Source organism: Pseudomonas abyssi (assembly GCF_003444685.1).
Classification (GTDB): Bacteria; Pseudomonadota; Gammaproteobacteria; order Pseudomonadales; family Pseudomonadaceae; genus Halopseudomonas; species Halopseudomonas abyssi.
Map to the genome: position 1 here is coordinate 1,337,452 of NZ_LMAZ01000001.1, position 115,343 is coordinate 1,452,794.

The 115,343-nt window shown below is 61.6% G+C and carries 95 protein-coding genes, 3 tRNA genes and 1 pseudogene (1 of these 99 running past the window's edge); 43 read left to right on the forward strand and 56 right to left on the reverse strand.

Features of this window, described 5'->3' with window-relative positions:
• Positions 1 to 268: 268 nt before the first annotated feature.
• From ASB58_RS06150 to ASB58_RS06175, 6 genes are read right to left on the reverse strand one after another with little or no spacing between them, the layout of a single operon-like run.
• Complete coding sequence (locus tag ASB58_RS06150) at positions 269 to 1,930, reverse strand: BatD family protein (RefSeq protein WP_181977869.1); 1,662 nt, start codon at positions 1,928 to 1,930, stop codon at positions 269 to 271.
• Positions 1,930 to 3,738, reverse strand: a complete 1,809-nt coding sequence (locus tag ASB58_RS06155; RefSeq protein WP_181977870.1) for a vWA domain-containing protein — start codon at positions 3,736 to 3,738, stop codon at positions 1,930 to 1,932. The genes ASB58_RS06150 and ASB58_RS06155 overlap by 1 nt, the downstream gene beginning before the upstream one ends.
• Positions 3,731 to 4,726 (reverse strand): vWA domain-containing protein, encoded by a 996-nt coding sequence (locus tag ASB58_RS06160; RefSeq protein ID WP_118129681.1) that lies wholly within the window; start codon positions 4,724 to 4,726, stop codon positions 3,731 to 3,733. Before ASB58_RS06160 ends, ASB58_RS06155 begins: the two co-directional genes overlap by 8 nt.
• The gene (locus tag ASB58_RS06165) at positions 4,719 to 5,180 is read right to left on the reverse strand and encodes a DUF4381 domain-containing protein (protein WP_118129682.1); all 462 of its coding nucleotides are present in this window, start codon (positions 5,178 to 5,180) and stop codon (positions 4,719 to 4,721) included. Before ASB58_RS06165 ends, ASB58_RS06160 begins: the two co-directional genes overlap by 8 nt.
• Entirely contained in the window at positions 5,177 to 6,127 is a 951-nt protein-coding gene (locus ASB58_RS06170) for a DUF58 domain-containing protein (protein ID WP_118129683.1), read from the reverse strand. The genes ASB58_RS06165 and ASB58_RS06170 overlap by 4 nt, the downstream gene beginning before the upstream one ends.
• Before the next feature lie 5 nt (positions 6,128 to 6,132).
• On the reverse strand, positions 6,133 to 7,092 hold the full coding sequence (locus tag ASB58_RS06175; RefSeq protein WP_096005098.1) for an AAA family ATPase: 960 nt from the start codon (positions 7,090 to 7,092) through the stop codon (positions 6,133 to 6,135).
• Positions 7,093 to 7,247: 155 nt separating this feature from the next.
• On the opposite strand from ASB58_RS06175, the gene ASB58_RS06180 reads away from it, so the two are divergent.
• From ASB58_RS06180 to ASB58_RS06190, 3 genes are all read left to right on the forward strand, one after another.
• On the forward strand, positions 7,248 to 12,116 hold the full coding sequence (locus ASB58_RS06180; RefSeq protein WP_118129684.1) for an NAD-glutamate dehydrogenase: 4,869 nt from the start codon (positions 7,248 to 7,250) through the stop codon (positions 12,114 to 12,116).
• Between the two features lie 88 nt (positions 12,117 to 12,204).
• Positions 12,205 to 12,429, forward strand: a complete 225-nt coding sequence (locus tag ASB58_RS06185; protein ID WP_096005100.1) for a DUF2835 domain-containing protein — start codon at positions 12,205 to 12,207, stop codon at positions 12,427 to 12,429.
• 44 nt (positions 12,430 to 12,473) lie between these two features.
• Positions 12,474 to 13,499, forward strand: coding sequence for a quinone-dependent dihydroorotate dehydrogenase (locus ASB58_RS06190; RefSeq protein WP_096005101.1), 1,026 nt, complete (start codon positions 12,474 to 12,476; stop codon positions 13,497 to 13,499).
• A 98-nt stretch (positions 13,500 to 13,597) separates the two neighbouring features.
• Here ASB58_RS06190 and rmf read toward each other — a convergent pair whose 3' ends face one another.
• Positions 13,598 to 13,813 (reverse strand): ribosome modulation factor, encoded by a 216-nt coding sequence (rmf, locus tag ASB58_RS06195; protein ID WP_083724237.1) that lies wholly within the window; start codon positions 13,811 to 13,813, stop codon positions 13,598 to 13,600.
• Positions 13,814 to 14,078: 265 nt separating this feature from the next.
• Here rmf and rlmKL point away from each other — a divergent pair, with 265 nt between their 5' ends.
• The gene (gene rlmKL / locus ASB58_RS06200) at positions 14,079 to 16,250 is read left to right on the forward strand and encodes a bifunctional 23S rRNA (guanine(2069)-N(7))-methyltransferase RlmK/23S rRNA (guanine(2445)-N(2))-methyltransferase RlmL (protein WP_118129685.1); all 2,172 of its coding nucleotides are present in this window, start codon (positions 14,079 to 14,081) and stop codon (positions 16,248 to 16,250) included.
• Positions 16,251 to 16,308: 58 nt separating this feature from the next.
• Here rlmKL and dacB read toward each other — a convergent pair whose 3' ends face one another.
• The 4 genes from dacB to ASB58_RS06220 all read right to left on the reverse strand — a co-directional run bounded on the left by dacB (position 16,309) and on the right by ASB58_RS06220 (position 21,598).
• On the reverse strand, positions 16,309 to 17,781 hold the full coding sequence (gene dacB, locus ASB58_RS06205; protein ID WP_235827230.1) for a D-alanyl-D-alanine carboxypeptidase/D-alanyl-D-alanine endopeptidase: 1,473 nt from the start codon (positions 17,779 to 17,781) through the stop codon (positions 16,309 to 16,311).
• 120 nt (positions 17,782 to 17,901) lie between these two features.
• The gene (locus ASB58_RS06210; RefSeq protein WP_118129686.1) at positions 17,902 to 19,023 is read right to left on the reverse strand and encodes a cache domain-containing protein; all 1,122 of its coding nucleotides are present in this window, start codon (positions 19,021 to 19,023) and stop codon (positions 17,902 to 17,904) included.
• Positions 19,024 to 19,087: 64 nt separating this feature from the next.
• Positions 19,088 to 19,876 (reverse strand): TatD family hydrolase, encoded by a 789-nt coding sequence (locus tag ASB58_RS06215; RefSeq protein ID WP_118129687.1) that lies wholly within the window; start codon positions 19,874 to 19,876, stop codon positions 19,088 to 19,090.
• A gap of 18 nt (positions 19,877 to 19,894) precedes the next feature.
• Complete coding sequence (locus ASB58_RS06220; RefSeq protein ID WP_118129688.1) at positions 19,895 to 21,598, reverse strand: DEAD/DEAH box helicase; 1,704 nt, start codon at positions 21,596 to 21,598, stop codon at positions 19,895 to 19,897.
• A gap of 172 nt (positions 21,599 to 21,770) precedes the next feature.
• Between ASB58_RS06220 and ASB58_RS06225 the strand changes: the two genes are divergently transcribed.
• On the forward strand, positions 21,771 to 22,718 hold the full coding sequence (locus ASB58_RS06225; RefSeq protein ID WP_118129689.1) for a glutathione S-transferase family protein: 948 nt from the start codon (positions 21,771 to 21,773) through the stop codon (positions 22,716 to 22,718).
• Between the two features lie 36 nt (positions 22,719 to 22,754).
• Positions 22,755 to 24,614: a cation:proton antiporter gene (locus tag ASB58_RS06230; RefSeq protein ID WP_235827259.1), complete on the forward strand. Its 1,860-nt coding sequence runs from the start codon at positions 22,755 to 22,757 to the stop codon at positions 24,612 to 24,614.
• A 27-nt stretch (positions 24,615 to 24,641) separates the two neighbouring features.
• On the opposite strand, the gene ASB58_RS06235 is transcribed toward ASB58_RS06230, so the two are convergent.
• The 13 genes from ASB58_RS06235 to ASB58_RS06295 form a co-directional block, all read right to left on the reverse strand.
• Positions 24,642 to 25,760, reverse strand: a complete 1,119-nt coding sequence (locus ASB58_RS06235; protein WP_118129690.1) for an ABC transporter permease — start codon at positions 25,758 to 25,760, stop codon at positions 24,642 to 24,644.
• Position 25,761: 1 nt separating this feature from the next.
• Positions 25,762 to 28,491, reverse strand: a complete 2,730-nt coding sequence (gene rbbA / locus ASB58_RS06240; RefSeq protein WP_118129691.1) for a ribosome-associated ATPase/putative transporter RbbA — start codon at positions 28,489 to 28,491, stop codon at positions 25,762 to 25,764.
• A gap of 2 nt (positions 28,492 to 28,493) precedes the next feature.
• Entirely contained in the window at positions 28,494 to 29,570 is a 1,077-nt protein-coding gene (locus ASB58_RS06245; protein ID WP_456239127.1) for an HlyD family secretion protein, read from the reverse strand.
• Between the two features lie 209 nt (positions 29,571 to 29,779).
• Positions 29,780 to 30,805 (reverse strand): AAA family ATPase, encoded by a 1,026-nt coding sequence (locus tag ASB58_RS06250; RefSeq protein WP_118129693.1) that lies wholly within the window; start codon positions 30,803 to 30,805, stop codon positions 29,780 to 29,782.
• Positions 30,778 to 31,362, reverse strand: a complete 585-nt coding sequence (pnuC, locus tag ASB58_RS06255; protein WP_118129694.1) for a nicotinamide riboside transporter PnuC — start codon at positions 31,360 to 31,362, stop codon at positions 30,778 to 30,780. The genes ASB58_RS06250 and pnuC overlap by 28 nt, the downstream gene beginning before the upstream one ends.
• Positions 31,359 to 32,702, reverse strand: a complete 1,344-nt coding sequence (locus ASB58_RS06260; RefSeq protein WP_118129695.1) for a phenylacetate--CoA ligase family protein — start codon at positions 32,700 to 32,702, stop codon at positions 31,359 to 31,361. Before ASB58_RS06260 ends, pnuC begins: the two co-directional genes overlap by 4 nt.
• Positions 32,699 to 33,268, reverse strand: coding sequence for a hypothetical protein (locus tag ASB58_RS06265; RefSeq protein WP_118129696.1), 570 nt, complete (start codon positions 33,266 to 33,268; stop codon positions 32,699 to 32,701). The genes ASB58_RS06260 and ASB58_RS06265 overlap by 4 nt, the downstream gene beginning before the upstream one ends.
• A complete protein-coding gene (locus ASB58_RS06270; protein WP_118129697.1) occupies positions 33,265 to 35,037 on the reverse strand; it encodes a VWA domain-containing protein in 1,773 nt (590 codons plus the stop codon). The genes ASB58_RS06265 and ASB58_RS06270 overlap by 4 nt, the downstream gene beginning before the upstream one ends.
• Positions 35,034 to 35,966 (reverse strand): hypothetical protein, encoded by a 933-nt coding sequence (locus ASB58_RS06275; RefSeq protein WP_118129698.1) that lies wholly within the window; start codon positions 35,964 to 35,966, stop codon positions 35,034 to 35,036. The genes ASB58_RS06270 and ASB58_RS06275 overlap by 4 nt, the downstream gene beginning before the upstream one ends.
• Before the next feature lies 1 nt (position 35,967).
• Positions 35,968 to 37,557, reverse strand: coding sequence for an AAA family ATPase (locus ASB58_RS06280; RefSeq protein ID WP_118129699.1), 1,590 nt, complete (start codon positions 37,555 to 37,557; stop codon positions 35,968 to 35,970).
• Between the two features lie 97 nt (positions 37,558 to 37,654).
• On the reverse strand, positions 37,655 to 38,149 hold the full coding sequence (gene greB / locus ASB58_RS06285) for a transcription elongation factor GreB (RefSeq protein WP_118129700.1): 495 nt from the start codon (positions 38,147 to 38,149) through the stop codon (positions 37,655 to 37,657).
• A 4-nt stretch (positions 38,150 to 38,153) separates the two neighbouring features.
• Complete coding sequence (locus ASB58_RS06290; RefSeq protein WP_118129701.1) at positions 38,154 to 40,682, reverse strand: ABC transporter permease; 2,529 nt, start codon at positions 40,680 to 40,682, stop codon at positions 38,154 to 38,156.
• Positions 40,679 to 41,362 carry an ABC transporter ATP-binding protein gene (locus ASB58_RS06295; RefSeq protein WP_096005119.1) on the reverse strand — a complete coding sequence of 228 codons (684 nt, stop codon included), beginning with the start codon at positions 41,360 to 41,362 and terminating at the stop codon, positions 40,679 to 40,681. Before ASB58_RS06295 ends, ASB58_RS06290 begins: the two co-directional genes overlap by 4 nt.
• Before the next feature lie 13 nt (positions 41,363 to 41,375).
• Here ASB58_RS06295 and ASB58_RS06300 point away from each other — a divergent pair, with 13 nt between their 5' ends.
• From ASB58_RS06300 to ASB58_RS06310, 3 genes are read left to right on the forward strand one after another with little or no spacing between them, the layout of a single operon-like run.
• Positions 41,376 to 42,017, forward strand: coding sequence for an arylesterase (locus tag ASB58_RS06300; RefSeq protein ID WP_202974593.1), 642 nt, complete (start codon positions 41,376 to 41,378; stop codon positions 42,015 to 42,017).
• Positions 42,014 to 42,346 (forward strand): hypothetical protein, encoded by a 333-nt coding sequence (locus ASB58_RS20005; RefSeq protein WP_174704261.1) that lies wholly within the window; start codon positions 42,014 to 42,016, stop codon positions 42,344 to 42,346. Before ASB58_RS06300 ends, ASB58_RS20005 begins: the two co-directional genes overlap by 4 nt.
• A complete protein-coding gene (locus tag ASB58_RS06310) occupies positions 42,346 to 43,284 on the forward strand; it encodes a L,D-transpeptidase family protein (RefSeq protein ID WP_425220532.1) in 939 nt (312 codons plus the stop codon). Before ASB58_RS20005 ends, ASB58_RS06310 begins: the two co-directional genes overlap by 1 nt.
• A 25-nt stretch (positions 43,285 to 43,309) precedes the next feature.
• On the opposite strand, the gene ASB58_RS06315 is transcribed toward ASB58_RS06310, so the two are convergent.
• Positions 43,310 to 43,564: an Lpp/OprI family alanine-zipper lipoprotein gene (locus tag ASB58_RS06315; protein WP_118129703.1), complete on the reverse strand. Its 255-nt coding sequence runs from the start codon at positions 43,562 to 43,564 to the stop codon at positions 43,310 to 43,312.
• A 266-nt stretch (positions 43,565 to 43,830) separates the two neighbouring features.
• On the opposite strand from ASB58_RS06315, the gene ASB58_RS06320 reads away from it, so the two are divergent.
• Positions 43,831 to 45,225, forward strand: a complete 1,395-nt coding sequence (locus ASB58_RS06320; protein ID WP_118129704.1) for a GntP family permease — start codon at positions 43,831 to 43,833, stop codon at positions 45,223 to 45,225.
• Between the two features lie 140 nt (positions 45,226 to 45,365).
• Positions 45,366 to 45,641, forward strand: coding sequence for a GNAT family N-acetyltransferase (locus ASB58_RS06325; RefSeq protein ID WP_096005123.1), 276 nt, complete (start codon positions 45,366 to 45,368; stop codon positions 45,639 to 45,641).
• A 56-nt stretch (positions 45,642 to 45,697) separates the two neighbouring features.
• Here ASB58_RS06325 and ASB58_RS06330 read toward each other — a convergent pair whose 3' ends face one another.
• Positions 45,698 to 46,780, reverse strand: coding sequence for a 3-deoxy-7-phosphoheptulonate synthase (locus ASB58_RS06330; protein ID WP_118129705.1), 1,083 nt, complete (start codon positions 46,778 to 46,780; stop codon positions 45,698 to 45,700).
• A 238-nt stretch (positions 46,781 to 47,018) separates the two neighbouring features.
• On the opposite strand from ASB58_RS06330, the gene ASB58_RS06335 reads away from it, so the two are divergent.
• The 3 genes from ASB58_RS06335 (at position 47,019) to cysB (ending at position 50,035) form a co-directional block, all read left to right on the forward strand.
• Positions 47,019 to 47,975: a putative 2-dehydropantoate 2-reductase gene (locus ASB58_RS06335; protein ID WP_096005125.1), complete on the forward strand. Its 957-nt coding sequence runs from the start codon at positions 47,019 to 47,021 to the stop codon at positions 47,973 to 47,975.
• A gap of 9 nt (positions 47,976 to 47,984) precedes the next feature.
• Positions 47,985 to 48,902, forward strand: coding sequence for a 5'-nucleotidase (locus ASB58_RS06340; RefSeq protein WP_096005126.1), 918 nt, complete (start codon positions 47,985 to 47,987; stop codon positions 48,900 to 48,902).
• 158 nt (positions 48,903 to 49,060) lie between these two features.
• Positions 49,061 to 50,035 (forward strand): HTH-type transcriptional regulator CysB, encoded by a 975-nt coding sequence (cysB, locus tag ASB58_RS06345; RefSeq protein ID WP_118129706.1) that lies wholly within the window; start codon positions 49,061 to 49,063, stop codon positions 50,033 to 50,035.
• Positions 50,036 to 50,082: 47 nt separating this feature from the next.
• Here cysB and ASB58_RS06350 read toward each other — a convergent pair whose 3' ends face one another.
• The gene (locus tag ASB58_RS06350) at positions 50,083 to 50,808 is read right to left on the reverse strand and encodes a phosphoadenylyl-sulfate reductase (protein ID WP_118129707.1); all 726 of its coding nucleotides are present in this window, start codon (positions 50,806 to 50,808) and stop codon (positions 50,083 to 50,085) included.
• A 223-nt stretch (positions 50,809 to 51,031) separates the two neighbouring features.
• On the opposite strand from ASB58_RS06350, the gene thrH reads away from it, so the two are divergent.
• Positions 51,032 to 51,649 carry a bifunctional phosphoserine phosphatase/homoserine phosphotransferase ThrH gene (gene thrH, locus ASB58_RS06355; protein WP_096005129.1) on the forward strand — a complete coding sequence of 206 codons (618 nt, stop codon included), beginning with the start codon at positions 51,032 to 51,034 and terminating at the stop codon, positions 51,647 to 51,649.
• 81 nt (positions 51,650 to 51,730) lie between these two features.
• Here the strand turns inward: thrH and ASB58_RS06360 are convergent, their stop codons facing one another.
• The 12 genes from ASB58_RS06360 to ASB58_RS06415 all read right to left on the reverse strand — a co-directional run bounded on the left by ASB58_RS06360 (position 51,731) and on the right by ASB58_RS06415 (position 66,350).
• On the reverse strand, positions 51,731 to 52,681 hold the full coding sequence (locus tag ASB58_RS06360; RefSeq protein ID WP_235827232.1) for a serine/threonine-protein kinase: 951 nt from the start codon (positions 52,679 to 52,681) through the stop codon (positions 51,731 to 51,733).
• Positions 52,678 to 53,418, reverse strand: coding sequence for a PP2C family protein-serine/threonine phosphatase (locus ASB58_RS06365; protein ID WP_118129709.1), 741 nt, complete (start codon positions 53,416 to 53,418; stop codon positions 52,678 to 52,680). The genes ASB58_RS06360 and ASB58_RS06365 overlap by 4 nt, the downstream gene beginning before the upstream one ends.
• Positions 53,415 to 56,759, reverse strand: a complete 3,345-nt coding sequence (tssM, locus tag ASB58_RS06370) for a type VI secretion system membrane subunit TssM (RefSeq protein ID WP_118129710.1) — start codon at positions 56,757 to 56,759, stop codon at positions 53,415 to 53,417. Before tssM ends, ASB58_RS06365 begins: the two co-directional genes overlap by 4 nt.
• Positions 56,756 to 57,604 (reverse strand): type IVB secretion system protein IcmH/DotU, encoded by an 849-nt coding sequence (icmH, locus tag ASB58_RS06375; RefSeq protein ID WP_118129711.1) that lies wholly within the window; start codon positions 57,602 to 57,604, stop codon positions 56,756 to 56,758. The genes tssM and icmH overlap by 4 nt, the downstream gene beginning before the upstream one ends.
• A 3-nt stretch (positions 57,605 to 57,607) precedes the next feature.
• On the reverse strand, positions 57,608 to 58,939 hold the full coding sequence (gene tssK / locus ASB58_RS06380; protein ID WP_118129712.1) for a type VI secretion system baseplate subunit TssK: 1,332 nt from the start codon (positions 58,937 to 58,939) through the stop codon (positions 57,608 to 57,610).
• Position 58,940: 1 nt separating this feature from the next.
• A complete protein-coding gene (tssJ, locus tag ASB58_RS06385) occupies positions 58,941 to 59,408 on the reverse strand; it encodes a type VI secretion system lipoprotein TssJ (protein WP_118129713.1) in 468 nt (155 codons plus the stop codon).
• A gap of 4 nt (positions 59,409 to 59,412) precedes the next feature.
• Complete coding sequence (locus ASB58_RS06390; RefSeq protein ID WP_118129714.1) at positions 59,413 to 60,471, reverse strand: type VI secretion system-associated FHA domain protein; 1,059 nt, start codon at positions 60,469 to 60,471, stop codon at positions 59,413 to 59,415.
• Positions 60,472 to 60,852: 381 nt separating this feature from the next.
• Positions 60,853 to 61,782: a PA2778 family cysteine peptidase gene (locus ASB58_RS06395; RefSeq protein ID WP_235827233.1), complete on the reverse strand. Its 930-nt coding sequence runs from the start codon at positions 61,780 to 61,782 to the stop codon at positions 60,853 to 60,855.
• Between the two features lie 4 nt (positions 61,783 to 61,786).
• On the reverse strand, positions 61,787 to 62,179 hold the full coding sequence (locus ASB58_RS06400; protein WP_181977892.1) for a PA2779 family protein: 393 nt from the start codon (positions 62,177 to 62,179) through the stop codon (positions 61,787 to 61,789).
• Between the two features lie 176 nt (positions 62,180 to 62,355).
• Positions 62,356 to 63,639: an NAD(P)/FAD-dependent oxidoreductase gene (locus ASB58_RS06405; protein ID WP_118129716.1), complete on the reverse strand. Its 1,284-nt coding sequence runs from the start codon at positions 63,637 to 63,639 to the stop codon at positions 62,356 to 62,358.
• 115 nt (positions 63,640 to 63,754) lie between these two features.
• Entirely contained in the window at positions 63,755 to 65,326 is a 1,572-nt protein-coding gene (locus ASB58_RS06410; protein ID WP_235827234.1) for a DHA2 family efflux MFS transporter permease subunit, read from the reverse strand.
• Positions 65,319 to 66,350, reverse strand: a complete 1,032-nt coding sequence (locus tag ASB58_RS06415) for an HlyD family secretion protein (RefSeq protein WP_118129717.1) — start codon at positions 66,348 to 66,350, stop codon at positions 65,319 to 65,321. Before ASB58_RS06415 ends, ASB58_RS06410 begins: the two co-directional genes overlap by 8 nt.
• Before the next feature lie 102 nt (positions 66,351 to 66,452).
• On the opposite strand from ASB58_RS06415, the gene ASB58_RS06420 reads away from it, so the two are divergent.
• The 5 genes from ASB58_RS06420 (at position 66,453) to ASB58_RS06440 (ending at position 69,518) form a co-directional block, all read left to right on the forward strand.
• A complete protein-coding gene (locus ASB58_RS06420) occupies positions 66,453 to 67,355 on the forward strand; it encodes a LysR family transcriptional regulator (protein WP_118129718.1) in 903 nt (300 codons plus the stop codon).
• Positions 67,356 to 67,424: 69 nt separating this feature from the next.
• Positions 67,425 to 68,900 carry a glutamate--tRNA ligase gene (gene gltX, locus ASB58_RS06425; RefSeq protein WP_118129719.1) on the forward strand — a complete coding sequence of 492 codons (1,476 nt, stop codon included), beginning with the start codon at positions 67,425 to 67,427 and terminating at the stop codon, positions 68,898 to 68,900.
• 271 nt (positions 68,901 to 69,171) lie between these two features.
• Positions 69,172 to 69,247 (forward strand) — tRNA-Ala (locus ASB58_RS06430).
• Positions 69,248 to 69,325: 78 nt separating this feature from the next.
• Positions 69,326 to 69,401, forward strand: a tRNA-Glu gene (locus tag ASB58_RS06435).
• Positions 69,402 to 69,442: 41 nt separating this feature from the next.
• Positions 69,443 to 69,518, forward strand: a tRNA-Ala gene (locus ASB58_RS06440).
• Positions 69,519 to 69,583: 65 nt separating this feature from the next.
• On the opposite strand, the gene ASB58_RS06445 is transcribed toward ASB58_RS06440, so the two are convergent.
• Positions 69,584 to 71,827 (reverse strand): Orn/Lys/Arg family decarboxylase, encoded by a 2,244-nt coding sequence (locus ASB58_RS06445; RefSeq protein ID WP_118129720.1) that lies wholly within the window; start codon positions 71,825 to 71,827, stop codon positions 69,584 to 69,586.
• Between the two features lie 145 nt (positions 71,828 to 71,972).
• On the opposite strand from ASB58_RS06445, the gene ASB58_RS06450 reads away from it, so the two are divergent.
• The gene (locus tag ASB58_RS06450; protein ID WP_118130017.1) at positions 71,973 to 72,419 is read left to right on the forward strand and encodes an acyl-CoA thioesterase; all 447 of its coding nucleotides are present in this window, start codon (positions 71,973 to 71,975) and stop codon (positions 72,417 to 72,419) included.
• A gap of 34 nt (positions 72,420 to 72,453) precedes the next feature.
• Here the strand turns inward: ASB58_RS06450 and ppnP are convergent, their stop codons facing one another.
• Positions 72,454 to 72,735 carry a pyrimidine/purine nucleoside phosphorylase gene (ppnP, locus tag ASB58_RS06455; RefSeq protein WP_118129721.1) on the reverse strand — a complete coding sequence of 94 codons (282 nt, stop codon included), beginning with the start codon at positions 72,733 to 72,735 and terminating at the stop codon, positions 72,454 to 72,456.
• Between the two features lie 125 nt (positions 72,736 to 72,860).
• On the opposite strand from ppnP, the gene ASB58_RS06460 reads away from it, so the two are divergent.
• Both ASB58_RS06460 and ASB58_RS20180 read left to right on the forward strand, forming a co-directional pair.
• Positions 72,861 to 73,733 carry an NAD(P)-dependent oxidoreductase gene (locus tag ASB58_RS06460; RefSeq protein ID WP_118129722.1) on the forward strand — a complete coding sequence of 291 codons (873 nt, stop codon included), beginning with the start codon at positions 72,861 to 72,863 and terminating at the stop codon, positions 73,731 to 73,733.
• Positions 73,733 to 73,999, forward strand: a complete 267-nt coding sequence (locus ASB58_RS20180; RefSeq protein ID WP_118129723.1) for a YkgJ family cysteine cluster protein — start codon at positions 73,733 to 73,735, stop codon at positions 73,997 to 73,999. Before ASB58_RS06460 ends, ASB58_RS20180 begins: the two co-directional genes overlap by 1 nt.
• Here the strand turns inward: ASB58_RS20180 and ASB58_RS06470 are convergent.
• The 3 genes from ASB58_RS06470 to gltA all read right to left on the reverse strand — a co-directional run bounded on the left by ASB58_RS06470 (position 73,927) and on the right by gltA (position 77,571).
• The gene (locus tag ASB58_RS06470) at positions 73,927 to 74,865 is read right to left on the reverse strand and encodes an EamA family transporter (RefSeq protein ID WP_118129724.1); all 939 of its coding nucleotides are present in this window, start codon (positions 74,863 to 74,865) and stop codon (positions 73,927 to 73,929) included. The two genes, ASB58_RS20180 and ASB58_RS06470, sit on opposite strands and share 73 nt — an antisense overlap.
• A 144-nt stretch (positions 74,866 to 75,009) precedes the next feature.
• The gene (locus tag ASB58_RS06475) at positions 75,010 to 75,888 is read right to left on the reverse strand and encodes a LysR substrate-binding domain-containing protein (protein WP_118129725.1); all 879 of its coding nucleotides are present in this window, start codon (positions 75,886 to 75,888) and stop codon (positions 75,010 to 75,012) included.
• A gap of 408 nt (positions 75,889 to 76,296) precedes the next feature.
• Complete coding sequence (gene gltA, locus ASB58_RS06480) at positions 76,297 to 77,571, reverse strand: citrate synthase (RefSeq protein WP_083729174.1); 1,275 nt, start codon at positions 77,569 to 77,571, stop codon at positions 76,297 to 76,299.
• A gap of 341 nt (positions 77,572 to 77,912) precedes the next feature.
• Here gltA and sdhC point away from each other — a divergent pair, with 341 nt between their 5' ends.
• The 13 genes from sdhC to ASB58_RS06545 all read left to right on the forward strand — a co-directional run bounded on the left by sdhC (position 77,913) and on the right by ASB58_RS06545 (position 93,877).
• On the forward strand, positions 77,913 to 78,299 hold the full coding sequence (gene sdhC / locus ASB58_RS06485) for a succinate dehydrogenase, cytochrome b556 subunit (RefSeq protein WP_096005160.1): 387 nt from the start codon (positions 77,913 to 77,915) through the stop codon (positions 78,297 to 78,299).
• Positions 78,293 to 78,661, forward strand: coding sequence for a succinate dehydrogenase, hydrophobic membrane anchor protein (sdhD, locus tag ASB58_RS06490; RefSeq protein ID WP_083729176.1), 369 nt, complete (start codon positions 78,293 to 78,295; stop codon positions 78,659 to 78,661). Before sdhC ends, sdhD begins: the two co-directional genes overlap by 7 nt.
• Complete coding sequence (gene sdhA, locus ASB58_RS06495) at positions 78,662 to 80,434, forward strand: succinate dehydrogenase flavoprotein subunit (protein ID WP_096005147.1); 1,773 nt, start codon at positions 78,662 to 78,664, stop codon at positions 80,432 to 80,434.
• Between the two features lie 11 nt (positions 80,435 to 80,445).
• Complete coding sequence (locus tag ASB58_RS06500; protein WP_083729180.1) at positions 80,446 to 81,150, forward strand: succinate dehydrogenase iron-sulfur subunit; 705 nt, start codon at positions 80,446 to 80,448, stop codon at positions 81,148 to 81,150.
• A gap of 313 nt (positions 81,151 to 81,463) precedes the next feature.
• The gene (locus tag ASB58_RS06505) at positions 81,464 to 84,301 is read left to right on the forward strand and encodes a 2-oxoglutarate dehydrogenase E1 component (protein ID WP_096005148.1); all 2,838 of its coding nucleotides are present in this window, start codon (positions 81,464 to 81,466) and stop codon (positions 84,299 to 84,301) included.
• A 36-nt stretch (positions 84,302 to 84,337) separates the two neighbouring features.
• On the forward strand, positions 84,338 to 85,564 hold the full coding sequence (gene odhB / locus ASB58_RS06510; protein ID WP_118129726.1) for a 2-oxoglutarate dehydrogenase complex dihydrolipoyllysine-residue succinyltransferase: 1,227 nt from the start codon (positions 84,338 to 84,340) through the stop codon (positions 85,562 to 85,564).
• Between the two features lie 91 nt (positions 85,565 to 85,655).
• Positions 85,656 to 87,092, forward strand: coding sequence for a dihydrolipoyl dehydrogenase (gene lpdA / locus ASB58_RS06515; RefSeq protein ID WP_118129727.1), 1,437 nt, complete (start codon positions 85,656 to 85,658; stop codon positions 87,090 to 87,092).
• Between the two features lie 293 nt (positions 87,093 to 87,385).
• Complete coding sequence (gene sucC, locus ASB58_RS06520) at positions 87,386 to 88,552, forward strand: ADP-forming succinate--CoA ligase subunit beta (RefSeq protein WP_118129728.1); 1,167 nt, start codon at positions 87,386 to 87,388, stop codon at positions 88,550 to 88,552.
• Positions 88,552 to 89,433, forward strand: a complete 882-nt coding sequence (gene sucD, locus ASB58_RS06525; RefSeq protein WP_118129729.1) for a succinate--CoA ligase subunit alpha — start codon at positions 88,552 to 88,554, stop codon at positions 89,431 to 89,433. The genes sucC and sucD overlap by 1 nt, the downstream gene beginning before the upstream one ends.
• A gap of 70 nt (positions 89,434 to 89,503) precedes the next feature.
• Positions 89,504 to 91,315, forward strand: a complete 1,812-nt coding sequence (locus ASB58_RS06530) for a DUF4153 domain-containing protein (RefSeq protein WP_118129730.1) — start codon at positions 89,504 to 89,506, stop codon at positions 91,313 to 91,315.
• Between the two features lie 72 nt (positions 91,316 to 91,387).
• A complete protein-coding gene (gene brnQ, locus ASB58_RS06535) occupies positions 91,388 to 92,695 on the forward strand; it encodes a branched-chain amino acid transport system II carrier protein (RefSeq protein ID WP_407920671.1) in 1,308 nt (435 codons plus the stop codon).
• 52 nt (positions 92,696 to 92,747) lie between these two features.
• Positions 92,748 to 93,491 (forward strand): DUF599 domain-containing protein, encoded by a 744-nt coding sequence (locus ASB58_RS06540; protein ID WP_096005152.1) that lies wholly within the window; start codon positions 92,748 to 92,750, stop codon positions 93,489 to 93,491.
• Positions 93,488 to 93,877 carry an MAPEG family protein gene (locus ASB58_RS06545; protein ID WP_096005153.1) on the forward strand — a complete coding sequence of 130 codons (390 nt, stop codon included), beginning with the start codon at positions 93,488 to 93,490 and terminating at the stop codon, positions 93,875 to 93,877. The genes ASB58_RS06540 and ASB58_RS06545 overlap by 4 nt, the downstream gene beginning before the upstream one ends.
• Before the next feature lie 58 nt (positions 93,878 to 93,935).
• On the opposite strand, the gene ASB58_RS20010 is transcribed toward ASB58_RS06545, so the two are convergent.
• Together ASB58_RS20010 and ASB58_RS06555 are read right to left on the reverse strand one after the other, a co-directional pair.
• Entirely contained in the window at positions 93,936 to 94,355 is a 420-nt protein-coding gene (locus ASB58_RS20010; protein ID WP_181977871.1) for a hypothetical protein, read from the reverse strand.
• Positions 94,356 to 94,397: 42 nt separating this feature from the next.
• Positions 94,398 to 94,592, reverse strand: a complete 195-nt coding sequence (locus ASB58_RS06555) for a hypothetical protein (RefSeq protein ID WP_065336158.1) — start codon at positions 94,590 to 94,592, stop codon at positions 94,398 to 94,400.
• A 160-nt stretch (positions 94,593 to 94,752) separates the two neighbouring features.
• Between ASB58_RS06555 and ASB58_RS06560 the strand changes: the two genes are divergently transcribed.
• The 7 genes from ASB58_RS06560 (at position 94,753) to ASB58_RS06590 (ending at position 101,560) form a co-directional block, all read left to right on the forward strand.
• A complete protein-coding gene (locus tag ASB58_RS06560) occupies positions 94,753 to 95,220 on the forward strand; it encodes a PaaI family thioesterase (protein WP_118129731.1) in 468 nt (155 codons plus the stop codon).
• A 2-nt stretch (positions 95,221 to 95,222) separates the two neighbouring features.
• A complete protein-coding gene (locus ASB58_RS06565; RefSeq protein WP_181977893.1) occupies positions 95,223 to 95,663 on the forward strand; it encodes a PaaI family thioesterase in 441 nt (146 codons plus the stop codon).
• A gap of 29 nt (positions 95,664 to 95,692) precedes the next feature.
• Positions 95,693 to 96,664 carry a hypothetical protein gene (locus ASB58_RS06570; RefSeq protein ID WP_118129732.1) on the forward strand — a complete coding sequence of 324 codons (972 nt, stop codon included), beginning with the start codon at positions 95,693 to 95,695 and terminating at the stop codon, positions 96,662 to 96,664.
• Between the two features lie 98 nt (positions 96,665 to 96,762).
• A complete protein-coding gene (gene htpG, locus ASB58_RS06575; protein WP_096005165.1) occupies positions 96,763 to 98,667 on the forward strand; it encodes a molecular chaperone HtpG in 1,905 nt (634 codons plus the stop codon).
• Between the two features lie 100 nt (positions 98,668 to 98,767).
• Positions 98,768 to 99,553: a dienelactone hydrolase family protein gene (locus tag ASB58_RS06580; protein WP_235827235.1), complete on the forward strand. Its 786-nt coding sequence runs from the start codon at positions 98,768 to 98,770 to the stop codon at positions 99,551 to 99,553.
• A 122-nt stretch (positions 99,554 to 99,675) separates the two neighbouring features.
• A complete protein-coding gene (locus ASB58_RS06585) occupies positions 99,676 to 101,025 on the forward strand; it encodes a hypothetical protein (protein ID WP_118129734.1) in 1,350 nt (449 codons plus the stop codon).
• A 133-nt stretch (positions 101,026 to 101,158) separates the two neighbouring features.
• The gene (locus ASB58_RS06590) at positions 101,159 to 101,560 is read left to right on the forward strand and encodes a nuclear transport factor 2 family protein (protein ID WP_096005168.1); all 402 of its coding nucleotides are present in this window, start codon (positions 101,159 to 101,161) and stop codon (positions 101,558 to 101,560) included.
• Between the two features lie 22 nt (positions 101,561 to 101,582).
• On the opposite strand, the gene cobA is transcribed toward ASB58_RS06590, so the two are convergent.
• From cobA to pyrC, 10 genes and pseudogenes are all read right to left on the reverse strand, one after another.
• Positions 101,583 to 102,341, reverse strand: a complete 759-nt coding sequence (gene cobA / locus ASB58_RS06595) for a uroporphyrinogen-III C-methyltransferase (protein WP_118129735.1) — start codon at positions 102,339 to 102,341, stop codon at positions 101,583 to 101,585.
• Positions 102,342 to 102,355: 14 nt separating this feature from the next.
• Entirely contained in the window at positions 102,356 to 105,052 is a 2,697-nt protein-coding gene (locus ASB58_RS06600) for a nitrate reductase (RefSeq protein ID WP_118129736.1), read from the reverse strand.
• Positions 105,053 to 105,120: 68 nt separating this feature from the next.
• Positions 105,121 to 106,323, reverse strand: a pseudogene (locus tag ASB58_RS06605) (NAD(P)/FAD-dependent oxidoreductase); the annotation flags it as partial.
• Between the two features lie 255 nt (positions 106,324 to 106,578).
• Positions 106,579 to 108,246 (reverse strand): bifunctional protein-serine/threonine kinase/phosphatase, encoded by a 1,668-nt coding sequence (locus ASB58_RS06610; RefSeq protein WP_118129738.1) that lies wholly within the window; start codon positions 108,244 to 108,246, stop codon positions 106,579 to 106,581.
• Between the two features lie 3 nt (positions 108,247 to 108,249).
• The gene (locus ASB58_RS06615) at positions 108,250 to 109,461 is read right to left on the reverse strand and encodes a nitrate/nitrite transporter (RefSeq protein ID WP_118129739.1); all 1,212 of its coding nucleotides are present in this window, start codon (positions 109,459 to 109,461) and stop codon (positions 108,250 to 108,252) included.
• Positions 109,462 to 109,666: 205 nt separating this feature from the next.
• The gene (locus ASB58_RS06620) at positions 109,667 to 110,095 is read right to left on the reverse strand and encodes a universal stress protein (protein WP_096005174.1); all 429 of its coding nucleotides are present in this window, start codon (positions 110,093 to 110,095) and stop codon (positions 109,667 to 109,669) included.
• 2 nt (positions 110,096 to 110,097) lie between these two features.
• Entirely contained in the window at positions 110,098 to 112,689 is a 2,592-nt protein-coding gene (locus ASB58_RS06625) for a TRAP transporter permease (protein ID WP_118129740.1), read from the reverse strand.
• A gap of 154 nt (positions 112,690 to 112,843) precedes the next feature.
• Positions 112,844 to 113,812, reverse strand: coding sequence for a TAXI family TRAP transporter solute-binding subunit (locus tag ASB58_RS06630; protein WP_118129741.1), 969 nt, complete (start codon positions 113,810 to 113,812; stop codon positions 112,844 to 112,846).
• Between the two features lie 265 nt (positions 113,813 to 114,077).
• A complete protein-coding gene (rnt, locus tag ASB58_RS06635; RefSeq protein WP_096005177.1) occupies positions 114,078 to 114,752 on the reverse strand; it encodes a ribonuclease T in 675 nt (224 codons plus the stop codon).
• A 26-nt stretch (positions 114,753 to 114,778) separates the two neighbouring features.
• Positions 114,779 to 115,343, reverse strand: partial view of a dihydroorotase gene (gene pyrC, locus ASB58_RS06640; RefSeq protein ID WP_118129742.1) — the 3' portion only. 470 nt of this gene lie beyond the right edge of the window; 565 of the gene's 1,035 nt are visible here — the last part of the coding sequence; the start codon falls outside the window, past its right edge; the stop codon is at positions 114,779 to 114,781.

A 115,343-nucleotide genomic window follows, 5' to 3' on the forward strand; every position in this document is an offset into this window, starting at 1 on the left:
GGGATTGCCAAGGGGGGCTGGGCAAGCAGCCCCCCTTGGCTCGCCGTGAAGGCGAAAAGAGGACAAGACGGCAGCGCGTCCGCGACTTGAGTAACCAGAGACAATACGTGAAAACGGTTTGCCAGAAACTGACTGTTCCGGCTTGCCATCGTAGAGGTATGAAAGAGCCTTGCTAGAGCCTGTGTTCAATGCGTGGTTTGAAATGTTTTCGACGCTGGAGCAATGCCAGGCAGCCGTTCAGAGCCGCTGTTGTGCGGATAACCAACGCTCACACATCCGGATACAACGGCTCAATCCCGCCTTCGCCGAGGGCTTCGGCTTCGCGCTGGCGGGTCTGGGTGACTTTGCGGACTGCGCGCCAGAGCGTTTTGCCGCGCCAGGTGCTGTCGATCTGGCCGAACAGGCAGGCGTTGAGTTCGTCCAGCGCGTCGGCCAGCACCGGGTAGGCGTGGCTGAGGGCGATCAGGTCGCTGTCCTGACGCTTGGCCCAGTGTTCCAGTGCCTTGCGGGCGTCGGCAGGGCGGTTGTGGCGGCAGGCGGTCTGCAGGTCGGCCAGCGGATTGTCGGGCTGGTCGCTTTCCAGGCTGACGCTGTCTTCATCCAGTTGCTGCAACGCATTGAGTTCGCGGCGGGCAGTGCGCAGCAGGTGCAGCGCGGCGAGCAGAGCGCAGAACAGCACCGCGCTGAGCAGTTGCCACGGCCAGTGGGGGGAAGCATCTGCGCCCGGGGGCAGGTTCCAGTCCGGCGGTGGTGGCGGGGCGGTGCCGTTGCCGCGTACGTTCAGTTGGACGGCGGCCAGTTCGGAGGTTTCCAGTTGATCTGTCTGGGTGTTCCACCACTGGACTCGGATCGCAGGGATCTCGAAGCGGCCGGCATGACGGGTGACGACTGCAGAGCTTTCCTGACGCAGGCCAAGAATGCCAGCGTCGGACAGCTGATTCTCCAACTGCGGCTGGTCACTGTACTGACGTAGATCGTCGTCGCTGCCACTCAGGGCGCTGAGTTCCGGCAACTGGCTGGCGGTGAGGCCGTCGGCCTGGATCGACAGGGTGCGGGTCAGCGGCTCGCCGCGTTGCAGCTCTTGGCTGGGGTCGGGCTGCCAGTTCTGGCTCAGGCGCACCTGACGCGCCGGTAGCCATGGCGTGTCGGCGGGATAGCTGTCCGGTACAGGGCGCACCTCCAGCTGCAGGCTGGGTGAGCGCAGCTGCACAAAACGGGCATTGTGGCCGCTGCCACTGCTGCCTGCTTCGCGGGGCTGCAGGGCGGTCGCGCTGAAGAGTTGTGAGGGAATTTCCAACGGACCGCTGCGCTGCGGGTAGATGGCGTAGCGAATTTCGATGACGCCGTGTACCACGCCATCGAGCGTGCGTTCGTAGGTTTTCGGCGCGCTCAGCGCCTCGACCCGGGCATCGGGGATATCCAGCCCGCTGAGGGTAGAGTCATCGTACAGCGAGACCGAATGGAAGATACGCAGGGTCAGTAGTACCTGCGCCTGCACATACGGGTTACGGGTATCAACTTCGGCATTGATGAATACCGGTGCCTGATTGGCCGGGTCGGCGTTGGCCAGTTGTTCGGCAGTGAGCACGCGCAGGCTGACGGGCTCGCTATGGTCGCCGCGCAGGGTCAGGGGCGGGATGACCACAAACCCGCTCCGTAACGGCCGCAATTCGATAACCCAGCGGGTGACCGGCACGGTACGGCCGTTGATCTGGCTGACCAGACTCAGGCGACGGTCGCCGAGCACATCAAAGTGTTCGTACAGTGGTGTCAGATCGAGTTGGTCGTCGCGGCTGGCCAGGGTGCTTTCCAGCGTTAGCTCAAGGGTCTGTTCCGGCTCCAGCTGGGTGCGGTTGACGCTTGCCTGCAACGCGGCCTGCAGCGGCGCGCTGGCGCATAACAGCACGAGGATAAGAAACAGCTGGCGCATTATCGTGGGCGTCCGTCCGGTTGTTGCAGGTGTTGATAGAGAAACTTGCGACGCAGCAGTTCTGCCGGGTTGTCGTGAATATCGCGCAACCATTGTTGCACAGCTTGGTGCTGTTCTATCTCATGTCGACTGCTACCGCCACCGATGCTGCCGCTTCCACTGCTACTGGCGCTGCTGTCGTCAGGGCTGTTGACCAGCTCACCCGACAAGGCTGCGCCCTGTTCACCTGGCTGGCCGGTGTCGCTGCCGCCTTGCCCTGTTGCGCTGTTGCTGGCGGCGCTGCTGTTGTCAACGGCTTCCGGGTTGGGGTTCTGCGGGGCTGTGTTGGCGTTGGACTCGGGCTGGCCGTCCTCGGCGCTGCCGGTCTGGTCTGGCTCGCCGTCGCTGCCGGCGCCTGACTGCTCGCTGCCCGAGGCGCTGGAGGCGTCAGCCTGGTCCTCAAGACTGGCCAGATAGGCTTCAACCAATTGGCGGTTGTGACGGGCGGCGGTGTGGTCCGGCGCCTGGGTGAGGGCGGCCTCAAAGGCCTGGAGGGCGGCCCGGTAGTCTTCGGCGAGTGCCAGTGCCGTGCCCTGACTGAAGTGGTAGTTGGCGTTGCTCGGCTCTGCGCTGGCTAGCGCCCCCCAGGCGTCCGCGGCGGCCTGGTAATCACCGCTTTGCAACAATGCCCAAGCGCGCCACTGCGGATCTTCAAAGCGGCTGGCGGCTTCAGCGCTTTTGCCTTCTTGCAGCAGTCGGCTGGCCTGCTGGTCCGGCCGTTGCCAGAGGTCCTGCCAGCTCATGGCGCTGGCCGGTGGCGGCAGCCATAGCGCCACCAGCAATACCAGCAACCACCCGCGGCGCGCGCCCAGGGTTGCCAGCGGCAACAGCAATAGCAGCAGCCAGTGTCCCTGATCCTGCCGTTGCACGGCCGCGGGGCCGCTGGTGGACTGGCTGTCGGGCGCTGAGAGCAACTGTTGCAGATCGCTGTCGTCGGCGCTTAGCCGGCGATAGTCGCCGCCCTCGGTGCGGGCGAAGGCGAGCATTGCCGACTCATCCAGGCGCGGTAGCATGATGCGACCTTGTTCGTCGCGCATGAAGCCGCCCTCGGCCAGTGGAATGGGCGCACCGTCGGCCGTGCCGATGCCGATCACCCGCAGCGCATTGCCCAGTTCCCGGCGGGCGGAGGATGCCAAGGCGTTATCCGCATCTTCAATGCCGCTGGTTAGCAGCAGGACCTGTGTGCGGCTGTCACCGCGTGAGGCGCGCATGTCTGCGGCCAGCTGCAGGGCCTGATCGAGCTGCTGGCCACGGACCGGCATGATGTCAGGGTGCAGCGCGTCGAGCAGGTTGCGCAGGGTCTCGTGGTCGCGGGTCAGCGGCGCAACCAGGTGTGCGCTGCCGGCGTAGGCAATCAGCGCCACACGCCGGTCCGGGTAGGTGCGCAGCAGGTCGCGAATCTTACGCTTGGCCTGCTCCAGGCGAGTCGGTGGCAGGTCATTGGAGAGCATGCTGCGCGAGACCTGCAGCACGATGATCAGGCTGCCGCTGTCCTCGCGTCGCTGGGCGTTGTCTGCCTCCCACGCTGGCCCGGCGAGGATCAGCAAGGCCAGCGTCCAGACGCTGGCCAGCAACAGATAGCGGCCAAGGTAGTGGCGGCCGCTGTGCTGCTGCAGCAGTACGCGCCGCAGGTTGGCTGGCAGCAGCGCATCCCAGCCTGAGTGCTGACGCCGGTGGCGGTACAGATACCAGCACAGCAGCAACGCCGGGGCGATGCCGAGTAACCACAGTGGGCGCAGGAAGGTAAAGGGCAGCAGCAATTCAGGCATGCAGCCTCCGGCGCATCGGCCGGCTGCTCCACAAGGCACTGAGCAGCAAGGCGGCCGCGAGCGGCCAGGGATACAGCGGCTGAGCTTCGCGGCTGCTGCGGTCTGCCCGCTGGCTGGGTTCGAGCTGCTCGATACGCTCCAGCATCTGCTCCAGCGAGGTTTCATCACTGACCCGGAAGTAGGTGCCGCCGGTCAGCTGGGCGATTTCCTGCAGGCTGGCCTCGTCCAGGTCGCTGGCGGGGTCGGTATCACCCTCCAGAATGCTCAACAGGTCGGACTGACCGCTGGCCTGAGCGCCGACGCCAACAGTAAATATACGGATCTGCTCCTTGGCAGCGACCCTCGCAGCCTGGATCGGCGACATGCCTCCGGCCGTGTTGGCGCCGTCGGTCACCAGCAGCAGCACTCGGCTATTGGCCGGCTGGGCGCTGAGTCGCTTGATCGCCAGGCCGATGGCGTCACCGATGGCGGTGTCCCGGCCGGCCAGGCCGATAAAGGCTTCATTCAACCACAGGCTGACGCTATCGAGGTCGTAGGTCAGTGGTGACTGCACGTAAGCCTTGCTGCCAAACAGAATCAGTCCGAGGCGGTCGCCGCTGCGTTGGGCGATGAACTCGCTGAGCCAGTGTTTGACCACGCTGAGGCGGTCGCTGGCGGCGCCTTCGAGCTGCAGGTCACGGGTATCCATGCTGGCGGAAAGATCGATGGCCAGCATCATGTCGCGGCCGCTGCTCAGCGGTGGCAGTGGCGCGCCCAGTAACTGAGGGCGCGCCAAGGCACACAGCAGTAACAGCCAGATCAGGATTAGCGGCGCGGCATTGCGCGTTGTTCGCCCCAGTGGTTCCTGCTCCGCCTGAAGTCGCTTGAGACGTGGCATAAAGGCGATCTGCAGCGCGCGGGCCGGGCGCTCGGCCGGTGGCAACAACCAGCGCACTATCCATGGCAGAGGTGCAAGCAGGAGGGCGGCGGGCCAGGCGAACTCAAGCATGGTTGTACCTGATCCAGCGCAGTAGCTCGCGCTGCAGGCTGCGTCGTTGCCGGGGGCTCAGCTCCAGTTCCGCTTGGTAGAGGGCATGACCAAGCGGGGCCAGCAAGTCGCTGCGGGGGCGGGGATAATGACGGCAGAGATAGTCGATCCAGGCCTGTCCGTACAGGCGGGTGGCAGCCACCTCGCCGCGCGCTTTGAGATGCCGTTTCAGCTGGGTATTGAGGGCGGCCAGCCAATCCTGGTCCGGCAGGTTGTCGCTTACCTCCCAGATGATGCGCTGGGCCTTGAGGCGGTGGCGCTGCCGTTTGCGGTTGAGCAGCAGCAATAGTGGAACCAACACCACAAGAGTGACCAGCAGGGCGGCCAGCAACAGCCAGCCGGGGGCTGGTGGCCACCAGCTGATCGGCGGCGGTGCGCCCGGCATCAGCAGGCTGCCTTGCAATGCGCTGCTCATGCGCCGACCGCACGCGATGAGCCGCTCAGCGTGTCGCGCAGCTGCTCGTGGGCTGGTTGCCGCGTGTCCAGCGGCAGCAGGCTGCAGCGCAGGCGTCGCGCCAGCCGCAGCCAGGCCTGACGCTGCGCGATGAACTGGTTGGCGTATCCCTCGCGCACGTTGTCCTGTTGCGTGTCGAGGGTCAGGTGGCGCTCGCCCTGGACAAAATCCAGCGGACCAAAGCGGGGCAACTCGGCGTCCAGCGGATCAAACACCGGCAGCAGAATCAGATCATTGTGTCCGGCCAGCGGCACCAGCAGGCTCTGATTGAGCCCCTCGATAGCGGCGTGATCACAGACGATATAGAGAATGCTGCCCGGGCGAATAATCTCGCGGCTGTGGCGCAGCGCCATGTTCAACGGCTCGTTACTCGGCTCGGACGGATCCTGTGATTCGGGCGTCAGTGCCTGGTTGGCATCGACCAGCAACTGCAACAGCTTGAGCAGCGCCTGACGATCGCGCCGGGGGCGTACTTCATGGCACTCGCGGCTGCCAAACACCATGCCGCCCACCCGGTCGTGATGCGCCAGCGCGGTCCAGGCGATAAGTGCGCAGGTTTCGGCGGCCAGCACCGATTTGAAGCAGCGCTGGCTGCCAAAAAACAGTCGCGGGCTCTGCTCCCCGATCAGAAACACCGGACGCTCGCGCTCCTCGTTAAATACCTTGGTATGTACCTTTTGGCTGCGTGCGGTAACGCGCCAGTCGATGTTGCGGATATCGTCACCGGGCAGATAGGCACGTACCTGATCAAAGTCCACACCGCGGCCGCGCAGACGAGAGTTCTGCTGGCCGGTCTGCCGACTGTTGCGTACCGGCCGGCTGAACAGCGGCAGCTCGTGACAGTGTCTGCGGGTGGCAAGCAGACTCTCCAGCGTGCTGTGGATGGCCGGGTCGATTGCAGCACTCATGGCGTTCAGACCACCGGCACCGAGTCGATCAGCAGGTTGATCGCCTGATCGCTGTCGATGCCTGCCGCTTCGGCTTCAAAGCTCAGCAGCACGCGGTGACGCAGTACGTCGTGGGCGATGGCCTGCACGTCTTCGGGGCTGACAAAGTCGCGCCCGGCCAACCAGGCGTGGGCACGAGCACAGCGATCCAGGGCGATGGTGCCGCGCGGGCTGGCACCCATCTCCAGCCATTCGGCCAGCTGCGGGTTGTACTGGTCGGGGCGGCGGGTGGCCATCACCAGCTGGATCAGATACTCCTCCACCGCGTCTGCCATGAATAGTTCAAGCACCTCCTGGCGGGCTGCGAGAATGCACTCTTGGCTGATGCGCTCGGCGATACGCGGTTCCTCGCCGCGCGCCTCGCCTCGGGCCAGTTGCAGGATCTGGCGTTCCAGCGCTGCATCGGGAAAGCCGATACGGACATGCATCAGAAAGCGGTCGAGTTGCGCTTCGGGCAGCGGATAGGTGCCTTCCTGTTCGATCGGGTTCTGGGTGGCCATCACCATGAACAGCTCCGGCAGACCATAGGTTTCGCGGCCGATACTGACTTGCCGCTCGGCCATCGCCTCAAGCAGGGCCGATTGCACTTTCGCTGGTGCCCGGTTGATCTCGTCGGCCAGCACCAGATGGTGGAAGATGGGGCCCTGCTGGAAGCTGAACGTGGCGGTTTCCGGATGGTAGACCTCGGTGCCGGTGATGTCGGCGGGCAGCAGGTCGGGGGTGAACTGAATGCGGTGGAAGTCCGCCTCGATGCCCTCGGATAGCGCTTTGATCGCCTTGGTCTTGGCCAGGCCGGGAGCGCCTTCGACCAGTACGTGACCGCCGGCCAACAAGCTGATAAGCATGCGATCGATCAGATGTTCCTGACCAAAAATGTGTTGGCCCATAAAGGCTTTCAACTGCAGCAGGGAATCCCGGTGGGTCATGTGGTGTCCGTTGTTCTGAGGCACGGGCTGGAATCAGTGGATGTCACTGTAACGAAAAGCCCTTGGTCTAGACTATCCTCACAGACAAAAAACAGTGCGCCCGCAAGGGCCCAAGCCGCCGGTTCAATACACCCAATCCCTAGGAGGGAGGCAAGATGGCGCTGATTACGGCCAGTTCCAAGCAGGCGTTTATCGAGCAATTGCAGGTCCGTTTGCAGGATCTGGTTCCAGGTTGCGACCACAATGCCGTGGCGCAGTTCTGCAGCCAGTTCTTTGGTATCGCCACGCTGGCAGAGCTGGAGGTTCGACAGGATGCAGACCTGCTGGGCTGTACTCTGTCTGCCTGGCGCTTTGTGCAGCAGATGCCGGGGGGCGACGTGAAGTTGCGCGTGTTCAACCCCGACACCGAGCAGCATGGCTGGCAAAGTACGCACAGCATCGTCGAGGTGCTGCACCGCGACTTGCCGTTTCTGGTCGATTCGGTGCGTATGGAACTGACCCGGCAGGGCTATGCCATTCACAACCTATACAACAGCATTGTGCATGTCGAACGCGACCAGAGCGGCAATCTCAAGAAGCTGCTGGCGCCGGGTGCGCAGGCCGCCGATGCCCGCGCCGAGTCGGTCATGTACATCGAGATCGACCGCGCGACCAACGCCTCCGACCTGAGCGCGCTGCAGAGCGGCCTGCTGGCCGCGCTGGATAACGTGCGTGCCACCGTGCAGGATTTTGCTGCGATGCGTGAGCGGGTACAGGCGCTGATCAGCCAGCTCAACAGCCGCCGCAAGCAATACTTCCCGCGCGACGAGCGGGCGGAGGCCGTCGCCTTTCTGGAATGGCTGCTGGACGACCATTTCACCTTCCTGGGTTACGAGTGCTTCGCCATCAACGAAGGCCTGCCCGAGCAGCGCCTTGGTCTGCGCACCGACGCCAGTCTTGGCGCGCTGGCACTGAATCCGCGTGACGAGAATCTCCAGGGCCTGCCGGAGACCGTCACGGCCTATCTGCAGGCGCCGCTGCTGCTGTCCTTCGCCAAGGCCTCTCAGCTGAGTCGCGTACACCGGCCGGCTTATCCGGATTATGTCTCGGTACGTGAGGTGGACGCCGACGGCAATGTGCTGCTGGAACATCGCTTCATGGGGTTGTACACCTCGCGGGTGTATTCCGCGCTGGTCGATCATATCCCTCATGTGCGGCGCAAGGTGGCGCATGTGCGCGAGGTGTCCGGCTTTATCCCGCGCAGTCACCTGGCCAAGGAGCTGGAGCAGGTGCTGCAGGTGCTACCGCGCGATGACCTTTTCCAGACGCCGGTCGACGAACTGGCGCAAACCGCGATCGCCATCGTGCAGATGCAGGAGCGCAACCAGATTCGTGTGTTCCTGCGCCGCGGCAACTATGGGCGCTTCTACTATTGCCTGGCCTTTGTGCCGCGGGATATCTACTCCACGGATATCCGTCGCACCATTCAGGAGGTGCTGACGCGCCGCGTGGAAGCCAGTGAAAGCGAATTCTGGACCTACTTCTCCGAATCCACCCTGGCGCGCACCCAGTTCATTCTGCGCGTTGACCCGACCAAAACCCTGGATATCGACCCCGTGAAAATAGAACAGGAAGTGGTGCGCGCTTGCCGCAACTGGCAGGACGAGTTTCGTGATCGCCTGCTGGAGAGCCTCGGTGAGGCGCGCGCGACCGATGTGCTGGCGCATCTGGGCGATGGTTTTCCGCCGGGTTACAGCGATCGCTTCACCCCGGCTACAGGGGTGGTCGACCTGCAGACGTTGCTGGGCCTGAGCGAGGCCGAGCCGCTGGCCATGAGCTTTTACCAGCCATTGGCGCAGAAGCCGGGCGTACTGCATTGCAAGCTGTACCACTTGAATGAATCGCTGCCACTGTCGGACGTGATCCCTGTGCTGGAAAACCTCGGTCTGCGGGTGTTGGGCGAGTTTCCGTTCCGTGTGGTGCAGGCTGACGGCACGCAGTTCTGGATTCATGACTTTGAGTTCACCTTTGGCGCCGGCGCCTCGCTGGATATTCAGGAGACCAACGCGCTATTTCGCGATGCCTTTGCTGCGGTCTGGTCGGGGCAGGCAGAGAATGACGCGTTCAACCGGCTGGTGTTACTGGCCGGGTTACCCTGGCGCGATGTGGCGCTGTTGCGCGCCTATGCGCGTTACCTCAAGCAGATTCGCCTGGGCTTTGAGCTGCCCTACATTGCCAGCACGTTAGTCGCGCACGCGGATATCGCCCGGGAACTGGTGCGGCTGTTTCGCACCCGTTTCTATCTGGCACGCAAGCTCAGCGCCGATGACCTGGCGGATATGCAAGGCAAGCTGGAGAAGGCGATTCTGGGGGCGCTGGATGACGTCGCGGTGCTCAACGAAGACCGTATCCTGCGGCGCTACCTGGATCTGATCAAAGCCACGCTGCGCACCAACTTTTATCAAAATGACGATGAAGGTGAGGCGCGCGAGTACCTGAGCCTCAAATTTGACCCGACGCAGATTCCGGAGCTGCCGCTGCCGCGTCCGATGTTCGAAATATTCGTGTATTCGCCGCGTGTCGAGGGCGTGCACCTGCGCGGCGGTAAGGTCGCCCGTGGCGGGCTGCGCTGGTCCGACCGCGAAGAGGATTACCGCACCGAAGTGCTGGGGCTGGTCAAGGCCCAGCAGGTGAAGAACGCGGTAATTGTGCCGGTTGGCGCCAAGGGCGGCTTTGTTCCGCGCCGGCTGCCGCTGGGTGGCAGCCGCGATGAGGTGCAGCAGGAGGCGATTGCCTGCTACCGCCTGTTTATCCAGGGCTTGCTGGATATCACCGATAATCTGGTCGATGGCAAGGTGGTGCCGCCGGCCAACGTGGTGCGCCATGACGGCGACGATCCCTATCTGGTGGTGGCGGCCGACAAGGGCACGGCGACTTTCTCCGATATCGCCAACGACATTGCTGCCGGTTACGGTTTCTGGCTAGGCGATGCCTTTGCCTCCGGTGGCTCTGCCGGCTATGACCACAAGAAGATGGGGATTACCGCGCGTGGCGCCTGGGTATCAGTACAGCGGCATTTCCGCGAGCTGGGGCTGAATGTGCAGACCGATCCGATCAGCGTGATTGGTATCGGCGATATGGCCGGTGACGTGTTCGGCAATGGCCTGCTGCAATCGCGCAGCCTGAAGCTGGTGGCGGCGTTCAACCATCAGCATATCTTTATCGACCCCGATCCGGACCCGGAAACCAGCTATCAGGAGCGTGAGCGCCTGTTTGCGCTGCCGCGCTCCAGCTGGACGGACTATGACAGCAGCCTGATCTCCGAAGGCGGCGGGGTATTCGCCCGCAGCCTCAAGCAGATTACGCTCTCCCCGCAGATGCGCGCCTGCTTTGGCATCGAGGCCGAACGCCTGACGCCCACCGAGCTGATTCATCAGCTGCTCAAGGCGCCGGTAGACCTGATCTGGAACGGCGGCATTGGCACCTACGTCAAGGGCAGCATGGAGACCCACGCGGATGTGGGGGACAAGGCCAACGATGCCCTGCGCGTCAACGGCCGCGACCTGCGCTGCCGTGTGGTGGGTGAGGGCGGCAATCTGGGCCTGACCCAGCTGGGCCGTATCGAGTTTTGCCTGGCCGGCGGGGCGCTCAATACCGACTTTATCGACAATGCCGGCGGTGTCGACTGCTCCGACCATGAGGTCAATATCAAGATTCTGCTCAACGAGGTGGTCGCCGCCCAGGACATGACCGCCAAGCAGCGCAACACCTTGCTGGCCAGCATGACCGATGCAGTTGCTGACCTGGTACTGGCCAACAACTACAAGCAGACCCAGGCGATCAGTCTGGCGCAGCGCCAGGCAGCGCAGACGATGGGCGAGTACCAGCGCTTTATCAGCGCCATGGAAAGCAGCGGCAAGCTCAATCGTGCGCTGGAGTTCATTCCGGATGATGAGCAGCTGGCAGAGCGCAAGGCCAACGGCAAGGGGCTGACCCGTGCCGAGCTGTCGGTGCTGATTTCCTACTCCAAGGCGGACCTGAAAGAAGCGCTGGTTGCCTCCGACGTGCCCGAGGATGCGTACCTGGCGCGCGAGCTGGAGACGGCCTTCCCGCAGGTGCTGCTCAAACGGCATGCCAAGGCCCTGGCGAGCCACCGTCTGCACCGAGAAATCGTATCCACCCAGTTGGCCAACAACCTGGTCAACCACATGGGGATTACCTTCCTGCGTCGGCTGGTGCAGTCGACCGGTGCCAGTATCAGCGATGTCGCCCGCGCCTGGGTCGTGGCGCGGGACGTGTTTCATCTGCAGACGCACTTTGCCGGTATCGAGGCGCTGGATCATCAGGTGGCCGCCGAGGTGCAGCTGGAACTGATGGACGAGTTGATGCGTCTTGGGCGTCGTGCCAGCCGCTGGTTTATTCGCAACCGTCGATCCCAGCTGCTGCCGGAGCGCGAGGTAGAACACTTTGCACCGTGCGTCGAGACCCTGGCCAAACGCTTTGACCAGTTGCTTGAAGGTGAGGTGCGCGAACTCTGGGAAGCGCGCTTCAATCGCTATGTCGAGGCGGGCGTGCCGGAGGCTATCGCCCGGGTCGTGGCCGGTACCGGTCACGCCTACACGCTGCTCGGTATCGTTGAAGCGGCCGATGCAACCGGGCAGAATGCCGAGCGCGTGGCGCAGGTGTTCTTTGCTCTTGGCAGTCAGCTGCACTTGCCGTGGTTCAGCCAGCAGGTCAACAGCCTGCCGGTCGACAATCACTGGCAGGCGCTGGCCCGCGAAAGTTACCGAGACGACCTGGACTGGCAGGTCCGCAGCATGACCGTTGCTGCCCTGCAAGGTGGCGATGACGGGCAGCCGGTAGACACGCTGGTAGCCGACTGGATCAGCCGCAATCAGGCGTTGGTACAGCGCTGGCAGGCGATGCTGGCTGAACTGCGCAGCGTTGGCGCCGGTGACTACGCCATTGTGGCTGTGGCCATGCGTGAGTTGCTGGATCTGGCGCAGCACGCGCGTCACCATGGTGGCGAGGGCAGCGGCGACTGAGTACGCGTTGCTTCCTGTCCAGCGCAGCACATGATGCCGGGTGCCAGTCGTCCGGTGTCTCGCTTCAATTACTGTGACAGAAGGCAGCATGCAACAACTTATTCTCGACCTGGCGCTGCCCGCAGAGCGTTACCTGGCCTGGTACCAGGGCCGCGCCGAGCGGGTCAGCATGCTCAGTCGTGATGGCCGGCGAGTCAGCCTGCCGGCCCATCACCTGCGACCCTTTCTTACCCATCAGGGCGTATACGGCAGCTTTGTGCTGCAGTTCACCGACGACGGCAAGCTGATCAAGCTCGAACGTCTGGCGGACTGATCAGGTATACTCTGCAGCCTGATTTTTCTGCTCCGGATGCCGCCATGTACGATTTGCTTCGCTCGCTGATGTTTCGCCTGCCCGCAGAAACCTCCCATGACCTCGCACTGGACATGATTGGTGCCGCTGGCCGCCTGCGCCTTGCCGACAAGCTGGTGCGCCCGGTGCCGTCGCAGCCGGTGCAGGTGATGGGGCTGACCTTTGACAACCCGGTGGGGCTGGCGGCCGGTCTGGACAAGAATGCGGTTGCCGTGGATGGCCTGGCCGCCATGGGTTTTGGCTCCATTGAAGTGGGCACCGTGACCCCGCGTCCGCAGCCGGGCAACCCCAAGCCGCGCTTGTTTCGTCTGACCGAGCAGCTGGCGATCATCAACCGTTTCGGTTTCAACAACCAGGGCGTGGATGCCCTGCTTGAACGCCTGGACGGGACGCGTTACCAGGGTGTGCTGGGCATCAATATCGGCAAGAACGCGGTAACCCCGGTCGAGAACGCCGTGGATGATTACCTGTACTGCCTGCGCAAGGTTTACGACCGCGCCAGTTACGTCACGGTCAACCTGTCGTCGCCCAACACGCCCGGCCTGCGCACGCTGCAATACGGCGAGGCGCTCAAGGTTCTGCTCGGGCAGATCAAGCAGTGTCAGCAGCAGTTGGCGACGGATCGCGGGCGCTATGTGCCCATCGCCATCAAGATTGCCCCGGACATGACGGCTGAAGAAGTGGCGCTGGTCGGTGCAACCTTGCTGGAAGAAGGCATGGATGCAGTGATTGCCACCAATACCACCCTTGATCGCAGCGCGGTAGCAGACTCGCCCTACGCCGAAGAGGCAGGCGGGTTGTCGGGTGCGCCGCTGACGGATATGTCTACCGAGGTCATCCGGCTGCTGGCGGATGAGCTGAAAGGCCGCATGCCGATCATCGGCGTGGGCGGCATCTTCAGTGGCGCCGATGCGGCAGACAAGATCGCCGCAGGGGCGAGTCTGGTGCAGCTTTACAGCGGCTTTATCTACCGTGGGCCGGAGCTGGTGCGCGAGTGCGCTGATGCGATTGCGGTGATGCCCGGACGCTGAAAATGGAAGCCCCCGCAGAGCGGGGGCTGGATGGGCCCAGTTGGGCCCGGCGCTGTGGGCGAGCGCCTTGGGGAAAAATAAACTCGGTGGTGGCGGCCTTAGCCGACGGCGTGCATCTCGTTCAGGCGATGTACTCCCGAGATGCCGGTATATCCATCCCAACGGTCCGCGCGGCCTTCACGCCAACCGTTGATCCAATTCTGGCGGGTAGAGGGGTTGTTAAAAGGGCAGGTGTCCTGAGATTTGCCACTCACTCCATGCTGGTAACCGCGTTGAAATGCTCGTTCCATCGGATCACGCTTGAGTCTTCTCATAAGTTGGCGTCCTCGCTTGCTATGACAGGGTCGGAACGATCAGAGTCGCTCCGCTATCGGATGCGCAGCCATGGATCGGCTACGCTGCATGGAGACCGGGAAAAAGGGTTGTCTGGCCCGGCTCCGAATACTGTCTCACCGCTAACGTCATACCCTGTTGTACCCTATCGCAGGCGAGCACTTCAAAGACCGATTTGGCATACCTTTAGGCATTGGTTAGCTGCCACTGAAATATAAACGTCATCGTTATCCGGAAATCAACGACATGCGCGAGATCCTTGAATTTTTTGTTACCTGTCCAAAAGGCGTTGAGGGGCTGTTGCGTGACGAAGTGCTCGCTTTGGGCGCCGAGTCCGCCAAGGAAACCGTCGCCGGCGTGTCGGTCCAGGGGGACATCGAGCTGGGCTATCGGCTGTGCCTCTGGTCGCGTCTGGGTAATCGTGTGCTGCTGGTGCTCAAGCGTTTTCTCGCGGGCACCGCCGAGGACCTATACGCCGGCGTGCAGATGATCGACTGGCGTGACCACCTGGCCGTGGATGGCACCCTGGCCATCGATTTCACCGGTAGCCTGGCCGGCGTCGACAATACCCACTTTGGCGCACTCAAGGTCAAGGACGCTGTGGTGGACCAATTGCGTCGCCCCGATGGCAGTCGTCCCGGCGTCGACAAGGTACGCCCGGATTTGCGCATCAATGTGCATTGCCATCGTGGCGAGGTGCAGCTGGCGCTCGACCTGTCCGGCGCCAGTCTGCACCAGCGGGGTTATCGCTTGCAGCAGGGCGCAGCGCCGCTGAAGGAGAACCTGGCCGCGGCGATTCTGATCCGCGCTGGCTGGCCGGCGCTGGCCGAGGCGGGCGGGGCACTCACCGATCCGATGTGCGGCTCGGGTACCTTTTTGGTCGAAGCTGCCCTGATGGCCGCCGATGTGGCGCCCAACCTGCAGCGTGAGTACTGGGGCTTCAGCCGTTGGCAGCAGCACGTGCCGGTGCTGTGGCAGAAGGTGCTGACCGAGGCGCGTGAGCGCGCCGAGCGCGGCCTGGCGCGGCCTCCGCTGTGGATTCGCGGCTATGAGGCTGACCCGCGGCTGTTGCAACCGGTGCGCAACAACATCCAGCGCGCAGGTGTTGGCGAGTGGGTAAAGGTCTATCAGGGGGAACTGGCGACCTTTGCACCCAACCCTGACCGCGGACAGCAGGGCCTGGTTGTCTGTAATCCGCCCTATGGCGAGCGCCTGGGGACGACGGCCAGTCTGGTTTATCTCTATCAAAAGCTGGGCGAGGTACTGCGTCAGCAGTGCCAGGGCTGGCAGGCGGCGATCTTTACCGGCAATGCCGAACTCGGCAAGCGTATGGGCATTCGCAGTCACAAACAGTACAACCTGTTTAACGGTGCCTTGCCGTGCAAACTGTTGCTGATGAACCTGGAAAGCGAGCGTTTTGTCACCAAGGCTGCAGAGCCGTCGGCGGGCGGGCAGACGCCGGTAGAAACGGCACGTCTCAGCGAGTCGGCGCAGATGTTTGCCAATCGCCTGAAAAAGAACCTGAAAACCCTGGGTAAATGGGCGCGTCAGCAGGGCATCGAGTGCTACCGCGTGTATGACGCGGATATGCCGGAGTTTGCTGTGGCGGTGGATCTGTACGGTGATCGGGTGCATGTGCAGGAGTACGCGCCACCGGCATCGATCAGCGAGGACAAGGCCGAGGCCCGCCTGCAGGACGTGATGGCCGCGCTGCCGCAGGTACTGGGCGTGGCGCCCGAGCATATCGCCCTGAAGCAACGTCAGCGGCAATCGGGCAAACAGCAGTATCAGCGTATGGCCCAGCAGGGCGAGTTTTTCGAGGTGCGCGAGGGGCAGGTGCGGCTGCTGGTCAATCTGACCGACTACCTGGACACCGGCCTGTTTCTGGATCATCGACCAATGCGCCTGCGTATCGCCGCCGAAGCCAAAGGCAAACGCTTTCTCAATCTGTTCTGTTACACGGCCACGGCGACGGTGCACGCCGCCGCTGCCGGTGCTCGTTCAACCACCAGTGTGGATTTGTCCAACACCTATCTGGATTGGGCACGGCGTAACCTGTCGTTGAACGGCCTGTCCGATCTGCATCGGCTGGAACGGGCTGATGTGATGGCGTGGCTGGAGTCGGCGCGCGGGCAGCAGTTCGATCTGATCTTTATTGACCCGCCGACCTTTTCCAATTCGAAAAAGCTGGAGGGAGTGTTCGATGTGCAACGCGATCATCCGCGCCTGCTTGAATTGGCGATGAAGCTGCTGGCGCCGGGCGGCGTGCTGTACTTCTCCAACAACTTCCGGCGTTTTCGCATGGACCCGGCGGTTGAGGCGCGCTATCTGGTGGAGGACATCTCGGCGCAGACGCTGGATCGTGATTTTCAGCGCAACAGCCGTATCCACCGCACCTGGCAGATCAGTAACCGCTGATTGATTTGCCCTGTGAGGCGGAGAATTGAAAACGCCCCTGAACGGGGCGTTTTTAGGCTCACTGAGCGGTCGCGATGTCGGTTGGCACGCGGCGGTAGACGTCCTGCAAAACCAGATCCAGCGCCTGGCCGCTGGCCCCGGCACTGACGTGGTTGACGATGGCGGTTACCGCCCAGCTCTGGCCGTTGGCGTCGCGGGTGATACCGGCGATAGCCTTCACGTTGCGCAGTGAACCCGTCTTGATGTGCGCCTGACCTGCCACCGGGGTATTGCGCAGACGCCGGCGCATGGTGCCGTCCATGGCCGCCAGCGGCATGGAGGCGATGAACTCGGCGCGGTAGGGGCTCTGCCAGGCCTGGGCCAGCAGTTGTGCCATATCGCGCGCAGTCAGGCGCTCCATGCGTGACAGCCCTGAACCGTTCTCCATCACCAGTGCGTTGGCCTGGATACCTTTGCCTCGCAGCCATTCATTGATGACGCGCACGGCGGCTTTGTGGTCGTCGCGGTCGGTGGCGATGCGGTTTTCACGGCCGATGGTCAGAAACAACTGCCGGGCCATGGTGTTATTGCTCCACTTGTTGATGTCGCGTACCACATCAACCAGATCGGGCGACCAGCTTTGCGCCACCAGGCGTGAGCTGGCCGGAGCGCGGCCAATCTGTGTACCGCCCTGGATGGTGCCACCCATCTCCTGCCAGAGAGTACGCAGGGTGCTGGCGGTGTAGGTGGTGGCGGTGAGCGCAGTCAGGTAGCGCTGGGCAATGCAGTTTTCATGCAGGTTGCCGGTCAGGGTGATGGTGGCCTGGTAGCCTTCATCCTGAATGTCATAGGCCACGTTGGGGCGCGGGCAGTTGCTGGTGGCCGGCAACAGGGTCAGTTGATTGACTACCTTGACCTCCGGCAGCGCCGGTTCAACATTCACGCGGATTCCGTTTTGCTCGCCGTAGCTGCTCACGACCAGCACCTTGAGGTTGGTCAGCAGCGGGTCGGGCTCAACCAGAAAGGGACGGTTCTGGTTGCCGCTATCGTCGATAAATGGCGGGATATCGTTAGGCAGGCGCAGATCCGCCGGCTGCAGCACCAGGTCGCCGGTGATGTCGCGAATACCGGCGGCCTTGAGATCGCGTAGCATCAGCCACATGCGCTCCAGCGTCAGCTTGGGGTCGCCGCCGCTGCGGAAGATCAAATCGCCCTGCAGGGTGCCATTGACCACCGGGCCGTCAACAAAGAGGTCGCTGCGCCACTGGTGGGTAGGGCCGAGAATTTCCAGCGCCGCATAGGTGGTTACCAGCTTCATCGTAGAGGCCGGGTTGACCGGGGTGTCGGCGTTGATGAACTGGGCCATGCCCTGGCCCTCCAGCGGAATAACCGCCAGGGCGACGGCATCGGCTGGAATCTTGGCGGATTGCAGGGCGCTCTCAACGCGGGCGGGCAGGGTGCCGCTGTCGGCGGCGTGCAGTGGGGTACTGACAGCAGACACGGCCAGCATGGGCATCAGGCACAGAAGGGCGCGTGCAACGGCATTGGGCATGGTGGGGCAGCTCCCTGAGCAAGTTGGCTGGAGGTAGAACCGCTTTCCTGTCAGTCCTTATTTTTACGCATCATCACTTAAATAGAGGGTTGGGTCGAGAGCTTAAAGTAAATTCTCGGATTAGCGGTCACGCCGCAGGCGCAAGCAGAACAACCAGGTAACGCCCAGCAGGCTCAGGCACGCTGCCATCGACAGCCAGAAACTCTGGCGGCGCAGGCGATAGGCATCGCTCAGCAGTTCGGCTTCAGGCACCAACACGGCGAGATAGCTGTCGGGGGAGCCGGGTATGCCGATACGCTGCTGCTGAATGATCCAGCGCTGGCCCTCCAGTTCGCGAATGGTCTGGCGCTGCAACTGATAGCCGTCCTGCGCGATGGTCGCCAGCAGGGTGCTGCCCAGTTCCTGAAAGCGGCGCGGCTCCAGGGTATTGCTGCCCTGGACTGTGTGCTGCAGCCGCTGCGGATCGTGGTAGGCAATGACAACGCCATCACCGGTATAGAGGATCAGCTCCGAGGAAGGGGTCACGCGTTGCTGGTTGAGGGTGCGCGAGAGCCGCTCAAGGGTCAGGTCTGCGCCCAGCACCGCACGGTCGCTGGCACCGCGCGCCAGGGTGGTGCCGAATTCCCGTGTTGAAAAGAACACGTAGGGCGTGGTGACCAGTTGCTGGTCTGCCTGGTTGGCGGCGGCGTACCAGGGGCGTTGGCGCGGGTCGAAGCCTTCGTCAGCGGCCATGCGCGCTTCGATCACCTTCAGGTCGGCATTGAGAAAGAGGTAGCTGTTGTGACGGTGACCATCATCGTTGCCGATGTGCCAGGCCATCCATGCGGCGCGCTCGGGCGCGGCAAAACGTTGCTGGCTGCCCGGGTTGATCAGCGGACGCAGCATCAGGTAGTCACCGTCCTGCCAGCCGATGTAGACCGAGTTGAGTTGTGGGTTGTCTCGCAATACCTGGGCCAGCAGCGGCAGGTAGTTGAGCCGTTCGGCTAGACTGTCAGTCTGGATCAACGGGCTGAGGCTAAGCAGGTTGAGCGCCTGCATGGGCGGGCGGTAGACGCTGTCCAGCTCGCGACCAACCTGCTGCACGACGCGCTCGAACAGCTTGCTACCATCGTTGCGCATCACCTTGCTGAGCTGCTCGTAGTGGAACAGGCTCAATAGCAGACCGAGTAAAAGAACGGTTGCCAGGCCCAGAACCAGGGCGAGGATGGGTCTGTACTGCGGTATACCGGGGGTGTGGGGCATGGCTGGCCTTTGACTGCATCCGTGCGAAGACCCAGCCAATATAGCCTAAGACAGCAGCGTTTTCTCAGGGCAGAGCGAACAGCGCGCGCGCGGTCCGGCAACTGGTATCACTCAGGGTTTCCAGTGATTCGTTGCGGCACTGGGCAACCATGCTGGCGACTTCAACGATAAAGGCCGGTTCGTTGCGGCGATTCTTCGGCTTGGGGGACAGCGTGCGCGGCAGCAGCCAGGGCGCGTCGGTTTCCAGCAGCAGACGGTTGGCTGGAATGTCACGCACCAGCGAATGCAGGTGTGTACCGCGACGCTCGTCGCAGATCCAGCCGGTGATGCCGATGTGCAGATCCAGGTCGAGATAGGCGTAGAGCGCGTCGCGCTCGGCGGTGAAGCAGTGCACCACAGCGCCGCTGAGCTGGTCGCGATAGTCGCGCAGCACGGCCAGCAGGGTGTCGCTGGCATCGCGCTCGTGCAGAAAGACCGGTAGTCCGGTCTCGACAGCGACGGCGAGCTGTTCCTCCAATGCCTTGACCTGCGCTGGGCGCGGGGAGAAGTCACGGTTGAAGTCCAGACCGCATTCGCCCACGGCGCGTACCGCCGCTTCAGCGCACAGGCGCTTGAGCTGGGGAGTACTGTCGCCTGTCCAGTGGCGTGCGTCGTGCGGATGCACGCCAGCGGTCATAAACAGCCGTTGCGGCTGTTCGGCACAGAGCGAAAGCAGGGTGTCTGCCTGCTCCAGTGAGGTCATGGTCAGCAGCATCTGGCTGACATCGGCCTGCCAGGCCCGCGCCAGGACCGCGTCGCGGTCCTGGGTAAAGGCCTTGTCGGTCAGGTTGACACCGATATCAATCCATTCCATTCGCTACCGGCTCCGCAATCAGGCCTTGCGCGGCGGTTTACCCTTGCCCTTGGCAAAGTCGCGGCGCGGCTTGCGCGGGACGTGATCACGGGGTGGCAATTCGCCCTCGGGCAGTGGCCAGGCCTTGATCTGCAGGGCAATGCCGTTGATCTCTGCGCCAGCCAGACGGTTGAGGGTTTGCTGATCGAGCTGCGGCAGAAAAACCCCGGTGTGCTCGTTGAACAGCTTGATGTGGCCGATCTGCTGACGTTGTACGCCGCCAACCTTGACCAGTACATCGACCAGCGGTTTGGGCATCAGACCGCTCTTGCGCCCACCTTGGACCTTGTAGCGGGTCAGGCCGCTATCGCGGTCAAGCTGGCGATCCTTGCGCGGTGCCTGGGCTGGCAGGTCGGAAACGGGCTCCAGCAGGGTCTTGGCGCTCGGCAGGATGCTCAGCAAGGCCGCAGCCAGCTCGGTGGTGTCCAGGCTGGTGAGTTCCTGCAGGTCGCTGACCAGCTGCTGGTGCACGGCGGTGGACTGTTCGCGGGCATCGTTCAGACGGGCTGCCAGCTTGTTCAGGCGGCCACTGCGCACGGCATCAGCGGTGGGCAGCGCTTGCGGCTCGATCTTCTGGCCGGTGGCGCGCTCCAGCACATGCAGCAAACGGCGCTCGCGCGGAGTGGCAAACAGGATCGCGGTGCCCTGACGGCCGGCGCGGCCGGTGCGTCCGATGCGGTGAACGTAGCTTTCGCTGTCGTGCGGCAGGTCGTAATTGAGAACGTGGGTGATGCGCTCCACGTCCAGACCGCGGGCGGCGACATCGGTGGCGACGACGATATCCAGCAGACCGCGCTTGAGGCGATCAACCACCTGCTCACGCAGTTGCTGGCTGAGGTCGCCGTTCAGCGCTGCCGCGGCAAAGCCGCGTGCCTCCAGACGCTCGGACAGCTCCAGGCTGGCGGTCTTGGTACGCACGAAAACGATCATGGCTTCGACCGGCTCGACTTCGAGCAGGCGGGTCATGGCGTCCAGTTTGTGGTGGTTGGAGACTTCCCAGACTTTCTGCGTGATGGTTTCCAGGCTGCTGCTGGAACCACTGTGCAGACGAATCTCGGCCGGCTCTTTCATGTGGTTGCGTGCCACATTGCGCACGCCCGGCGGCATGGTGGCGGAGAACAGCGCTTTCTGGGTTTTCTCCGGCACTTCTTCGAAGACGGCTTCAAGGTCGTCGGCAAAGCCCATTTTGAGCATTTCGTCGGCTTCGTCCAGGACCAGGTAGCGCAGGTCCTGCAGCTTCAGACTGCCGCGACGCAGGTGGTCGGTCAGACGGCCCGGGGTTGCCACAACAACCTGGGCACCACGTTCCAGTGCCTTGAACTGGGGAGCAAAGGCCGAGCCGCCGTACAGGGCGAGCACAGAGAAGCCGCGCATGTTCTGGGCGTAGCGCTGGAAGGCTTCGGCAACCTGCAAGGCCAGTTCGCGAGTCGGGGTGAGGATCAAAGCCTGGGTGGCACGCAGGCTGACATCCATACCGGCCAGCACCGGCAGCGCAAAGGCTGCGGTCTTGCCAGTACCGGTTTGTGCCAGACCCAGCAGGTCCTTGCCGGACAGCAGGGTCGGGATCGCCTCGGCCTGAATCGGGGACGGTGTTTCATAGCCGAGGCTGTTGAGCGCCTCAAGAAGGGGGGCGGGCAGGCCAAGATCGGCAAACTGCGGAGCCGCCGGAGAGGTGTCGGACATAGAGGGAGTAAACCTTGGGGGAATAGATGGGCGCACATTATACGGGCTTTGCCGGCAAATTACGCGGCCTTTTGTCTGCGCGTTGCAATATCCGGGCAAAATGTCAGTCTAGAGGCCCTGTGGCAGCTATTTTTTTTGCCAAAACGTGGGCCAGACAACAGGAAACAGCCAGATGGGACGTCTTGTAGAAGGACGCTGGGTTGACCAGTGGTATGACACCAAGAGCACCGGTGGTGCCTTCAAGCGCGAAGACGCCGGTTTTCGCGAGCGGATTGAACCGGGCGGGCGCTTTGCACCGGACAGCGGCCGCTATCATCTTTATGTGTCGCTGGCGTGCCCGTGGGCACACCGTACACTGATTTTGCGTCAGCTCAAGGGGCTGACGTCGCATATTGCGGTGACCGTAGTGCATCCGCATATGCTGGACCAGGGCTGGAGCTTTGCCGAACCCGAGCCGCTGTATGGCTACCAGCACATGCACCAGCTTTACACCCGTGCGCGCCCCGACTACACCGGCCGAGTTACCGTACCGGTGCTCTGGGACAGCCAGGAGCAGACTATCGTCAACAACGAGTCGGCCGAGATTATCGAGCTGTTCAACAGCGCCTTTGACGGCCTGACCGGCAATACCCTCGACTTTGCCCCGGATGCGCTGCGCGAGGCGATGGCCGAGATCAACCAGCGGGTGTACGACGATGTCAACAACGGTGTTTACAAGACGGGCTTTGCTACCGAGCAGGCCGTCTACGAGCAGGCCTGCCATAAGCTGTTCGAGGCCCTTGACTGGCTGGAAGGGCTACTCGCGCAGCGCCGCTATCTGCTGGGCGAGCAGGTGACCCTGGCCGATTGGCGCCTGTTTACCACCCTGGTTCGCTTCGACCCGGTTTATCACGGCCATTTCAAGTGCAATCTTAAACGCCTGGAAGACTATCCGTGCCTGCTTGGTTACCTGCGCGAGCTCTACCAGTGGCCGGGGGTTGCCGATACGGTGAACTTTCAGCACATAAAGCAGCACTACTACTACAGCCACGATACCATCAATCCGACGCGTATCGTGCCGCTAGGCATGGGCCCGGATTTGACCGCGCCGCATGGCCGTGAGGCGTTGCCGAGCGCCTGATATTCCTTCGCTTACAGGGAGATGACATTGAGCGAAATGCACCAGATGATTACCCCGGCGCTGACCCTTTCCGGGGTTGCCCTGGTCAGTTTGATTTGCCAGCTGAGCGCCTGGCGACTGCGTTTGCCGGCGATTCTGTTTCTGTTGCTGGCCGGCATCCTGCTCGGGCCGGTATTTGGCCTGCTGCAACCGGATGCGTTTCTGGGCGATCTGCTGTTCCCGCTGGTGTCGGTGTGTGTGGCGCTGATCCTGTTTGAGGGCAGTCTGACCCTGAAGTTTGAGCAGCTGAAGGAAACCGGCAGCGTTGTGCGCCGGCTGGTTACCGTCGGTGCGCTGGTGACCTGGGGCGTGATTACCGCAGCCTGTCACTGGCTTATCGAGCTGGATCTGGCGCTGTCGGCGCTGTTTGGTGCCCTGGTGGTGGTGACCGGACCGACAGTTGTGGTGCCGATGCTGCGCACGTTGCGGGCGACGCAGCGGATTTCCAAGGTGCTGCGCTGGGAGGGCATTCTGATCGACCCGATCGGTGCCTTGCTGGCGGTGCTGGTGTACGAATGGATCGTGGCCCAGAGTGCCGGCGGCAACGGCCTCAGCGCCGGGCTGTGGATCTTTGTCGAGGTGATCGCCGTGGGTGCGATCGCCGGTGTCGCCGGTGGTGCGCTGATGGCCACGGCGCTGCGCCGGCACTGGATTCCGGAGTACCTGGAGGTGTTGGCGTCACTGGCGCTGGTACTGGTCGCCTTTACCGTGTCCAACGAGCTGGTGCACGAGTCGGGTCTGTTGACGGTCACCGTCATGGGCATCTGGCTGGCCAACGCCAAGGGCGTGGATATTGAAGAAATCCTGGTGTTCAAGGAGCACCTGTCGGTACTGCTGATCTCCGGGCTGTTTATTCTGCTGGCGGCGCGGGTCGATCTGGGTGCCTTGCTGGCGCTCGGCTGGCCGGCATTGGCGCTGCTCGCGGTGATCCAGTTTGTCGCCCGGCCGCTGGCGGTGTGGGTCAGCAGTATCGGTAGTGAGCTGACCTGGAACGAGCGCGCGCTGGTGGCATGGATCGGGCCACGCGGTATCGTCGCCGCTGCCGTCTCCGCGTTGTTTGCCTTGCGCCTGGAGCAGTCCGGCTACGAGGATGCTGCGCTGGTCAGCGCGCTGACCTTTGCGGTGATCATTGGCACCGTGGTGTTTCAAAGTGCCACGGCGCGGCGCATGGCGCAGCTGCTGGGCGTGACCGAGCCAGAGCGACGCGGGGTGTTGCTGATCGGCGCCAACGCGGTCGCGCGCTCGCTGGCTGAGGTGCTGCAGAAGCTGGAGGTGCCGCTGCTGATCGTCGATACCCACTGGGACTCGATCCGCCAGGCGCGCATGAAAGGCTTGCGCACCCTGCGCGGCAACCCCTTGTCGACGCATTTCGACGACAATCTGGACCTTGCCGGCCTCGGTACCCTGGTTACCCTGACGCCTGAGCGTGAGCGCAACGCCTTGCTTAACAAGCATTTTCAACGTGATTTTCCGGCTCACCGCATTTTCAGCGTACGCAACGAGCGGAGTGGGGCAAACGAGCGCCTGCAGATTTCCAGCGCACACGAGGGGCTGTTAATGGGCGCAGAGGGGATGACCTTCAGCAAGCTGTCGAGTCTGATCAGCCAGGGCGCCCGTTTCAAGGCCACCACCCTGACCGAGGGCTTTGGCTTTGAGCAGTGGCAGCAGGAGGCGGGCAAGAATCGTGTGCCGATGCTGGCCCTGACGCCGGAACGGCGGGTTCGCGTCTTTTCTCCTGCGCAGAAACTGGAGCCGGTGGCTGACTGGACGCTGATCTACCTGGAGCTGTCGCCGGAGGCTGCCAAGGTGGCCCGTGAGGCCGAGAGCGGCGAGCCGGCTGCTCAATTGCCGGATTGACCCCTCTGGCGGCCTGACCGGTCGGCGTTACTGCAGCGTGCTGCGCAGCCGGCGCAGCGCCGCGTAAAAGAACACCGCACCGATGGCTATCAGGGCCAGCAGTTTTGGCCACACGATGCCAAGCCCCGCACCGCGCAGCAGCACGCTCTGTGCCAGTTCAACAAAGTGAGTGGTCGGCGCCAGCGACATGATCAGTTGCACTGGCACCGGCATGCTCTCGCGGGGCGTTACCGCACCGGAGAGAATCTGCAGGGGGATCAGCACGAGCATGATCAATAGCCCCAGCTGAGGCATTGAGCGGGCCACGGTGCCCAGAAATATCCCCATTGAGGTGGTGGCAAACAGGTGCAATGCGGTGCCCGCCAGGAACAGGGCCATCGATCCCTGAATGGGCACCTGCAGCCAGCCTTCGACGATAAAACGCAAGGCAAATCCTGACGCGACCAGCACCACCAGACCCATGGCCCAGACCTTGGCGAGCATGATCTCCAGCGGCGTCACCGGCATGACCAACAGGTGCTCGATGGTGCCGTGCTCGCGTTCGCGAATCAGTGCTGCGCCAGTCAGGATAATCGACAGCATGGTGATCTGGTTGATCACCTCGGTAATGGCGCCGAACCAGCTGGCGTCCAGGTTGGGGTTGTAGGCAATGCGGACTACCGCCTCGACGGGCTGGCTTGCGCTGCCTTGGTAGCCCTGCGCGAACGCGGCTGTTTCGCTCTGAATGATTTGCTGTATATAGCCTGCACCACTGAAGGCCTGACTCACCTGAGTGGCATCGACGTTCAGTTGAATGCCGGGTTGGTTTCCGGCCAGCAGGTCACGCTGAAAGTCTGGCGGGATATTCAGCGTAAAGGTGTATAGCCCGCTATCCATGCCCCGGTCCATTTGCCGGTGGTCGATGCGTGTGGGCGGCAGAAAATACGGGAGCTGGAAGGCATCGATCAGCCTGGCCGAGACCTGTGAGCGATCCTCGTCGACCACGGCAATGGTCGCGCGATGCGGTGTTTCCGGCATCGCGGTGGCGGAGGAGTAGATGCTCAGACTGAAGGCATAGATGATCAGCACAACCAGCGCCGGGTCACGGGCCAGGCTGCGCAGCTCCTTGATACCGAGCTGGAGAATATTGCCGAGTGCGCGTGTCATGTCATTTCTCCTGCTTGCTCAGGCCAAGCACACTGGCCAGTGTGAGCACCGGAACGGCTAACAGCAGCGGCAGGAAGTAGCCTTGCAGCTCTGCAAAGTCGAGCGCCTTGGAGAATACTCCGCGGGTAATGATCAGGAAGTGGGTGGTGGGGTAGAGCTGGCCTATGAATGCGCCAGCTCCCTCCATGGCAGAAACCGGATGAAGCATTCCGGAAAACTGGATCGCCGGAATCAGCGTGGCGATAGCCGTGCCGAAAATCGCCGCAATCTGGCTTTTCAGTAGCGACGACACCAGCAGTCCGAGGCCGGTCGCGCAGATCAGATAGAGCAGCCCGCCCAGCAGCAGGGTGGGCAAACTGCCCTTGATCGGCACGGCAAAGACAAACACCGCCAAGAGCAGCAGCGCAAGCAGGTTGACGAAACCCAGCGCGACATACGGCAACTGCTTGCCGAGCAGAAACTCGAGCTTGCTGACCGGCGTAACGTAGAAGTTGGTGATGGAGCCCAGCTCCTTTTCCCGGACCACAGCCAGCGCTGTGAGCATGGCAGGGATCATCATCAGCAGAATCGGAATCACGGCCGGCACCATGGCTGGCAGGCTTTTCACGTCGGGGTTGTAGCGGTAGCGGGTTTCCACATTCACCAGGCTGGTCGTATAGGTGGTTGGCTGATGAGCGGCCAGGGTCAGCAGGTAGTTGAGGTGTATGCCCTGGGCATAGCCGCGCAGGGTATCTGCGCGCATCGGCATGGCGCCATCGACCCAATAGGCCACCTGGGGAGCGTCGCCGCGCAGCAGATCGCGGCCGAATCCGGGCGGGATTTCCAGGGCGAGGCTGATGTCACCGGCGCGCATGCGCTGATCCAGTTCCGCATGGCTGTACAGAGGCGGCTTTTCGATGAAGTAGCGCGAGCCCGACAGTTCCAGCGCATAGTTCTGGCTGTAGGTTGTCTGGTCGCGATCCAGCACTGCAAAGGTCAGGTTCTCGACATCCATGTTGATGCCGTACCCCATGATCAGCATCAGAAACACCGTGCCGACCAGCGCGAGCAAGCCGCGCACCGGGTCACGGCGCAGCTCCATGGTTTCGCGTCGGGTGTAGCTCAGCAGCCGGCGCAGGCTGAAGCGTGGCACCTTGGCCGGTGCACTTGCCGACGTGGTGGGAGCTGTGGGGGCGACCTCCTCGGACGCGTTGTCATCCGGGCCACTGGCTTCGCGCAGCCAGTCGATGAACGCTTCTTCCAGCGTGGCCTTGCCGCGCTGCTGACGCAGCGCTTGCGGTGCGCCGCTGACGAGTACCTTGCCTGCGTGCATCAGTGACATGCGGTCGCAGCGTTCAGCTTCATTCATGAAGTGGGTGGAGATGAAGATGGTCACGCCGTCTTCGCGCGAGAGTTTGACCAGCAGCGCCCAGAACATGTCGCGGGCGACCGGGTCGACGCCGGAGGTGGGCTCGTCGAGGATGAGGATTTCTGGCTTGTGGATGACCGCAACCGCCAGCGACAGCCGTTGGCGCACGCCCAGCGGCAAGGCCATAGGCAGGCTGTCGGCAACCTCATGCAGGTTGAATTGATCCAGCAGTTCAATAATGCGCTGTGGGCCTTGGTCTGCGGGCAGGTGGTACAGCTTTGCATGCAGCGCCAGGTTCTGGCGCACCGTCAGTTCACTGTACAGCGAGAAGGCCTGGGACATGTAGCCCACACGCATGCGCACGCCCATGTCGTTCGGATCGACCGGCTTGCCGAGCACCGAGGCTTCGCCTTCGCTGAACGGCAGTAGGCCAGTGAGCATCTTCATGGTGGTCGACTTGCCACACCCGTTGGAGCCGAGGAAGCCAAAGATCTCGCCGCGTTCGATGCGAAAGTTCACCCTGTCCACCGCTACGAAGTCGCCAAAGCGGCGGGTCAGGTCGTGGGCTTCAATGGCTATGCCACTGTGCTCGCCACGCGGCGGGATGACCAGTTGCTGATGCTGACTGCGCTTTTCCTCCGGCAGCAGTGCAACAAAGGCCTGCTCAAGGCTGCTGGACTCGGTTCGCTCAAGGATCTGCTGCGGCGTGCCGGTCGCCAGTACCTTGCCGGCGTCCATGGCGATGAGCCAGTCAAAGTTCTGGGCTTCGTCCATGTAAGCGCTGGCAATCAGCACGCTCATCTGTGGTCGGCTGGCGCGAATGCGCCGAATCAGATCCCAGAACTGGCTGCGTGACAGCGGGTCGACGCCGGTGGTGGGTTCATCCAGGATCAACAGGTCCGGGTCATGAATCAATGCGCAGCACAGCCCGAGCTTTTGCTTCATACCGCCCGACAGCTTGCCTGCCGGACGATCAATGAAACGGCTCATGCCGGTACTGGCGAGCAGGTCACTGATCCTCGTCTGGCGTTCCTGCCGGTCCTGATTGAACAGACGGCCGAAGAACTCCAGGTTCTCCGCGACGCTCAGAGTGGGGTAGAGGTTTTTGCCTAGCCCCTGTGGCATGAAGGCAATGCGTGGGCAGACTCGACGGCGGTGGCCGGCGCTGCGCATATCGCCGCCCAGTACCTGAAGTTGTCCCTGCTGCAGGCGACGCGCGCCGGCTACCAGTGACAGCAGGCTGGATTTGCCAACGCCATCGGGGCCGATCAGGCCAACCATGCAGCCCGCCGGTAACGCCAGTGTCAGGGCGTCGAGGGCGGTTACCTTGCCGTATTGCAGGCTGATACCGTCCAGTCTGGCGACCGGATCGTGCGCGTCCATGCTCAGTGTCCGACGTTGACTTCAAGGTCCGCCGGCCAGTCGGCCTCGGCGTCCAGCTTCAGCCAGGCGACGCCGGGCAGGCCGGTCTTGACCTGCTCGATGTGCTCCTCCAGCAGGGCAGGGTCGATGCGCGCGCGGATGCGGAACATCATCTTTTCGCGCTCCTGTTCGGTCTCGACCGACTTGGGCGTGAATTGAGCGACGCTGGCGACATAGCTGATGGTGGCGGGGATGACGTATTCGGGCGCGGCATCGATGATGATGCGGGTATCGGAGCCCATGGCAACGCGCCCGGCCAACCGTTCGGGCAGAAAGAAGGTCATGTAGACATCAGTCAGATCGACCAGGTTGAGCACGCGCCCACCGGCGCCCAGTACTTCGCCTGGCTCTACTGTGCGAAATTGCACGCGGGCGTGACGGTCCGCGCTCAGGGTGCTGTCGGTGATGTCGGCGGCGATGCGGTCCGCTGCGGCGCGTGCGGCGTCCAGCGCTGATTCGGCACCGATCACCTGTGAGCGAGCAGCGGCGATACCGGCCTCGGCAGACAAAATCTGGGCCCGTGCAGACGCGACAGCGGCTTGTGCACTTTGAAGCGCCGCTTCTGCGTCGTCGAGTTGCTGGCGCGACATCGCATTGCGCTGAACCAGTACCTTGATGCGGTCATAGCGTTTTTGCGCCGCATTGGATTCAGCTTGGCGTTGCAGCAGCAATGCTTCGGCGGTCGCGTGTTCGCTCTCACGCTGGCTGACCAGAGCCTGCGCGGTTTGAATGGCGTTCTCGGCCTGCCTGGACTGGGCTTGGGCCTGCTGCAGCTGCGCTTGCAGCGTAGTGGTATCCATCTCGGCGAGGACGTCGCCGGTATCCACAAAGTCGCCTTCGTCCACCAGAATACGGGTGACACGACCGCCCAGCTTGGTGGCGACGTTGATCTCGGTTGCCTCGATGCGGCCATTGCCGCTAACGAACCCTTCGCCATAACCAGAGGGTTTGAGCTCAATCCAGGCGATAATGGCAAGGGCTGCGACGATGGCGACGACTATGAGGCCACGGACAAGTTTGCGGGGAGGTTTCTGCACGATGATTCCTTTTCCTGTGTGCGGGCAAATCACGGATGATCGCTGCTAGAAAATCCATTCTAGAAAGTACCGGCGCAAGGGGTGTTGATACCGGTCAATGTGCTCGGGAACTGTCTCGGTTTTGAATCAAGCTAGCCTGAAGAGTAGCCGGTTTTCAAGCTTCGGGAGCACTAGATCGGCGTTCTGTGACCTGCTATTGAGGTTGGGTGCCGTCAGGCAGCGGGGACGTTACGCAGTAGGTGCGCCCGTCTCTGCTCAAACGAGCCGTGTAATGTCAATGCACAGAGTTGCCTGTTGGTTAGTTCAGACTCGTACAGCGCCTGTTGCTCTTGGCGAAATGCCTCAGGGCTGCGGGTGCCGTCCTGCACCAGAGGGAAGTCAGCTGCACACAGCCAGAGCTGATGATAGGGGCGCTCGGCCAGGGCGATAAGCTCTGGCGGAGGAGGCTCAGGGAACATCAGCTGATGGTAGATCAGCGTGGTCAGCGGGGTGGTATCGCAGATCACCGCACTGTGTCCCTCTCTTATAGCGAGGGCAACGGCTTCGTTTTCCAGGTCGACTTGGGTGCGGGCGATGGTCAGCAGATCGCCAGAGCTGAGCACGCCTCCGCAATCTTCCCAGTGCTGGCGGCCGAATTCGGCAACCCAGGGCCAGCCGCGCTGCTCTGCCAGCCACTGGCTCAGGCTGGTCTTGCCGGTGGATTCTGCGCCGATCAGGGCGATACGCCGACAACGCTGTGCGGCCAAGACATCAGTGCTTTGCCAGTCGGCGCTGGGCGCCGCCCGCAAGGCGGTACCACTGATGGGGTGGCGAATACGGTCGCGGTCGACCAGCACTGAGACCACCGGTCGTTGCCAGTGCTGGGCAAGATGGTCGGCGAACCCCTGCCCGTAGTCTTCGCTGCTGAACACGGCGTCGATGGGCTGACCAAGCGTGCGATCAATCAGCTCGGCACAGAATTGTCGCTGCTGCAGATCGCTGGCGTTGTTGTCAGGCATCGCCAGCCCAAGCCGGCAGGCTTGCGCGGCATCGACCACCACGCACTGATGCTGCGGCCAGCCGTCATTGAGCCATTGCTGGCGCACGGCGCTGGTGCAGCCGGCAAATTCCGGCCGAGAGTAGCTCAGGATGAGTACCTGCTCGCACGCCGCGGTCGCGGTATCGATCAGGTAGCGGTGGCCGCTGTGCAGCGGCGAAAACTTGCCGACGACTAGGCCGGTTCGGTAGTGCTTTGACATGGTCTGTTCAGTTCTCGGTGCCAGCGCCAAAGGCCATAGCAGGCGTTGATCCAGAAGCCGACATACACCATCGAGGTCAGCATCAGCTCGCGGGAGGCGTACAGCGGTACGGCGATGCTGTTGACGATCAGCCAGAACCACCAGGTTTCGATGCGTCGCTTCATCAGCAGTAGCTGGGCGGTCACGCTGAAAGTCAGCACCGCGGAGTCGACAAAGGGCGCGTAGGCATCGGTATGCAGGTGCAGCAGCGCCCCGTAACCCAGTAGCGTCGCTACCGCGATCAACAGGTAGAGCGCGAGTTGCGACCAGGAGCTGCGGCTGATCGCCTCGGCGCTGGCGCCGCGTTGCCATTGTTGCCAACCAATGATGCTGGTGCCGATAAAGAACAGCATCAGCGTGGCGTCGGCGTACAGCTGGACCTGAAAGAACAAGACGGCAAACAGCACGCAGCCCACGATTCCCAGCGTCCAGGTGTGACGATGATTGCGGGCGGCAAGGAAGACGCTGATCAGAAAGAAGGCGTTGGCGCTGTATTCCAGCAGGGTGAGACTGCTCATCCGTCGTGGGCTCCGGGATAGTCGCTGGTGTATTGAATGAGTTTGTCGATGCCGAGCGGGAAGGGCTCGATGCTTACCTGGCAACCGTGACCAAAGGTGCCGGCGATGGCACGGCGCAGCGCCTGCTCATCGGTATTCCCCTGCAGACGCAGCACCAGATTGCCGTCGGCTTGTTGGTGCAGCTGATACTGGGCCAGCTCAAACGGTTGCATCAGATGGGTGATGTCGACGTTGTTGAGCCAGCGCCCTGCAGCGTAAAAGCGTACCGGCGGGCGACCGTCGAGTTGCTGCAGGTACTGGTGCCCGTCAGGGCTTTGGTACAGGCAGGCGTAGTCGCCGGTGCGGTAGCGCAGCAGCGGCATGCAGGGGTTGAAGCCGCCGCTAAGGGTGATTTCCCCGCGCTCACCTGCGGGTACGGCGCGGCCTTGACGGTCGAGCAGCTCGACCTTGAGCGTGCTTTGTACCAACCGCAGGCCGTTGCCCGTGCCGTCGCAGGCGGCAATCGGGCCGGCTTCGTTCATCGAGTAGAGGTTGATGATCGGGCAGGCAAAGCGCTCGCTCAAGCGCGTCTTCAGGCCGCCCAGCAGGGTCATGGACGTTGACAGGATGGCGGCAGGCTGGTGGTCGAATTCAATCGTCAGCAGCGTACTCAGGCTGCGCGGATCGCCGGTTATCAGCAGTGGTTTGACCTTGTCCAGATAGCGTCCACGCGCGGCGGCGCTGGGCCAGTCAGCGGGATTCATATTGAGCTTGAGCAGCACCTTGTCATCCCAGTAGGGCAACACTGACGCATAGGTGAAACAACGCTGCTGATCACCAACCAGCATGACGCCGGTGTCGCCCGGCAGGCTTTGCAGATCGATGCCGTGCCAGCCGACGATGCGCTCATGAAAGCAGTGATAGCGCGCGGCAACCAACGGCAGTGACGGCACGCGCAGGGGGTGGCCGGTGGTGCCGCTGGTCTCGAAGACGATCAACTGCTGCGGATCAATATCAGCCGGCACAAAGGTCGCAACGTCGCTGCTCAGATCTTGCCGGGAAGTACAGGGCAGGGCATCAAAGCCGAGGTGCCAGGGGTAGTCCCGATAGCGCGGTACCTGCCGCCGGCAATGGTCGAGAAAGCCGGCCAGCCACTCGGAGTCGAGTTGCTGCAGCAGCTGTTTGTCGATCTGCAGCTTTGACAGCGCCGCGGCGTCCAGATGGTGGCCGCTGCGGCCGCTTAGGGTAGGTGCGTCCGGATACTGCAGACAGCGTTGCAGGCGCTGTGCGGCGCGCGGGCTCAGTTCGGGCAGGCGCCGGGTATCGAGCCAGGGGGCGAGTTCTACGGCCTGCGAGGTCATTCGCGGGTGTACTTGTCGGCCGCTTCGCGGGCGCGCTTTTCTGCCAGCGCTTTGCGAATGGATTCGGCGCGCTCTTCGGCGGCTCTGGAAGCCGCGACGACCCGGGCCCGTTCGCTGGAACTGACCATCAGCAAGCGATCCTGTGCTTGCTGGTCTGTTTCGTTCTGCGGCTTGAGGCGCAGGCCGCTGAGGGTCAGACGTATCAGTTCTTCGCGCTGGTCTTCATCGTTCAGATTCGGGTGAACGCTGTCCATCAGTGCGTTGCAGGACGTCAGCAGCCCGACGACTTCATCGCAATACAGCGTCAGGCCGCAGAACGCGTCATCGGCCAGCAGCCAGACCATCAGCAGTAGTGTGTTCGGCCGCTCCCTGTCTTCTGGCTCTTCCCATTGGGGCAGGTCGTAAATCGGCAGCAGCGTTGCCGCCGAGACAGCCGGTGCCAACCGCGCGATCAGATCATGCAGCAGTGCAATCATTTCCTGGCCGATGGGTACCGGGCCACCGGGGTAGGCCAGCAGGCGCTGGTGCAGATGAAGCATGGACGGGCCGGATTGCAGGTGGCTCATGGGCGGGTCGCTCGCTGCGAAGTGGCATCATTGGCTTGGTAGTACTGCCGCGAAAAGCGGCGGGCGAAGGTGAGCATCGGCTCCAGCCCGCTGACGCGATGTACCTGCCAGCCCTGATCTCTGCCCACGCGCATCTTCTCATAGGCGCCCTGCAGCCAGGGGTGCCCGGTCTGGCTGTCCAGCTCCATCGGCAAATCCAGTACCCAATGACCTGCGCCGCCGCAGTGTCGCAGGGTACGTGCGCTGATCTCGGCGCCCGGTGTGCCTTCTTCGTCATCAGAGAACATTGAACTGACGCCGTCATCGGACAGCACGACCACCTGAGTTGGCGTGCGGCGCGGCTGTGCGTAGGTATCGCGCAGCAGTTTTAACGGGAAGCTGGTACTGCCGCCAAAGAAGCCGGTCAGTACGCGCAGCGCACTGGTTTCATCGCGAATGAAGCCGTCGGTGGTCAGGCACTGGCGCGCACCGCTCCAGAGCGTGACCTGTACCTGCGCTCCGGCTCGCAGCGCCGACATGCACAGCAACACGCCGGCGAGCGCCGGATAGGACAATTGATACTGCGGATTGGGCATGGAGCCGGAGCTGTCCACGTAGAGGTCCAGATCGCAGACCTGCTGGCGAGGTTGCTCGGTGCCGTCGAGGCTGAATACCGCCTTGTGTGTAGTGATACCGGGAATGGGGTTGCCGCCAGCCAGCAGGGTTGCAAACCAGTCGATCTCGCCCGGGTCGTCGCCCGGCTCCCACAGGGTTGTGCCTTCGCGTTCGGGTTCGCTGGGCGCCGGTGTCGACCGGGCAGGGAACGGCAGCAGGTAGGGGCGCACGGCGTCGCGGTAGTAGTTGACCGTGGCATCGTGGCGGGAGATGTCGACGCCGGCGGCGCGCAGGACCTCGTAGTACTCCTGCGGTTCAAGCGCCTGGCCGGCCGAGCGTACCGCGCTAGCCGCACCGCCGTTGCCGTCAGCGTCGGCCGTGCTCGGCGTCTGATCGATCAGGTCCGGATCGAGACTGGGATGCAGTACGTCGATGGCCGGCAGAGCGGGCACGCCCGTGCCGGTGTGGCCGTTGCCGGCGTCGGCGGTATCGGCCAGCACGCCGAAGGCGTCGTTGGCCCCTTGTTCGTCATCTTGCAGATAACGCAGTAGCAGGGTGGCGAAGCGGCTGGCGCCGGTCAGCCAGTCTTTGCCGTAGACCTTGATGATGCGGCTGCCCAGCCAGGCGTCGCCTTCCGCCGAGCTACCGAGCGGGGCAGAGATCAGGGTCTCTGGCGGCAGCTGCCAGAGACGCTCATAGATGCGCATGTACAGCTGCCACAGAGCCGTGGCGGTGGTTGGCTTGAGTCGCTGGTAGACCGCATCCATCTGGCAGGGAGTATGGCGCTGTAGGTGCTGATTGATCAGCAGGTCGGTATAGAGGTTGGCGACCAAGGGAGCCAGTTGCTCGCTGCCCGGCAGCGCTTGGCGAATGACCGCCAGCAGTTGCAGGTGCTGGGTCATGTTGGCGGGCGCATAGACGTGATGACCGATTTCGTGGGCCAGCACCTCAAGCGCATAGTCGTCCAGCCCGCGCTGGCTGATCTCCTGCAGGTTCACCATCACGCGCTGCGAGGTCAGGCGAATGGCGGCAAAGCTGTCGGTCAGCCCGGCCTGGTTGGCGGCCTGCACGTCAAACAGCCACAGCGGCTCCTGCAGCTGCAGATGATCGCTCCATAGCTGCAGGGCACGTTGCCATTGGGCCTGCCAATGCTTCAGCTGTGGATCTGCGCTCATGACTGGCCGCCGCTTTTGGGGATGATCATGATGCGGAAACTGTTGTGAAAGCTGACGACCCAATCGTACGGGCGCTCAAGGCATTGGCGCGCCAGATCGATACTGCGCCAGTGTTCGCTCAGGCCGGGCGGCAATTGCTGCAAGTCCTGGACGGGGACGGGGGCTGCGCGCTCCGGCTTATGGGCAAGTAATTTGTGCCCCCAGGCGTCGGCGTGCAGCTGCCAGCAGTCATCGCCGGCCTGAATCAGCGTCTGCTCTGCAGACGTCAGCAGTACCGGCAGCGCCGCAAACTCGCCCCCCAGCCAGGTTGACGCGCCCAGCTCCAGAGGTGCTGTCCGCCAGCCGGCAGTCGTGCCTTGCCACCAGGGGTGGGCAAGCTGCTCAGGCTCGCCCAAGTGCAGGTGTTCGGCCAGCGCGGGCTGACGGCCGAGTACAGCCATGGCGGCGCTGCGGAACTCCGGCAGACCGGCCATCCAGCCGAGTACCAGCAGATGATCCGGTGTGGCATCGGGCGCCGGGTTGCAGTGTTGCCATCGCTCCAGCAGTTTGCTGCGCTGCGCCGCTGATGGCAGGTGAGAGAGGGTATTGAGCAGCTGCACCAGTAGCTTGGGCGCATCGGCCGGATAAGGCGCGAGCCAGGTTGGCAGGACCCTGGTAAACAGCTCGACAGTCAAGGCGCGGTGCTCTGCGGCCAGCCAGCCGCGGCGCGCCAGCGTCAGGCCCGCCTGGTAGCTTGTTTCGGCCAGCGCAGCCTTGTTGGCCGCTGGCCAGGGGTCTAGCGCGAGCATCAAGGGATCGAGCGCATCCAGAAGGAAGCCGCTGAAGCTGCGGGCAAACTCGCCCTGATCGCCCTGGCGCGCCAGACGATAGGCATGATTGAGCGTATCTGCCTGCTGGACCAGATACTGTGCGAGCCATTCGGAGCGCATATCAGCCCTGACTGGTCAGCCAGCGCTGGTAGTTGCTGTAGCGCTGGTGCAGGTATTTCAGTGTCATGGCGTCATCGTGTACCGCGCCGGACAGCTTGTTGCCGGAGGCCAGCTGCTGCAGTGTGCGCTCTATACGCTGCAGGCGTTTGCGGCACTCCTTGAGTGACAGCCCCTCGAGCCCTTCATCCAGCTCGGCCTTGAGTGCAGCAACCTCGTCGTTGCGGTGGCGGCCCTGACGCTCGAACTCGCGACAGCTGAGCTGGAACAGATGACGCAACCAGCCGATCTTGTCGCTCAGGAAGGCGGCGCTCTCCGGTTGCTGGAAGAAGGGCGCGTCTTCATCGGCAAACAGGTGAGAGTGCAGCACGAAGGGCAGCATCTGGGTCAGGTCATTCAGCTCGACCTCGCTATTGCCGCGAAAATACGCCATTGCCTTGGCGTAGACGATCAACGACATCAGGCTGCGCACCGACAGCCCGTTGCGGGTCTGGCAGCCCAGATCGGCGAGACGGTCACGACCGTTTTCGAGCATCGCCAACTGGTGCCGGGCAACGCCGGCCAGGCGAGAGGTGTCTTTGCTCTTGTACTCGAACTGCTGCCCCGAGTATTCGCTGAACTCGAACTGGCTGGCGAAGAACTCAAGGCGCTGGCGCAGGGCTGGCGGCAAGCTTACCGCGCGGATGTCGGCTTCCATCTGCGCCATGTCCGCTTCGCTGAACTGCAGCACCTGCGGCAGGCAGTCCGCCGGATCAACGCCTTCTTCGATACGGATCAGCAGCTCGTCGAGAAAGCGCGGGTTGAACGGCAGCGCCTGCACCACAACGTCAATGCGGTCCTTGAGGGCTTCAATCACCGGGTAGGTGCCGCCGCCTTGATCATCGTTGGCGGTCAGGTACCAGGCCGCAGGCGGGCACTCGTGAATCTGGTTGAACATCTCGGCGTAGTTGTCGCCCATCACGGTCAGCAGGGCGCTCTGGGTGCGGGTCGGGATGCGGTTGTACTCGTCAACGATCTTGACCCGCATATCCAGCCAGCTGCGCCAGCTGATGCGGATATCCGATTGCTCCTCGGCCTTCATGATGTCCATGGGCATGGGGTTGCCCAGCAGATCTGCCACGGTCATCTGCGGGTGGCCGTGCTGCATGGCCCGGCGCACTTGCTTGGGGGTGTATCCGGCCAGCAGGCCCATGAGCAACGCCGAAGCCGTTTTGCCGCGGCCGGGGCCGCCGATAAACAGGCATTTGCGCCGCGCGGCAAAAGTCAGGATCGGCAGCAGGATAAAACTGGAGTAGCTCTGGTCGGTCGGCAGGTAGAGCGGCGTCTGGCTGTCACCGAACTGGATCGGCTGCGGCGGCGAGAGGTTGTACTCCACATCGTAATGCGGGCTGATGACTGCGTGATTGACGATCCAGAAGTAGGCTTGTCGCAGTTTTTCAGCCAGTGCCACGGATGCCGGCTGCGCAGCCTGATCCGGGTCACCAAAGGGACCGTTGACCAGTGCTGCCACATCAAAGCTGGCGCTGGATGTCGATTGCGCGGCGGGGCGGGTGGGCGACGCCGAGATACGGGAGAACGGGTTGAATCCTTTCATGAAGAGCCGGGCCTGACTGCGAAACAGGACGGCAGTATGCCAGAGAAGGTTCGTGCCGGGTTGTGCACCGCGTCACCAGCGGGCCAACCGCTGGTTGTCAGTAACGGATGCCGGTGACCCAATAAAGGCGCTCACCGCCAGGTGCCATAACGCAGATTTCGTCGTCCAGCTGCTTGCCGAGCAGGGCGCGAGCCATGGGACTGTCGATGCTGATGTGTTGCTGTTTGGGGTCGATCTCGTCAGGGCCGACAATGCGTAACTTCAGTATCTTGCCGTCTTCGTCTTCCAACTCGACATGGGCGCTGAAGTAGATGCGGCTGGGATCGCTTGGTGGCTGATCCACGATTTTCAGTGCCTCAAGGCGCTTGCGCAGAAACCGCACACGGCCGTCGATCTCGCGCAGCATCTTCTTGCCATATATATATTCGGCATTCTCCGAACGATCGCCCAGGGCGGCCGCTTCGCTGACGGCCTGGGTAACCGCCGGGCGCTTGCGTAGCCAGAGTTCATCCAGCTCGGCGCGCAGGCGCTCGGCGCCCGCAGCGGTGATCAACGGGGTGCCGGCGCGGCGCGGTGGGCGGTAACGGCTCATTACATCAAGCTCCCCGGCTGATCAGGCGCATGGGGCTCTGGCGCACCACTGCACGGGTGCCCCAAACGCCAGCGCAGCCAATCAACAGGGCAGCGGTCAGCGGCGTGAGCAGCCAGAACAGCAGATGCGGCGCCCAATCCAGCTCCAGGGCAAAACGGTAGAGCGCCCAAGTAGCCAGCTCGGCGGCGACCACCGCCATCACGCCGGCGAGCAGCCCCAGCAGGAGAAACTCCAGCCAGGTGGCGCGGCGCAGCAGCGTCCGCTCAGCACCCAGAGTACGCAGCAGTGCGCCCTGGTACAGACGCTGATCCAGGGTTGCCTGCAGGGCGGCAAACAGCACCGCCAGCCCCGCGAGCAGGACAAAGACCAGCACATACTCCACCGCCAGGGTGACCTGCTTGAGGATGCCGCGAATCTGCTCCAGTACCGGTTCCACCTCAAGTAGCGTCATCGCCGGAAACTGTCGGGTCAGACCGCGCAGCGAGGCACGCGCGCTGGCAGGCAAATGGAAACTGGTGAGCAGGGTGGCGGGCAGCCCATCCAGCACGCCGGGGGCGAAGACCATGTAGAAGTTGGGCGTAAAGTTGTCCCACTCGACCTGGCGAACGCTGGTGACGATGGCGCTCAGAGACTGGCCTTCAATGACAAAGCCCAGTTCGTCGCCCAGGCCAACGCCCAGACTCTCCGCCAGCTCGGATTCGATCGAGACGGCGTTATCAGGCGTGCTGTCGCTCCACCACTGGCCGGCGGTCAACTGGTTGTCGGGCGGCAGTGTGGCAGACCAGGTCAGGCTGAGGTCGCGATTGATGGCACGGGTGCCGCGGTCCTGTTCGCCGCGCTGGCCGTCAGGCTCTGCCTCCTTGCTTACCTCCTGGCGCACCGGCTCACCGTTGATGCTGACCAAGCGCCCCGGCGTCACAGGGTAGAGGGGGGCGCTGCGCGCACCTATCTGTTCCAGCTGCTCGGCAAAGGCCTGCTGCTCACTGGGCAGGATATTCAGTGCAAAGTGATTGGGCGCATCGGCCGGCAGCTGGTCCTGCCAGTCGCTGAGCAGCTCAGTGCGCAGAATCAGCACCACCAGCATACTCATGAAGATCAGCCCAAAGGCGAGAATCTGTGTCGCTGCTGCGGCCGGGCGTTTGAGCAGCTCGCCACTGCCCAGACGCCAGGCCAGGCTGAGGTTGTGCAGTTTGCCGGCAACACTGCGCAGCAGCAGCCAGGCCAGCAGGCCCAGTACCAGCGCCGCCGCCGCGCCGCCGAAGATCATCGCCAGGGTGATCTGCAGGTCACCGGTGAACTGCCACATCAGCAGGCTCAGCACAGCCAGCGCCAGACCATAGATCAGCCAACTGCTGCTGGGCATGGGGGCTAGATCCCGGCGCAGCACGCGCAGGGGGGCGACCTGACCAAGGCGCAGCAGTGGCGGCAGGGCAAAGCCGAGCAGGGCGCACAGGCCGGTCGCGCCGCCGACCAGCAGGGGCGTCAGTCCGGGCTCGGGCAGGCTGCTGGGTAATAGTTCGCGCAGCAACTGCAGCAGCCCCCATTGGGCCAGCCAGCCAAAGGCCAACCCCAGCAGGGTGGCCAGCGCGCCCAGGTACAGCAGCTGCAACAGGAACAGCCGCATCACCTGCCGGCGTGACAGCCCGAGACAACGCAGCATGGCGCTGGTATCGAAATGGCGCAGGGCAAAGCGGCCAGCAGACAGGGCCACGGCAACGCCGGCCAGCACCACCGCCGCGATACTGGCCAGGCCAAGGAACTGATCCGCCCGGCCCAGCGCACGGCCTACCTGACGATTGCCGTCCTTGACCGAGGTGACCCGTTGGTTGGGTTCCAGGCGCGTCTCCAGCCACTGCTGATAGGCGCTCAACTGCTGGTCTTCCCCAGACAACAGCAGGCGATAGCGGACGCGGCTGCCGGGCTGCACGATACCGGTGGCCTCCAGGTCCTGCAGGTTCATCAGTACGCGCGGCGTCAGGCTGTAAAAGTCCCCGGCACGGTCCGGCTCATGAGTCAGCAGCGCGCTGATGGTCAGGCTGGCGTAGCCCACCTCCAGTGCATCGCCCACCTCCAGCTCCAGCTGGGTCAGCAGGCGCGGCTCGATCCACAGCTCGCCGGCAGCCGGGCCGGTACTGACGGTTTTTTCTGCGGCAAAGGGCTGCTCGGCAATGCGCATCTGGCCGCGTAGCGGATAGGCTGCATCCACTGCCTTGACGCTGGACAGCTGCATGGTTGCATCGCTGGCCATGACACTGTTGAAGCCGACTTGTCGGCTGATCTGCAAGCCCTGGTTCTGTGCGTGCTCAGCGTACAGATCGGGCAGCGGACTGCCGGAGGAGACTACCAGGTCCGCGCCGAGAAACTCGGCGGCCTGGCCGGTCATGCTGCGTTCCAGGCGCTCGGTGAAAAAGCTGATGGCGGTGCTGATGGTGACTGCAATCAATAATGCGCCGAGCAGTACGCGCAGCTCCCCCGCGCGCCACTCCCGACGCAGCAAGCGCCAGGCGAGGCTGGCCAGCGGCGCACTGTTCATACCGCCTGCTCCGCCTGCAGTTGACCTGCCTGCATGTGCAAGGCGCGCTCGCAGCGGGCGGCCAGGCGTTCGTCGTGGGTGACCAGAATCAGGGTGGTGCCGTGTTCCCGGTTCAGGTCAAACAGCAGATCGGTGATCTTCTGGCCGGTGGCGGCGTCCAGGTTACCGGTCGGCTCGTCGGCAAACAGAATGGCGGGCTCGCTGGCAAAGGCGCGGGCGATGGCAACCCGTTGCTGCTCGCCGCCAGACAGTTGCTGCGGATAGTGGCTGAGACGCGCCTTGAGACCGACCCGTTCCAGCAGCTCGGTGGCATGCTGACGGGCATCACGGCGGCCGGCCAGCTCGAGCGGCAGCATCACGTTCTCGACCGCATTCAGGCTGTCCAGCAGCTGGAAGGACTGGAACACAAAACCGACCTCCAGGCCGCGCAGAGCGGCGCGCTGGTCTTCGTCCAGCGCAGTCAGTGACTGACCGGCCAGCAGCACCTCGCCACTGCTGGGCAGATCCAGGCCGGCGAGCAGACTGAGCAGGGTGGATTTGCCGGAGCCCGAGGCGCCGACAATGGCCACACTGCTGCCGCGCTGAATGCTCAGGTTTACGTCCGAGAGGATCTGCAGTGGCGCTTCCGAGGTGGTGACGACTTTGTTAAGGTGGCGGGCAATTACGACAGCGTCTGACATGGTAACGGGCCTGATGAACGTCTTGAGAAACTGGCTGGGAGGGCTGTTGCTGTGTCTGCTCTCCCTGCCCGCAGCAGCACAGGGGATTTTGATCCTCGGTGATAGTATCAGCGCCGCTTTCGGTCTGGAAATCAGTGACGGCTGGGTAAGCCTGCTGGAGCGCCGTCTGGAGGCGCAGAACCTCCCCTTTGAGGTACACAATGCGTCGCTCAGTGGCGACACCACCGCAGGTGGTCTGGCACGCCTGCCGGCCCTGCTGGCGCGGCATGAGCCCAACCTGGTGGTGATTGAGCTGGGCGGTAACGACGGCCTGCGCGGGCTACCCACCGATAAAATGCAACAGAATCTTGCGGCCATGGTCGAACGCTCACGCGCGGCCGGGGCGGAGGTGGTGCTGCTGGGTATGCGCATTCCGCCGAACTACGGCGTGCGCTATACCAGCGCCTTTGAACAGGTCTTCCGTGATGTCGCCGAGCAACAGCAGGTGCCGCTGGTGCCCTTTGTGCTCGAAGGCGTCGCGGGCGTACCAGAGCTGATGCAAGCTGATGGTGTGCACCCCAACGCACAGGGGCAGCCGGGCATTCTGGATAATGCATGGCCGGTGATCCTCGATTGGGTCCAGTCGCCACAGTCGGCCGATGAGGTCGACAATTGAGCCTATCCTGGATGGCCAGGCGCTGGTGTCTGGTGGAGCAGGATGAGCAGTTGGATCTTTTTGTCGAAGACTCCAGGCATGTTCATCTGGTGGATATCAACCTGCGCCTGGATGTGCCCCGCGAACGCACCCTGTGCGCGGATCTGCTGCCGTCGCGCCCGATTTATCGAGAACTGACCAGGGCCGATCTGCGCACGCTGTGCCCGGCCTGCGTAAGGTTGGCTGAACAGGCGCGCGCGGCCGGACAAAGACGCACGGTGTCACGCTCGCGGAGCGAGGCTGCGCCGGTGCAGCAATTTGACTTGAACATGATGCTGAGTGGGAGCTGATGCGGATGAAAGGTCCGATGCTGTTAAAGGGTGTGCTGGTGGCACTGATGGCGGGGCTGGCGACAACGGCGACGGCCAACGAGTATCCGTTGCTGTCTCCCGAGCAGGACATGATCGGCGAGGTCGAGCGTTATCAGGCCGCGTATGAAGACACCTTTGCGGACCTTGGCAGCGTGCGCGGTTTTGGCTATCTGGAAATGACGGCGGCCAACCCCGGCGTTGACCCATGGTTGCCGGGCGCGGGTGTCGAGATCATTCTGCCGGGCGAGCATGTGCTGCCTGAGGGCGTGCGAGAGGGGGTGGTGATCAACCTGCCCGAGTTTCGCATGTACTACTACCACAAGGATGCCCAGCTGGTGTCCAGCTACCCGGTGGGTATCGGCCGCGAGGGCTGGTCTTCGCCCATCGGCGAGACGCGCATTCTGCGCAAGGAAGCCAACCCGTCCTGGTATCCGCCCAAGTCCATTCTTGAAGAGCACGCCGCCAACGGCGATCCGTTGCCCTCGGTCGTGCCGCCCGGGCCGGATAATCCGATGGGGCCGTTCAAGATGAACCTGGCGCTCAGCGGCTACGTGATCCATGGCACCAACAAGAAGTTTGGCATCGGGACGCGGGTTAGCCACGGCTGTTTCCGCATGCGTAACGAAGACATTACCGAGCTGTTTCCGCAGGTGCCGGTCGGTACACCGGTGACGATCGTCAATCAGCCCTACAAGCTGGGTATCAAGGACGGTCTGCTGTATCTGGAGGTGCACACGGCGCTGGATGAACACGGTATGCCGTCAACCCTGGACAAGCAGGCGGCAATTCAACGCTTGCTGGCTGAGCAGCAGGACAAGGTGCAGGGCTTTCGTCTGGACTGGAAGGCAATCAGAGATCTGGTATATGCCGAGAGCGGCATTCCCGGTGTGATAGGACAACCGATCCGGACCATGTGATCCGGATCGGCTGCAGGCAGCCTTATTACTTCTGGCTAGCCTTTTCGAGCATGCGCAGGGCGCGCTCGTTGGCTTCGTCAGCAGTCTGCTGGGCGCGTTGAGCGGCAGCCAGAGCTTCATCAGCCTTGCGGTAGGCTTCGTCTGCACGGGCCTGGGCGCTGGCGGTCGCGTTTTCGTTGGCGGCAACGCGAGCGCTCAGTTCCTTTTCCATGCTGTTGCTGCAGCCAGCGGCAATCAGAGCTGCCAGTGCTACGGCGGATACTTTCAGTGCAGTTTTCATAACTTTCCCCTTGTGTAAAAGTTCCTTGCTTCAAGAACGCACAGCAAAAGACCCAAGGTGGCTACATGAGTTCCCTGAATGGTCTGCTGGGCCTTCCCGGCAGCGCTGTTAATAGTAGCAGTTGCTTGCGAGCTGAACAGGGGAGTGGAGCTAATTCTGTTACCAATAAACAACAATAAACTCCCCTGATGGAGGTGTTCGGGTCTTTGTCCGTGTTCGGCGCTGCGCTAATGTAGCCTGCGCTGTTCATTACAAGGATAAAAATAATGCTTGGAAATCTGGGTCTCATCGCCGGCGTGACGCTGCTTATCTATCTGGCGTTGCGTGGTATCAACATTTTTATTGCTGCGCTGGTCTGCGCGCTGGTGGTCGCCCTGACCAATGGCATGCTGATTTCGCAAACCTTTCTCGAGTTCTTTCCGTTCGGTCCGCTGGGTGCTTTCACCTTTGCCGGCAAGTTCTTCCTGCTGTTCCTGTGTGGTGCCATTTTCGGCAAGGTGATGGCTACCAGTCAGGCAGCCAAGAGTATCGCGCTATCCATTACTCGCGCTCTGGGCGTGCGTCACACGCTGCTGGTTGGCATGGTGGTTTGCGCCTTGCTGACCTACGGCGGGGTGGTGGTGTTTGTCGTGGTGTTCACCATGTATCCGTTGGGTATCACGTTGATGCGTGAGGCCAATCTGCCCAAGCGTCTGTGGGCGGCTGCCACCTCCGTTGGCGCGGGTACCTTCACCATGACCGCGCTGCCGGGCACGCCGTCGATCCACAACGTGATTTCCGCCAGCTCGCTGGGGACTGACCTGTTTGCCGGCGGCTGGATTGGTATTTTTGCTGCGTTGCTGATGGCCGGTCTGGGCATGTGGTACGTGGAGAGCCAGTGGAAGCGCGCCCAGGCGCGTGGCGAAGGCTTTGTCGAGAACGCCCAGGACCGCCGCATGGAGCAGCTCATTGGCGATCCGAACGACGCCCCGGTGTGGTGGATGGCATTGATTCCGATGGTGGTGGTGCTGGGCTCGATCATGTTGCCGCGCGCCTTCCTGGGCATGGCAGATTGGTCCGAGAGCGACGGCATTGTGGCCCGCGTGTTGCTGTTCAGCGCGGCCCAGCCGATTATCTGGCCCAGCATTTCGCTGATTCTCGGCTCGCTGACCTGCGTGCTGCTGTTCCCTGCGCTGCGTCGCACAGCTGCTCAGGCCTTTGGACAGGGCGCCGATGACTCGATCATGCCGCTGCTGAACACGGCTGCCGTGATCGGCTTTGGTGGCGTGGTCACCCAGACCGCCGGTTTTGCCCAGTTTGCCGACTGGATCCTCAACGTTGATCTGCCGCCGCTGCTGTCGGTGTTTGCGTCGGTCAGTGTGGTCTCGGCGATTGTCGGGTCGTCCTCCGGTGGCCTGCAAATCTTCATGCAGTCGCTGGGTCCGCATTACATCGAGATGGGTGTGGATCCGGAGATCCTGCACCGTATTGCAGCGATCGCTGCCGGCGGTCTGGATTCGCTGCCGCACTGCGGCGCGGTGATTGCGACCTTTATGATTATGGGTATTACCCACAAGGAAGCCTACCGGGACATCTTTGTTGTCACGGTCGCGGTGCCCGTCATCGCCTGTCTGGCATCCATCGCCCTGCTGATGTCGCTGGGCATGGGCATGGTCTCCTGAGGCCGGCGGAGCAGGTGGCGCCTGATGGGCGCCGCGTGCTCCAGTGCACAAAATTTCATCAGATGGGGAACATTCCTGCCGATCAGGGTCTATAGTGGATGACTCCTCGCTCGGAGTTATATCTGCCTGGGAGACTGACAATGAATATGAACGCCACCGTCCAGCATGATCAGGAAGGCAAGCAGTTCTATATCGCATTGGAAGGTGCACGGGCTTATCTCGCCTACATGGATCTGGGCAAGAAGACGCTGGATATCTACCGCACCTTCGTACCCAATGCCTTGCGTGGCAAGGGATTGGCGGCCAAGCTGACGGCGCATGCACTGACGTTCGCCCGTGAGCACGGTTACACCGTCATCCCGTCGTGTTCATACGTTGAGCGTTACATGGATCGTCACGCGGCGAACATTGAGTAGCCAGCCAAACGCAACAAAAAACCCGCCAGATTGGCGGGTTTTTTGTTGGCTGTAAATCAGCGTTGCAGACGGGGGCGGCGGGGCAGTACGTCTTTCAGTTTGTCGCGCATGCTGCGCACGCTTTGCTCGGTGGTCGCCCAGTCGATACAGGCGTCAGTCACCGAAACGCCGTATTGCAGCTGCGACAGGTCTTTCGGAATGGACTGGTTACCCCAGCCGATGTGGCTCTCGACCATCAGGCCGATGATTGAGTCGTTGCCTTCGAGGATCTGGTTGGCGACGTTGTCCATGACCAGCGGTTGCAGGCCCGGGTCCTTGTTGGAGTTGGCGTGGCTGCAGTCGACCATGATGTTGCTGGCGATGCCGGCCTTTTCCAGATCCTTTTCGCACAGGGCGACGCTGACCGAGTCGTAGTTGGGCTTGCCGTTGCCGCCGCGCAGCACGACGTGGCCGTAGGGGTTGCCTTTGGTGGTGACGATAGAGACCTGACCCTGCTGGTTGATGCCCAGGAAACGGTGCGGGCTGGAGACCGACTGCAGGGCATTGATGGCAACCGAGAGGCTGCCATCGGTGCCGTTCTTGAAGCCGACGGCCGAGGACAGGCCCGAGGACATTTCGCGGTGGGTCTGGGACTCCGTGGTGCGAGCACCGATGGCCGACCAGGAAATCAGGTCCTGCAGGTACTGGGGCGAAATTGGATCGAGCGCTTCAGTGGCGGTGGGCAAGCCCATTTCCGACAGGTCACAGAGCAGCTGGCGGCCGATGTGCAGGCCATCTTCAATCTTGAACGAGTCATCCAGGTAAGGGTCGTTGATCAGGCCTTTCCAGCCGACAGTCGTACGCGGCTTCTCGAAATAGACGCGCATCACCAGATAGAGGGTATCGCTGACTTCTTCGGCCAGTTTCTTAAGGCGCGCGGCGTAGTCTTTGGCGGCCTCGATATCGTGGATCGAGCAGGGGCCGATGACGATGAACAGGCGGTGGTCCTTGCCATCGAGAATGTCACGAATAACCTGGCGGCTTTCGACAACGGTCGCCTGGGCAGCTGCGCTGAGCGGAATCTTCGCTTTGAGCTGCTCGGGGGTAATCAGAATCTCGTTGGAGGTAATGTTCAGGTCATCAATAGGTAAATCGGCCATCAGTCTTCCCGGAAGTGGTACCGGCCGCGCGGTGCGGCGCTATTTTGAGTGCGTCACAGCTTAATCAAGGTTGGCCGCTTAGGCTACCCCGCAGGCCGCTATCGCTCTGAAAAACAAAATTAATTGGCGCGCGGAAGGACGCCGCCGTGCCATTTTGTCGTGTTGTTGACTGTCTTACCGGGCGCCTGCCCCTTACCATTGCCGAATACCAATAACAGATCATCCAAATGAGGGTTGTATGGACCAGAACAAACTGCAAATCGGCATCATCGGCACGGGCGCAATCGGTGGCTTCTACGGCGCCATGCTGGCCAACGGCGGAAATGATGTGCACTTTTTGCTGCGCAGTGAATATGACGCTGTGGTGGAGAAGGGCATTACCATCAACAGCCTGGTCAATGAACAACTGCATCTGCACCCGGTGCAGGCGTACCAGGATGCTGCAGACATGCCGCCCTGCGACTGGCTGTTCATCGGCGCCAAGTCGACCGCAGGCAACCTGGGCGACATCATCACCCGCGCTGGCAAGCCCGATGCCAAGGTGGTGCTGCTGCAAAACGGCCTGAGCAACGAAGACCAGCTGCGACCCCACCTGCCCGACTCTATGCATCTGATTGGCGGTTTGTGCTATGTCTGCCTGTTCCGCGAAGGCCCGGGCCTGGTCAAGCACCAAGCCAATGGTATGGTCGATCTCGGTTACCACTCTGGCCCGGCTACCAGTGTCGAAGCGCAGCAGGCGCTGCTTAAAGAAGGTGCAGAGCTGCTTGCTTCTGGCAAGATTCCCACACGCCTGCTGCCCGGGGTAGACGAAGCACGTTGGCAGAAGCTGGTCTGGAATGCGCCTTTCAACGGTATTTCCGTGGTGCTGAACTCCGGTACCCAAGCGTTGCTGAAAGACCCGGCAAGTAACAAGCTGATCAAGGAAATGATGGAAGAGGTGATCAGCACGGCTCGGGCCAAAGGCGTCAGCATGCCTGACGGTCTGGCGGACAAGCTGCTGATGGGGACTGGCGCCATGCCCGACTACCAGCCAAGCATGTACCACGACTGGCTGCACAAACGCCCCATGGAGCTGGATAGCCTGTACGGTGAGCTGCTGCGTCAGGGCCGTGAGGCAGGTTGCAGCCTGCCGAAAATCGAGGCAATGTTGGATCAGCTGACGTTCATTCAGAACCGATACCTGTCCAATCAATAGGAAGGCCGCATGCCCAGCCAGCTCGGCGACAAACTGGTTATCGCCATTTCTTCCAGAGCGCTGTTTGATCTGGACGATAGCCACGCGGTCTTCGAGCGCGAGGGGCTGGAAGCCTATCGCTTATATCAGATAGCGCATGAAGACGAGCCGCTGGAGCCGGGCGAGGCCTTCCCGTTGGTGCAGAAGCTGCTGCGCATCAACAGTCTGCTCGAGGGTGATAGCCGGGTCGAGGTGGTTTTGATTTCTCGCAACAGCGCCGATACCGGCTTGCGCGTGTTCAACTCCATCCAGCACTACGGCCTGGGTATCACCCGGGCCGCTTTTGCCGGCGGTCGCAGCCCCTTTACCTATATCCCGGCCTTTGGCTGCCAGCTCTTTCTATCGACCCACGCCGAGGACGTTCGCGCCACCTTGGATGCCGGTTTTGCTGCGGCAACCATCCTGCCGGCCAAGCGCCGCCCAGAACAGCGTGATGAGCTGCGTATCGCCTTTGATGGCGACGCGGTGCTGTTTTCCGACGAGTCCGAGCAGGTGTTCCAGCGCGACGGACTGGCAGCCTTCCAGGCCAGCGAGCAGGCGTCAGCCCATCAGCCCCTTAGGGGTGGCCCGTTCAAGGCGTTCCTGGCTGCACTCAATCGCATTCAGACCGAGTTTGCCAATGAGCAATGTCCGATCCGCACTGCGTTGGTGACGGCGCGCAGTGCCCCGGCCCATGAGCGGGTAATTCGTACCCTGCGTGAGTGGAATATTCGGCTGGACGAGTCCCTGTTTCTGGGCGGCCTGGACAAGTCCGAGTTTCTGCAGGCCTTCGGCGCTGATCTGTTCTTCGATGACCAGGAGGGGCACTGTCAGCGCGCCGTGGGTGTGGTGCCGACTGGGCATGTCCCGCACGGTATCAGCAACCTCAAATCGTCCTCGCCGGTCTGATAATGGCGCAGGTGTGAGACACACTGCACTATTTCATTCCGTTGCCGGAATTTATGGACTAACCTAGCTGTCAGAACAGGCGATCTGGTTATAAGCGATTAACGCGTTGCCGCGCCAGCCAAGCCGCCACCGGGCTTGGATCGATAGAGGAAGCATTCATGAAGCTGCAGCAACTGCGCTATATCTGGGAAGTGGCCCACCATGACCTGAACGTCTCCGCCACCGCCCAGAGCCTGTACACCTCCCAGCCCGGTATCAGCAAACAGATTCGCCTGCTTGAAGACGAGCTGGGCGTAGAGGTGTTTTCTCGCAGTGGCAAGCACCTGACCCGCATCACGCCGGCCGGTGAGCGCATCATTGCGACCGCTGGCGAGATTTTACGCAAGGTCGACAGCATCAAGCAGATTGCTCAGGAGTTCAGCAACGAGCGCAAGGGCACGCTGACGTTGGCAACCACGCATACCCAGGCGCGCTACGCCTTGCCCCCGATCATTCAGAAATTCATCAAGAACTATCCGGACGTCTCGTTGCACATGCATCAGGGTACGCCGATGCAGATCTGTGAAATGACCGTAGACGGTACCGCCGATTTCGCCATCGCCACCGAGGCGCTGGAGCTGTTCGCCGACCTGGTGATGATGCCGTGCTATCGCTGGAATCGCTGCGTCATCGTGCCCAAGGGGCACCCGCTGACGCAGTTGTCGTCTCTGAGCCTGGAGGCGTTGGCAGAGTGGCCACTGGTAACCTATGTGTTTGGTTTTACCGGGCGTTCCAAGCTTGATGAGGCCTTCAGCAATCGCGGGTTGTCGCCGAAAGTGGTGTTTACCGCCGCCGACGCGGACGTGATCAAAACCTATGTGCGACTGGGGTTGGGGGTTGGCATTGTGGCGCACATGGCGGTCGATCCTGTGGCAGATCCGGACTTGGTGGTGATTGATGCCAGTCAGCTGTTCGAGTCCAGTGTGACCAAGATCGGCTTCCGCCGGGGCACTTTCCTGCGCGGTTACATGTACGAGTTTATCGAGGCATTTGCCCCGCATCTGACGCGCGAGATGATCGATCAGGCGCTGCTGTGCAGCAACAAGGTGGAGCTGGAGGCGCTGTTCGACGGGGTCGAGCTACCTGTCCTCTGAAACGAAACGCCGGCTGTTGCCGGCGTTTTCGTATTTGCAGCCTGGTGTCAGCTGCGTGCAATCAGATTGCCGGCGTGCAGACCGCATTCCTTCTTGGTGGACTCTTCCCACCACCAGCGGCCTTCGCGCTCGTGCTGGTTCGGCAGCACGGGGCGCGTGCAAGGCTCGCAGCCAATACTGATAAAACCTTTCTCGTGCAGCGGGTTGTAGGGAATCTCCAGCATGCGGATGTAATTCCAGATGTCCTCACTGCTGTAGTTGGCCAACGGATTGAACTTGACCAGTTGGTGTTCCGGCGTCGAGAACGCGGTGTCCAGCTGAATCACCGGTACGTCGGCGCGGGTGGGGCTTTGATCCTTGCGTTGGCCGGTAATCCAGGCGTCGACTGTGCCCAGTTTGCGGCGCAGCGGTGCAATCTTGCGCACGCCGCAGCAGCCGCCGTGGCCATTTTCGTAAAAGTCGAACAGGCCGTTTTCACGAACGTACGCTTCCAGCTGCTGATGATCAGGGGAGAGCACTTCAAGCTGAATGCTGTAGTGCTTGCGTACCTGCTCCAGGAAGCGGTAGGTCTCGGCGTGCAGGCGGCCGGTGTCGAGGGTGAACACCTTGATTTCGGGGTTGATCTTCCAGGCCATATCCAGCGCGACGATATCGTCGGCGCCACTGAACGATAGCCAGAGATTGTCGAACTGGCTGATTGCCAGCTCGAGGATCTGCTGGGGCGACTTGCTGGCGTACTCGCTGGCCAGTTGGTCGATGTCGACATTACTCATTGCATCAGGCTCTCAATCCGGCGGTGGATCGGTGTGCCACCGTTTCTGGTTTCAGGCGGGCAGTCTAGCAAAGGGCGTCTTAGTCCATCCTCTTTTATTTAGTTATATTTTTATGCCTTTTTTCGAGGTTGCTCGGCGCTTCTAGCGTCCTTCTCGTTGCGCCTGACAGCGCTTGCCGGTAGATTGTGCGCCAGCCTCAACTATTGAAACTCAGGAGTATCACGTGGAAATTGCTTGCCTTGACCTGGAGGGCGTACTGGTCCCGGAAATCTGGATTGCCTTTGCCGAAAAGACCGGCATTGAGGAACTGAAGGCGACCACCCGTGATATTCCGGATTACGACGTACTGATGAAGCAGCGTCTTTCCATTCTGGACAAGCACGGCCTCAAGCTGTCGGACATTCAGGAAGTCATCGCGACTCTCAAACCGCTGGATGGCGCCGTAGAATTTGTCGACTGGCTGCGTGAGCGCTTCCAGGTTGTGATTCTGTCTGACACCTTCTATGAGTTCTCTCAGCCGCTGATGCGCCAGCTGGGCTTTCCGACGTTGTTGTGCCACCGTCTGATCACCGATGAGAACGACCGCGTGGTCGACTATCAGCTGCGTCAAAAAGATCCCAAGCGTCAGTCAGTCATCGCCCTGAAGAGCATTTACTACCGCATCATCGCCGCCGGTGATTCCTACAACGACACCACCATGTTGTCGGAGGCGCATGCCGGTATCCTGTTCCACGCGCCTGACAACGTGATTAGCGAATTCCCGCAGTTCCCGGCAGTACATACCTATGAAGACCTGAAAAAGGCCTTTATTGCTGCCTCCAACCGCGAGCTGTCGCTGTAAGACAACGCTGATCTGCTTGCTCGGCAGTGATCTGCGCCGAGCCAGAGCCTGTTGACGCCATCTAGCGTCAACAGGCTTTTTTCATTGGCTGGTTCGCCCGAGTGGCAAGCTCACTGCGGCCCATTGCGGCCAAGGCCACCAGCGCCGTATCGGCTGGCCGAATACCTGCCTCAACTCGCTCACGCTGCTGGTTCGTTGTGCCGGTTCGAACGCGAGTGCCCGCCGTAGTGCTGGCCAGCAATGTGCGGGCAGGTTCGTCGGCTTTTGCAGGCTGCTGTACTGATCCATGCGCATTGCCTGACGTGCCGTCAGGCGGCTGAATGGGTGATGACCGCTGGCAAGCTCGTAGAGTACGCAGGCCAGCGCATACAGGTCAGTTGCAGGACTGAGATCGCCACCATTAAGCAACTCGAGTGCAGCATAGCGGGGAGTCCAGGCCGCGAGACGCCGGCGCGAGAGCCGGGGCAGGCGGCTTAGCAGCCCTTCGTTGCCCTGGCCGAGGCCAAAGTCGAACAAGCGCACGTCATTGTCGCAGAGCATCACGTTGGTGGGCTTGATGTCGCCATGCAGCACGCCGCGCTGGTGCGCGTGCTGCAGTGCATCAAGCAGCGCCAGCGCCAAGGGTTGCAAGTCATTCCAGGGCAGGCCCTGAGGCTGAGCGGCCATGATCTGGTCCAGCGTTGGCCCGGCCAGCAGCTCCAGGGTCAGGAACGCGCGCTGGCTGTGCGCATCGACGTGGAAACTGTGGGGACGCACGATATGGCGGTGGTGCAGGCGGCTGGTCAGAGCAAACTCGCTGTAGAGTAGGGCGTTGGCGTCGGGGTGGCGGGAGAAGGTGTCGTTCAATGTTTTCAGCGCAACCCAGGGCTCGGGGTCGCCAAACTGCTCGCGCACCAGATCACGTGCCCGATAGACCGCGCCCATGCCGCCGACGCCAAGCAGGCGTTCGATGCGATAACGCTTGCCCATCAGCTCTGGTAGGTCACTTGGGGTCTGTAAGGGGACGCCTGTCGGCGCGCTTGTCTGGTTCACGTTGGGCTCGTCGCGGGTGTGGGGCGGATAACGATGGCGGTGAGGTTGTCGCTGGCGGGGCCTTGCAGGGCGAGGGTAAACAGCTGTTCGACGATCGCTTGCGCCGTCGGCAGCTGCAATGACTGGGCAAGTTGCCTGATGCTCAGGCTGCGATACAGGCCGTCGCTGCAGAGAAGCAAGCGGTCATGAACCTGCAGCGTAAACTCGCTGACATCCAGGTGCAGTACCTCGTGCGCGCCAACGGCGCGGGTGAGTGCCTGTGCGTTGGGGTGACGTGCCGCCTGGCTGGCGCTGATGTTGCTGTTGCTGATCAATTGCTGGGCAAGGGTGTGATCACGCGACAGCAGGTATAGCTTTTTCTGGCGCCACAGGTAGCAGCGGCTGTCGCCTGCCCACAGACAGAAAGCACGCCGGCCTTGGGCGAGAACGGTCACCACGGTGCTGCCGCTCAAGGGAGCGGGTCCGCCGGCGCATACTGTCATGTCCTGCGTCAGACGATGGTTTACCTGGTGCAGGGCCTGGCGAACCCGCCGCTGATTCTGGTCAAGATTACTCCCCAGTGGCAGGTCCGCGAGTTGTTCCACGATCAGACGACTGGCCAGTGCACCGTTGTGATGGCCTCCCATACCGTCGGCAACGGCCCAGAGGCTGCCCAGGCGTCGGTCAAGCAGCGCATCTTCATTACGCTTGCGAACCTTGCCAATGTGAGTCTGACTCGCGCTGTCCCAGTGGATCATAGCTGTGCCGGCAGGGCGAAGCCGCGGAGCAACTCCGGGTCGAAGGGGTTGGGCGCTCGCTGGCTGTGCAGCAGGTACTGGGCCCGCATACCGCCAATGCTGGCCCGCAGCAGCAGGGCATCGCGTTCTTCCTGGCGTTGAATCTCTATGCGGTCCAGCAGGCGAAACAGCGACCAGGTGCCGGCTTCCTGCTGCAGTCCCAGGCGTCGACCGCCCAAGTCCTCGAGCGTCAGGCTGATGCGTTCGCTGCCTTCGGCAGCGGGCCAGCGAAAGGCACTGGCGACGATGGGGCCGTGACGATACTCAAGTTGCTGGGGCCCATAGTGGAAACTGGCACGGCCCAGGCTGGCATCCAGCGCGTAGGGCTCCAGGCGGAACTGCACGCCAGGCTCGAAGGGGTCATCGGCAAAGAAGCCGGCGCGGATTGCCTGGGCTCGTGCCAGCTGGGTCAGCAACGCGGACGATAGCGGCAGGCTGCGTCCGTCCAGGGAGCGAAGGCGGTAGCGACCATCGCGCTGAATCACGAACGGTTGCAGATAGTTGGCGACAAACTGCTCGATGGTGCCTTCCTGTTGGAAAAAGCGACGGAAGTCGTTCAACTCGACATCTCGGCTGCTGCTGGCACTGAACGGATAGCGCTGGGCGAATGCGCTGCGGTAGACACTGTACAGGTCGGTCCGGTAGCGCTGGTTCACGTAGCGGCTGGCATCAGCCAGTACCTGCCCCCATGCGTCTGACGCCAACTGGTTGACCCAGCCATTGAGGGGGGCTGGCAGGGCACTGGCGGCGTCACGCGTGGCGCTGATCGCATCGGCCTGGTGTTGCATGCGCTTGCGCGCCATCTCGAAGGCCAGCTGCCCGCTGTCGCCACTGTTGTAGAGCTGCGCCAGCTGCAACTGCAGTTGAGTGAGCGCTTGCTGGCTCTGCAGCAATGCCGCGGTAGGGTTGCCGTCGCTGTCGAGCAAGCCATGCAGATTGGCGAACTGCTGCTGCAGGGCTTGCTTGGCGGCGCTGGCGGGGGTTGCGCGCTCGCGTTGCGGATCAATCAGTCGGGTGTGCTCGCGCAGCTGTTGCAGCAAAAGCAGTTGTGGTGCGCTGCTGGCGCTCAAGGCCGACAGGTCGGTAACCGCCCGGCCATTACGCAATGTTGCCATGCGCAGTGAAGCCAGCGCGCGGATCCACTCGTCGGTGTAGTCCTGGAAGTACAGAGCCTCCACCTCAACAAGCAGTTGGCGTTGTTCGCTTGGTGTCAGTTGGCTGCGATTACCCAGCACCCAGTTGTCTTCCAGCAGACCTTCGATCAGGGCAGGCCCTTGTTGCTGGAACAGGGTCTGATAGCCGGTTCGGGTATAGAAGCCGGGGATGGCGGTTGGGCGGCTGGCGAGCAATTGATGGTCGGTACCCAGTTGGCTGTCCAGGCGATAGTGTGGCAAGGCACGTGCCTGTTCGCGCAGCAGGCGGTAGGTCAGCTGTGCGAGGGACTCCTGTTGCAACTGGTCGCGCACCCTGGCGACCAGCGCCTCATCGACCGCAGTTGCCTGCCACGGCAGCGCCAGCAGGCGCTCAAGGTGGGCGCTCAGTTGGGTTTGTACATCGGTCTGTTCGGGGTAGCGGTGCTGCCACTCTTCGCCCATCCACTGCTGTAGATAACCTGTCTCCAGGCGCTCTGGCTGACTGAGCATGAGGTAGGCGCGCAAGTGGCCAATCAGTTGCTGGCGGTCAGCGTGGGCTCTGCGCAGGCGTGCCTCAAGCTGGCGGGTTATCAGGGGCAGCAGGTAGTCGCGTAACGATTGCTGGTAGTGTCGCTGTACCTGGGGCAGGACGTCAGGTGCCTGCTCCAGAGTCAGGGTTCGAGTGAGGACGCGGCCGCCGGTTTCGGGGTGTACAAGAGTAGCGGCGTAGCGGGTATCCAGTTGCTGCAGCAAGGCGGTGATGCGGCTGTGCGCCTGTATTTTCGGGGTGCTCGGCAGGAAATGCTCGGCCAGGTTGGCCAGCTGAGAAAGCCGTTCGCTTTGCTGGTGATAGGCCCAGCTCCAGCCAACGGCGCAGCAGGCAAGCCCCGCCGCCGCCAGGCCGAACCCTACGCGCTGGCGGCGGCGCTGGCGCTGCTCGCGGTTGGCATCGAGTGATACCCGGTGCGGGTTGCCCAGGATGACCTGCTCGAACAGCTCGGTGACAAAGCCCGATTGCCTCGGCGGACCCGGGGCATACAGCAGGTTATCCTGCTCCGACTGGCCGCTGCAGGTGAAATAGAGTCCCTGCAGGCGAGAACCCGACTGGTAGCGGCTGGCGCTGAAGGTTTGCTCGATAAAACGCTGAACAGGTCCTTCGAGGCGCGCCAGTTGCCAGGGCAAATCCAGCAACCGCCCGCGGCGCGCCGGATCGCGCTCCTGGTGCAGGCGATGAAGCATCTGTGCGTTGAGGCGGCCTAGTAACGCCGCATAGGCTTGCGTGCGCTGCGCGGAATCCGCTTGCGGGTGGTTGTCGAGTCGCATGCCGAAGTGTTGCTGGCGCTGCTCGAGCGGGAGCTGCTCCAGGAGCTCCGCCAACCCCGGAATCAGGTCGCTCTTGCTGAGCAGCAGGTAGACCGGCAAGTCCAGACCCAGCTGGCTGCGTAGCTCGCTGAGTGCATGGCGCAGCCGCCGCGCGAGGTTGTCCAGTTCCAGGTCGTGATTCTGCTGAAGCAGGTCTACCGGCAAGGTGATGATGACACCGGTCAATGCCGGTTGGCGCCGCTGGCGCAGCAGGGACAGCAGGGCCTGCCAGTGCGGCGCAGGTTGGTCACTGTCGACCTCGGGCAGGCAGTGACCGCTGCAATCGATCAGGGTGCCTGCGTGGTGGCAATGCCATTCGGCCGGGCTGCTGCCTGCACTGCCGTCAGGGATCTCTGCGGTGCTGCAAAGCAGCGGCAGGTCGGGTTGCGCCAGCAGGCTGCTTTTCCCGGCGCCCTGCGGGCCTATGAGCAGGTACCATGGTTGTCTGCGTCGTTGGCGGGCAGTCACGCCGGCTTTTTGTAGCTGCTGCTGGGCGAGGATGGCGCGCTGGTGCAGTGCCAGGTGTACGTCTACCTGCCGCTCATGCTGTTGTTGTTCTTCGGCGGTCGGTGGCGAGGGCTTGGGACGTGTGCGCCAGTAGGTGACTGTACGCCAGAGCAGCCATGGCATTGCCAGCAGGGCGATGGTGCCTGCGCGGCTCCAGCGACTGCTCCAGATCGCGTGGCCGTTCACCGAGATCATCGGGCCAAGGGTCCAGACCAATAAGCCGAGCAGTACCAGCAACAGCGCCGTCCAGCCAGCCGGGGAGCGCAGCAGACCCAGCAGGCGCGGGAGAACAGGGTTCATTGTCGCGCCTCCTGGATGCTGTACTGTTGCAATGTGTTGTGGCGTTGCTGTTCCAGCGTACTGCTGAAGGCAGTATGCAGCAGGGTCATGCCCGCGAGTGTGGCGCAAAGCAACAGCCAGGCTGGAAAGGGCCTGCGCAGCGAATGGTCGGCTGCATCGACAGCGTTGGGCTCGGCCAGTCGGGTGTCGGGCGCCTCGCGGTAGCGCCGAAGTTCCCGGTACAGGCGCTCACTGAGCTCGGCCAGGGCCGTTTCACCTCGCGGCTGCAAGCGATATCGTCCCTGAAAACCCAGGGCGATGCAGACGTACATCAGCTCTAGTACGTCCAGGTGTCTGCCCGGGTCCCGGTTCAGGCGCTCCAGCAGGACAAAAAACTTTTCACCGCCGAAGGTTTCCTGGTGAAAGAGGGCAAGCAGGCTGTGTTGTGACCAGTCGCTGTCGTTGCCCCAGCGCGTGGCAAGAATGGCTTCGTCGAGTACGGTACAGAGCACATAGCGGGCAGCGTGGCGGCTGGTTTGCTCGATGCCGTGGTCCTGGCATTGCAGGTCAAAGTACTGAATACCGGCGCGCAGCGATTCGCGCAACAGCTCCGGACGTTCCTGCGCGTCGGCGGATTTGAGTTGAACCAGCTCGCTGAGCAGCGGCGCGGCCAGGGTCAACAGGGTATTGGGGCCGTGGGCGTCGATCAGCAACGAGCTGTTGCCCGGTGGCAGCGACAGGCGTTGTGCCAGAGGCGGTGGACGCAGCGCTGGGTCGTAGTCAGTGAGGGGGCTGTCGGCGGACCAGGCGTCGTCCTGGGCGAGGATCACAGTCCGGTCGTCATCTCGGGATGCCATTGCGTGCATGCGTCAGCTCCTGATGGCCCAAAAGGCCAGTTGCAGATTGCTCAGTTCGCCGGCGGCGTGGAACGCGAAGCCGCCAGAGCTGGCCAGCTGTGCGCGTTCATCGGCGCTGAGCTCCAGGGCGAAGTAGATGCGATCGTTATGAAAGGGCAGTTGCCTGGGAGCAACCGGTAACGCGCGCACGCGGATGCCGGGCAGGTGGAGGTTGACCAGCTGACGAATCTGCTCAACAGCACCGATCTTCAGGTGGGTAGGCAATCGCTTGCGCAGGGCGTCGCCGTCGCAGTCAGCCTTGGCCGCCAAGATGAAGAGAGCGCCATCAAGCAGCGCCGGATCACTGATGGGGGCCACGCGAATGCCGTACTGCCGTTGTTGCAGTGGCAGCTCCATCGCGTGTTGCTCCAGCACCATGGACAGGCTTTGGCGCAAGGCGCGCATGAGTTGCCGGTAGCTACCACCCTGGTCGCTGTGCTGGTAATGCAGGTCGGCGGGGGGGCGCTTGCTGTCGCAGCTGAAGGTGGATAGTTCGCCGAGCAGGCTCAGCAACAGGTTGAACAGCACGGCAGGCGGGGTGTGGCTGCCGTTGCGCAGTTGTCGCAGCAAGGGTTCCTGGCGGTTGAGCAATTGGAGCATCAGCAGGTCACCCAACTCGGCACTGGCGGCGGTGCCGCGGCTACGCAGCCGCTCGGCCAGAGCATCTGCGCGGTGCTTCACAAGGCTGATGGTCTCCTGCAGGCATTTTTGCAGGTAGGGGCTGTCCTGACAGTGCAGGTAGCTGGCGGTCAGGTCTTCATCCAGACGGATGTTGCCATCGCTACCGCACTCCTGTACCTGACAAAGCCGCAGACGAACCAGCGCCTGGTCTTCGCCGGCATCGCCCAGCACCAGACGAAAAGCTGGCTGCGCGACACGCAAGGTAGCGCTGCCACCCGCACCTGCGTTGGCGTCGCTGACCTCATGGTCGGCGCTAAGATAGCGTGCCAGTGGTGCTTCGCTCCCGGGTTGCTGTACCTCAAGATGGCCTCGGCTGGTGAGGGGCAGGGCAAGGTAGACAGGGGTACTCAAGGTGCCGGGCGGGATGTCGAGCGCAAGCGGCTCGGCGCGTTGCGCCAGGTCAAACAGACTGCCGTCCGGTAGCAGGCCGGCTGCATCGCTCAGCACGATCTTGCCCAGCGCGAGGAACTGGGTATCCAGATCGAGGCGAGTGAAGCCCCAGGCGTGGGCGTGCAAGCCGCTGGTGCGGCGGGTGAGCTGCTCGTCGTAGTAGCGGTCATGCTGCTGAAAGTGCTGGGGCCGCAGCAGCATTCCTTCGTGCCACACCACATTAAGCGTTTGCATGTCAGGGCTCTCCGGTGGGCTGTTGTTGGTTGATGCCGTGTTCGTCGAGCGCCAGCGTGAACTGGTTGCGTGCGCCAGGCTGCACATCCAGGCGGATGCGCCAGCGGGTGTTGGGCAAGTCGCGATAGGCTGCGATCAGGCCCAGGTGTCGTGCTTCGGGCCCGGCAGCTATCTTGAACTGGCGTTGTTCGCCGGGGCGCAATTCAAGCTCCTGGAGCGCGAGCAGGTCGGGCGACAGGATCTGTTGCGGTCGTTGCTGCAGGGCAAAAAAGTCGGCTTGCTCAAAGGCCACGGGATGGCGCAGTTCTATCAGTTGCAGCACGACGGGTGAGGGGCGGCCGTGCAAATCCGGGTTGAGCAAGTCGGTGGCGCTGATCTGCAGGTCGATTTTGGTCATGTGCGAGTAGGGAGACAGCAGGCTGCACGCACTCAGCAGGCAGGCCGCCAGGGCAAGGAGGAGACGATGCATGGGCTTATCCGAAGGGGTTGTGGTGGAGGCTGTTAAGCAAGTGGTGCTGCTCCTGATAGGCCTCTCTGAAGGCGTGCTGGCAACGCTGTTGAAGCGGACCGGGTTGCTGGTAGTGCTGCTGCAGGGCGCGCCAGCGGGCGCCGTCGGTGCGCGGTCCGCCCGGGCCCAGCAGGTGGGCGGGCGCCAGAATCACCGGCAGCTGGTCGCACAGCCGGTTGCCAGCCTGCTGAATCGCCAGCTGGTGGGATCTGAGCTGACGCCAGGCGCTGCGGAGCAGTTCTTCGCCATCGGCTGCTCCCAGTAGTTGCTGCAGGGCGGTGACGGCATCCGCGCTGTCGCTGAGCGGGTGGCGCATGGCGTTTGCCTGCAACTGAGACGCGCTGTGTTGCTGTGTGTGCAGGCTGTGCTGCAGTTCGGCAACGGCGCTGCGCAGCAGACCGATGGCCTGGCGGCTGAGTGCGGCGGCCTGGGCCGAGGAGGCGGGCTGCAGCCCAAGTTGCTGGCACAGCTGCTCTGCTAGCTCGAAGTCGCCTGTCGGCCGCGGTGTGATCGGCGACTGGGTGCGTGGCAGGCGGACATGCTCCGCCTCCACCGGGTGATGCTCTGCGCTGGATGTTGGCAATGACGCCTGCTCGGGCGTCTGAAGCCATTCGGCCAGCGGGTCATCGCTTTCATGACCGCCTTCGCCCAACGACAGAAAGGCATCGTCAGGGATCAGTGGATGGGCACTGCTGCTGGTGACCTGCTGCAGCCGCGCGCGTATCTCCATCTCGCCCAGGCAGTAGATCTGGCCGTGCTCAATGCGTTCGGGCTCGCCCTTGGTCAGGCGGCGGCCATCGCTTTTGATGTGGATGCCGTTGCTACTGGTATCGGTGAGATAAAAGGCCTCCTCGCTGTAGCTGATCTGGGCATGGCGACCAGAGATGATGCGCTGGCGGTCGGGCAGCACCCAGTCGCAGTCGGCGGCGCGGCCGATGACGCCGCCGGCCTGACGGAACTGGCGGGTAAGCGGTGGCTCCTGCGCTGAGGCGGGTGGGTAGATGACTTCCAGCATCAGCTCCATGCGCGGGCCTCCTCAGTCAGGGGAGGCGTCCCACGCCTGTCCAGGGGCTGATATTGGTCGTCATCGAAGCGCAGGTTGCTACTACAGGCGCACAGGGTGAACGCAGCAACCAGCAGCAGCGTGTGCCTGACCAGCGGGCAGGGAAATAAGAATAGACGCATTACAGAATCCATTAGGTGCTCAACAGAACCCGTCCTGGGTTATTGGTTGAGCTGCAGCAAGGGCTGTGCCTGGATTCTTGTGTCTTTTAAATCAATGGGTTGCGCTAGTCTTTTGACAGTGCGCCGCTAGGTTGTGACGGTGATCGCGGCGCAGTGCGCAGATTGTTGCGCAAGGTGCGGGAAAACTGGCGCACCGGGGCCTGGCAACGACAGCGCCCCGTCAGCGGCAGACAGGAATCAGGCAATCAGTGGCTGCTGCCTGGCTGTCTTCCAGGCTGGCTGCTGCGCAGCTGCGAACCTGTTGCGCGGCAGTGTCGCAGCCCATTTCCTGCATGCCGGTCGCCAGGTTGTTCCAGCCAGCCGAGTAGCCGGGAAAGCGGCGCACCAGCTCGCTGAAGTGCTCAATGGCTTCGGCTTGCTGCCCGTTGTGCCAGGCGATATTGCCAAGTCCCAGCAGGGCGGCAGGCTGGTCCGGCCAGCGCTCGGCGGCGGCCTGGTAGGCTTTGCTTGCGCTGTCGGTCTGGCCGACCTGTTCCAGATCGGCGGCGGCGGCCAGGAAGGGCAGCGGTTCGGCGGTGGCAGGAATGCGCTCGGGAGGGACGGCAACACGGGCCCAGCGCTCGGCTCGGTCCCAGGTGCGCATAAATACCGAGAAGGGCTCACGCTGGCGCGCGTTCAGCCCGGAATGCAGGATCAGTTCGCGGGTGTTCAGGTCGTAGCCAACGGCAACGGCATAATGCCATTGGGGATACCAGTCGAAGGCCAGATTCTGCATCACCAGAACGGCGTTGCCGTCGTCCAGTTCGCGCAGGATGGCGCCCAGCTTCCCGGCCAGAGGGTAGACCAGCAAGCCCTGCTCACGAGCGGCGGCGACCATTTCAACCTGCAGGCTACCCTTGCGTTCGGGCAGGTACACGCGACCTGTGAGTTGCGCTGGGGCGATTTCAATACCGCGCTGGCCGAGCATCATCGACAGCGCCGCGGGGCCGCACTGGTAGGCGTCCTGCGCATGGAACGGCAAGTCGGTCAGCAGGCGATTGGGGGGCAGGTCGGTAGGGAGTTCAGCGGTGGTGCGGGGAGCGAGGCCGGCGCAGGCTGACAGCATGGCTGTCAGCCCGAGGAGCAGGCCAAGGCGAACGGCCTTGTACATGAGCTCAGTTCACGCAGTTGACGAAGCTGTAGACGTTGGTGGCACACAGCATGTCGGTGATGATGAAGATGACCAGAAACAGCACGATGATGCCTACGACACCGGCGGCGGCAGGGGCGTCATCCAGTTGGCTGTTGAAGTCGGCCAGCTCGTCAGCGGTCAGGCTGTCGATGCGCTGTTCAACCTGGTCCTGGGATACACCCAGGCTGGCCAGCTTGGCCTGTACGTCCTGATCGTCCAGCATGGCCTTGAGTTCGGCACGGTCGACGCTCAATTGCTGCTGGGCAACGGCTTCACCGGTGCCGACCATGGCGGCCTGGGCCTGCAGGCTGGCCATGGAGGTCAGCATGAACAGGGCAGTCAGCAGGATGGACAGGTAACGCTTGGTGGATCGCATGAAAGTCATGGGTTATTTCCTCATTTGTTGTGGCTTCCCTGCTTGGAAGCTTTCAACCACCTAAGGGTGGCCGTCCGATGCGCAGGCTGCGCTCAATGTAAACGACCCACGCAACGTCCAGAGGTTCCAAAGTGCCATCGCCTGTGTGATCTATTTCACCTCTTGCGACTACCTGTTCACAGGCCCAGCTTGTCGCGCATCTGGTAGTACCACGCACCCATGGCAGTAAATGGCACACGCAATAGGCGTCCGCCGGGGAAGGGGTAGTGTGGCAACGCGGCAAAGGCGTCAAAACGCTCGGCCTGACCGCGCAATACCTCGGCTAGCACGCGCCCGGCGACGTGGGTAAAGGTGACGCCATGGCCACTGCAGCCCTGGGAATAATAGATGTTGTCGCCGATACGGCCGACCTGAGGAAGCCGTGACAGGGTCAGCAGAAAGTTGCCGGTCCAGGCGTACTCGATCTTGATGTCCTTGAGCTGCGGAAAGGTCTTGATCAGGTTGGGGCGAATGAGCGCCTCGATGTTGCTTGGATCGCGTGCGCCGTAGACCACGCCGCCGCCAAAGATCATGCGACGGTCGCCGGAGAGGCGGTAGTAATCGAGCAGGTAGGCGCAATCCTCCACGCAGTAGTCCTGGGGCAGCAGCGAGTTGGCCAACTCCTCGGACAGCGGCTCGGTGGTAATAACCTGAGTGCCGCAGGGCATGGATTTGGCCGCCAACTGCGGCAGCAGGTTACCGAGGTAGGCGTTGCCCGCTACGATCACGTAGCGGGCCTTTACCTGACCCTCGGCCGTATGGACCACCGGATTGGCGCCCTGATCAATACGCGTCACCGGTGAGTGCTCATGGATAACGCCTCCCAATGACTCGAAAGCCGCCGCCTCGCCAAGTACCAGGTTCAGCGGGTGGATGTGGCCACCACTCATGTCCAGCATGCCGCCGGTGTAGATGTCGGTATTGACGACCTCGCGAATGCGGCGCTCGTCGAGCAGTTCCAACTGGGTGTTGCCATAGCGCTCCCAGAGCTTTTTCTGGGCTTCCAGGTGCTTCATGTGCTTGCCATTCAGGGCGGCAAACACACCGCCGTCCTTCAGGTCGCAGTCAATGTTGTAACGCGCGACACGTTCGCGAATGATGCGTCCACCCTCAAAGGCCATATCGCCCAGCAGGCGTGCCTGATCCGCTCCCAGGGTGCGCTCGATGACGTCGATATCGCGACTGTAGCTATTGACGATCTGCCCGCCGTTGCGCCCGGATGCCCCAAACCCCACCTGCACAGCCTCCAGCACGGTGACCCGAAACCCCTGTTCGGCCAAGTGCAATGCCGCCGAGATACCGGTGAAGCCGGCGCCAATCACACAGACGTCGGTTTCGCCGCTGCCCTGCAGCGCAGGTCGAGCTGGCGCGGGGTTGGCTGAAGCGGCGTAGTAGGAGGTAGTGTGCTGAGTGTCGACCATGAAGGCACCTGTGCAGATCGTTTGAAATATTTGACAATATTTGCCGATGCTACTCGCAGGATGGCTCTATGGCTATAGAGCGCTCAAAAAAAGACACAGTTGCGGGGCGTGCTGCTCAGCTGTGCGCCGGTTGTGGCTCGGTAGTCGCGGCTGGCGCCGGTGCTTTGGGCAGTGGTCGGCAAAGCAGCACGAACACCATCGAGCAGCCGAGCATCATGGCGATCAGGTGGAAGGCATCGTTGTAGGCCATGATCGCAGCCTGCTGGTGCACCTGGTTGCTGAGTAGCTGCAGCGCACTTTGCTCGTTTCCGAGTTGGCTGGTGAGTAGCTGCATACGCTCCTCGAAGGCCGGGTTGCCCGGCGTAATGTGCTCACGCAGGAAGTCGAAATAGTACTTGGCCCGGCTGTCGAGAATGGTGGCCAGTGCGGCAATGCCGATGGCGCCGCCGAGGTTGCGCAGAATGTTGTACAGACTGGAAGCGGAGCCGGCCTGGGATGGTGCAATCATCGCGGTCGCAATGATCGACATGGGGACCAACACCATGGGCTGGCCGAAGGCCCGGAATATCTGGATCGCAATAAACTGGTCACCCGCGAAGTCCAGGCTCAGGCTGCCACTGTAAAAGCTGGCGAAGGCAAACAGAAAGAAGCCGCAGGAGCAGAGCAGGCGGGCGTCGATAAAGCGCATCAGGATGGGGACCAGCGGGATGATCAGCAGTTGGGGAACACCCATCCACATGATGACTTGGCCGATCTGCAGGGCGTTGTAGTCCTGGATCTGCGCGAGGTAGACCGGTAGTACGAACACGGTGCCGTACAGGCCGACGCCAAGGCCGATGTTGGCCAGACTGCCCAGCAGAAAGTTGCGGTCTTTGAGCAGTCTGAGGTTGACTAGCGGGTTGTCGCGCGTGAGCTGCACGATCACAAAGCTGACCAGCGCGATAAAGCTGATCACCGCCAGTGCGACCATCAGATTGGATTCAAACCAGTCCTCGCGGTGACCCTCTTCGAGAAAGACCTGCAGGCAGCCAAGGCCGATCGCCATGGTCACGATGCCGAAATAGTCGCCTTGGCGCAGCAATTCCCAGCGGGGTTTGCCCTTGTCGAGGCCATACATCAGACCGGTCGCCATCAGGATGCCCGGCACGATGTTGATATAGAAAATGTATTCCCAGCCGAAGTTTTCGGTCAGCCAGCCACCAATGGTGGGGCCAATGGAGGGCGCGAAGGTGGCGGTAATGGCAAACATCGCCATGCCCTTGGGGCGCTGGTTTGGCGGCAGCTTGGTCAGGATCAGGGTAAAGGCAAAGGGGATCAGTGCGCCGCCCGCCAGACCCTGCAGGGCGCGGAAGACGATCATGCTTTCCAGATTCCAGGCCATGGAGCAGAGCAGGGAGGCGATGACGAAGATCGCCGAAATGGTCACGGCAAATCGCCGTGGCGACAGGATCATGGTCAACCAGGCAGCCAGCGGGATGATGATGATTTCCGCGACCAGGTACGACGTAGAGATCCAGGAGCCTTCTTCGACGGTCGCCGACAGCGCGCCCTGAATGTCCTTGAGCGACGAGTTGATGATCTGGATATCCAGAATCGCCATGAAGGCACCAAGGATCGCACTCAGCAGCGCTATCCAGTCGCGCCTGCCGGGTGGCGGAATATCGTGGGCCGAGCCAGCGTCAGTCACGCAGGTCGACCTTGACCATAACCGACATGCCCGGACGAATCAGTCCCGCCAACGGGCTGTCCGCATCGACCACCAGCTTGACCGGAATGCGCTGCACCACCTTGGTAAAGTTGCCGGTCGCGTTGTCAGGCGGCAGCAGACTGAACTGGGCGCCAGAGGCCGGGAAAAGACTCTGCAGGGTGCCGGTCACCGGCTGATCGGGAAAGGTATCGAATACCAGCTCGGCTTTCAGCCCTTCGTGCATGCGGCTGATCTGAGTTTCCTTGAAGTTGGCCTTAATCCACAGATCGGTATCGGGCACCACCGCCAGCAGGTTGCTGCCGGAGGAAACGTTCTGACCGATACGAACATTGCGCTGGCCGATCCGCCCGGCCACGGGCGCTCGGATCTCCGTGCGCTCCAGGTCAAGTTGCGCCTGCTGTACTGCCGCCTCGGCCACCTGAATCTGGGCATCGAGGCGGGCAATATCGGCAGCCAGGGTGTCCTTGGCCAGCTGTTGCGTCTGACGATCGGCCTGCGCCTTGCTGACTTGCGCGCGGGCCACTTCCAGTTGGGCGCGGTAGTTGCTGAGTTGCTCTTCGGAGGCGTAGCCCGATTGGCGTAGCGGGGTAATGCGTTTGATATCCAGCTCGATACGGCGCTGTTCCGCCTCACTGGCGTCGACGTTGGCGGCAGCCGCGGCGATCAGACTGTCTTGTTGGACCAGGCGTGATTGCGCCTGTTGATGCTCGGCGCGGCGGGTGGCGAGGTTGGCGTTGGCTTCAGCGAGGGCGATCTCGAAGTCGCGAGCATCGAGGCGTACCAGCAAATCGCCTGGGGCCACGGCCTGGTTGTCTTCGACCAGTACTTCGGTGACCTGGGCCGACAGCCGGCTGGAGACGTAGGTAATATCGCCTTGAACGTAAGCGTTATCGGTTTCTTCAAAGTAACGACCGACCAGCCACCAATGCGCGAAAGCGGCAAGTCCCACTGTGGCGCAGATAAGCAGAAAGACGAACAGACGGGCTCTAACTCGGGCAGACATACCATTTCTCATTTATTTTTCTGACTGCACTCTATCACTGTTCCTCATAGCGTCGGAGGCGCTAGAATCTGGAAACTTTGTTGCAGCCAGGGAACAGTACCTATGGGTTTGGATGATGCGCTGATTTTTACGCGAGTCGTTGAATGCCACAGTTTTACCAGTGCCGCCGCCACTTTGGGGATGCAGAAGTCCACGGTCAGTCGACGCCTTGCCCAGCTTGAAGAGCGCCTGGGCGTGCGCCTGCTCAATCGCACCACGCGCAAGCTGCGTCTCACGGAGGTGGGGCAGGCCTACTACGAGCGTTGCCGGCAGATCATGCAGGAGTTTTCTGAGGCCGAGCAGGCCATCATGCAGTTGCAGCGCGAGCCCACGGGGTTGCTGCGGGTGAGCTCTCCCATCGAATTTGGTCAACTGTTTTTGGGCGGTGTTGTGGGCGAGTTCATGCGCAGCTATCCGGCCATTCAGGTCGAAGTCGAGCTGACCACGCGGGTGGTTGACCCGGTGGAAGAGGGCGTCGATGTGGTCATCTATCTTGGGCGCCCCCAGGACTCCAGTCTGGTTGCCCGGCGACTTATGACCAGTCCCAGGCAGTTGTACGCCAGCCCCGACTACATTCAACGCTATGGCATGCCGCAGAGCCCGGAGGAGTTGTCCGATCATCGCTGCATTCACGCCCTGGTGGACGGCGCGCGCAAGTGGCGTTTCGACTCGCCAGCGGCCAGCGTGCCCATCAATCCGGTACTGGTGGTCAATAACATTACCTTTGCCCGCGAGGCTGCACTGGCCGGCGTAGGCATCATCAACGTGCCGGCATTTATTGCCGAGCCCTGCGTCGAGGCCGGTACCTTGGTGCGTGTGCTTGAGCAGACCGAGCTGCCGTCCAGTGAGCTGTACGCAATGTACCCGTCGCGCCGTTTCCAGGCCATGAAGGTCAAGGCCTTTATCGATTTTGTCGTCGAGCAGCTGCATCTGCGCTCGTCGAGTCATATAGAGGTCGAGGCGTAAGCCCTGATAAAATCCGCTGCATCCCTGAAGTCAGTCCCGCCTTGGCGGGACGCCAGATCGAGAGAGTCCATGACTGTTCGTACCCGCATTGCGCCTTCCCCGACCGGTGATCCGCACGTCGGCACCGCCTACATTGCGCTGTTCAATCAGTGCTTTGCCCGCCAGCACGGCGGCCAGTTTATCCTGCGTATCGAAGATACCGACCAGGTGCGCTCCAGCGCTGCCTCCGAGAAGCAGATTCTCGACTCGCTGCGCTGGCTTGGGCTGGAGTGGGATGAAGGTCCGGACGTCGGCGGTCCCCACGGTCCTTACCGTCAGAGTGAGCGCAGCGCCATCTATCATCAGCATAGCGAGGAGCTGATTGAGAAGGGGCACGCCTTCCGCTGTTTCTGTTCCAGTGAGCGTCTGGATGCATTGCGCGCCGAGCAGATGGCCAACAAGCAAACGCCCGGCTATGACGGTCACTGCCTGCATTTGAGCGCCGATGAGGTGAGTGCCCGCGTTGCGGCAGGTGAGCCCCATGTCGTACGGATGAAAGTGCCGAGCGAAAGCACCTGCAAGGTGCAGGACATGTTGCGTGGCGAGATCGACATCCCGTGGGAACAGGTCGATATGCAGGTGCTGATGAAGGCCGACGGTCTGCCGACCTATCACCTGGCCAACGTCGTAGATGACCACTTGATGGGCATTACCCACGTACTGCGTGGTGAGGAGTGGATCAACTCCGCGCCCAAACATATCCTGCTGTACCAATACTTCGGCTGGGACATGCCTGCGTTGTGCCATATGCCGTTGCTGCGTAACCCGGACAAGAGCAAGCTGTCCAAGCGCAAGAACCCGACCAGCATCACCTTCTACCAGCGCATGGGCTATCTGCCTGAAGCGCTACTGAACTATCTCGGCCGTATGGGCTGGTCCATGCCGGATGAGCGGGAAAAGTTCACCTTGGCAGAAATGGTCGAGCACTTCGACATTCAGCGCGTCTCACTGGGCGGTCCTATCTTCGATATCGAGAAGCTGTCCTGGCTGAACGGGCAGTGGATTCGGGAGCTGTCAGAGGACGACTTTGCCACTGCAGTGCAGCAATGGGCGCTTAATCCGGCGTATCTCAAACCGATGATCTCGCTGGCTCAGACCCGGGTAGAAACCTTCAGTGACCTGCCGAACCTGCTGGGCTTCTTTATGGCCGGCAAGGTTGATCCCGCACCTGAGCTGTTTGTGCACAAAAAGCTGGACGCCGAGGGCGTGCGCAAGGCGCTGCAGTTGTTGCTCTGGAAGCTGGAAGCGCTGCGCGACTGGGACAAGGACAACATCACCGGTGTCATTCAGGCTGTCGCAGCCTATATGGAACTGAAGCTGCGTGATCTGATGCCGCTGCTGTTCCCGGCGATCACCGGCCAGGCCAGCTCGGTCTCGGTACTGGACGCCATGGCACATCTGGGCCCGGACCTTACCCGCTACCGTTTGCGCCAGACCGTCGAACTGCTGGGCGGCACCTCGAAGAAAGAGAACAAGGCGTGGCAGAAGGAACTGGAGGCTATCTAGCCTCCAGCTGCAAGCTGCAAGCTGCAAGCTGCAAGCGGTAAGCTGCAAGCGGTAAGTCGTAAGCTAGAAGCTGAAAGCAAAAGCAAAAGCAAAAGCAAAAGCAAAAAACGGCGCGGGGTTCGAGCCTCTCGCCGCGATTCGCCGCCACCCCAATCAGCTTGCGGCTTACAGCTTCCAGCTTGTGGCTGTGTTTTAGATAAGTTGCTGTTTTGCGTAAATTTCTGTTGACAGGCCAGAGCGTCAATCTTAATATGCGCACCGTCGTTGAGACGGGGCTATAGCTCAGCTGGGAGAGCGCCTGCATGGCATGCAGGAGGTCAGCGGTTCGATCCCGCTTAGCTCCACCAAGTTTTTTGGTCGACGTTCGCGTTGGCCTGTTTTCTACACTGCTGAACAGATTCCAGCCTGTTCAGAGAAGGGATTGCGTCCCCTTCGTCTAGTGGCCTAGGACACCGCCCTTTCACGGCGGTAACAGGGGTTCGAGTCCCCTAGGGGACGCCATTTTTACCGATGCACGCAAGTGTGTCAGGGTCGCAAGACCTGGGGCTATAGCTCAGCTGGGAGAGCGCCTGCATGGCATGCAGGAGGTCAGCGGTTCGATCCCGCTTAGCTCCACCATTTCAAAAGCCGACATCGTCTGATGTCGGCTTTTTTTTGCCCGCGATTTGTTCGGCGCCATTCAGCTATTCGACCAGGCAGTCCACTCGCCAGCGACGCTCGCCGGCGATCAGGTCGTTGCGCAGGCCGTGTATGTCGTTGCCAAATCCCGGAAAGCGCGTTTCCAGATCGATGGCGGCGTCCAGGTAGGCGGCAATCACGTTATCCTCGGGAAAGCGCTCCCCGGGCATGATGACGGGAATGCCGGGCGGGTAGGGCACCAGCATGACCGCACTCATGCGTCCGCTGAGTGCGTCAACGGGCACTGGCTCGACATGGCCGCGTACCATCTGCTGGTAGGCGTCGGCGGGCCGCAGGTGCATCTGTGGCAGCTCGGTGTACATGTCGCGCTGCAAGCGCACCAGTGAGTGCTGTTTGTAGCAGCGGTGCAGCTGTTCGCCCAAATCGCGCAATCCCAGGCCGGCGTAAGGCGGTTGCCCGGCAATATCAGGCAGGGTGCTTTCCAGTGGCGCGTTCAGGTCGTAGAGACGCTTGAACTCGCGTAGCTCCGACAGCAAGGTGCTCCATTTGCCCTTGGTGATACCCAGAGAGAACAGGATCAAAAAGGAGTACAGACCGGTTTTCTCGACGACCAGGCCGCGGTTGGCCAGGAAGCGTGTGACCAGGGCGGCGGGGATGCCGCTTTTGGCCAATCGACCCTTCTCCTCGACGCCCGGTGTCAGCAAGCTGACCTTGATCGGATCCAGTAGCGCGTAGTTATCAGCCATGGTGCCGAAGCCATGCCAGTCGGCGCGGTCCTTGAGGGTCCAGTCCTTGCTGTGCAGATTGTCGCTCTCCAGAGCGTCTTCAGGCTCCCAGACATCAAACCACCATTGCTCGTCATCCAGCTGCTCGGCGCTTTGCTGCATCGCGCGGCGGAATGACAGGGCCTCGTCCAGCGTTTCCTGTACCAGCGATTCGCCCGCCGGGCCGGCCATCATGCCGGTAGCGACGTCGATGGAGGCAATCATGCCGTAGTGCGGGGAGGTGGAGGTGTGCATCATGTACGCCTCATTGAAGCGCTCGTGGTCCAGCTGCTGGTCCGCACTGTCGCGGGCCAGGATGATCGAGGCCTGAGAGAGTGCGGCAAGCACCTTGTGCGGGGATTGGGTAGCGAACAGCAGTGGGTGGCCGCTGGCGCGCGGGCGGCTGCGGCTCATGCCGTGGCGGCCATGATAGAAGGGGTGGAAGGCGGCGTAACCAAACCAGGCTTCGTCAAAATGCAGGACTTCTACCCGGTCCTGCAGCTGTTCGACGATCATGTCGGTGTTGTAGCAAAGGCCGTCGTAAGTCGAGTTGGTCAGGACCGCCAGGCGGATGCGTGGTGCATCACGGTCCTTGAGTAGCGGGTGGCTGGCGATGTGTTCGGCCAGTTGCGCGCCGCTGAAGCGGTCGTGGGCAATCGGGCCGATGATGCCGTAGTCGTTGCGTGAGCCCGTCAGGTAAATGGGGATGGCACCGGTCATGATGATCGCGTGCAGGATCGACTTGTGGCAGTTGCGGTCGACCAGGACCAGGTCGTCGCGGGTGACGTAGGCGTGCCAGATGATCTTGTTGGCGGTAGAGGTGCCGTTGACCACGTAAAAACTGTGATCGGCGCCAAACACCCGTGCGGTGTGATGCTCGGCTTCAGCCACCGGGCCGGTATGGTCAAGCAGCGAGCCCAGCCCGGGTACCGACACCGAGAGGTCGGAACGCAGTGTGTTTTCGCCAAAGAAATCATGAAAGGCGCGGCCCACAGGGCTTTTGCGAAAGGCGACGCCGCCGCCGTGCCCGGGGGAGTGCCAGGAGTAGCTGGCGCGCCCTGTGTAATCGAGCAGCGCCTTGAAAAACGGCGGCAGCAGTTGCGCCAGATAGCTGCGTGCGGTGCGAGCGATCTGGCCTGCTATGAACGGCAGCGTATCCTCGAACAGGTAGATGATGCCGCGTATCTGATGCAGTTCGCGCAGTGCCGAGAGCAATTCCGGGTCAATGCTCTGCCGCGTGCTCAATGCCATGATGGGGAGTTCGGGGGAGCGGCTGTGGGCCGCGCTGAACAGCGCTTCGACTTCCTGCAGGTCCGGCACTGCCTCTGGCGTAAAGAGGATGCAGGAGAGGCCGCGATGCGCCTCTGCGATGAGGCGGCCTTCCTCCAGGTGTTCTGCGCCCAGAACTTCAAAACCCTCTTCATCCAAAGCCTGGAATAGCGCCTCAAGCTGGCGGCCGGCGACGTTGTTCTGGCCAATGGCCGGGTGGATGAGCAGGATGGGAAAATTCAGCTGCTTGAACATGACGGGCACTCTGTGGCAACGGGTGCCCCTCAGACTACGCCACGCGCAGCCGCTTTGCATGGCTCTGCTGCGCATCCTTGACGTGTCTTTGTAGTACCATCGGTCATCACATTGCGGTGAATCTGTTTTTGGGGAGATGTATTTCGTGAGCTGGGATCTGCCAACGCCTTTCACTCTGCCGATCCTGGTCGGTGCGGACGATATCGACGAGCTTGGGCATGCCAATAACGCGGTGTATGTGCGCTGGCTCGAGCGCTGCGCCTGGCAGCATTCACAGTCGCTCGGGCTGGGGCTGGCCGAGTACCGCGAGCTGAACCGCGCCATGGCGGTTCTGCGCCATGAGATCGACTATCTGGCGTCGGCCTATGAAGGTGACGAGCTGGAAATGGCGACCTGGATTTTCAGTTGGGATCGCAAGCTGCGCATGACCCGGCATTTTCAGCTGGTGCGCAAGTCGGACGGGGCGACTCTGTTGCGGGCGCGCACGACCTTTGTCTGCATCGAGCTGTCGACCGGCCGGCCCAAGCGCATGCCTGAGGCCTTTATCGAAGGCTACCGCGTCGGTATGACCGAAGCGCCGGAAGGGTTCTGAAAAAGCCCGGCGCAGGGCGCGCCGGGCAGGGTACTTAGCGGTACTCGCACAGGTACGCGGTATCGCGCTCTACCTTCAGATTGAAGCGGCTGTTGGCGGGTACGGTGAACTGATCGCCGGCGTTGTAGGTATTCCACTCGTCGCTGCCCGGCAATTTCACGGTCAGCGCGCCGTTGATGACGTGCATGATTTCCAGCTGGCTGGTGCCAAACTCATATTCGCCCGCGGCCATGACGCCCACGGTAGCGGCGCCTTCAGGTTGTTTGAAGGCAATGGAGGCAACCTGACCGTCGAAATACTGATTTACCTGAAACACGGGCGATACTCCTGAACATGAAAAGGGCGCTCATTATGCCGAGCGCCGCTGGGGCGGGCAATTGCTCGCAGTGAGCACAATCGAAGCAGGTCGCGTGGCGCGATCAGAGCCAGAGGAGAAGCGGTATGGCAAACGTCGCATTCATCGGGTTGGGCGTGATGGGATATCCCATGGCGGGCCATCTGCAGCGGGCCGGCCATCAGGTCACCGTTTACAACCGTACGGCCGCCAAGGCCGCCAGCTGGGTTGAGAGCTATGGCGGGAAGTCGGCGGCGACCCCTGCCGAGGCCGCGCGCGGTCAGGATGTGGTGCTGCTGTGTGTGGGTAATGATAATGACCTGCGTGAGGTGGTTTGCGGAGAGCAGGGTGTCTTGACCGGTGCGCACAATGGCATGGTGCTGGTTGACCATACAACCGCCTCTGCTGGCGTGGCGCGGGAGTTGTCGGCACTGGCTGGCGAGCAGGGCGTCGGCTTTCTGGATGCTCCGGTCTCCGGTGGGCAGGCGGGTGCAGAAAGCGGTCAGTTGACCATTATGGCGGGCGGCGATGAAGCGGTGTTCGATCTGGTCAGGCCGATTCTGAGTTGCTACGCGCGCATGCTGCGGCTCATGGGGCCGGTCGGCAGTGGGCAGCTGACCAAGATGGTCAACCAGATCTGTATTGGCGGACTGCTGCAGGGGTTGTCGGAGGCGATACATTTCGCCCAGCAGGCAGGTCTTGACGGCGATGCGGTGGTGTCGGTTATCAGCAAAGGTGCGGCTCAGTCCTGGCAGATGGAAAATCGCTACCGCAGCATGCTCGATGGCGAGTTCGACTTTGGCTTTGCCGTCGACTGGATGCGCAAGGACCTGTCGATTGTGCTGGAGGAGGCGGGGCGCAACGGTGCTCGCTTGCCGGTAACGGCGCTGGTCGATCAGTTTTACGCGGATGTCCAGGCGATGGGCGGCGGTCGCTGGGATACCTCCAGCCTGATTGCACGGCTGCAGCGCGACAGCTGATGGAGTGCCGCGCCGAGTGTGGTGCCTGCTGTACGGCGCCTTCAATCACCTCGCCGATTCCCGGCATGCCTGGCGGTAAGCCGGCAGGCGTGCCTTGCGTGCAGTTATTGGCGGATATGCGCTGCGCGATTTTCGGCTCGCCGGAGCGCCCGGCAGTATGCTCGGGCTTTCTGCCGGAGCCATCCGTGTGTGGTCAGTCGCGCACGGATGCGTTGCGCATCATTGGCTGGCTGGAGTCGGCAACCGGCGTTGATGCGGCCTGCTGACGGCGGCGCCCCAGTCGCGCACCAAATACGTTGATTGTCAGGCCGCCCATGATGAGGATGGTGCCGATCAGCTGGAGCTGGCTGAGCTCCTCGTCCAGCAACACGGCTGCGGAGCTGAGCCCGATGACAGGGACCAGCATCGAGAAGGGGGCAATCTGCCCGGCAGGATAGTGAGACAGCAGCCGACTCCACAGGCTGTAGCCGAGCAATGTTGCGCCGAACGCCAGGTAGGCCAGGGCAAAAAGTGCTGCGCCGCTGATATTGGCCAATGCATCGGTGATCCGCGCAGGCCCCTCCAGCCAGAGTGACATGGCCAGAAATGGCAGTGGCGGGACCAGGCTCCCCCAGACCACAAGCGCCGTCAGGTCAACCTGGCCAACGCGCTTGGTGATGATGTTTCCGCAGGCCCACATCAACGCAGCGCAGAGTGTCAGCAGCAAGCCGGTGGTGGTCATGCTGGCGCCGCTGTGCAGCCCGATGAAGAGTAACCCCGTTGCCGCCACCAGCAGGCCGATCAGGTTGTGCGCGCGCACTTTCTCGGACAGCAGCAGGGCCGCGAGCAGCAGGGTGAAAAACGCCTGCGACTGCAGCACCAGCGATGCGAGTCCGGCGGGCATGCCGTTGTCCATGGCGCTGAAGAGGAAGGCGAACTGACCGAAGGAAATGGTCAGGCCATAGGCGACAAGCCAGCGTAGTGGCACCTGTGGTCGGCGAATGAAAAAGATGGCGGGAATGGCTGCCAGCGTGAAACGTGTTGCGCCCAGCAGCATCGGAGGCAGGCTGTCCAGGCCAATCTTGATCACGACAAAATTGAGCCCCCAGAGCAAAATGACCAGCAAGGCGAATGCAAGATCTCTGGCGGACATGACGTGGCAGGCTCCGTCGGGTGGTGGGGTGGAGCTGCCTATACAATCACGTCTGGCGTGATTTGCTGCGGTACAGTGGTGGCCGTAATGACCTGTACAGTGCAGCACGGCGCTTGCTGGTCGGCCTGTCTGGACGCTGCTGCCTCAGAGGTTCGCAAGGCTCTGTATGACAAAGCTATGTAGCGCGTCGACCAACGGGCTGCCATTACTGCTGCGCTCAAGCACGATCTGGTAGCTGGTCAGCGATGGAAGGCCGGCGGCGTTGTCGACGATTTTGAGCGGTTTTCTTACCAGGCTTCGCGGGAAGGGCGCTACCGCCAGGTCGGCCTCCATTGCCGCTTGCTGGCCCGCACAGTGCTCGCTCACGTAGGCAATACGATAGGCCACGCCGGCGCGATCAAGTGCGGCCAAGGCTGCTTCTCGCCATACGCAGCCGGTGCCGGCCAGCGATAGTGGTAAGGGGCGCAGTGTTGCGGCTTGTCCGCCTGCGCATTCTGCCCAGACCAGTTGCTCGGTATGAACTACCTCGCCACTGGGTGCATGGCTGCCAGAAGTGACCAGAGCCAGATCCAGCTCGCCTTGGCGTATCTGTTCGCTCATATCCTTGCTGCGCGCCATTACCACATCCACTTGTACGCCGGGGTAGCTGCGCGCAAAGCTGCTCAGCACCGTTGGCAGGATACGCGTGCCCACGTCATCGGAGGTACCGAGGCGGACGCTACCGCTCAGTTCTGGGTGGTAAAACCGGCTCAGGGCCTGCTCGTTGAGGTTGAGCATGCGCCGGGCAAAGCCCAGCAGTGCTTCGCCCTCGGCCGTGACGCTGGCGCGACGTGGCTCGCGCGTCAGTAGACGGTAGCCAAGCAGTTCTTCCAGGCGCTTGATCTGCATGCTGATGGCAGACGGCGTGCGGTGTACCTGCGTTGCGGCGGTAGAGAAGCTGCCGGTCTCGGCAATGGCAATGAAGCTGCGCAGCAAATCCAGTTCCAGTAGCGGCAGGGCGGTGCCTTTCGGAGTCGTGGTCATGATATTTTCGTTCAATTAAATTGAACATGCATGTTATTTGAATTCGCTGGATTGAACAATTGTTGCGCGAGAAGGTGATGCTTCCATTTCAAAGGAGGTTGCGCCATGAGTTGCAATGAGAAGCCCCGGTCGCCCAAAAAGCAGATCCCTGTATCGCCGTCACAGCATGATTTCTACATGCCGGCGATGCCGCCGTTCTGGTTGTTTCGAGCGCTGAGGCGCGGTGTGCGCAAGCTCTTTTCCTGTCTCAAGTAACTTGCGGGAAATCTGGGTGAGGTTGGAGCGTTTTCGTCCACCGTCACGTTAGGTGGCTGAGGTGATGCGGGTGCCGACATCTGTTGGCTAGAGGGGCGGCGCGAGGGCAATAAAAAACCCGCAGAGGCGGGTTTTTTATTGGCTACAGGCGACTTACTTGCTGGGGTAGTCGCGCTGGGTCGAGCCGGTGTACAGCTGGCGCGGACGGCCAATCTTGTACGGACCGCTGATCATCTCGTTCCAGTGTGCAATCCAGCCCGGGGTGCGGCCGGTGGCGAAGATAACGGTGAACATTTCGGTCGGAATGCCGATCGCCTTCAGGATGATGCCGGAGTAGAAGTCGACGTTCGGGTACAGGTTGCGCTCTTTGAAGTAGGGATCGTTGCGCGCGATCTCTTCGAGCTTCATGGCCAGTTCCAGTTGCGGGTCGTTGATACCCAGCTCGGCCAGTACTTCGTCGCAGGTCTCTTTCATGACCTTGGCGCGCGGATCGAAGTTCTTGTAGACGCGGTGACCGAAGCCCATCAGCTTGAACGGGTCGTCCTTGTCCTTTGCCTTGGCAACGAATTTTTCGATGTTCGACACATCGCCGATCTCGTCCAGCATGCGCAGTACCGCTTCGTTGGCGCCGCCGTGAGCCGGACCCCACAGTGCTGCAATGCCGGCTGCGATACAGGCGAACGGGTTGGCGCCGGAAGAGCCGGCCAGGCGTACAGTGGAGGTGGAGGCGTTCTGCTCGTGGTCGGCGTGCAGGACGAAGATGCGGTCCATTGCCTTGGCCAGTACCGGGCTGATCTTCTTCTCTTCACAGGGTGTGTTGAACATCATGTGCAGGAAGTTTTCGGAGTAGCTCAGGTCATTGCGCGGGTACATCATGGGCTGGCCCATGGAGTACTTGTAGACCATGGCGGCCAGGGTCGGCATCTTGGCGATCAGGCGAATGGCGGAAATTTCGCGGTGGTGCGGGTCGTTGATGTCCAGGGAGTCGTGGTAGAAAGCGGAGAGGGCGCCAACGACGCCACACATGATAGCCATCGGGTGAGCATCGCGGCGGAAGCCGTTGAAGAAGTTCTTCAGCTGCTCGTGAACCATGGTGTGGTTCTTGATGGTGTTATCGAACTTGGTTTTCTCTTCTGCGCTGGGGAGTTCGCCCTTGAGCAGCAGAAAGCAGGTTTCCAGGAAGTCGGACTTCTCTGCCAGCTGGTCAATGGGGTAGCCGCGGTGCAGGAGTACGCCTTTCTCACCATCAATATAGGTGATCTTGGATTCGCAGGAAGAGGTGGCCATAAAGCCTGGATCGAAGGTGAATACGCCTTCAGCAGTGAGGCCGCGGACATCCACGACATCGGGGCCCATGGTCCCTGAGTAGACCGGCAGATCGATGGGGGCCGCGCCCTCGATGATCAACTGCGCTTTTTTGTCAGCCATTGATGGCCTCCTGTTTTGCTGTATCGAAAAGGTGACCCCCCACGCAGGGCCCGCATCACTATAAGGTGATAAATCGGTTTGTCAATTGTGCGGATAGTGAAAGGAAATGAGGTCAATTAAAAGGTTTAATTGCAAGCTTTTCTTGTTGTTTGGCTAGACTTGGCAGCGCGGAAACAGAGCGTTTCCCGCCGGCTGTTCCGTTGTAATCAATGGCCTAAGTCACTATACTCCTTGACCGGCAAAGTGACCCGCAGGGCTTCGCCAGAGGCTGCTGGGGCGGGTCATTAAAGGTGTCAAAGTGCATCTTCCTATAATCCAGCCCTGTCCACAGGGCCATGAGTGTGAATATAGCCGTGAATAGCAAAAGACCCGTCAACCTTGACCTCAGGACAATCAAGCTTCCTGTAACCGCCTACACGTCAATTTTGCATCGCATTTCTGGCGTTATCCTGTTCGTCGCAATCGCAATTCTGCTCTGGATGCTCGACACCTCTCTCAGTTCGGAGAGTGGCTTTGAGCAGGTCAAGAGCTGTCTGCAGAACCCCCTGGCCAAGCTGGTCATCTGGGGCATTCTGTCTGCGCTTCTCTACCACCTGATCGCCGGTGTTCGTCACCTGGTAATGGACGCAGGTGTCGGTGAAGGGCTGGAAAGCGGCAAACGTGGTTCGCAGGTAGTAATCGTGGTTTCCGCCATCGTGATTGTTCTTCTGGGGGTGTGGATATGGTAACGAATGTCACCAACCTGTCTCGCAGCGGTCTGTATGACTGGATGGCGCAGCGCGTCTCCGCTGTACTGCTGGCTGTCTATGTACTGTTTCTGCTTGGTTACCTGATCTGCAACCCGGGTCTGACCTATGCCGACTGGCAGGGTCTGTTCGCCCAGAACTGGATGCGTATCTTCAGTATTCTTGCCTTGGTGGCGCTGAGTGTGCACGCCTGGGTCGGGATGTGGACCATCTCAACCGACTACCTGACTCCCATGGCGCTTGGCAAGTCTGCCACCGTTGTCCGCTTCCTGTTCCAGGCGGTCTGCGGTCTGGTCATGTTCGTGTTGTTTGTCTGGGGCGTGCAGATTCTCTGGGGTAACTAAATGTCTACTATTCGCACACTGACTTTTGACGCCATCATCATTGGTGGCGGCGGTGCCGGCATGCGCGCAGCGCTGCAGCTGGCTCAAGGTGGTCACAAGACTGCTGTTGTAACCAAGGTATTCCCGACTCGCTCGCACACCGTATCCGCCCAGGGCGGTATTACCTGTGCCATTGCTTCTGCTGATCCGAATGACGATTGGCGCTGGCACATGTACGACACCGTCAAGGGCTCCGACTATATCGGTGACCAGGACGCAATCGAGTACATGTGTTCCGTCGGCCCGGAAGCGGTCTTCGAGCTGGAGCACATGGGTCTGCCGTTCTCCCGCACTGAAACCGGTCGTATCTATCAGCGTCCGTTCGGTGGTCAGTCCAAGAACTTCGGTGAGGGTGGCCAGGCTGCCCGTACCTGTGCTGCTGCCGACCGTACCGGTCACGCCCTGCTGCACACGCTGTATCAGAACAACGTCAAGCACAACACCACCTTCCTGAACGAATGGTATGCAGTCGATCTGGTCAAAAACCAGGACGGCGCCATCGTCGGTGTTATCGCCATCTGCATCGAGACCGGCGAGACCGTCTATATTCGTGCCAAGGCAACCGTGCTGGCCACCGGCGGCGCCGGTCGAATATATGCCTCGACCACCAACGCCCTGATCAACACCGGTGATGGTGTCGGTATGGCTCTGCGTGCCGGTGTGCCGGTGCAGGACATCGAGATGTGGCAGTTCCACCCGACCGGTATCGCCGGCGCCGGTGTACTGGTTACCGAGGGTTGCCGTGGTGAAGGCGGTTACCTGATCAACGCCCAGGGCGAGCGTTTCATGGAGCGTTATGCTCCGAACGCGAAAGACCTGGCCGGCCGCGACGTTGTTGCGCGCTCCATGGTCAAAGAAATCCTGGCTGGTAACGGCGTAGGTCCTAACAAGGATCACGTACTGCTGAAGCTGGATCACCTGGGTGAAGAAGTGCTGCACAGCCGCCTGCCCGGTATCTGTGAGCTGTCCAAAACCTTCGCGCACGTTGACCCGGTTACCGCGCCGGTGCCGGTTGTTCCGACCTGTCACTACATGATGGGCGGTGTGGCTACCAACATCCACGGTCAGGCCATTACCCAGGACGCTGAAGGCAACGACAAGATCGTTGAAGGCCTGTTCGCTGTTGGCGAAATCGCCTGCGTATCGGTTCACGGCGCCAACCGTCTGGGCGGCAACTCGCTGCTTGACCTGGTTGTCTTTGGCCGCGCTGCCGGTCTGCACCTTGAGTCGGCACTGAAAGAAGGCATCGAATACCGTGGTGCCTCCGAGTCCGACATCGATGAGTCGCTGGCTCGTCTGGCGGGTATCAACGAGCGCGCCACTGGCGAAGACGTTGCACCGCTGCGTAAGGAACTGCAGGACTGCATGCAGAACTACTTCGGTGTATTCCGCACCGGTGAGTACATGCAGAAAGGCATCAAGCAACTTGCCGACCTGCGTGAGCGCATCGCCAACGTCAAGATCGACGACAAGAGCCAAGCGTTCAACACTGCACGTATCGAAGCACTGGAACTGCAAAACCTGCTCGAAGTGGCCGAAGCCACCGCCATTGCAGCAGAGGGCCGCAAGGAAAGCCGTGGTGCCCACGCTCGCGAAGACTTCGAAGATCGCGATGACGAGAACTGGCTGTGCCACAGCCTGTTCATGCCGGGTACCAAAGAACTCAGAAAGCGTGCAGTTAACTTCTCGCCCAAGACTGTTCCGACGTTCCAGCCTAAAGTGCGCACCTACTGAGGGTCATCGATATGTTGCAAGTAAGTGTTTATCGTTATAACCCGGAGAGCGACAACGCCCCGTTCATGCAGGACTTTCAGGTCGACACCAACGGCAAGGACATCATGGTTCTTGACGTGCTGGCCCTGATCAAGGAACAGGACGTCGGTTTTTCCTACCGTCGCTCCTGCCGCGAAGGCGTTTGCGGTTCTGACGGCATGAACATCAACGGCAAAAACGGCCTGGCCTGTATCACTCCGCTGTCTGCGGTCGTGAAGAACAACAAGCTGGTGCTGCGTCCGTTGCCTGGTTTGCCGGTAATTCGTGACTTGGTTGTAGATATGAGCATCTTCTACAAGCAGTACGAAAAAGTGCAGCCGTATCTGCAGAACGACACGCCGGCGCCCGCTATCGAGCGCCTGCAGTCACCTGAAGAGCGTGAGAAGCTGGATGGCCTGTACGAGTGTATTCTCTGTGCATGCTGCTCGACTTCCTGTCCTTCTTTCTGGTGGAACCCGGACAAGTTCATTGGCCCGGCTGGTCTGTTGCAGGCATACCGCTTCCTGGCGGACAGCCGCGACGAAAAGACCTCCGAGCGTCTGGCTTCTCTGGATGATCCGTTCAGCGTATTTCGTTGCCGCGGCATCATGAACTGTGTGAATGTGTGCCCGAAGGGTCTGAACCCGACCCGCGCTATCGGTCACATCCGCAACATGTTGCTGCAAAGCGGTACCTGATCGGTTGTAATTGCATTAAGTTGGCCTGAGCCGGCTCCTGGCACAAGGAGCCGGACAGTTTTTTAACGAACCGCACGCTCAAAAAGCAGCGGTTTGTATATGTACCTAAACCAACAGGGGCACTCGGGTAACACCCGAACTATCTGTCGGGGCCGGCAATTTTCCGTTCAACGGAATAGGTGGCGGCAGGATCGGAGGCAGCGACACTGCTCCCGGATCAACGCCAGCATGTTTCGCGCGGATGACAAGGCTTTGCCTTGCCAATTAATGGTCTTAGCGCCAGGTGGTGTCCCCTTATAGAGGGTGACCAAGCATGCCAGACAGCGTAATGCAGCAGCTGTGGAGTACCTCTCACCTTGACGGTGGGAATGCCTCCTATGTTGAAGAGCTCTATGAGCTCTATCTGCAAGATCCGAACAGCGTTGCCGAAGAGTGGCGCAGCTACTTCCAGAAGCTGCCCCAGGTAAACGGCCATGCCGGTTCGGACGTACCCCATTCCACCGTCCGCGATCACTTCCTTCATCTTGCCAAGAGCAATCGCCGGCCTCAGGCCGCCAGCGGTGGCGCTGTCAGCAGCGAGCATGAAAAGAAACAGATTGATGTCCTGCGCCTGATTCAGGCCTTCCGGATGCGTGGCCATCAAGCTTCCAACCTTGACCCGCTGGGGCTCTGGAAGCGCGAAGAAATCGTTGATCTGACCCTCGCTGATTACGACCTGACCGACGCAGATCTGGACACCGTATTCCGTACCGGTGAGCTGCAGATCGGCAAGGACGAAGCGACCCTGCGTGAAATCCTCGACGCACTCAAGGTGACCTATTGCTCGAACTTCGGTATCGAGTACATGCACATCGTCGATTCCACCCAGCGCCGCTGGTTCCAGCAGCGTATTGAAAGCGTGCGCGGCAAGCCCCAGCTCGGCGCCGACACCAAGCGTCACCTGCTTGAGCGCTTGACCGCGGCTGAAGGCCTGGAGAAGTATCTGGGCACCAAATACCCGGGCACCAAGCGTTTCGGTGTTGAGGGGGGCGAGAGCCTGATTCCGATGCTGGACGAGATCATTCAGCGCTCCGGCTCCTACGGCACCCAGGAAGTTGTGCTTGGCATGGCACACCGTGGCCGTCTGAACGTCCTGGTCAACACCCTCGGCAAGAACCCTCGCGAGCTGTTTGACGAATTCGAAGGCAAGAAAAAGGTCGACATGGGCTCCGGTGATGTGAAGTACCACCAGGGCTTCTCGTCCAACGTGATGACCTCCGGCGGTGAAGTCCACCTGGCGCTGGCGTTCAACCCGTCTCACCTGGAGATCGTGTCTCCGGTGGTTGAGGGCTCGGTACGCGCCCGTCAGGACCGCCGTCTGGACGCCACCGGTGACAAGGTGCTGCCGATCAGTATCCACGGCGACGCCGCCTTCGCAGGGCAGGGCGTGGTCATGGAAACCTTCCAGATGTCCCAGACCCGTGCCTACAAGACCGGTGGCACTATTCACATCGTCATCAACAACCAGGTCGGCTTTACTACCAGCCGCCAGGACGATGCGCGCTCCACCGAGTACTGCACCGACGTTGCCAAGATGATTCAGGCGCCGATCTTCCACGTCAATGGTGACGATCCGGAAGCCGTGCTGTTCGTTACTCAGCTGGCGGTTGATTACCGCATGCAGTTCAAGCGTGACGTGGTCATCGACATGGTCTGCTACCGCCGCCGTGGTCACAACGAAGCGGATGAGCCGTCCGGTACGCAGCCGTTGATGTATGAGGTGATCACCAAGCATCCCACCACTCGCGACATCTACGCTGAACGCCTGGTAGGCGAGGGCGTGCTGACCAGCGATGAGGTGCAGGAGCGTTTCGAGGAGTACCGCAACGCCCTCGATAATGGTGACCATGTGGTGAAGAGTCTGGTCAAGGAGCCCGACACCGGCTCCTTCGTTGACTGGGCGCCTTACCTGAATCACAAGTGGACTGCGCGTCACGACACCAGTTTTGATCTGAAAACCCTGCAGGAGCTGGCCAACAAGCTGACTGACCTGCCCGATGGTCTGGTACTGCAGCGTCAGGTTGGCAAGATCATCGAAGACCGTCGCAAGATGGCTGCCGGTGCGCTGGCGCTGAACTGGGGCTTTGCCGAAACCATGGCCTACGCCACGCTGCTGCACGAAGGTCACCCGGTGCGCATCACCGGCCAGGACGTGGGTCGCGGTACTTTCTCGCACCGCCACGCCGTGCTGCACAGCCAGAACGATGGCCGCGCCTACGTGCCGCTGCGCAAGCTTAGCGAGAACCAGCCGCGTTTCGACATCCATGATTCGCTGCTGTCCGAGGAAGCGGTGCTGGCCTTTGAATACGGCTACGCCACCACCACCCCGAATGCGCTGGTCATCTGGGAAGCCCAGTTCGGTGACTTCTTCAACGGTGCTCAGGTGGTGGTAGACCAGTTCATCACCAGTGGCGAGCACAAGTGGGGACGCCTGTGTGGTCTGACCATGCTGCTGCCGCACGGCTACGAGGGTCAGGGTCCGGAGCACTCTTCAGCGCGCCTGGAGCGTTTCCTGCAGCTGTCTGCCGAGCACAACATTCAGGTGTGCGTGCCGTCTACGCCGGCGCAGGTTTATCACATGCTGCGCCGTCAGGTGATCCGTCCGCTGCGCAAGCCGCTGATTGCCCTGACGCCCAAGTCGCTGCTGCGCCACAAGCTGGCCACTTCAACCCTGGAAGAGTTGGCCGACGGGTCCTTCCAGACCGTGATTCCCGAGATCGACGCGATCGATCCGAAGAAAGTGGATCGCGTGATCATGTGCAGCGGCAAAGTCTATTACGACCTGCTGGAGAAGCGCCGCAACGAAGAAGCGGACAACATCGCCATCGTGCGTATCGAGCAGCTGTATCCGTTCCCTGAGGATGATCTGGCCGAGGTTCTGGCGCCCTACAAGCACCTGAAGAAGGTGGTGTGGTGCCAGGAAGAGCCGATGAACCAGGGCGCCTGGTACTGCAGCCAGCACCATATGCGCCGTGTGCTTTCCCAGCACAAGACCAAGAATCTGTATCTGGACTACGCTGGACGTGAGGCTTCCGCCGCACCGGCCTGTGGACATCCTTCCATGCACGCGGAACAGCAGGAAAAACTCCTGCAAGACGCTTTTACCGTCTGAGCGCAGCCAGACAACAGAGATTAATAAGGATCGACAATGGCTATCGAAATCAAAGCCCCTACATTTCCCGAGTCGGTTGCCGACGGTACTGTTGCCACTTGGCACAAGCAGCCGGGCGACGCGGTAAAACGCGACGAACTGCTGGTAGATATCGAAACCGACAAGGTTGTGATGGAGGTTCTTGCCGAGGCTGACGGTGTCATGGGTGACATCGCCAAGGCCGAAGGCGACACCGTGCTGAGCGGTGAAGTACTGGGTGTATTGAAAGATGGCGAAGCGGCCTCCGCGCCCGCTGCCAAGAAGGAAGAGCCGAAGGCAGAAGCGGCTCCGGCTGCCGAGCAAAGCAGTGGTGAAGAGCCGCTGCTGTCGCCGGCCGCACGCAAGCTGGCTGAAGAAAACGGTCTGGCTGCCGCCGACATCGCTGGCACCGGCAAAGGTGGTCGCGTCACCAAGGAAGACGTTCTGAACGCCATCGAAGCCAAGAAGAACGCGCCTGCTGCTCCGGCTGCCAAGCCTGCCGCTGCTGCTCCGGCTGCCGCTGTTGCACTGGGCGAGGGTGATCGCGTCGAGAAGCGCGTACCCATGACTCGTCTGCGTGCCCGTATCGCCGAGCGTCTGGTTGATGCGCAATCGAGCATGGCCATGCTGACCACCTTCAACGAGGTCAACATGAAGCCGGTCATGGATCTGCGCAAGAAGTACAAGGACCTGTTCGAGAAGAAGCACAATGGCGTCCGTCTGGGCTTCATGTCCTTCTTCGTCAAGGCGGCTACCGAAGCGCTCAAGCGCTATCCGGCAGTCAACGCCTCTATCGACGGCAACGACGTGGTGTACCACGGCTATCAGGACATTGGTGTCGCCGTGTCCAGCGACCGCGGTCTGGTTGTGCCGATTCTGCGCAACACTGAGCACATGGGCCTGGCAGACATTGAAGGCACCATCGCTGACTACGGCCGTAAGGCGCGTGACGGCAAGCTGACCATGGAAGAAATGACCGGCGGCACCTTCACCATCTCCAACGGTGGCGTATTCGGTTCGCTGGTTTCCACCCCCATCGTCAACCCGCCGCAAGCGGCTATCCTGGGCATGCACAAGATCCAGGAGCGTCCGATGGCGGTTGACGGTCAGGTTGTCATCCTGCCGATGATGTACCTGGCGCTGTCCTATGATCACCGCCTGATCGACGGCAAGGAAGCAGTGAGCTTCCTGGTTGCGATCAAAGATTTGCTGGAAGACCCGGCGCGTCTGTTGCTGGACGTCTGATCGATTACACGGGTTTTCAGCAGCAGATTACTCGCCCGGCACGCGCTGCCGGGCGCCTTTTTGAATACTGCTGCCAACAGAGGATTTGCTCATGAGTCAGAAATACGATGTGGTAGTCATCGGCGCGGGCCCTGGCGGTTATGTCGCCGCTATCCGCGCCGCGCAACTTGGCCTGAAAACGGCCTGTATCGAAAAATACGTTGGCAAGGATGGCAAAAACGCCCTTGGCGGCACCTGCCTGAACGTTGGCTGCATTCCATCCAAGGCACTGCTGGACAGCAGCTGGAAGTACTACGAAGCCAAAGAGGGGTACAAGGTCCACGGTATCGACGTCAAGGGCATCAGCATGGATGTCCCGGCCATGGTCGAGCGCAAGGACAAGATCGTCAAGCAGTTCAGCGGCGGCGTTGCTACCCTGTTCAAGGCTAATGGCGTCACCAGCATCGAAGGTCACGGCAAGCTGATGGCTGGTAAAAAAGTCGAAGTCACTGCGCCGGACGGCAACGTCACCGTGATCGATGCTGAAAACGTGATTCTGGCCTCCGGTTCCGTGCCGATCAACATTCCTCCAGCACCGCTGACCGACGATATCATCGTTGATTCGACCGGCGCTCTGGACTTCACCTCTGTACCCAAGAAGCTGGGCGTGATCGGCGCCGGTGTCATCGGTCTGGAGCTGGGTTCGGTATGGCGCCGTCTGGGCGCTGAAGTGGTCGTATTCGAAGCACTGGATTCCTTCCTGAGTCTGGCCGACGAGCAGGTTGCCAAGGAAGCGCTGAAGACCTTCACCAAGCAGGGGCTGCAGGTTCGCCTGGGTGCTCGGGTTACCGGTACAGAGATCAAGCGCAAGCAGGTCACCGTGTCGTTCACCGATGCAGAAGGGGAACAGCAACTGACCTTTGACAAGCTGATTGTTGCCGTTGGCCGCCGTCCGTACACCGAAAACCTGCTGGCCTCCGATTGCGGTGTTGATCTGGACGAGCGCGGCATGGTCTACGTTGACGACTACTGCGCCACCAGCGTACCTGGCGTTTATGCGGTCGGTGACATGGTTCGCGGCCCGATGCTGGCCCACAAGTCCTCGGAAGAGGGCGTCATGGTTGCCGAGCGCATTGCGGGCCACAAGGCCGCCATGAACTACGATTTGGTCCCGTCTGTGATCTACACCCACCCGGAGATCGCGTGGGTCGGCAAGAACGAGAAGCAGCTCAAGGCCGAAGGCGTTGAGTTCAATGTCGGTGTTTTCCCGTTTGCTGCCAGCGGCCGCGCGGTTGCAGCCAATGACACCGGCGGCTTCGTCAAGATGATTGCCGATGCCAAGACCGATCGCGTTCTGGGTGTGCACGTTATCGGCCCGAGCGCTGCAGAGCTGGTACAGCAGGGCGCCATCGCCATGGAGTTCGGCACCAGTGCCGAAGACTTGGGCATGATGGTCTTCTCGCACCCGACCCTGTCTGAAGCGCTGCATGAAGCTGCCTTGGCTGTTAATGGCCACGCAATTCATGTCGCCAACCGCAAGAAGCGTTAAGATAGCGTCCCGATGACCCGGTGGTCGCCCAAGTGACTACCGGGTCTGCTGTAGCAAGAACAACTTTGGCCGAGCAATCGGTCAGGCCACAACGAGGTGGTCAGCCAGTCGACCGCAGCAGGTCAATTCGAACGTTTGGCTTTTGTAGAGTGGTTACAAAATGTAACCCGGCAATAGGCTGCAGTGTTTACCATGTTCGGGCTGACAGGATTGCGGCAGGTGGCAACGGTGGCGGCAACTCGCAGAGTGGCGGCTAGAAAGTAATTCCTACACGATCAAAACGGTAGAAACGCATGAATCTTCACGAATATCAGGGGAAGCAGCTGTTCGCTGAATACGGCCTTCCTGTCTCCAAGGGTTTTGCTGTAGACACTCCGGAAGAAGCGGCTGAGGCCTGTGAAAAGATTGGCGGCGACATGTGGGTCGTCAAGGCTCAGGTTCACGCTGGTGGCCGTGGTAAAGCGGGCGGTGTAAAACTGGTCAAGAGCAAGGAAGATGCAAAAGCCTTTGCCGAGCAGTGGCTGGGTCAGCGTCTGGTCACTTACCAGACTGATGCCAACGGCCAGCCGGTCAGCAAGATTCTGGTCGAGTCCTGTACTGATATCGCTCAAGAGCTGTACCTGGGCGCCGTAGTTGATCGTTCCACCCGCCGCATCGTTTTCATGGCGTCCACCGAAGGTGGTGTCGAGATCGAGAAGGTCGCGGAAGAAACGCCCGAGAAGATCCTCAAGGCAACCATCGACCCGCTGGTTGGTCCGCAGCCCTATCAGGGCCGTGAACTGGCCTTCCAACTGGGCCTGAAAGGTGACCAGATCAAGCAGTTCACCAACATCTTTGTAGGTCTGGGCAAGCTGTTTGCCGACTACGACCTGGCCCTGCTGGAAATCAACCCGCTGGTGATCAAGGAAGACGGCAACCTGCACTGCCTGGACGCCAAGATCAACATCGACGGCAACGCCATGTACCGTCAGCCCAAGCTGCGCGCCATGCACGATCCGTCGCAAGACGATCCGCGTGAAGCCCACGCTGCCAAGTTCGAACTGAACTACGTTGCTCTGGAAGGCAACATCGGCTGCATGGTTAACGGTGCTGGTCTGGCCATGGGCACCATGGACATCGTCAACCTGCACGGCGGCAAACCGGCCAACTTCCTGGACGTAGGCGGCGGCGCGACCAAAGAGCGCGTTACCGAAGCGTTCAAGATCATCCTGTCCGACTCCAATGTACAAGCCGTTCTGGTTAACATCTTCGGCGGTATCGTACGCTGCGACATGATTGCTGAAGGCATCATCGGCGCCGTCAAAGAAGTAGGCGTTAAGGTACCGGTTGTTGTTCGTCTGGAAGGCAACAACGCCGATCTCGGCGCCAAGGTACTGGCCGAGAGTGGCCTGAACATCATCGCTGCAACCAGTCTGACCGACGCTGCCCAGCAAGTCGTCAAGGCCGCGGAGGGTAAATAATGAGCATCCTGATCAACAAAGACACCAAGGTCATCTGCCAGGGCTTCACCGGCTCGCAGGGCACTTTCCACTCCGAGCAGGCGATTGCCTACGGCACCAAGATGGTTGGTGGCGTTACTCCGGGCAAGGGTGGCACGACTCACCTGGGTCTGCCGGTGTTCAACACCGTTGCTGAAGCCGTTGAAGCCACTGGCGCTGAAGCCAGTGTGATCTACGTTCCGGCGCCGTTCTGCAAGGACTCCATCCTGGAAGCAGCCAACAGCGGCATCAAGCTGATCGTCTGCATCACCGAAGGCATCCCGACGCTGGACATGCTGGACGCCAAGGTCAAGTGTGACGAGCTGGGCGTACGCCTGATCGGCCCGAACTGCCCGGGCGTTATCACTCCCGGTGAGTGCAAGATCGGCATCATGCCCGGTCACATTCACCTGCCGGGTAAAGTCGGCATCGTTTCCCGCTCCGGTACCCTGACCTATGAAGCGGTTAAGCAGACAACTGACGCCGGCTTTGGTCAGTCCACTTGCGTCGGCATCGGTGGCGACCCGATCCCGGGTTCCAACTTCATCGACATCCTGAAGATGTTCCAGGAAGATCCGAAGACCGAAGCGATCGTCATGATCGGTGAGATCGGCGGTAGCGCTGAAGAAGAAGCAGCAGCGTTTATCAAGGCCAACGTCACCAAGCCGGTTGTTTCCTACATCGCTGGTGTAACTGCTCCGGCAGGCAAGCGTATGGGCCACGCTGGTGCGATCATCTCCGGCGGCAAGGGTACTGCAGACGAGAAGTTTGCTGCGCTGGAAGACGCTGGTGTGAAAACCGTTCGCTCGCTGGCCGAAATCGGCGCAGCGCTGGCAGAGCTGACTGGTTGGGAAATGAAGTAAGCTTCACCCTACCATCGTGCTGACAAAACCCCGCCTTGGCGGGGTTTTGTTTTTGTCAGGGAATTATCCAATGAAGAGTTTTGATCGCATCAGCAGCTTGCACATGATGGTCGGTGTACTGCAGGCGATATTGGCGTACGGCCTGTTTCAGTCGGCTGAGTTAGAGGTGTGGCCTGCCACCCATGCAGCGGCGTACGTCCCACTGTTCATGCTCATGGTGGCACTGCCGCTCGCCTTCTATTGCGCGAGTGAGGCTGCGGCGGTGCGCCGCTGGTTGCTCAGTCTCGGTCTGGGGCTGCTGGCAACGCTGATCGGCCTGCACCAGGGGCTGACTGCCGGTGTCTCGCTCTGGCAGCCTGAGGGCTACCTGGGGGGCTGGTCGCCGGGACGCGTCGGTGACTACCTGCAGCCGGCGCTGATTTTTTCGCTACTGGTTTTTTTGGTAGCCCCCGCGGTTGCCTTGATACGTGGTCGCCCGCAGCCGACGGATTACCAGCGCTGGATTGATGCGCTGCACCACAACGCGCTGGTATTGCTTCAGGCAGCCTTGGTGCTGGGGCTGTTCTGGGGGCTGCTGTACAGCGCTGCCGGGCTGTTCAAACTGGTGGGGCTAGACTTGCTGCACGACCTGATCGAGCAGAGCTGGTTCAGCATTCCCCTGATTACGCTGGTGTTTTCCCACGCGGTCTCGGTGGCGGTGCGCACGCGCGGTGTGGCCGAGTTTCTCACCGGTCGGGCGCGTCAGCTGTGCGGTTGGCTGTATCCGCTGGCGGCGTTGCTGGCGGTAGGTTTTGTGCTCAGCTGGGGCGTGCAGGGCCTCGCCGGCCTGTTTGACAGCGGGCATGCGGCGCACTTGCTGTTCTGGTTTGTCACGCTGAACCTGTTGCTGATCAACCTAGCTTCGCGCGGCGGGGCGGAGCAGGGCGTGCAGGCCGTCTGGCTGCACTGGGTCATGGTGGCGGGCAAGTTGGCGCTGTTGCCTATGATGGCAGTAGCCGGTTATGCGCTATGGCTGCGCCTGGCGCAGTACGGCCTGACGCCGGAGCGTATCTGGGCACTGCTGGTCTGGTTGGTGCTGAGCGTGATGGCGCTGGGGGCGGCCCTGGATGCACTCAGCAGTGCGCGTGGTGGTACGCCCAACCGCTTGCTGCCTTTCAGCAATGTCGCTGCGGCAGTGCTCGCTGGGCTGGGCATCGTGCTGTTGCTCGGTGGACCGATCGATCCGCGCCGTCTGAGCGTCGAGAGTCAGTTGCTGCGTCATGAGACGAACAGGCTCAGCGATGACGCGCTGATCGATTTTTTGCGCTACCAGGGCGATGGCTACGGGCTGGAGGTGCTGACAGACCTCACACGTGCCGACACCGACGGCGACAAGCAGGCGCAGCGCCTGGCGCTTCTGGCCCGCAAGGCGCTGGCTGGCCGGCGAGAAGGCTCGGCTACCTTGCTGGATCAGGTCAAAGACCTGCCGCGCTTTCCGTCAGGCAGTGTGCTGCCCACAGGTCTGGCGCAGGCGTTGGGCCGGGAATCGGGCGTCCTGTCGTGCAACAGCCAGCAACTGGACCTGCCCGATGCCTGCCTGATCCGGGCCTTGCCGGGCTTTGCCGGGGAGCAGATCGCTTACATCGTGCTGCGTCGAGACGGCGATAGTGAGATGCCCTTTGGGCGAATCTGGCTGCCGGATGCTGACGGGAACTGGGTTGTGTCCGGTGATGTGGGGCGTGCGCAGGATGCGAACGGCTGCCCGCTGGACCACCGCCCGGCGGCTTTGTTCGATGCCGTTGTGCAGAACAGGGTAGAATTCGCCGCCAAGCCGCAGCCGGACCTGATGGTCGACGGACTGCGCATTCCAACCAACCTCTGGCGCAACGCCCCTTGTCCCTGACAAAGGGGAGGGCGATGTTGCCGTACGACACGGATGTCCCTGCTTTTTGCGGACGACGATAACAGTTTTATGATCAAACGACTTACACCCATCGATATCTTCGCGCTCGGTTTTATGACCTTTGCGCTGTTTCTTGGCGCGGGCAATGTGATCTTCCCGCCTGGCGCCGGTCTGGCGGCCGGGGCGAACATCTGGCCGACCGCTTTTGGCTTTCTCATCACCGCTGTTGGTCTGCCGCTGCTCACGCTGATCGCGCTCGCACGGGTGGGCGGCGGCCTGGCGCAGCTGACCGCGCCGCTGGGCGGCGCGGCGGGTGTCACACTCAGTGTGCTGGTCTATCTGGCCATTGGGCCGCTGTTTGCAACGCCGCGCACAACCGTTGTGTCCTACGAAATCGGCGTGCTGCCCTTTGTCAGTGACAGCTGGCAGACCCTGCTGGGCTACTCGCTCATCTACTTTGCTGCGGTGATCTTCCTAGCACTTAAGCCTGGCCAGTTGATGGACCGGGTCGGCAAGTACATTACCCCAGTATTGCTGGCAGGGCTGGTGCTGCTTGGGCTGGCAGCGCTTTTCCTACCCGCCGGTGATATGCCGGCGGCAAGCGGCCAATACCGCGATGCACCCATGATTCAGGGCTTTCTACAGGGCTATCTGACCATGGATACCCTGGGCGCGCTGGTGTACGGCATTGTGATCACCACCGCGATTCGCGACCGTCAGGTCAGCGCTGCTCCGCTGATTACCCGCTACACCGTGTTGGCGGCCGTCATCGCGGCGACCGGGTTGTCGCTGGTGTACCTGTCGCTGTTTTATTTGGGCTCAACCAGTGGCTCATTGGTTGAACCGGGCGTCAATGGAGGACAGATCCTCGCCGCCTATGTGCAGTATCGTTTTGGTACTGCGGGCAGCGCGCTGCTGGCGCTGGTGATTATCCTCGCGTGCATGACCACCGCAGTGGGTCTGCTGACAGCCTGTGGCGAGTACTTCAGCAAGCTGTTGCCGGTCAGCTACAGGGCTGTGGTCTGGCTATTTGGTCTGTTCAGCATGCTGGTTGCCAACCAGGGGTTGGACAGCCTGATCAGCGTCTCCATCCCGGTGCTGGTGGGCCTGTACCCGTTGGCCATCGTGTTGGTGTGTATCAGTCTGCTGGGCGCAAGTTGGGCGCGGCCCGCTAACATCATGCGGCCGGTGATGCTGATAACGCTGGTCTTCGGCGTGATTGACGGCCTCAAGGCCGCCGGGCTGATCAGCAGTGCAGGCGCGTGGCTTGATGCACTACCACTGTCGGATCAAAGCCTGGGCTGGCTGTTGCCGGTTCTGGTGACCATGCTGCTGGCTATGCTGGTTGAATATCTGCGCCATGGCAGCCTGCGACGTTGATACGGGACGTTTCGGGCCGATAAATAAAACCCGCTCAGAGTAGGGAGACTGAATGCTGTCGATTCCGGATGCAGGAAGTGTTTGGATCAACACGCTGGCTGTTGGCTGGCTGGTGCTATGCTGGATGGGCTACACCTACTATGCCTTGCGCAAAGGGCGTGATACGGCTTGCCTGGCGAGTGTATTGCACCTGTATCGGCGCGATTGGATGAACCGCCTGCTGATGCGTGAGCAGCGCATGTCCGACGCCAGCGTGATCGGTAACCTGGAGCGCAACACATCCTTCTTCGCCTCCAGTACGCTGCTGATCCTGGCCGGCCTGATTACCGTGATGGGGGCCACCGACAAGGCGGAGCTGCTGCTGCATGAGCTGCCCTTCGTCGCCAAGGTCAGCCGGGAGATCTTCGAACTCAAGCTGCTCGTGCTGATGGCTATCTTTGTGTACGCGTTCTTCACCTTTTCCTGGGGGATGCGCCAGTACAACTTTGCTTCTGTGCTGCTGGGTTCGGCGCCGCTGCTGGGTGAGAAAAATGTTACCGAGGCCGAGCGCAATGCCTACGCCGAGCGGATGGCGCGCGTTATCTCGATGGCGGGTAACGAGTTCAACCTGGGGCTGCGGTCCTATTACTTTGCGCTGGGCACGTTGACCTGGTTCATCAATCCGCTGCTGTTCATCCTTACCACCGCTGGAGTGGTACTGGTACTGTACCGACGTGAGTTTCACTCGGACGTACTGCACATCATGATGTTCAGTCCGGCACCGATACCGCCACCGCAAATGGAGAAGTTGGAATGAGTATCCCCCTCTGGAGTCTGTTTATCGCTGCGTTGATGCTGGTGCTGACCAAAGCGCCGGTTGCTGTTGCCCAGTCCCGTTCGGGTGGTTATGACAATGCCCATCCGCGTGCGCAGCAGGCGAGCTTGAAGGGCTGGGGCGCACGCGCGCTGGCATCGCATCAGAACATGATCGAGGCGTTTCCGGTGTTTGCTGCCGGGGTGCTGGTGGTGCTCGCGACGGGGACTCTCGGCGCGGCGGCCAATGCGCTGTGCATTATCTTTGTGCTGAGCCGTGTGGCTTACACTGCGCTATACCTGCTTAATTTTGCAACGCTGCGCAGCCTGGTGTGGGGCGCAGGATTCGTCTCCAGCCTGGGTTTGCTGTTGTTGCCGCTGTTGCGCTGAGCTGACAGATAAAAAAAGGGCATGCCGCGGCATGCCCTTTTTTTGACTCACTGATCGCTTACTCTTCCATGGCGCGCTCCATGGATTCCTTGGACTCGACGGCAGCATCCTGCACCGCTTCACCTTTCTCCTCAACGTACTCTACCGAGCTGTCGTAGGCGTTACTGACACCTTCTTTGGTCGCGTCGTAGGCTTCTTCGATGTTCTCGGAAGTCGCATCGTAGGCGTCCTCTACGCTATCACCTGCGGCGTCAACCTTCTCCTGCAACACCTCGCCGGTGGTCTGCTCGGTACCGGTTACCTCACGGGCCTTCTGTTCGGTAGCGTCGGCGACATCCTTGGCGGCGTCCTGCATGTTGTCCATGGCATCAGACATGGACTCGCGGGCATCCTCCATCTTGTCTTCCGGGCTTTCCTGGCAGCCAGCCAGCAGACCTACGCCGGCCATCAGGACAACTGCTGCAGCTAGTTTTTTCATGGTGCTCTCCTTGACGAGTAAAGTCGGCGATCAGTCGCCTTGTTATTGCGCTTCTTCAGCTTTTTGCTCAATGGCTTCGCCGGTTTCTTCTACGGCATCACCGACGTTGTCGACCGCGTCGGACATGGATTCCTGGGCATTTTCCATCTTATCTTCAGGCTCTTGCTGGCAACCTGCAGCAGCAAGCAGACCGGTGGTCAGCAGCAGGGCGGCGGCGATAGTCGTTTTCCGGGACATATGAACACTCCTTCAAAGCGGTTGATTCACTGCCTTAGTGCTGCGCCTTGCCCGTAAAGTTCAACATCTGGTCGACTTCTGGAGTCTAGTTCACGTTCTGGGTACTATGATGAGCCTTTGGCCTTGCCTTATCCGAACAGCGACTCCAAGCCTTTCCAATATGTCAGAAATAGAACTGCGCGCGCGCAATTTCCTGTCTGTGTTGCGGCACTGCCAGCACCTGCAGATGACCGTAGAGCAGGCCGATGAGCAGGGGCTCATCATCAAGCTGCCGTACAGCGACAATATCGTCGGCAACCCGGTTACTGGCGTCATACACGGCGGTGCCATCACCACCCTGATGGATACCTGCTGCGGTATCTCTACCGTGTGTTACCTGCCAGAGTTTGAGATCTGCCCGACCCTGGATCTGCGGATTGACTACATGCACCCGGCTGAACCGGGCAAGCCCATCTTTGGGTTTGCCGAGTGTTATCGCGTGACCCCTACAGTCATCTTTACCCGCGGTGTCGCCTATCAGGACGATCGCGACGAACCTATCGCGCATGTTGTTGGTACCTTCATGCGCATGGGCAAGGCGGTAAACCCGGGCAGCCTGAAAGCGCATGGCGACGAGGAGGGGGCATGAGTCTGAGCGAGGAGCAGGTTCAGGACATCATCAGCCGTTCTCGCGAAACAGGTGACTATGGCGAGCTGGTAGAAGCCATTCCCTACGCGAAGATGATTGGCATGCAGGTCAAGCGCATGGGTAATGAGGCCTTCTTCTGCCTGCCCAGTGCGCAGAACAACATCGGCAATCCGGTCTTGCCCGCACTGCATGGCGGTGTCATTGCCGGTTTTATGGAGCAGTCGGCGATGCTGCACCTGATGATGTTCATGAACAGTGAGGTATTCCCCAAAATCATCGATTTCTCAGTAGATTACCTGCGCGCCGGGCTGTACCGTGATACCTATGCTACCTGCCAGGTATGGCGGCAGGGGCGGCGTGTCGGCAACGTTGCCATCACCGCCTGGCAAACCCGTTCCAGCGAGCCGATTGCCACGGCTCGGGCCCATTTCAAGCTGGATTGAACGCGAGCGCGACAGGAGTGCAGTCGGCGATGGAAGCCTTGTTGATTCTGGGTGGGGTGATCGGTTTTGTAGTGGCCTGGATTTGGCTGGTTTTTGGCAGCTTGCGTCTGGGTAGCCGAGCCGTCCTGCTGGCTGTGTTGCTTCCGCTGGTAACGCCCTTTCTGCGCGACAGCGCCTTTGCTCGCCTGCCGCGTATATTGCTGCTTGCATCGCTGCTGTGTGTGGGTGGTGGTCTCTGGTTGCTGCAACAGCATCAGCCAGAGCATTTTGCCCGTTTACTGTCTGGGCAATGGCACCAGCAAGTGCCCGCCGGTGAGTTGCAAGGCACGCTGATGGGCCAGCCGTTTGCGCCGGATAAGGTGTATTGGCGTGGCGATCAACTGGTCTTTGCCGAGACCGCTGGCGAGCGCGTCCGTCGCTCCCTGGTGGTGCGTTTTGATGGCGCCACCCGCCTACTGCAAGGTACCGCAATCGATCTTTTGCCCGGCGACGATGGCCCCTGGCCGCAGATGGTGCTCCAGTGGTACACTGGCGCGTTGGCCTCACCCGGCCTACGCCGTGTTGCTTCCGATTACAGCCTGAGTCTGTCTCTGGCGCCGCAGGGCAGAGATGGCGCCGACATGGTGGTACACCTGCATTTGCCTGCCGAGCACCGTACCCGGCTAACCGGACGGGTGACCCTGGCAGAGCGCCCAAGCTGGCTTGGACGTTCACTGACCAGCACCCAGCGCCCAGCACCGCCTCCGGAGCCAGCTGCGCCCACGCCGCCGCCCGCTGGCTGGCAGGAGGTCAGCTTGCTCGCCGTGTTGGATGAGCCGGAGCATTTTGTAGGTCAGCGGTTGCGGCTGGTAACCATCGCCGGTCGGGAGTACGAGGGGGTGCTCAAGGCGGTAACCAGCGAGCGCAGGTTGGTATTGGCGCTGCCTCAGGGCGCCAACCAGGTTGACTTTCAGTTTCATCCCGTCGACATCGCCTTGATCGAGGTACGACCGCGGATCTGACGCCAGGCCCTTGAAAGTATTTCAAATGTCCCCATCTCTGCTGCATTGCCAGAATCTGCTGGCTTGCCCTGAACAGCATCAAATGGAGACGCTTCGTTATGACCGTGGACGCTCATAAGGAAACCCTGGGATTCCAGACCGAGGTAAAGCAGCTGCTGCACCTCATGATTCACTCGATGTACTCGAACAAGGAAATCTTCCTCCGTGAACTGATTTCCAACGCCTCGGATGCCTCCGACAAGTTACGTTTCGAAGCCATTGCCCAGCCGCAGCTGCTGGAAGACCAGCCCGAGCTGCGTATCCGCGTCAGTGCCGACAGCAAGGCCAATACCCTGACCATCGAGGACAACGGCATCGGCATGTCCCGTCAGGAAGTCATCGACCACTTGGGCACCATTGCCAAGTCGGGTACCGCCGCCTTCATGCAGCAACTGACCGGAGACCAGAAAAAGGATTCCCAGCTGATCGGCCAGTTTGGCGTCGGCTTCTACAGCGCCTTTATCGTCGCTGATCGGGTGGAAGTGTTTACCCGTCGGGCGGGCCTCGCTGCCGCCGAAGGTGTGCACTGGGAGTCGGCAGGTGAGGGTGAGTTCACCATTGCCACTGTCGACAAGCCTGAGCGCGGTACCCGTATCGTGCTGCACCTCAAGCCGGCTGAAAGCGAGTTTGCCGACACCTTCCGTCTGCGCAACGTCATTACCAAATACTCCGATCATATCTCCCTGCCCATCGAGCTGCCCAAGCCGGCGGCGGGTGATGAGCAGCAGGCCGCTGCCGAGACCGAGTGGGAGAGCGTCAACCGCGCCAGCGCGCTCTGGACCCGTCCGCGTACCGAGGTCAAGGACGAGGAGTACAAGGAGTTCTACAAGCATGTTGCCCATGACTTTGAGGACCCGCTGAGCTGGAGCCACAACAAGGTCGAAGGCAAGCTCGAATACACCAGCCTGCTGTACGTGCCGGGCCGCGCCCCGTTTGACCTGTATCAGCGTGAAGCGCCGCGCGGGCTCAAACTCTATGTGCAACGCGTGTTCATCATGGACGACGCCGAGCAGTTTCTGCCGTTGTATCTGCGCTTTATCAAGGGCGTGGTGGACTCCAACGACCTGTCGCTGAACGTCTCGCGTGAGATCCTGCAGAAGGATCCGGCGATCGACAGCATGAAGTCCGCGCTGACCAAGCGTGTGCTGGACATGCTGGAGAAGATGGCGAAGAAAGAGCCTGAACAGTACGCGACCTTCTGGAAAGCCTTTGGCAGCGTCATGAAGGAAGGCCCGGCAGAGGATTACTCCAACCGCGAGAAGATTGCCGGCCTGTTGCGTTTTGCCTCCACCGCCCAGAGCGATGACAGCGAAGTGGTCAGCCTGGACGCGTATCTGGAGCGCATGGTTGAAGGCCAGGACAAGATCTACTACCTCACCGGCGAGCGTTATGCGCAGGTCAAGAACAGCCCGCACCTGGAAATCTTCCGCAAGAAGGGTATCGAAGTGCTGCTGTTGACCGACCGCATCGACGAGTGGCTGATGAGCCACCTGACCGAGTACCAGGGCAAGCAGTTTATCGACATCGCCCGTGGTGATCTGGACCTGGGCAAGCTCGAAGGCGACGAGGACAAGCAGGAGCAGGAAAAGGCCGCCGAGGCCAAGGCCGATCTGGTCAAGCGCATTCAGGAAGCGCTCAAGGAGCAGCTGCAGGAAGTGCGCGTGTCGCACCGTCTGACTGATTCCCCGGCGGTGCTGGTGATCAACGAGGACGATATGGGGCTGCAGATGCGCCGCATCCTCGAGGCCAGCGGCCAGAAGGCGCCGGAAAGCAAGCCGATCCTGGAGATCAATCCGGCTCACCCGCTGCTGGACAAGCTCGACAGCGAGCAGGATGAGGATCGCTTTGCCGATCTGAGCCACATTCTGTTCGACCAGGCGGCGCTGGCCGCTGGCGAAGCACTGCAGGACCCGGGTGCCTATGTTCGCCGCTTGAATGCACTGCTGGTTGAACTGAGCCGCTAAGCTGCCAGTTTGCGGTAACGCGTGAGCAAAAATGCCTGCCTTGTGCAGGCATTTTTGTTTCTGACGCTATGCTGGAGGGACATTTATGGAGGAAGCAACGATGAAACACCTATTGGGGGGAGTGGTAATGAGCACGCTGGCGGGTCTTGCACAGGCGGACATCACGGTTGAGCAGATGGACTACGAGATTGATGGCAAACCCTTTGAGGGCCGCCTGGTGTACGACGCCAGTGTGCAGACGCCGCGGCCTGGTGTGCTGATGGTGCCCAACTGGATGGGGGTAACCGATGCGGCAGTCGAGAAGGCCAGTAAGGTGGCGGGCACCGATTATGTGGTGTTTGTGGCGGACATGTACGGTCGTGACATTCGCCCGGCCAACGCCGAGGAGGCCGGCGCCGCTGCCAGCACCGTGCGCGATGATCGCGCGCTGATGCGCACGCGCGTAAATGCCGCGCTGGACCTGCTGGCCGGTCAGGCTCAGGCACCGGTCACTAGCGGTCAGCTGGTTGCCATCGGCTTCTGTTTTGGTGGCGGCTCGGTGCTGGAGCTTGCGCGCTCGGGCACCGACCTCAAGGGCGTGGTGTCTTTCCACGGTAACCTGGACACCCCCAACCCGGCCGACGCAGCCAATATCAAGGCCCCAATCCTGGTACTGCACGGCGCCGATGATCCCTTCGTGCCGGAGCAGCAGGTCGCCGACTTTCAGGCCGAGATGCGCGGCGCTGGTGTGGACTGGCAACTGATCAGCTACGGTGGCGCGGTCCATTCTTTCTCCGATCCCTACGCCAACATGGCTGGCAAGGCCGAATATAACCCGGTGGTAGCCAAGCGCAGTTTTGCCGCCATGCAGCAGTTCTTTGATGAGGTGCTTGGCGACGCAGAATAACGGTAGGCTCTAGCGCGTCATCGACGACGCTGATGTTGGCGCGCTAGAGGGGCCGGCTGGGCATAATGCGGTGACACTCTCCGCGAGAGAGAACATAACAACAAGACAAAATGGAGACGGGTATGTCGCAACCTGAACAACCGGGCTGGCGTTGGGGGCCTTTTACCTTTCGTTTGCCGTTCTACCACTCAAAGCTCTGCTGGCCTGAGCTGGTTCAGGGGCTGCTGATTGCCGCCGCTACCGGCCTGTCGCTGGTGCCGCTGATGACCAGCTTCTTCGGTTTGAGTTTTGAAGAGGCGGTAGCCGTCTCCATGATTCATTCGGCGCTGATTGCCTCGTCCATCATTGTGTTCGGTGAACCCTACGCCCCTGGCTGGATCACCCCGGCGTTGCCGTTGGTCCTCGCCTTTGTGCTGGGCGGGTACGAGACACCTGACGAGCGCTTTCAGGCGATGGCGGCGATTTCGCTGGATTTTGCCCTGTTGCTGTTTTTGCTGGGCATCACCGGGCTGGGCAAGCGCTTTATTCTCTGGCTACCTGACACGCTCAAGGCGGGCATCATTCTTGGCGCGGCGATTGCGGCGCTGAAACGTGTATTTGTTGACGATGCCGAGCGTTTTCTGCTGCAGCAGCCAATCAGTACCACCATCGCCTGCGCCGTGTGCCTGATCTTCGCCTTCAGCATCCCGATGGCCAAATTGAAGGAAAAATACCGTTTCTTTGCCTTGCTTGGCGCCCTGGGCCTGCTGCCCGGTTTCGTGCTGGCCGGCATTATCGGGCCGATGGTAGGCGAGGTGAACTATGACATCCAATGGGGCATTCTGATTCCGCCGCTGGGCGACGCCTGGGCCAAGGTCTCACCCTTTGCCATTGGCTGGCCGAGCATGGAAATGTTTATCCAGGGCATGCCGCTGGCGCTGATTACCTACGTGATTCTGTTTGGCGACCTGGTCACCGGCAACGAGGTTATCCGCGAAGGGCTGGAAACACGCCAGGATGAACACATCGACATCAATCCGACCCGCTCGCACATCTCGCTGGCCATCCGTAACGCGCTGATGGGCATCAGTGCACCGTTCTTCCCGACTCAGGGCGCGCTCTGGACCGGTGTGCACGTGATCATCATGCAGCGCTGGAAGCAGGGCAAGCAGGCGATGGACAGCATCCACAGCGGCCTGGCGTCCTATTACCTGATGGGGTTGCCGATTCTGTTCTTCCTGCTGCCGCTACTGACCGGGCTTAAACCGCTGCTGGGCATTGCCCTGTCGCTCACGCTGGTGCTGACCGGGTTTGCCTGTGCCTATATCGCCATGGCCATCCCGAAAAACAACACGTCTCGGGGCGCGGTGGTACTTATTGGCGCGTCCTTGGCGTTCTTCGAGCCCTGGGTGGGCCTGCTGATCGGTATTCTGGCTACCGTTGTACTGGTGGGCTGGGATCGTAATCTTGACCCGATTCCGCACGAAGATTGAGCAGCCAGAAAGCCGGCCCCTGCGCCGGCTTCCTGGCCATGTTGCACGCGATTCAGCTGCTGAATCTCCCTTGTCGCTGCAATGCCAGGCGGCGAACAATGGCAGCCCATACGAACAACGATAAGGAACAGCAATGAGCAGTGTAGTGGAGCGGTGGCACAAGGTTGTTGAGGCGCAAGATCCAAGCGGTCTGGCGGATCTGCTGGCGGACGACGTTGTGTTTCATTCGCCGGTGGTGCACACGCCGCAGGTGGGCAAGGCGATTACCACGCTGTATCTGTCGGCCGCCTTTAAAACGCTGAACGCGCCGGGGCACTTCAAATACCTGCGTGAGGTCGTTGACGGCAACAACGCGGTACTGGAGTTTCAGACCATCATCGACGGCATCACCATCAATGGCATCGACATGATCCAGTGGAACGCCGACGGCAAAATCGTCGACTTCAAGGTCATGGTGCGCCCGCTGAAAGCGGTCAACGCCATTCACGCGGCCATGGGGCGTATGCTCGAAGCGCTCAAGCCGGCCAAGGCCTGAGCAGCAGCCCGTCCCGCGCGCCTTAGCCTGTCAACTGCGACGGTTCGCTGTGTGACTGGATCAGCTCGGCGGCATTGACCACCTCACCAATCACCAGCACCGCCGGGCTTTTCAGTTTGAAGGCAGTGGCGGCAGCGCAGAGCTGAGATAGCTGGCAGGCGTGTTGCCGCTGGTTTGGTGTGCTGGCGTTTTCAATCATGGCGACTGGCATGTCGGCTGGCATGCCGCCGGCCATAAGGCCTTGCTGAATCTGCTGCAAGCGGGCGACGCCCATGTAGACCACCAGGGTGGTGCCACCGGCGGCCAGGGCGGCCCAGTTCAGTTCGCTGTCGTCCTGCGTATGGGCCGTAATTAGCGTCACGCCGCGGCTGACGCCACGCAATGTCAGCGGAATGTTGCATTGGGTGGCGCCGGCCAGACCGGCGGTAATACCGTTGACGATACCTGCCTCGACACCGCGCTCGCGCAACCACTGGGCTTCTTCACCGGCCCTGCCGAAGATGCAGGGATCACCGCCCTTGAGGCGCACCAGGCGTTTACCCTGGCGCCCGTAACGCAGCATCAGGCGGTTGATGAAGGCCTGCGGGGTGGAGCGGCAGCCGCCGCGCTTACCGACACGAATCAGCCGCGCCTGCGGGCAGTGCTGCAGAATCTCGGGATTGACCAGGTCATCCACCATCACCACCTCGGCATTCGCCAATAGGCGTGCCGCCTTGAGGGTGAGCAATTCCGGGTCGCCGGGGCCGGCTCCAATCAGCCAAACATTGGGTGTGCTGTTCATCAGTTTCTCCTGCATCAGACGGGGACTGCGGTCGTGGCCAGCAGTTGCTTTATTTCTGGAACGCAGGAGCCGCACTGGGTGCCGCAACCGAGTTCTCGCTTCAAGTCGTCCAGCTGCATGCCTTGCTCGATGCCAGTGCAGATGCGGCTGTGGCTGACGTTCATACAATTGCAAATGGTTTTGTCGTTGGCGGCGGCGCTGGCACCGGGTGGCGTGGCGACGGGTGCCAGCAGCCAGCGACGCAGGTCGGTGACGTCGCTGCCGTCTTGCCAGAGTGTGCGGAGCCAATCCCGGGCCAGGGTCTCGCCGCTGAGACGTAAGGCGATGATGCGCCGGTCGTCGAGCACAATGCGTTTGCTGATCTGTCGCGCGCTGTCTTCCAGGCTCAATGCCTGCGGGCTGTCCAGTCCACAAGCCTGGTCCAGTTGACGCAGCAACGCGGCGTCGGGCGCCTGGGCAGCGGCAGCGCGCAGCAGAACCGCAGGGCGCTCGCGGCCAACCAGGCCAATGCTCAGGTAGTCGAATGATTCAGCCAGCTCGCGCAGGCGAGCAAAGCGTTGCTGCACATCACCTTCTACCAGTACAAACAGTTGCCAGGGCAGCTCGGCGCAGGTGACCTGTACGGCGGCCTGTTTAAGTTCCGGTTGCTTGGACAGCGGGTCGTGGTTGCTGAGGGTCAGGCGGTTGCTGCCCAGACCCTTGAGAAAACGGTTGCCCCAGTGCATCGGCAGAAAGCTTTCGCCGGGGCGCAGCTGGCTGTCGGCTTGCGCCGGCAAGATCAGGCTGCCGCGGCGGCTGCGGAGGGTCACGAGGTCGCCCTCGGTTAGACCGCGCTGCTGCATGTCCTGCGGGTGCATGGCCAACTGGGCGCGTTCCACGTGACCGAACAGCTGGGCGGCGGTGCCGGTGCGGCTCATGCCGTGCCACTGGTCGCGCAGGCGGCCGGTGTTGAGCACCAACGGATAGGCGCTGTCGACGGGCTCGCTGAGCGGGCGATGGGCTTCGGCAACAAAGTGAGCGCGGCCGTCGGCGGTGGCAAAGCGGCCATCGGTATACAGCCGTGCGGTGCCCTGGCGGCTGCCCGTCGGGAAGGGCCATTGCTGTGGGCCCAGCTCATCAATCAGCGCATGACTCAGGCCGCTGTAGTCCAGGTCGCGGCCGGCGGTCAGGCCCTTGTATTCGTCAAACAGCTCGGCCGGCCGGGTAAAGGCAAATTGACTGGGTTGGCCTGGGCGCAGTTTTTGCTCCAGCCTGCGGGCAAAGTCGCAGACGATATCCCAGTCGGCACGAGCACTGCCGGGCGCCGGAATTGCGGGCCGTACATGGCTGATGCGACGCTCGGAGTTGGTCACGCTGCCTTCCTTCTCGCCCCAGCTGGCGGCGGGCAGCAGCAGGTCGGCATAGTGGCAGGTCTCGGTGGTGCTGAAAGCTTCCTGCACGATGACGAAGGGACACAGGCTTAGCGCCTGGTGGATCAGTTGCTGATCCGGCATGGATTGGGCCGGGTTGGTGCAGGCGATCCAGAGGGCCTTGATGCGACCGTCGCGCACGGCCTCGAACAGCTCGATGGCGCTCAGCCCGGGTTGGTCTGGCAGCTCGGCAACGCCCCAGTAATCAGCAACCTCGCGGCGGTGCTCGGCATTGGCGGCGTCACGGTGACCGGGCAGCAGGTTGGACAGGCTGCCGGTTTCGCGGCCACCCATGGCATTGGGCTGGCCGGTCAGCGAGAAGGGACCGGAGCCGACTTTGCCGATCTGGCCGGTGGCCAGATGCAGGTTGATCAGCGCGTTGTTCTTGGCGCTGCCGGCGCTGGATTGGTTCAGGCCCATGCACCACAGGGAAAGAAAGCTGTCGGCGTTGCCGATCAGCTCGGCTGCCTGACGCAGGTCTGCCTCGCTGATATCGCACAGGGCAGCGACGCGGGCCGGTGGGTAGTCCTGCACCAGTGTTTTCAGTGCATCAAAGCCGTCGGTATGCACGTTGATGAAGTCATGGTCGACGTGGCCATTTTCCAGTAGCAGATGCAGCAGGCCATGAAACAGGGCGACGTCGCTGCCGGGGCGCAGCGGCAGGTGCAGGTCGGCGACGTCGCAGGTGTCGGTGCGACGTGGATCGATGACGATGACCTTCTGCGCCGGATTGGCCTCGCGGGCGGCTTCCAGGCGGCGGAACAGCACCGGGTGGGCGTAGGCCATGTTGCTGCCGGCTATCAGCAGGCAGTTGCTCTGTTCGATGTCTTCATACGAGCAGGGCGTTGCGTCGGCGCCGAGGCTGCGCTTGTAGCCGACGACTGCGCTGGACATGCACAGGCGCGAGTTGCTGTCGATGTTGTTGGTGCCGATCAGCGCCCGGGCCAATTTGTTGAAGCTGTAGTAGTCCTCGGTCAGCAACTGGCCGGAGATATAGAAGGCCACGCTGTCGGGGCCGTGCTCAGCAATGGTGCGGGCAAACACCTCCGCCGCGTGACCCAGGGCGCTGTCCCAATCAGTGCGCCTGCGCGCCATGCTTTTACCCAGACGCAGTTCCGGTTGCAGGGCGCGGGCCGCCAGATCGCCGGTCAGGTGCAGGGTCGACCCTTTACTGCACAGGCGGCCGAGGTTAGCCGGGTGCGCCGGGTCGCCTTTGACGTTGTGGATGTGCTGGCCGTCGTGCTCGATCAGCACGCCACAACCGACGCCGCAGTAGCAGCAGGTAGAGGCGGTCTGCTTCATGACGCCAGCCTCCGCTCGAGCACCGGCAGATCGGTATCTGCGGCGGCTTCAACGGCGCTGCTGGCAAGCGCCTCGCCGAACATCAGCAGATCGCGTTGTGCCGCGAGGCGCTGACCGCTGCGTACCAGCTCGAAGTACCAGCTGCTATCGCGGGTGTCCCCGTACAGGCAGGCGCCGACCAGCACGTCATCGCGAATCACCAGTTTGCGGTAACTGCCGCTCTGCGGATCGCGCAGGGTGATGATGTCGCAGCTGTCATCCCCCATAAAGTCGCCGGCCGAGAACAGGTCAATACCGGTCACCTTGAGTTTGGTCGAGGTGATCGATCCCAGATAGCGACCATAGCCGAGCATGGCGAGATGATTGGCGCAGACTTTGGCCTGCTCGAATAGCGGCGCGACCAGGCCGTAAGCGATGCCGCGATGCTGCGCACATTCGCCAATGGCGTAGATGCGCGGATCAAAGGTTTGCAGGGTATCGTTGACCAGAATACCTCTGTCGCAGGCCAGTCCGGCCTCCACCGCAATATCGGTGGCTGGCCGGATGCCAGCGGCCATGACCACCAGATCAGCCGGGATCTGTGTGCCGTGCCTGAAAGCAACCGCGCAAACACGGCCGGTGCTGTCACTGAGCAGCTGTTCGGTGTGGTGCTGCAGGGCAAAGCGTATGCCGCGTGCTTCCAGAGCCTGCTGCAGCAACTGGCCGGCGGTTTCATCCAGTTGGCGGTCCAGCAGCCACTTGCCAACGTGCACAACGGTGACGTCCATGCCGCGCTGGCGCAGGCCATTGGCCGCCTCCAGCCCCAGCAGGCCGCCGCCGATGACCACGGCATGGCGGTGGGTCAGGGCGGTTCTCATCATCTGCCGGGTATGGCCGATGTCGCGGTAACCGATGACACCGTGCAGATCGTTGCCCGGTACTGGCAGCATGAACGGGTTGGAGCCTGTTGCCAGCAGCAGGCGGTCATACGCGGCTTCGGTGCCGTCTTCGGCGATCACGCGGCGGGTGACGCGATTGATGCGTGTGACGCGTTTGCCCAGATGCAGCGTGATGCCGTGCTGGCGGTACCAGTCCAGGTCATTGAGCACGATGTCGGCAAACGCCTGTTCGCCGGCAAGTACTGGCGACAGCATGATGCGGTTGTAGTTGGGGTGCGGCTCTGCGCCAAACACGGTGATCTCGTACAGATCAGGGGTCAGCTTCAGCAGCTCTTCGAGCGTACGAATGCCGGCCATGCCGTTGCCAATCAGTACCAGTTTCAGTTTTCGCATGGTGACGCTCTTTACCGGGCGGAAAACAAAAAAGGCGTCCCGGCCGCGTGAGCAGCAGGGACGCCTTTGTCCGAATGTGCGATGTAAGGGCGGGCTTGCAGTCAGCCACGACCTGTTGTGTTGATCTCTTTAAAGCAGGTCTCGTGCCATATTTGTTATTGCTTGTATATCATGCGCTTACGACTGCTATCTAAATCTGACCGCACTGTTCTGTGCACAGGCATGCAGCGTGGCTGCACCGGGTTGGGGCGCAACCTACGAGGATAGCCACTGCACCAGCAGTACCAGATTCGCTGCGAGAGAGGCGGCGGCCACCCAGCGCCAGAACACCAGCGGATGGCGCTCCAGCAACGGTTGGCTGCGGTTGATCAGCGGGCGCTGGTCACCTGCTTCCATTTCCAGCAGCCATTGTTCTGCCGTTTCCAGTCGTTTGCCCGGCTCGACCGCCACCGCGCGCAACAGCAGGTCATCCAGCCAGGGGGGGATATCCGGGCGATAGCGACTGGCGGGGGCCGGCTGGTTGAATCGCGGCCGTTGAAACGCTTCGACCTCGCCGTAGGGGTAGTGTCCGGTCAGCAGGTAGTAGAGGGTCACGCCGCAGGCATAGATATCCTGCGCCGGGGTGGGCGCGGCGCCCTCCAGGGTTTCCGGTGCCATGTAGCTGGGCGTGCCGGCGGCGCTGACTCGGTTGGCGTTCGACAGGCCCGGGCAATAGCACAGGCCAAAGTCCAAGAGGCGCAGGCGCTCATCGTCGCCCAGCAGCAAATTGTCCGGTTTGATGTCGCAGTGAATCAGGTTGCGCTGATGCAGCTTGCCGACCGCGCGCAGTAACTGGGTGGCCAGGGTGCGACAGGTAGGAATGCTCAACAGCCCGTGCTGGCGCTTGCGCTCTTCAAGGGTCTGCCCCGGATATTCTCGCATGACATAGTACAGGTGTCGGCGCTGCGGTAGTGGATGCAGTTCAGGGACAAAGTCGCCAGCGACGCGGCGCATGAACCACTCCTCCAGCACCAGTGCCTGCCGCGCCGCGTCATCATTTTGCAAAGCCGATGGCAAGGTTTTCATCAGCCAGGTTTGTTGCAGCGGGTCGCGCACCCGATAGACCATCGACTGACGCGACTCGGCACGCACACCGACCAGGTCCCAGCCTTCAAACGGTTTTCCGGCTTGCAGGCGCGGCGGCAACGCGCGCTCATCCAACGGGGCCAGGGCTTCGCCCAGCGTGCTGTCGGACAGCGCATCAACCCGGACCAGCAGGGCGCTGGCGTTGTCCTGACTGCCCCGTTGCAGGGCAAGCTTGAGCAGCTGCTGGCACCCTTGCTCGAATGGGTGCTGCCGCAGGCAGCTCAACAGGTCTGCGTCCTGCAACGCTGCCCAGACACCGTCGCTGACGATCAGTAGCTGGTCATTCAGGTGCAGCGCGCCGTCGCTGTAATCGATCAATAGATGCTCGTCCAGGCCCATGGCGCGCTTGAGCACATGATCCATGCCCGGGTGTTCCCAGACGTGGTCCTGGGTCAGCCTGCGCAGCTTGCCGTCACGCAGCAGGTAGGCCCGGCAGTCACCGACATGCGCGAGGAAATACCGACGCCCGCGCAGCACCAGCGCGGTGAGCGTGGTCAATAGCGGGTGTCCGCCACCATTGGCGCGCAGCCAGCGATTGTGGGCGGTCAGCAATTTATCCAGCGCCTGAGGCACCGCCCAGGTTTCCGGTGTGGCGTAGTAGTCCAGGGCCAGTGCCTGCAGGGTGGCCTGGGCTGCCAGCGCGCCATCAGCGCACTGGCTGACGCCGTCGGCCACTGCCAGCAGATGCCCCTTGCTGGCAGCCAGCGGGGCGGCTGGTGTGACCACCCGGATGGCGTCCTGATTCTGCTGGCGGGGCCCCGTGTCGCTGGCCTCGCTGATGCTCAGTTGCAGCGCCATGGCTCAGATCCGGGCGGAGGACAGACTGGAGGCGCCCCAGGTGGTGCGCCAGCGGCGTTTGACGTTATACAGTCCAACCCAGGCCAGCAGCCCCAGCGAGGCAAACAGCCACAGTCCAAGCTGGTAGTCACCGGTGTGCTGCTTGATGGTGCCGAGTCCGGCGGCCAGGATAAAACCGCCTACGCCGCCGGCCATGCCGATCAGTCCGGTCATGACGCCAATCTCCCGAAAGAAGCGCTGGGGCACCAGTTGAAAGACCGCACCATTGCCGGTGCCCAATCCGAGCATGGCAGCGACAAAAAATGCCAGGGCGGCCCAGGAACTGGGCAGGTTGAAGCCAACCACGGCGATACAGATGGCAGCGATACCGTACATGTAGAGCAATGCGCGGATGCCGCCGATGCGGTCGGCAAGCGCGCCGCCGAGCGGACGCATAAGGCTGCCCGCCATCACGCAGGCGGCGGTGTAGTAACCGGCGGTTACTGGGTTGAGCCCATACTGGTCACTGAAGTAGCCCGGCAGCGCGCTGGCCAGACCAATAAAGCCGCCGAAGGTCACGCTGTAGAAAAACATGAACCACCAGCTGTCCACATCCCGCAGGGCTTGGGCGTAGTCCGCCAGGGCCTTGGGGGCAGGCCGGTTCGGGGCGTTGCGCGCCAACAATATGAAGACGATCAGCGTGATGCCGAGCGGAATCAGCGCCAGGCCGAATACGTTCTGCCAGCCAAACAGGTAGGCCAGCCCGGGCGCAAAAATGGCTGCCAGCACGGTGCCTGAATTCCCTGCGCCGGCGATCCCCATCGCCTTGCCCTGGTGCTCGGGCGGATACCACTGTGAGGCAAGCGGCAGCGCTACAGCAAAGGAGGCGCCGGCAAATCCCAGACCCAGGCCCAGCATCAGGGTATGTTCATAGCTGCTGACACCCAGTTGCCAGGCTGCCAGCAGGGTGACAATGACAACGGTCTGGCCAATGATGCCGGCGGTTTTGGGGGAGAGCCGGTCCGCCATGAACCCCAGCAGCAAACGTAGCAGTGCGCCTGCGAGGATGGGTGTCGCCACCATAATGCCCCGTTCCTGTGCGCTCAGATCCAGATCGGTGGCAATCTGCACCGCGAGAGGGCCAAGCAGATACCAGACCATAAAGCTCAGATCGAAGTACAAAAAGGCTGAGAAGAGGGTTGGCGTGTGGCCGGCTTTCCAGAAACTGCTGTGCATGCTGTCTTCCTTTGCGGGCCCGGACGGGGCGCTGCGCCGCGTCCAGGCTCTGTTTCAGGCATAAAAAAAGCGCCGCCCCCGGCAACCGACCTGAGTCGGGCTGGGGGAGACGCCATTGTCTATGTAACGGCCCTGTGACGGCGGCCGCCTACCTGAGACCAAGCAGGATATATGCCAGTCATGCGAGTGGTCAGTGCGTCGTGCGTCAGCGAACGATCATCACCGAGCGTCGAGACTGCTGCACCACGCGCAATGCGTTGGTACCCAACAGATAGTCCTCCAGCCGCTTGCGCTTGTGTGATGCCATGACGATCAGGTCAACATCCAGCTTCTTGGCGACACGCAGAATGGCCTCGTAGGCTTTGCCGTCGGCTACGATGCGTTGGACCTTGACGCCCTTGGGCACTTGCTCTGCCACAAAGGCCTTGAGGTCACTGCTGATGGCCTTTTTCGCCTTCTCGGCGTACTCGCGCGGGAAGAACCCACCCACCAGCGGCAACCCGAAGTCTGGCAGCACGGTGACGATGTGCAGCGAGGCATCGTAGGTCTGACAAAAATTGAGCGCCGTGGGCAGCGCCTTGTCCCACGACTGTTTGTGGTTCAGATCAATTGGCAGCAGGATCTTGTTGTACATGCTCAGGCCCTCGCGTGTGCGCCATCGGCAGGCCGCCGACGCCATTGCAGTCCGATCACCAGCAGCAGTACCGCCAGGCCGGGAATCCACATCCATTCCTTGGCCCAGCGATCAACCGGAGCCAGGATCTCGACAATTTCCTGATCAAAGTCAAAGCCCAGGTCAGCTGCCGGGCTGCCGTAGGTCACCATGTCGACCAGGGTACGATCACCGTCTTGCATCAGCAGCAGGCCGAGTTTGTCCAGACGCTCGCTGCCGGAGCTGCCTTCGGGCACCGGTACCAGCACAAAGAAGGTGCGCGGCTGTCCGATATCGTCTACGCCGTCGACCTGGATACGCAGGTTGCTACCGGCGTCGACCCGCTCCAGTACCTGCTCAATTTGTGCTGGCGGCACGCTGCGGTAGGGGTCGTGCACCATATCCATCCAGAAACCGGGGCGGAACAGGGTAAATGCGACCAGCAACAAGAGAATGCTCTCATACCAGCGACTCCTGACGACCAGCCAGCCTTGGGTGGCGGCGGCAAAGATCAGCATGGCCAGCGTCGCGACGGCAAAGATCAGCAGCCCGTGCATAAAGTCCACATCGATCAGCAGCAGATCGGTGTTGAAGATGAACAGGAAGGGCAGGGCCGCTGTACGCAGGCTGTAGTAAAACGCCTGAAAACCGGTGCGGATCGGATCGCCACCTGACACCGCCGCTGCGGCAAAGGAAGCCAGACCGACGGGCGGAGTGACGTCAGCCATGATGCCGAAATAGAACACGAACAGATGCACGGCAATCAGCGGCACCAGCAGGCCGCTTTGCTGGCCCAGGGTCACGATCACAGGCGCCAGCAGCGCCGACACGACGATGTAGTTGGCGGTGGTCGGCAGGCCCATGCCCAGAATCAGGCTGAGCACGGCGGTCAGTACCAGCATCAGCAGCAGATTGCCCATCGACAGGATCTCGACCAGATCAGCCAGGACCAGGCCCACACCGGTCTGCGAGACGGCGCCGACGATGATGCCGGCGGTCGCGGTGGCGATGCCGATACCGATCATGTTGCGCGCGCCTGCTATCAGGCCCTGCCAAAGGTCATCCAGGCCCTTAACGGTGGCGGCGCCGGCCTCGCCCTGGCCACGGAACAGCGCCATCAGCGGGCGTTGGGTAATGATGATGACGATCATCAGCACCGTGGCCCAAAAGGCCGACAGGCCGGGCGACAGGCGCTCTACCATCAGGCACCAGATCAGCACGATCACCGGCAGAATAAAGTGCAGCCCGGACATCACGGTGGGCCTGGTCTGCGGTAGGCTGACCACCGGTGCTTCCGGGTCATCCATCTCCAGTTCGGGGTAGCGCGACCCTATTTTCAGCAGGCCGATATAGACCGCACCGAGCGCTGCGCCGATCACCCAGCCGGCGGCGTCGCCAAGGAGCGGTTTTAGCCAGCCCAAACCGTAGTAGACCGCAAAGGAGAGCGCCATCAGCAGGATCAGCCCGGTCATAAAGCCGAGCACCTTGCGTAGCAGTGGGCGCGGCGGGTTACTGCTTTGCAGGCCCTTCATGCCCGCTTTTACCGCTTCCAGATGCACGATGTACACCAGCGCGATATAGGAAATCAGCGCGGGCAAAAAGGCATGCTTAATGACCTCAACGTAGGAAATACCCACGTACTCAACCATCAAAAAGGCGGCCGCACCCATGACCGGCGGCATGATCTGGCCGTTGACGGACGATGCGACCTCGACCGCGCCGGCCTTCTCGGCGGAGAACCCCACGCGTTTCATCATCGGAATGGTGAAGGTGCCGGTGGTCACGGTGTTGGCGATGGACGAGCCGGAGATAAGCCCGGTCATGCCGGAGGCCACCACGGCAGCCTTGGCCGGGCCACCGCGATAGTGGCCCAATAGCGAGAACGCGACTTTGATGAAATAGTTGCCCGCGCCGGCCTTGTCGAGCAGAGAGCCGAACAGCACGAACAGGAATACGAAGCTGGTAGATACGCCCAGGGCGATACCAAATACGCCCTGGGTGGTCAGCCACTGGTGGTTGATCAGGGCTTCAAGGCTGACGCCCCGGTGCGCCAGGATACCCGGCATCCAGGGGCCGGCCATGGAATAGACGATAAATACCAGGGCCACGATCATCAGCGGTGGCCCAAGGGCACGGCGTGTGGCCTCAAGCAATAGCACCAGCCCGATGACGGCAACGATCACATCCTGGGTGATGGGACGCCCCGGCCGAGCAGCCAGGTCGGTATAGAAAATGTACAGATAGGCCGCGCAAAACGCGGCCACCAGCGCCAGAACCCAATCAATGACGGGAATGTAATCGCGCGGTGATCGCTTGAACGCGGGGTAGGCCATAAAGCCCAAAAAGACGGCAAATGCGAGGTGGATCGAGCGTGATTCGGTACTGTTGAATACGCCGAAGCCCACCATGAAGGGCAAGGGCGAGGCGATCCACAACTGAAACAGCGACCAGGTCGCGGCAATACTCAGCAGCAACTTTCGGGCAGCGCCAGTGGGCTTGCGTGCACCGGTATCACTGGTTGCCACCAGATCTTCAAGTTCGGAGTTCAGATCATTGGCGTCGCTTGTTTGGCTCATGGCTGCGCGCTTCTCCTGATTATTGGTGTTTTATCCTGTGGCAGCGCTGATAGTGCTGCCTGCGCATGCGTCTCTTGTGAAGCCGCGATGCAGTGCAAAAAGGGACGCTTGAGTGGAAAGCAAAAAAGGGGCCTGAAAGGCCCCTTTTTTGTGATTACATCCAGCCGCGCTCCTTGTAGTAGCGGATCGCGCCGTCGTGCAGCGGTGCGGACAGACCTTCCTTGATCATTTCCTCTTCCTTGAGGGTGGCGAAGGCCGGATGCAGGCGCTTGAAGCGGTCGAAGTTCTCGAACACGGCTTTCACGGTCTGGTACACGGTTTCTTCGTCGGTAGCGGTAGAGGCAACCAGGGTGGCGCGTACGCCGAAGGTTGCGGTGTCGTTATCGTTGCCGCGGTACAGGCCGCCAGGGATGATCGCCTTGGCGTAGTAAGGACGCTCGCTGATCAGCTGATCAATTTCCGGGCCGGATACCGACACCAGGTTGGCGTCTACAGTGGTGGTCGCTTCCTGGATTGAGCCATTCGGGTGGCCGACCACATAGACCATAGCGTCAATGTTGTTGTCGCCCAGAGCCGCTGCCTGCTCGGCGGCCCCCAGCTCGGAGGCCAGCGCCAGATCATCAACAGTCCAGCCCAGCGCGCCCATGACCACGTCCATGGTGTCGCGTTGACCGGAACCCGGGTTGCCGATATTGACGCGCTTGCCCTTGAGATCGGTGACACCTGAAATGCCGGCGTCTTTGCGTGCGACCACCGTCAGCGGCTCACCGTGCAGTGCAAACATGGCGCGCATGTCACTGAATGCGCCGTCGGCTTCAAAGCTCTGAACGCCCTCATAGGCCTTGTACTGAATGTCGGACTGCACAACACCCATGTTCATCTCGCCGCCGCGAATGGCGTTGACGTTGGCGACGGAGCCGCCGCTTGAGGGCGCGTTGCAGCGAATACCGTGGTCTGCGCTGTTGCGGTTGAGCAGTCGGCAGACCGACTGACCGACAACGTAGTACACACCGGTCTGGCCACCGGTGCCGATAGTCACGAAGGTTTCTGCGGCAACAGGCGTGGCGCTGAGGGAAGCGTATCCGATGGTGGCTGAGAACAGCAGGGCAAGGGATTTGCGCATGTGAAATGACTCCTTTTTCTGATTATCAATGGTCCGGCCTCTGGGCGTAGACCACGCTACAGGCGGATAAATTCCGCAAAGCCCCAAGCGGGACGGGAACTGACCAGCACGTGCTGACAGATGGGCCCTGTCCTGCCGCACGGCCGAACAGGACTACTGTTCCAGTGTAGTGGATGATTTCACTGTCATTGCGACCATAACCCCAGCGTCCCGGACGGGCAAGCACGGAGGGCAGTGTAGGCAGGCAGAGGCGCCTGCCTGCTGGTCACTCGACTGGGGGCCAGCCGCCCATTTCACGCCAGCGGTTGACGATGGTGCAAAACAGGTCGGCGGTTTTCTCCGTATCGTAGCGCGCCGAGTGCGCTTCGCGGCCATCAAAGTCGATGCCCGCTGCGCTGCAGGCCTTGGCCAGCACGGTCTGACCATAGGCCAAACCGCCCAGTGTGGCGGTATCGAAGCAGGAGAAGGGGTGGAAGGGGTTGCGCTTGAGCTCGGTACGTGCGACCGCCGCGTTGAGAAAGCCCAGATCGAAAAACGCGTTGTGGCCAACCAGCACGGCGCGCTTGCAGCCGGCTGATTTGATGGCCTTGCGGATCTGCTTGAAGATCTCGCCAAGCGCGTGTTCCTCGCTCACCGCCTGGCGCAGGGGATGATCAAGCTTGATGCCGGTAAATTCCAGCGCGGCCGCTTCGATGTTGGCGCCTTCAAAGGGCTCGATACGAAAGAACGTGGTCTGATCCGGGTAGACCAGGCCATCGTCATCCATATTGATGGTGGTTGCCGCAATCTCCAGCAGCGCGTCGGTGGCCGCATTGAAGCCACCGGTCTCGACATCCACCACGACCGGCAGGAAGCCCCGAAAGCGGTATGCCAGCGGCGATTTGGCCTTGCCCGAGGTCACGGGATCGCGTTCTTCATCGTCAAAGTCGAACTCGCTCACGGTATTTCCTTAACGGTTGATAAGTATCAGGCCAGACGCCAGTGGATGTGTTCGCCCGCGCGCAGCGGTACGACGTTTTGATCACCGAACGGCAGTTCTGCCGGTACCGCCCAGCTGTCACGGACCAGCGTGATCGTATCGGTATTGCGTGGCAGACCGTAGAAGTCAGCCCCGTGGAAACTGGCAAAACCTTCCAACTTGTCCAGCGCGCCCAGTTCATCAAAGGTCTCGGCGTACAGCTCGATCGCGGCGTGTGCCGTGTAGCAACCGGCACAACCGCAGGCGGCTTCCTTGGCATGGCGTGCGTGTGGTGCAGAGTCGGTGCCCAGGAAGAACTTGGCGGAGCCGGAAATGGCTGCGGCGCGCAGGGCCTGTTGGTGCGTCTGACGCTTGAGCACCGGCAGACAGAACAGGTGAGGGCGAATCCCGCCAACCAGCATATGGTTGCGGTTGAACATCAGGTGGTGGGCGGTAATGGTCGCAGCGACATTGTCGGATGCCTGCTCAACGAAGCTGACCGCATCGCCGGTGGTAATGTGCTCAAACACCACTTTCAGGGTGGGGAAGCGCTCTACCACCTTGATCAACTGC

Bases quoted from the DNA above. Each gene is read 5' to 3' on its own strand.
- ASB58_RS06150 (WP_181977869.1), bottom strand. From the start codon at position 1,930: ATGCGCCAGCTGTTTCTTATCCTCGTGCTGTTATGCGCCAGCGCGCCG.
- ASB58_RS06155 (WP_181977870.1), bottom strand. From the start codon at position 3,738: ATGCCTGAATTGCTGCTGCCCTTTACCTTCCTGCGCCCACTGTGGTTA.
- ASB58_RS06160 (WP_118129681.1), bottom strand. From the start codon at position 4,726: ATGCTTGAGTTCGCCTGGCCCGCCGCCCTCCTGCTTGCACCTCTGCCA.
- ASB58_RS06165 (WP_118129682.1), bottom strand. From the start codon at position 5,180: ATGAGCAGCGCATTGCAAGGCAGCCTGCTGATGCCGGGCGCACCGCCG.
- ASB58_RS06170 (WP_118129683.1), bottom strand. From the start codon at position 6,127: ATGAGTGCTGCAATCGACCCGGCCATCCACAGCACGCTGGAGAGTCTG.
- ASB58_RS06175 (WP_096005098.1), bottom strand. From the start codon at position 7,092: ATGACCCACCGGGATTCCCTGCTGCAGTTGAAAGCCTTTATGGGCCAA.
- ASB58_RS06180 (WP_118129684.1), top strand. From the start codon at position 7,248: ATGGCGCTGATTACGGCCAGTTCCAAGCAGGCGTTTATCGAGCAATTG.
- ASB58_RS06185 (WP_096005100.1), top strand. From the start codon at position 12,205: ATGCAACAACTTATTCTCGACCTGGCGCTGCCCGCAGAGCGTTACCTG.
- ASB58_RS06190 (WP_096005101.1), top strand. From the start codon at position 12,474: ATGTACGATTTGCTTCGCTCGCTGATGTTTCGCCTGCCCGCAGAAACC.
- rmf (WP_083724237.1), bottom strand. From the start codon at position 13,813: ATGAGAAGACTCAAGCGTGATCCGATGGAACGAGCATTTCAACGCGGT.
- rlmKL (WP_118129685.1), top strand. From the start codon at position 14,079: ATGCGCGAGATCCTTGAATTTTTTGTTACCTGTCCAAAAGGCGTTGAG.
- dacB (WP_235827230.1), bottom strand. From the start codon at position 17,781: ATGCCCAATGCCGTTGCACGCGCCCTTCTGTGCCTGATGCCCATGCTG.
- ASB58_RS06210 (WP_118129686.1), bottom strand. From the start codon at position 19,023: ATGCCCCACACCCCCGGTATACCGCAGTACAGACCCATCCTCGCCCTG.
- ASB58_RS06215 (WP_118129687.1), bottom strand. From the start codon at position 19,876: ATGGAATGGATTGATATCGGTGTCAACCTGACCGACAAGGCCTTTACC.
- ASB58_RS06220 (WP_118129688.1), bottom strand. From the start codon at position 21,598: ATGTCCGACACCTCTCCGGCGGCTCCGCAGTTTGCCGATCTTGGCCTG.
- ASB58_RS06225 (WP_118129689.1), top strand. From the start codon at position 21,771: ATGGGACGTCTTGTAGAAGGACGCTGGGTTGACCAGTGGTATGACACC.
- ASB58_RS06230 (WP_235827259.1), top strand. From the start codon at position 22,755: ATGCACCAGATGATTACCCCGGCGCTGACCCTTTCCGGGGTTGCCCTG.
- ASB58_RS06235 (WP_118129690.1), bottom strand. From the start codon at position 25,760: ATGACACGCGCACTCGGCAATATTCTCCAGCTCGGTATCAAGGAGCTG.
- rbbA (WP_118129691.1), bottom strand. From the start codon at position 28,491: ATGGACGCGCACGATCCGGTCGCCAGACTGGACGGTATCAGCCTGCAA.
- ASB58_RS06250 (WP_118129693.1), bottom strand. From the start codon at position 30,805: ATGTCAAAGCACTACCGAACCGGCCTAGTCGTCGGCAAGTTTTCGCCG.
- pnuC (WP_118129694.1), bottom strand. From the start codon at position 31,362: ATGAGCAGTCTCACCCTGCTGGAATACAGCGCCAACGCCTTCTTTCTG.
- ASB58_RS06260 (WP_118129695.1), bottom strand. From the start codon at position 32,702: ATGACCTCGCAGGCCGTAGAACTCGCCCCCTGGCTCGATACCCGGCGC.
- ASB58_RS06265 (WP_118129696.1), bottom strand. From the start codon at position 33,268: ATGAGCCACCTGCAATCCGGCCCGTCCATGCTTCATCTGCACCAGCGC.
- ASB58_RS06270 (WP_118129697.1), bottom strand. From the start codon at position 35,037: ATGAGCGCAGATCCACAGCTGAAGCATTGGCAGGCCCAATGGCAACGT.
- ASB58_RS06275 (WP_118129698.1), bottom strand. From the start codon at position 35,966: ATGCGCTCCGAATGGCTCGCACAGTATCTGGTCCAGCAGGCAGATACG.
- ASB58_RS06280 (WP_118129699.1), bottom strand. From the start codon at position 37,557: ATGAAAGGATTCAACCCGTTCTCCCGTATCTCGGCGTCGCCCACCCGC.
- greB (WP_118129700.1), bottom strand. From the start codon at position 38,149: ATGAGCCGTTACCGCCCACCGCGCCGCGCCGGCACCCCGTTGATCACC.
- ASB58_RS06290 (WP_118129701.1), bottom strand. From the start codon at position 40,682: ATGAACAGTGCGCCGCTGGCCAGCCTCGCCTGGCGCTTGCTGCGTCGG.
- ASB58_RS06295 (WP_096005119.1), bottom strand. From the start codon at position 41,362: ATGTCAGACGCTGTCGTAATTGCCCGCCACCTTAACAAAGTCGTCACC.
- ASB58_RS06300 (WP_202974593.1), top strand. From the start codon at position 41,376: ATGAACGTCTTGAGAAACTGGCTGGGAGGGCTGTTGCTGTGTCTGCTC.
- ASB58_RS06310 (WP_425220532.1), top strand. From the start codon at position 42,346: ATGCGGATGAAAGGTCCGATGCTGTTAAAGGGTGTGCTGGTGGCACTG.
- ASB58_RS06315 (WP_118129703.1), bottom strand. From the start codon at position 43,564: ATGAAAACTGCACTGAAAGTATCCGCCGTAGCACTGGCAGCTCTGATT.
- ASB58_RS06320 (WP_118129704.1), top strand. From the start codon at position 43,831: ATGCTTGGAAATCTGGGTCTCATCGCCGGCGTGACGCTGCTTATCTAT.
- ASB58_RS06325 (WP_096005123.1), top strand. From the start codon at position 45,366: ATGAATATGAACGCCACCGTCCAGCATGATCAGGAAGGCAAGCAGTTC.
- ASB58_RS06330 (WP_118129705.1), bottom strand. From the start codon at position 46,780: ATGGCCGATTTACCTATTGATGACCTGAACATTACCTCCAACGAGATT.
- ASB58_RS06335 (WP_096005125.1), top strand. From the start codon at position 47,019: ATGGACCAGAACAAACTGCAAATCGGCATCATCGGCACGGGCGCAATC.
- ASB58_RS06340 (WP_096005126.1), top strand. From the start codon at position 47,985: ATGCCCAGCCAGCTCGGCGACAAACTGGTTATCGCCATTTCTTCCAGA.
- cysB (WP_118129706.1), top strand. From the start codon at position 49,061: ATGAAGCTGCAGCAACTGCGCTATATCTGGGAAGTGGCCCACCATGAC.
- ASB58_RS06350 (WP_118129707.1), bottom strand. From the start codon at position 50,808: ATGAGTAATGTCGACATCGACCAACTGGCCAGCGAGTACGCCAGCAAG.
- ASB58_RS06365 (WP_118129709.1), bottom strand. From the start codon at position 53,418: ATGATCCACTGGGACAGCGCGAGTCAGACTCACATTGGCAAGGTTCGC.
- tssM (WP_118129710.1), bottom strand. From the start codon at position 56,759: ATGAACCCTGTTCTCCCGCGCCTGCTGGGTCTGCTGCGCTCCCCGGCT.
- icmH (WP_118129711.1), bottom strand. From the start codon at position 57,604: ATGCACGCAATGGCATCCCGAGATGACGACCGGACTGTGATCCTCGCC.
- tssK (WP_118129712.1), bottom strand. From the start codon at position 58,939: ATGCAAACGCTTAATGTGGTGTGGCACGAAGGAATGCTGCTGCGGCCC.
- tssJ (WP_118129713.1), bottom strand. From the start codon at position 59,408: ATGCATCGTCTCCTCCTTGCCCTGGCGGCCTGCCTGCTGAGTGCGTGC.
- ASB58_RS06390 (WP_118129714.1), bottom strand. From the start codon at position 60,471: ATGGAGCTGATGCTGGAAGTCATCTACCCACCCGCCTCAGCGCAGGAG.
- ASB58_RS06395 (WP_235827233.1), bottom strand. From the start codon at position 61,782: ATGTACAAGGCCGTTCGCCTTGGCCTGCTCCTCGGGCTGACAGCCATG.
- ASB58_RS06400 (WP_181977892.1), bottom strand. From the start codon at position 62,179: ATGCGATCCACCAAGCGTTACCTGTCCATCCTGCTGACTGCCCTGTTC.
- ASB58_RS06405 (WP_118129716.1), bottom strand. From the start codon at position 63,639: ATGGTCGACACTCAGCACACTACCTCCTACTACGCCGCTTCAGCCAAC.
- ASB58_RS06415 (WP_118129717.1), bottom strand. From the start codon at position 66,350: ATGTCTGCCCGAGTTAGAGCCCGTCTGTTCGTCTTTCTGCTTATCTGC.
- ASB58_RS06420 (WP_118129718.1), top strand. From the start codon at position 66,453: ATGGGTTTGGATGATGCGCTGATTTTTACGCGAGTCGTTGAATGCCAC.
- gltX (WP_118129719.1), top strand. From the start codon at position 67,425: ATGACTGTTCGTACCCGCATTGCGCCTTCCCCGACCGGTGATCCGCAC.
- ASB58_RS06445 (WP_118129720.1), bottom strand. From the start codon at position 71,827: ATGTTCAAGCAGCTGAATTTTCCCATCCTGCTCATCCACCCGGCCATT.
- ASB58_RS06460 (WP_118129722.1), top strand. From the start codon at position 72,861: ATGGCAAACGTCGCATTCATCGGGTTGGGCGTGATGGGATATCCCATG.
- ASB58_RS20180 (WP_118129723.1), top strand. From the start codon at position 73,733: ATGGAGTGCCGCGCCGAGTGTGGTGCCTGCTGTACGGCGCCTTCAATC.
- ASB58_RS06470 (WP_118129724.1), bottom strand. From the start codon at position 74,865: ATGTCCGCCAGAGATCTTGCATTCGCCTTGCTGGTCATTTTGCTCTGG.
- ASB58_RS06475 (WP_118129725.1), bottom strand. From the start codon at position 75,888: ATGACCACGACTCCGAAAGGCACCGCCCTGCCGCTACTGGAACTGGAT.
- gltA (WP_083729174.1), bottom strand. From the start codon at position 77,571: ATGGCTGACAAAAAAGCGCAGTTGATCATCGAGGGCGCGGCCCCCATC.
- sdhD (WP_083729176.1), top strand. From the start codon at position 78,293: ATGGTAACGAATGTCACCAACCTGTCTCGCAGCGGTCTGTATGACTGG.
- sdhA (WP_096005147.1), top strand. From the start codon at position 78,662: ATGTCTACTATTCGCACACTGACTTTTGACGCCATCATCATTGGTGGC.
- ASB58_RS06500 (WP_083729180.1), top strand. From the start codon at position 80,446: ATGTTGCAAGTAAGTGTTTATCGTTATAACCCGGAGAGCGACAACGCC.
- ASB58_RS06505 (WP_096005148.1), top strand. From the start codon at position 81,464: ATGCCAGACAGCGTAATGCAGCAGCTGTGGAGTACCTCTCACCTTGAC.
- odhB (WP_118129726.1), top strand. From the start codon at position 84,338: ATGGCTATCGAAATCAAAGCCCCTACATTTCCCGAGTCGGTTGCCGAC.
- lpdA (WP_118129727.1), top strand. From the start codon at position 85,656: ATGAGTCAGAAATACGATGTGGTAGTCATCGGCGCGGGCCCTGGCGGT.
- sucC (WP_118129728.1), top strand. From the start codon at position 87,386: ATGAATCTTCACGAATATCAGGGGAAGCAGCTGTTCGCTGAATACGGC.
- sucD (WP_118129729.1), top strand. From the start codon at position 88,552: ATGAGCATCCTGATCAACAAAGACACCAAGGTCATCTGCCAGGGCTTC.
- ASB58_RS06530 (WP_118129730.1), top strand. From the start codon at position 89,504: ATGAAGAGTTTTGATCGCATCAGCAGCTTGCACATGATGGTCGGTGTA.
- ASB58_RS06540 (WP_096005152.1), top strand. From the start codon at position 92,748: ATGCTGTCGATTCCGGATGCAGGAAGTGTTTGGATCAACACGCTGGCT.
- ASB58_RS06545 (WP_096005153.1), top strand. From the start codon at position 93,488: ATGAGTATCCCCCTCTGGAGTCTGTTTATCGCTGCGTTGATGCTGGTG.
- ASB58_RS20010 (WP_181977871.1), bottom strand. From the start codon at position 94,355: ATGAAAAAACTAGCTGCAGCAGTTGTCCTGATGGCCGGCGTAGGTCTG.
- ASB58_RS06555 (WP_065336158.1), bottom strand. From the start codon at position 94,592: ATGTCCCGGAAAACGACTATCGCCGCCGCCCTGCTGCTGACCACCGGT.
- ASB58_RS06560 (WP_118129731.1), top strand. From the start codon at position 94,753: ATGTCAGAAATAGAACTGCGCGCGCGCAATTTCCTGTCTGTGTTGCGG.
- ASB58_RS06570 (WP_118129732.1), top strand. From the start codon at position 95,693: ATGGAAGCCTTGTTGATTCTGGGTGGGGTGATCGGTTTTGTAGTGGCC.
- htpG (WP_096005165.1), top strand. From the start codon at position 96,763: ATGACCGTGGACGCTCATAAGGAAACCCTGGGATTCCAGACCGAGGTA.
- ASB58_RS06580 (WP_235827235.1), top strand. From the start codon at position 98,768: ATGAAACACCTATTGGGGGGAGTGGTAATGAGCACGCTGGCGGGTCTT.
- ASB58_RS06585 (WP_118129734.1), top strand. From the start codon at position 99,676: ATGTCGCAACCTGAACAACCGGGCTGGCGTTGGGGGCCTTTTACCTTT.
- ASB58_RS06590 (WP_096005168.1), top strand. From the start codon at position 101,159: ATGAGCAGTGTAGTGGAGCGGTGGCACAAGGTTGTTGAGGCGCAAGAT.
- cobA (WP_118129735.1), bottom strand. From the start codon at position 102,341: ATGAACAGCACACCCAATGTTTGGCTGATTGGAGCCGGCCCCGGCGAC.
- ASB58_RS06600 (WP_118129736.1), bottom strand. From the start codon at position 105,052: ATGAAGCAGACCGCCTCTACCTGCTGCTACTGCGGCGTCGGTTGTGGC.
- ASB58_RS06610 (WP_118129738.1), bottom strand. From the start codon at position 108,246: ATGGCGCTGCAACTGAGCATCAGCGAGGCCAGCGACACGGGGCCCCGC.
- ASB58_RS06615 (WP_118129739.1), bottom strand. From the start codon at position 109,461: ATGCACAGCAGTTTCTGGAAAGCCGGCCACACGCCAACCCTCTTCTCA.
- ASB58_RS06620 (WP_096005174.1), bottom strand. From the start codon at position 110,095: ATGTACAACAAGATCCTGCTGCCAATTGATCTGAACCACAAACAGTCG.
- ASB58_RS06625 (WP_118129740.1), bottom strand. From the start codon at position 112,689: ATGAGCCAAACAAGCGACGCCAATGATCTGAACTCCGAACTTGAAGAT.
- ASB58_RS06630 (WP_118129741.1), bottom strand. From the start codon at position 113,812: ATGCGCAAATCCCTTGCCCTGCTGTTCTCAGCCACCATCGGATACGCT.